Origin of the sequence: Phaeobacter sp. PT47_59 (assembly GCF_028890025.1) — a bacterium.
Taxonomy (GTDB): domain Bacteria; phylum Pseudomonadota; class Alphaproteobacteria; order Rhodobacterales; family Rhodobacteraceae; genus Phycobacter.
In genome coordinates, this window is the sequence record NZ_JARCJL010000008.1 from 54804 (window position 1) to 165276 (window position 110473).

The following is a 110473-nucleotide window of genomic DNA, read 5'->3' on the forward strand; positions in this document are numbered from 1 at the left end:
CTTTTCACCTTCGCGCAGCATGTAGTAGTTTTCCTGCGTGCCGCCGATGCCGGTGGTCTGCATGCCCATGGAGGCGGCAAAGTCGGCAGCTCCCAGGCTCATCGCCTGCAGACGGGGAGAGGAGGCTGCGATCTCTTCCACATGGGCGATGCCGGCCGCCGATTCGATGATCACCTCGAAGGAAATCGGTTTCGTGCGGCCCTTGGCGCGTTCAATCGCGGTGACCAGCGCATCCACGGCGTAGACATCCGCCGCGCAGCCGACCTTGGGGATCATGATCTGGTCCAGCCGGTCGCCTGCCTGCTCCAGCAGGTCCACCACGTCGCGGTACCAATAGGGCGTGTCCAGACCGTTGATGCGGACCGACATGTATTTCTTGCCCCAGTCCACGGTGTTCAGCGCCTCGATCACATTGGCGCGGGCCACGTCCTTGTCGGTGGGCGCAACCGAATCTTCCAGGTCAAGGTTGATCACATCCGCAGCCGAGGCGGCCATCTTGGCAAAGAGTTTGGTGTTGGAGCCGGGGCCGAACAGCTGGCAGCGGTTGGGGCGTGCCGGGGCGGCGGGCTGGATGCGAAAGCTCATGGTGGCTCTCCTTGCTGGGTAAGGAAATTACGAATTTGACTGCCATTGTGGTATGAAATTGCGTCTCTGCTTGCAAGGCGTAGTTTGCAATTGCAGCATTGAGTTGCTGCGATTGCATGGGTTTCTTCTGTTTGGACGTAGATCCCCGCAAGCGACAGGGCTTCTGCGGGGAAATCTTCGATCAGATATCGATATGGTCGAAGAATCTTCGAATAGGGGGGCTGTGCAAATGCAAAATCGGGACCGTTTCGCGGGGTGGCGCACTTAACATTCGCGATGAATCACTGAACCACGGAGGCCCCGAGATGATCGAGACACCCTATCTGCTGTTCCTGGGCGATGCGCCTGACATGCTTGCGGCCAAGGTTGCCATCGGCATCCGCGACTGGCGCCCGGATCATGCGGTCGGCCAGATCTCCCTGCCGGGCTGCGGTGCGGATCTGGGCCTGACCGAGATGACCCTGGAAGAGGCCAAGGCGGTCGGCGCCAAAACCCTGGTGATCGGGGTTGCCAACCGGGGCGGCATCATCTCTCCCGCGTGGAAGGAAGTGCTGATCAAGGCGCTTGAGATGGGCTATGACATTGCCTCTGGCCTGCACAACCTGTTGCGCGACGAAGGCGATCTGGTTGCTGCGGCCCAGACCCATGGCGGCACCCTGCATGACGTCCGGGTGCCCACCGTCGGATACCCGATCGCCAATGGCGTCAAGCGGACCGGCAAGCGTTGCCTGGCCGTTGGTACCGATTGTTCGGTCGGTAAGATGTACACCGCGCTGGCGATGGATGCCGAGATGCAGAAGCGCGGCATGAAATCCACCTTCCGCGCCACCGGCCAGACCGGCATCCTGATCACCGGCCATGGCGTGCCGCTGGATGCGGTGATTGCCGATTTCATGGCGGGCTCCATCGAGTACCTGACCCCGGACAACGACGCGGATCACTGGGACCTGATTGAGGGCCAGGGATCGCTGTTCCACATCTCCTATTCCGGTGTCACCATGGCGCTGGTGCATGGCGGTCAGCCCGATGCGCTGATCCTGTGCCACGAACCCACCCGCGAACACATGCGCGGCCTGCCGGGCTACAGCCTGCCGACCCTGGAAGAGCTGCGTGACACCGCGCTGCCGCTGGCGCGCAAGGCCAACCCGGAGTGCCAGGTTGTTGGCATTTCGGTGAACACCCAGCACCTGGGCGAAGAAGAGGCCGTGGCCTATCTGAAAGAAGTGGAAGACCGCATGGGTCTGCCTGCCGTGGACCCATACCGTCACGGCGCGGGCCGCCTGGTGGACGCGCTCGCCGCAATCTGATTTCTAAGGGGGGCGTCTGGCAACAGGCGCCCTTTTTACGTCCATTCAACCAAAGTCCCAATCCATTCCTCGAAAGGATCACCCATGAAAGTCACCGTGACGCCGGATCAATTCAAACTGGCGCGGGCCTTTACCATCTCCCGCGGATCGCGGACCGAGGCAAAGGTGCTGACCGTTCGGATTGAACAGGACGGGGTGACCGGATGGGGCGAATGCGTGCCCTATGCGCGCTATGATGAAACGAACGAGAGCGTGACCGCCCAGATCACCGGCCTGCCTGCGCATTTCACCCGGCAAGAGCTGCAATCCCTGCTGCCCGCAGGGGCGGCCCGCAATGCGGTGGATTGCGCGCTGTGGGATCTGGAGGCGAAACAGGCGGGCAAACGCGTCTGGGAACTGGCGGGCCTGCCGGAGCCGGGACCGGAGATCACCGCCTATACCCTGTCGCTGGACACGCCCGAGGTGATGCGGGAGCAGGCTGCTGAGAACGCTCATCGCCCGCTGTTGAAGATCAAGCTGGGCACCGCCGATGACATGCCCCGCCTTGAGGCCGTGCGCGCGGGCGCACCGGATGCCAAGATCATCATCGACGCCAACGAGGGCTGGAGCGCCGAGGTTTACGCAGAGCTTGCGCCGCATCTGGTGCGCCTGGGCGTGTCGCTGGTGGAGCAGCCCCTGCCTGCCGGTGAGGACGACGCGCTGATCGGCATGGAGCGCCCGGTGCCGGTCTGTGCCGATGAAAGCTGCCATGACCGTGCCAGCCTGCCGAAACTCAAGGGCAAATACGATGTGGTCAACATCAAGCTGGACAAGACCGGCGGGTTGACCGAGGCGCTGAAATTGCGCGAGGCGGCTTTGGCCGAAGGCTACAAGGTGATGGTCGGCTGCATGATGGGCTCGTCGCTGGCGATGGCGCCTGCGGCGCTCTTGGCGCAGGGGGCGATGGTCACCGATCTGGATGGGCCGCTGCTTCTGTCCGAAGATCGCGAGGTGACAATGGAATATGACGCTGCCGGCGTGCATCCGCCAAGCGCGGCGCTTTGGGGCTGAGGCCTGGTTGGGGCAGCGCTCAGGCGCGGCCTGCGATCTGGGTCAGGAAGACACCCGCGCCCATCACGGCGATGCCAGCGGCGCGGGCCAATGTCAGCGGGTGTTGGGCGGCATCGAACAGGCCGAAATGGTCGATGATGGCAGCCGAGATCAACTGGCCGATCAGCACGAAGAAGACCGCATTGCCAACGCCGAAGGTTGGGGCGACCCAGGTGATGGTCAGCACGTAAAAGGCCACGAGGCAGCCCGCAAGGAACAGATGGGGTGGGGCGCCGACCGCTGCTTTCAGGGAGCCGCCCGCCATCAGGAACACGATGCCCGTCGTGAGGAGGGCCACGAGGAATAAAATCACACCTGCCGCCACGGGCGAGCCCATGCGCTGACCCAGGGCGGCATTCAAGGCAGCCAGCACGGGAATTCCGATCCCCGCAACCAACATGATCATTGCGGATTGCGTTGCGGGCATTGTGGCTTCCCCTTTTTGAAAATTCTCGCTAGGCCAGTTGCGACAGTGATCGCGACGCGGTCTTGATCCGTCAACCCATATCGTCGCGTCCAGAGCAGGAGACACATTATGACCCGCACCGTTTATGTGAATGGCAGCTATCTGCCGGAAACCGAAGCCACCGTTTCTATCTTTGATCGCGGGTTCCTTATGGCGGACGCGGTCTATGAGGTGACCTCGGTCCTGGGCGGCAAGCTCATCGATTTCGAAGGCCATGCCGTGCGTCTGAAACGCTCGCTGGACGAACTCGACATGGCTGAGCCCTGCAGCAAGGAAGAACTCCTGGAAATCCACCGCAAGCTGGTGGAACTGAACGGTATCGACGAAGGGCTTGTGTACCTGCAGGTGACCCGTGGTTCCGATGGCGACCGTGATTTCGTCTTCCCGAGCGCGGATACCAAGCCGACCATCGTGCTGTTCACCCAGAACAAACCCGGTCTGGCCGACAGCCCCGCCGCCAAGAAGGGCGCCAAGATCATCTCGATCGAGGACATTCGCTGGGGCCGCCGCGACATCAAGACGGTACAGCTGCTGTACCCGTCGATGGGCAAGATGATGGCCAAGAAGGCCGGTGCCGATGACGCCTGGATGGTGGAAGACGGCTATGTGACCGAGGGCACCTCGAACAACGCCTATTTCGTCAAGGATGGCGTGATCGTGACCCGCCCGCTGTCCAACGACATCCTGCACGGCATCACCCGCAAGGCGGTTCTGCGCATGGCGGCAGAGGCACAGCTGAAGATCGAAGAGCGTCTGTTCACCATCGACGAGGCGAAAGAGGCGGACGAAGCCTTCACCACTTCGGCCTCTGCTTTTGTGATGCCGGTTGTCGAGATCGACGGTGTTGCCTTGGGCGATGGCACGCCCGGCCCGATCGCAAAACGCCTGCGCGAGATCTACTTGGAAGAATCCGTGAAGGCTGCGATCTGATCGCTACGGAAGATCCCCTTTTCACGTGATAAAGGCCGCCTGTGATGGGCGGCCTTTCTTTGTTGCAATGGCTTCATATTCTGTTGATCTGCCTTGAGTCACTCGTACTGGAAGTTGCATTCCATGCGGGTGTCGCCTTTACTCGAACCTAAGGCCGCGTCGAGCCTTCGGAGCTTGAAGTGACAGCGAACCAGATAACCCTGATCCTTTTTCCGCTAGTTGTCTGCTTTCTGGTCGTCGGCTTCTTTCTGATCTCCAGAAGGCGTAAGAAAGGCCAGCCGCCGAAAGTCCACGGTCCGCACAACCCTGATGTGGGTTGCGATCCCACGGAAATTGCCAGAAGCAAGGGGAGTGGTATGGCTGACGGCGGAGTTGGTTAGCCGAAACGGAAGCTTGACGCTGTGACGCCGCCAAAGATGTCCTTCTGGTGATAGACCCGTGTTGCCGGTTCTTCTTCGGCGGCGCCGAGTGCGGCGAAAAGGGGCACCAGGTGATCTTCCTGCGCGTGGCAGGCGCGGGCGTAAGGTGCGCTCTCCCAGTTGAGCAGCGCTTCTGTGCGCTCTGCGCTTGGCTGGGCCATCACCTCTGTCAGCCAGCTGTCAAAGGCCTCTGACGGGGTTTTCGCGCGTGGCCCGAATTCGCGCAGGTTGTGATAGCTGAGGCCGGAGCCCACGATCAGCACCCCTTCATCCCGCAAAGGTGCAAGGGCGCGGCCAAGGGCGAAATGCTCAGCCGGGCTGTACCCGTGGCGCATCGAGACCTGGAACAGCGGCACATCCGCATCTGGGTACATCACCGCCATCGGAACAAAGGTGCCGTGATCGTATCCTTGTTCAGCGTCCATCGAGACCGGCAATCCCGCCGCTGCGATCAGATCCGCGGTGCGCTGGGCTAGTTCCGGCGCGCCGGGGGCGGGATATTGGATCTCGTAGGTTTCCGGCGGGAAGTTGTAATAGTCATAGACCATCGGCGGGCGGGGCGATGTCATGACGGTAAAGCTCTCCGCCTCCCAATGGCCCGAGATCATCAGGACGGCCTTTGGCCGCTCACCGATCTCATAGGGCATCCGGGCAAGCGCCTCTGCCAGCGGTGCGAGCGCGGCGCTCATATTGGGAATCCAGGGCCAGGGACCGCCGCCGTGTGAGATGAAATAGCTGGGCATCCGTGAACGCATCCGAACCTCCTTGACCACATGTTGTTGGTTCAGATGTTAATAACTGCCCGCCGCCGGAGGTATCCCCAGCAGCGAACAGATCCTGTGCGCCCCTGTGCGCATCGGTCGCCAGCGGTGCAGAGAAGGCTTGGGGATAGCGCTCAGGCCTTGTCGGTGACGTTTTCCTTGAAGGCGACTTCGAACTCGGCCTGCTTTTCCGGGCTGGCCTCGGTCTGGTAGTTGGTTTTCCACTCATCCATGGTCATGCCGTAGAAGATCTCGCGCGCTTCGGTCTTGCCCATCTCGATGCCGCGTTCATTGGCGGCTTCCTGGTACCAGCGGCTGAGACAGTTGCGGCAGAAACCCGCCATGTTCATCAGGTCGATATTCTGCACATCGGTGCGATCTTCCATCAGGTGTTTCTGCAGGCGGCGGAATGCGGCGGCCTGAAGTTCGATCTCTGTCTGCTGGTCCATAGGGGTCTCCCGGTGTCTTGCTGTCGATACTATGTGGGTGCGGCCGCCCGGAGGCAAGCGCAGGCTAGAGCCCGGAGGCAGCCAGGGCTCGAGGTAGCACCTGCGCCAGCCGCTCGGCCCACTGCCGCTGCCCGGCGGCATCGGCAATCAGGTCGTTGCGCAGCTCGATCAGCGTGTTGGGGCGGCCATGGGCAGTGCCATGGGTGTCGATCGCATCGCCGGGCAGGTAGCCGGTGTAGGGTTCGTTGATCCCGACACAAAGGTCACCCTCGGCCTGGAGCGTCTCGATCAGCGCCGGAGAGAACCGTTCTCCTTCAGGATAGAGAATGCCGATCTCCCAGGGGCGCGGCGGACGCCCGCGCAGCTGCCGGGTGAAGGAGTGCATGGATAGGATCACGGTGCCCGGCCGCGCCGCCAGCCCGGCCACCTGCCTGTGATAGGGGCGGTGGCAGGCGTCAAGCCGTGCCTCGCGTTCGGCCGCATCGGCATGGCGGTTGGCCGGGATGATGGTGCCATCGTATAGCTTCATCAACAGGGTCGGGTCATCCTCGCCGCGGTTGGGATCGATCACCAGGCGCGAGAAATTGGAGGCCACCACCGGCGCATTCAGCATCTCGCCCAGGTGACGCGCGACAGCATAGGCGCCCACGTCATAGGCGATGTGACGCTCCATATCCTCATGCGGCAGACCAAGGTCGCCGCCGTTCACGAAGGGGGGGATGTGATTGGTCGCATGATCGCAGGTGATCAGCCAGCGGGCCGGGCGATCGGCCCCATGCACGAAGAAGGGAGTGTATGTCATAAGTCCGTCATCTTTTGTTGACGATACCTTTAGGGCAGTTGCGGCAAAATAGGAATTGGGTCATAAGCACCCTCAACAGTGTTTGCGGTAACACCCGCCTGTCACAGACCAGATGTCGGAAGGACACAGCCCATGAAACGTTCACGCAGCGTGAAGATTGTTGCAACCCTGGGACCCGCCTCCGAAACCTATGACATGATCCGCGCCCTGCATGAGGTCGGCGCCGATGTGTTCCGGCTGAACATGTCCCACGGCACCCATGCAGAGATCGCGGAAAAGCACCAGATCATCCGTCAGGTCGAGAAGGACCTGGACAGCTCCATCGGCATTCTGGCCGACCTGCAGGGACCGAAACTGCGGGTTGGTGTCTTTGCAAATGGCGCCGAGGATCTCGCCGAAGGGGCCGCCTTCCGTCTGGATCTGGACCCCACCGATGGCGATGCGGCGCGGGTCTGCCTGCCGCATCCGGAGATCTTCCAGGCGCTGGAACCCGGCGCGCATCTGTTGGTCAATGACGGCAAGATCCGCCTGCGGGTGGAACGCTGCGGCAGCGATTTTGCCGATTGCGTCGTCGTGACCGGAGGGACCATCTCCAATCGCAAGGGGGTGAACGTGCCAGATGTGGTCCTGCCGCTGGCGGCGCTGTCGGAAAAGGATCGCGAGGATCTGGAATTCGCCTGCACCCTGGGGGTGGACTGGATTGCTCTCTCCTTTGTGCAGCGGGCCAGGGACGTGTTCGAAGCCAAGGGGCTGGTCGATGGCCGTGCTGCGGTTCTGTCGAAGATCGAAAAACCCTCTGCCGTGGAGCAATTCGAGGATATCCTGGATGCCTCGGATGGGATCATGGTGGCGCGGGGTGATCTGGGGGTGGAGCTGCCCGTTTCAGCGGTGCCGCCGATCCAGAAGCGGCTGGTGCGCAAATGCCGTGCAGCCGCCAAGCCGGTGATCGTCGCCACGCAGATGCTGGAAAGCATGATCGAAAGCCCGATGCCGACGCGCGCCGAGGTCTCGGACGTGGCCACCGCGATCTACGAGGGGACAGATGCCATCATGCTGAGCGCGGAATCCGCTGCCGGCCACTATCCGGTAGAGGCGGTGCGCACCATGGATAATGTCGCCACCGAGGTGGAGATGGACCCGACCTACGCGCAGATCATCGCCTCGTCGCGGTCTTCCAAGGGCAGCACCATTGCCGATGCCATCGTTTCGGCCGCGCGTGAGATTGCCGAGAAGACCGATATCAAGGCGATCTGCTGTTTCACCCAAAGCGGCACCACCGCGCTGTTGACCGCGCGCGAACGCCCCGGCGTGCCGATCATCGCGCTCACCCCGTTGGAGGGAACCGCGCGGCGCCTGGCGCTTAGCTGGGGCTGCCACTGCGTGGTGACCGGCGGCCAGGAACGCTTCAAGGGCGCGGTCGTCAATGCGGCCCGTGCGGCCCGTGCGGGCGGTTTTGCAACAGAGACCGATCAGATCGTGGTCACCGCCGGTGTGCCCTTCAACGTGCCCGGCACCACCAATATCTTGCGCGTGGCGCCTTGTGATGAGCGTTTGATTTACAGCACCGACCCGGAATAGGCTGTTCCCCGACCCATGGCGGGAAGGGGGACACATGGACAGTGATCTGGCGATCGTTCTGGGGTTTTTCCTGGGGTGTCTTGCAGTTCTCTCGCTCGTTTCGGCCTATAGCGATGGAAGATGGCCGCGCCTTGGGGCTTTGTTGCTGGTCATCAGCGCCGGTTTCATCCTCTATGCGGCGCGGATGCGGCCGGGCGGATACCGGCTGGAGGAACTGCCCGAGGTGTTTTTCAGCGTTCTAGGGCGCTTTTCCTGAAGAAACCGCTTGCCCTTGTCACCCTGTTTTCGTAAACGGCGACCCTGTTCACGCGGCCGGCCGGAGTGGCATGCCGAGTCGCGTATCTACCGAACCTGCATTGAAGGAGACGGAAATGCCCAAAATGAAGACGAAATCGAGCGCCAAAAAGCGCTTCAAGGTGACCGCCACCGGTAAGGTGATGGCAGGTCAGGCCGGCAAGCGCCACGGCATGATCAAACGTCACAAGAAATTCATCCGTGATGCCCGCGGCACCACGACCCTGTCCGCCCCCGACGCCAAGATCGTCAAGGGCTTCATGCCCTACGACCGCTAAGAGGAGATTTGACACATGTCCCGCGTTAAAGGTGGTACCACAACTCACGCCCGTCACAAGAAGGTCATCAAGGCAGCCAAAGGTTACTACGGCCGCCGCAAGAATACCTTCAAGGTTGCCCGTCAGGCCGTCGACAAGGCCAACCAGTACGCAACCCGCGACCGTAAGGCGCGCAAGCGTAACTTCCGCGCCCTGTGGATCCAGCGCATCAACGCCGCTGTCCGCAGCCACGACGAATCGCTGACATACTCGCGCTTCATCAACGGCCTGAACCTGGCCGGTATCGAAGTCGACCGTAAGGTCCTGGCGGATCTCGCCGTGCACGAGCCCGAAGCCTTCGGTGCGATCGTCAAGCAGGCCCAGTCCGCTCTGGCTGCCTAAGCTGGCCGCCTAAGTCAGGCGTCAAAGACATTCTGTCGAAAGACAGCCGAACCCGTCGGAGTGATCCGGCGGGTTCTTTCGTTTCTGGTGATGTCCGGGGATCAGGCCTGTTCTTCGGGTTCTGCGCCAGGCTCACCTCGCCCGCCCATGACCCGCCCGCCCAACACCAGTGCTGCAACAGGGAAGATCGCCCATGGGAAGGCCGTGGTCATCAGGTTGATGCAGATCAGGAACAAAGCCAGGATCCAGATCCGAACGGGAATGGACATGAAGGGTTTGAACCCCAATGCCCCATTGCCGTTGATCTGCCCGTAAACCAGGGCAAGGGCGAGGACCGGCCAGGCGGGCCAGAAACGGCCTCCGGTGACCAGGTTCAGCAGCACGGCGCCGCCAACGCCAAAGAGGTATAGGCGCTGGGTCGGTGTCTTCAGTCCGCCGAAAGCCTCTTTTGCGGCCTGCAGGACCGAGTGCGCGGCAGAGCGCCCTTCGGATGGGGCTGCCGGAGCAGGCTGGGCCCCTTGGTCTGTCCGGTCGCCATCCCAGACATGCGCGACCTTCTCGGGTCGTGCCGGGCGGTCTGGTTTGTTGGCTTGGGCCGGTCTGACCTGGGGTTTCACCTTCTCAAACCGGTCCGCAGTGGCAGCTGCCGTGGTGATCCGATAGACCGAGACCTCTTCGGGGAGGTTCTTGGCGGATTTTTCGCCTAAGTACTCGAACCCGATGGTCAGCTTGTTGTGAACCTGGTCGTAGACCTGGCGCGAGATCAGGATGCCGCCGGGTTCGGCCATGGTCTGCAGCCGCGACGCCAGGTTGACGCCATCGCCCAGCAGGTCATCCCCGTCGCAGATCACATCGCCTAGGTGGATGCCGATACGGAACCTGAGCAGGCTATGGTCGGCGGCCAGTTCCTGCTGCACCTCGATGGCGCAATGGGTGGCTTCGACAACCGAAGGGAAATCGGCGATCAGACCATCGCCCGCTGTATTGGCAACCCGTCCACCGTGACGGTCGATCAGTTTGAAGAATACTGCCCGCGCCGCCTTGAGCGCGGCATAGGTTGCGACCTCATCGGCCTCCATCGCTGCGCTGTAGCGCTCGGCGTCGGCGGCCAGGATCGTGGTCAGCTTGCGGGTGACGGGATTACTCATACTATCAATCTCTGAAAAAATGATCTGGGATCTTGGCGCCAAGATGGGGCGTCTGGCTCACGCTTGCAAGCCATCGAGGGGCGGCGCGGCAGGTTTTGTCGCAACGGATGCAGCCCTGCTATGGGGCAGGGGGCTCAGCCGCCCTTGCGTTTGGCGGCGCGTGTGGTAGCAGAAGGCAAGCAAAATTCAGGGGACCGTCATGGACGATCTTAAGGCAAAATATCTGGGGCAGATTGCCGATGCCCAGGACGAGGACGCGCTGGAGGCGATCCGCCTCGCCGCCGTCGGCAAGAAGGGCGAGGTGGCCCTGAAGATGCGCGAATTGGGCAAGATGACGCCCGAGGAACGCCAGACCGTGGGTCCGGCGCTCAATGCGCTGAAGGATGAAATTAACTCGGCCCTTGCCGCGAAGAAGGCGGCACTCGCCGATGCCGCGCTGGATGAGCGCCTGCGCACCGAGTGGCTGGATGTGACCCTGCCGACCCGGCCCCAGCGCCAGGGCAGCCTGCATCCGATCAGCCAGGCCAGCGAAGAGCTGACCGCGATCTTTGCCGAACTCGGCTTTTCCGTCGCCGAAGGATCGCGCATCGAGACCGACTGGTACAACTTCGACGCGCTGAACATTCCCGGCCACCACCCGGCCCGCGCCGAGATGGACACCTTCTATATGCACCGCGCGGAAGGCGATAATCGCCCGCCGCATGTGCTTCGCACCCACACCAGCCCCGTGCAGATCCAGTCGATGGAAAAGATGGGCGCGCCGCTGCGGGTGATCTGTCCCGGTGGTGTTTACCGTGCCGACTACGACCAGACCCACACGCCGATGTTCCACCAGGTCGAAGGCCTGGCGCTGGACAAAGACATCTCGATGGCGAACCTCAAGTGGGTGCTGGAGGAATTCGTCAAATCCTTCTTCGAGGTGGACGACGTGGAGCTGCGCTTCCGCGCCTCCCACTTCCCCTTCACCGAACCTTCGGCCGAGGTGGATATCCGCTGTTCCTGGGACAATGGCCAGCTGAAGATCGGCGAGGGCGACGACTGGATGGAGATCCTCGGCTCCGGCATGGTGCACCCCAAGGTGATCGCTGCCGGCGGGATCGACCCCGACGTATACCAGGGCTTTGCCTTCGGCATCGGGATCGACCGTCTGGCGATGCTGAAATACGGCATCCCCGACCTGCGCGCCTTCTTTGACAGCGACCTGCGCTGGCTGCGCCACTATGGCTTCAGCTGCCTTGACGTGCCGGCCCTGCATGGCGGCCTCAGCCGCTAGAAGTTGACGATCCGCCTGGCCGTTAGGCCGGGCAGCGCCCGACCCTCTCCCCGGGAGGGCGCTTCGCAACCACCCAGGCTCGGGCGCTGCCCTTTGCGGAGTGTCCCAGCCTTGAAACAAAGGGCAATCTTTGCCATTGCCTGTTTGAACCGAATTCATCTGCCAAAAGGGCGCTGAGACATGAAATTCACCCTCTCCTGGCTGAAAGACCACCTCGACACCAATGCCTCTGTCGCGGAGATCGCCGAAACCCTCACCGATCTCGGCCTCGAGGTCGAAGAGATCGTGAACCCGGCCGATGCGCTGAAAGGCTTTACCCTGGCCAAGGTCGTGGGCGCCGAGCAGCACCCCGATGCCGACCGCCTGCGTGTCTGCCGCGTGATGACCAACGAGGGCGAAAAGCAGATCGTCTGCGGCGCCCCCAATGCGCGCGAAGGCATCACCGTGGTTCTGTGCAAACCCGGCGACTATGTGCCCGGCCTTGATATCACCCTGTCGGTGGGCAAGATCCGCGGCGTCGAAAGCCACGGCATGATGGCCTCGTGGCGCGAGCTGGAGCTGGGCGAGGATCACGACGGCATCGTGGAACTGCCTTCGGGCGAGGTGGGCGACCGGCTGATCGACTGGCTGGCGGAAAACGACCCCTCCAAGGTCGATCCGATGATCGAGATTGCCATCACCCCGAACCGCCCCGATGCGCTGGGCGTCTACGGCATTGCCCGCGATCTGGCGGCCCGTGGTCTGGGCACGCTGAAAACCCACGAATACGAGGCGATCCCCGGCGATTTCGAAAGCCCGATCAAGGTCACCATCGACGCGGACACGCTGGATGGCTGCCCGCTGTTCACCGGCCGCCTGATCAAGGGCGTCAAGAATGGCCCCAGCCCGCAGTGGCTGCAGGATCGGCTGACCGCCATCGGCTTGCGCCCGATTTCGGCGCTGGTGGATATCACCAACTTCTTCACCTTCGACCAGAACCGCCCGCTGCACGTCTTTGACGCGGCCAAGGTGACGGGCGACCTGCGGGTTCATCGGGCCAAGGGCGGCGAGACCCTGCTGGCGCTGGATGAGAAGGAATACACCCTTGGCGCGGGCCAGATGGTGATTTCCGACGCCAATGGCCCCGAAAGCATCGCCGGCATCATGGGCGGCGAGGAAACCGGCTGCACCGAGGAGACCGTCGATGTCTTCCTCGAAAGCGCCTTCTGGGATCACGTGCAGATCGCGACCACCGGCCGCGCGCTCAAGATCAATTCGGATGCGCGTTATCGGTTCGAACGCGGTGTCGATCCGGAATTCACGCTGGAAGGGCTGCATCGCGCCACCCAGATGATCCTCGACCTCTGCGGCGGTGAGCCGTCCGAAGTGGTGATCGCAGGCGACGTGCCGGATCATTCGCGCGCCTACAAGCTGGACGCAAGCCGGGTGCAGTCGCTGGTCGGCATGGATATCCCCGAAAGCGATCAGCGCCAGACCCTGACCCGCCTTGGCTTCCGGCTTGAGGGCAACATGGCTCATGTGCCCAGCTGGCGCCCCGATGTTCAGGGCGAGGCCGATCTGGTGGAAGAGGTCGCCCGTATCGCCTCGCTGACGAAACTGGAAGGCAAGCCGCTCAAGCGTCTGACGCCGGGCATTCCGAAACCGGTTATGACCCCGCAGCAGCGCCGCCAGCAGATGGCCCGGCGCACCGCGGCCAGCCTCGGCTACAATGAAATCGTCAGCTACACCTTCATCGACAAGGCCTCGGCCACGCTGTTCGGTGGCGGTGACGATGCAACCATGCTGGCCAATCCGATCTCCTCCGAGATGTCCCATATGCGTCCCGCCCTGCTGCCGGGATTGTTGCAGGCCGCCGCCCGCAACCAGGCGCGCGGCTATATGGACCTGGCTCTGTTCGAAGTCGGCCCGGCCTTTCATGGCGGGGAGCCGGGGGAGCAGCACAACCTGATCTCTGGTCTCTTGGTCGGACGCACCGGTGCCAAGGATGTGCATGGCGCCTCGCGTCCCGTGGACACATTCGATGCCAAGGCCGATATCGAGGCCGTTCTGGCCGCCATCGGTGCCCCGGCCAAGGTTCAGATCCTGCGCGGCGCGCAGGGCTGGTGGCATCCGGGCCGCCACGGCAAGATCTGCCTGGGGCCGAAAAAGGTGCTGGGCGTCTTTGGCGAGATGCATCCCAAGGTGCTGAGCGAAATGGGCGTCAAGGGTCCGGCGGTGGGCTTCACCATCTGGCCCGACGAGGTGCCGCTGCCGCGCAATGCGGGGGCCACCCGCGCGGCATTGGCGATCAGCGACCTGCAGGCGGTCGAGCGTGACTTTGCCTTTGTGGTGGATGAAGGCGTCGAGGCGCTGACCCTGGTCAATGCCGCGGCCGGTGCCGACAAGGCCCTGATCGAGGATGTGCGCGTCTTTGACGAATTCATCGGCGGCAGCCTTGGCGAGGGCAAGAAATCCCTGGCCATCACAGTGCGCCTGCAGCCCGTGGACAAGACGCTGAAGGAAAAGGACATCGAGGCGGTGAGCGAGAAGATCATTGCCAAGGTGACCAAGGCCACTGGCGGCAGCCTGCGCGGCTGAGGCCAAAGCTACCCTATGATGCAATTCAACGGCGTCCCCTTCGGGGCGCGGTTTCATTTTGCGGAAAACACCTCTGCCAGGAGATCGAAGACCAGCCGGATCTTGCGGCTGCTGTGCAGCTCTCGGTGGGTGGTGAGCCAGACCGGAAATCGGATCGGTGCCATCTCAGGGAAGAGACGCGTGACCTCGGGCGTCTTCCCCCCGACCCGGTCGGCCATCGGCGCAATCCCGAACCCCTGTTTCACCAACTCCCAGGCCACCAGGCCGCTTTGCGATCCGTAGCGGAAGTTGCGCTCGGTCAGCGTGATCCCCAGCGGGACGAGATGATCGATCATGTCCCGGGCGCTGCCGAAGCTGACAAAATCGTGGTTGCCCAGATCATTGAGGTGCGCCGGTTCACCCGCATGATCGAGATAGCGCGGAGCGGCATAGAAATGCGCGGTGTCTTCCCGCAGCAGTCGGGTGATCAGCTCGGGTTGCTGCGGGCGGACATGGCGAATGGCGATATCCGCCTCACGCCGCATCAGATCGCGGATGTCGTTGGCGGCGATGATCTCCACCGTCAGCTCCGGCGCCATTTCTGAGAGACGGCGCAGCACCTGCGGCATGACATGGGCAGAATAGAGATCGCTGGCGGTGATCCGCACCGTGCCCGTGATGGATTGCGACTGGCCGATGGCCGCCAGGGCAATCCTGTCAGCTGCAAACCCCATGGGGCGGGTATGTTCCAGCAACTCGACCCCGGCTTGGGTCAGCTGCAGGGACTTCCCGATACGTTCAAACAGCATCAGTCCCAGGTCCTGCTCCAATGCGGCAACCTGACGGCTGAGTGTCGGCTGCGTGAGACGCAAACGGCGGGCCGCGGCCGAGAGCGAGCCCTCTTCTGCGGTGGCCAGAAAGGCACGGATATGGTTCCAGTCAAAGCTGTCGGGTGAGCGTGTCATGCATTTATGTATATATTGCCTACGTAATTGGGCAATTCCCGTATGCAAGCGGCGCTCCTATCTTATCGGCAAAGGAGACAGGTATCATGCAGTCATCAGCACAGTTCTGGGACGGGATCGCGGACAGATACGCACGCAGGCCGGTCGGGGACCAGGCGGCCTATGACTACACCCTGGAACGGGTGCGCAGCTATCTGCGACCTGATCAGAGGGTTCTTGAACTGGGCTGCGGTACCGGCACGACGGCGCTGCATCTGCGCGATGCGGTGTCCTGCTACACGGCCACGGATCTGGCGCCTTCGATGATCGCCATCGCGCGGCAGAAGAAAGAGCAGGCGGGCGCCAGCAACCTGCGCGTTAGCGTCTGTGATATCGCCGGGGCGCCCGCGGGACCGTATGACGTTGTCATGGCCTTCAACCTGTTTCATCTGGTCGGCGGTCTGGATGGGGCGCTTGCCCGCATTCATGACAGCATCCGTCCCGGCGGGCTGTTCATCTCCAAGACGCCCTGCCTCAAGGACAGCAAGAGCGGCTTCCAGCGCCTGATGATGCGGGGCATGATCCCGGTGATGCAGCTGATTGGAAAGGCGCCAAAGGTGGTGCGCTTCCTGTCGATTGCGGAGTGGCAGGCGCGGGTCGAGGCTGCGGGTTTTGAGATTATCGAGACGGGCAACTACCCCGCCGATCCTCCGAGCCGGTTTCTGGTGGCCCGTCGCAGGTGATCCGAAGCGGGGGCAAATGGCTGCTCTGGCCCATGGCCGCGATCCGGTCTAAGCAAGGGAAACCAGCGAACGGAGGACGCAATGACACTCAAGGTCTATCTCTCAGGGGAAATCCACACCGATTGGCGCGAACAGATTGTGGCCGGAGCGGCGGATCTGGATGTGGCCTTCAACAGCCCGGTCACCGATCACGCGGCCAGCGACGACTGCGGCGTGGCGATCCTGGGCGCGGAAGAGAACAAATACTGGCACGATCACAAGGGGGCCATGGTCAATGCGATCCGCACCCGCAAGGGGATCGAGGATGCCGATCTGGTGGTCGTGCGCTTTGGCGAGAAATACCGGCAGTGGAATGCAGCCTTTGATGCCGGCTATGCGGCGGCCTTGGGGAAATCCATCGTGGTGCTGAGCCTGCCAGAGCATCAACACGCCCTGAAAGAGGTTCATGCCGCAGCCCTGGCCGTGGCCGAGGAGCCGCGCCAGGTGGTTGAAATCCTGACCTATGTGCTGACGGGCAAGCTGCCCGCGTGAGCGATGTGGTCCTCGAGACCGAGCGGCTGATCCTGCGCCCGCACCGGGTGGAGGATTTCCCCGATGTTGCCGCGCTCTGGGCAGATCCGGTGGTGGTCAGGCACATCAGTGGCGTGCAGTCCACGCCCGAGGCCTCCTAGTCGCGTCTTCTGCGCAACATGGGTCATTGGCAGGCCATGGGCTATGGGTATTGGGCGGTAACAGAGCGTTCGACCGGCGATTTTCTCGGCGAAGTTGGGTTTTCCGATTTCAAACGTGAAATGGACCCGCCGCTTGCGGGGATCCCCGAGGCGGGCTGGGTTCTTGCGACTCATGCCCATGGCCGCGGCATCGCGGGCGAGGCGGTGACCGCAATGCATGACTGGGCCGATGCAGCCAAGGATTGGGATGAAACTGTCTGCCTGTTTGATCCGGCGCATGCCGTGTCGCAGAAGGTGGCCTTGAAATTGGGTTACAGGGTGCGGGAAAAGGCTGCCATCTATCAGGGAAAGCAGACGCTTGTGATGAGCCGGGTCACGGAGTGCTCCTGCCCCTGAACCTGCGCCTTTGGCGACAGGTTGCAGCGTTGGGCCGGGCGCCGCGCTGGCGCGCGGCGCGGATGTGCTATTTCTGAACGGTTGCCATGTCCACAAGGATGCAGTGGAATGCGACAGCGCCCCGCCAATGGCGGGGCGCTGGGCCCAACGGGATGAGGGGTATCAGCCCCGAAGACGGGCGGGAGCGCTACTCGTCCTTCTTGATCTCGACGCTGTGGGGATAGGGGATGGAGATGCCTTCGGCGTCAAAGGCTTCCTTTACCGCTTGAGTCATGGCGAATTTCAGCTCCCAGTAATCTGACGCTTTGCACCAGATCCGTGCTGTCAGGTCCACCGAACTGTCGCCAAGATTGGTGACCCGCACCCAAGGTTCGGGATCTGTCATCACGCGTGCATCGGCTGCCGCCTGTTGCAGGATGATCCCCATGGCCTTGTCCGCACTGTCGCTGTAGTCGATCCCAAACACCAGATCCACGCGGCGGGTGTCATGCGCCGAATAGTTGGTGATGATCGACCCCCAGGCTTTGCCGTTCGGGATGATGATCTGCACGTTGTCCGCCGTCGCCAGTTCGGTCACGAAGAGGTTCAGATCCTTCACCGTGCCCGAGGTGCCGCCGATATCGACAAACTGGCCAAGCTTGTAGGGGCGAAACAGGATCAGCATGAAGCCTGCCGCCAGATCGCTGAGCGTGCCCTGCAGGGCGAGGCCGATGGCGAGGGTCGCCGCACCCAGCATGGCGACAAGGCTGGTCGCCTCGATGCCGAAGATCCCCAGAACGGCGACCAGAACCACCGCGAGCAGCGCCCAACGGACGATGCTGGCCACGAAATTCCCCAAGGTGGGATCGATCTGAGGCGTCTTGTTGATGCGGCTTCGCACAGCGGTGCTGATCATGCCGGTGGCGATCCAGCCAAGCACCAGAACAACCAGCGCCTTTGCCGAGCTGATCACCAATGGCCAATAGGCACCCGCCTGTTCGATCAAGTCTTCCATGTCACATTGTCTTTCTGTGTAGGGCAGGGCCAAGGGAGCCGTGCCTATGCCATGGGCGGCCAGCAGGAGGCTGACGGCCCATGGGCAAAAATGTTGTCCGGCATCGGGAGCCGATCCCGGACCTGCGGTTACTGTTTCTTCAGTGCGTCGCGGATTTCAAGAAGAACATCCAGCTCGCTCGGACCGGCGGGGGCCTCTTCCGCAGGCGCGGCTTCCTCTGCCCGGATTGCAGCCTCTTTCGCCTTGTTCACAAAGCGCACCAGCATGAAGACGACGAAAGCGATGATCAGGAAGTTGATGACGGCCATGATGAAGGCGCCATGGGCAAAGACGGCTGCGCCAGCCTCCCGGGCGGCCTCAAGGCTGGCACCGGCTGGCACCTCGCCCGAAAGGACAAGATAGCTGTTGGTAAAATCGACACCGCCCAGGAACAGGCCGATGATCGGGTTGATCAGATCCCCGACCATGCTCTTGACGATGGCGGTGAAGGCGGCGCCAACGATGATCCCGACGGCCATGTCCATGACATTGCCCTTGGCAATGAAGTCCTTGAATTCTTTCAGCATGTCGAATGCCCCTTGTTTCGCGCGTTGCCCCATGAAGATATTTCATTGAGGTCTGGAGTTGTATTCTACTCCGAGATGTCGCGTCTTGTATTTGATTTTCATAAAAGTCAGGGGGAATTCTGTACTCCCTGACGCAACGCCGAATGGGCATGTGGCGGATTGGGGCCTGGACCCGAAATGAAAAGCGCCGCCCCAAGGGGAGGGAGGCGGCGCAAATCATGGCGGGTTGGCGGGGTCGCGGAGATCAGGACCTCAGCGCCAGAGCGGGAGAGACGACATCGATCCCCAGCGCCTTGCCGACGGCATAGTAGGTCAACTGGCCCGCGTGGACGTTCAACCCATCCAGAAGATGCGGGTCATCCTGGCAGGCCTGTTTCCAGCCCTTGTCGGCAAGCGCCAGCAGGAAGGGGAGCGTGGCATTGCCTAGGGCCTGGGTCGAAGTGCGGGCGACGGCGCCGGGCATATTGGCGACGCAGTAATGCATGACGCCATCGACCTCGTAGATCGGATCGGCATGGGTGGTGGCTTTGGAGGTTTCAAAACATCCCCCCTGGTCGATCGCCACATCAACCAGCGCCGCGCCGGGTTTCATTTCGCTGAGCTGCGCCCGCGAGACCAGCTTGGGCGCCGCAGCACCCGGCACCAGAACCGCGCCAACGACCATGTCGGCCTCGCGCACCAGTTCTGCGGTGGCGGCGGCTGTCGAATACTGGGTGCGGAAGGTGCTGCCGAAAACGTCATCCAGGTATTTCAGGCGATGCAGGGAGCGGTCCAGAACCGTGACGTCGCCGCCCATGCCTGCCGCAATGCGGGCTGCATGGGTGCCAACCACGCCGCCACCGATCACGACGACCTTGGCGGGAGCAACACCGGGAACGCCGCCCATCAGAACGCCGCGCCCGCCGTTGGCCTTTTGCAGGGTCCAGGCGCCGACCTGCGGCGCAAGACGGCCCGCAACCTCGGACATGGGGGCCAGGAGCGGCAGGCCGCCGCGGCTGTCGGTGACGGTTTCATAGGCGATTGCGGTGCAGCCCGAAGCCAGAAGATCGCGGGTCTGCTCCGGGTCGGGAGCAAGGTGCAGGTAGGTGAACAGAAGCTGGCCCTCGCGCAGCATTTTGCGCTCACCCGCCTGGGGTTCCTTGACCTTCACGATCATCTCGGCGGTGGCGAAAATCTCTTCGGCCGTATCGACCAGCTGTGCTCCGGCGGCGGCGTAGTCTTCGTCGCTAAAGCCCGCGCCCGCACCGGCGCCGGTTTGGATCAGCACCTCGTGACCGTGGGCAATGGCTTCATGGGCGGCATCGGGTGTCATGCCGACGCGAAATTCCTGGGGTTTGATTTCAGTCGGGCATCCGATTTTCATGCTGTTTCCTCCCTGATGCAGAAAGAGCCTATGTCGATACCGGGACAATGTGCTTCTTTTTTGGGCAGAATAAAAAGATGCAGTTCGAAGAATATTCGACTAATAGCACAGCAAACGCAAAGGGCTTCGCAAATATGTCACTTGATTCGACGGATCGTCGTATTCTGCAGGTCTTGCAACGGCAGGGCCGGATCTCGAACGCGGACCTCAGCGAGCGGGTGAACCTGTCGGCCTCCGCTTGCCATCGCCGGGTGCAGAGGCTGGAGGCAGAGGGCTACATCAAGGATTATGTTGCCTTGCTGGATGCGCGCAAGCTGAGCGTGCCGACCACGGTCTTTGTGGAGATCACCCTGCAGGGGCAGGCGGATGAACTGCTGGACGCTTTTGAAAAGGCCGTCGCGCGGATCCCGGATGTTCTGGAATGTCACCTGATGGCGGGAACGGCGGATTACATTCTGAAGGTGGTGGCAGAGAACACCGATGACTTCGCGCGCATTCATCGCCAGCATCTGACGCGATTGCCCGGCGTTGCCCAGATGCAATCCAGCTTTGCCCTGCGCACGGTGTTCAAGACCACGGCTCTGCCTGTCTGAATCGCTGTTCGCGCTTGCCCGGTGGTACTCCCGCCCGTCGGCGGCCTTTATTGAAAAGACCACCTCCCGTTGGGCGTGGCAGCGCGCGCTGCGCGCTGCCACGCCCAAGGCCGCCAAGAGGTGGCGACGCAGTCGGCGCATCTGCGGGCGCGGGAGGGCTTGGTGATCTGGTCGGGTGCGGCAGACTTTTATTTGTCTTACAATTCCGAGTCGTATCTGCTTCAAGAGAAGGGATATTGAACGACGGGGGCTGGGCCATGGAATTTGATTACATCATCGTGGGCGCCGGGAGTGCGGGCTGTGTCCTGGCCAAGCGGCTCAGCGAGGGCGGGCAGCGCGTACTGCTGTTGGAGGCCGGGGGACGTGACAATTACCATTGGGTCCATATCCCGATGGGCTATCTCTACTGCATCAACAACCCGCGCACCGACTGGATGTATCGCACCGAGGCCGATCCGGGCTTGAATGGGCGCGCCTTGGTCTATCCGCGGGGCAAGGTCCTGGGGGGCTGTTCCTCGATCAACGGAATGCTGTACCTGCGTGGGCAAGCCGCCGATTATGACGGTTGGCGGCAGCGCGGCCTTGCAGGCTGGGGCTGGGACGATGTTCTGCCCTATTTCAAGAAGTCCGAGGACTATGTCGAAGGCCCCTCTGATCTGCACGGGGCAGGTGGCGAATGGCGCGTCGAGAACCAGCGTCTGCACTGGGACGTGCTGGATGACTGGATGGAGGCGGCCTCGGTCTGGGGGCTGCCCAAGGTTACGGATTTCAACACTGGCAATAACGAGGGCGTCGGCTATTTCCGGGTCAATCAGCGCTCTGGCTGGCGGATGAATACGGCCAAGGCCTTCCTGCGCACGGCGACCGGGCAGGGGCTGAAGGTCGAAACTCAGGCGCATACCCGCCGCATCCTGATCGAGGAGGGGCGCGCCGTCGGGGTCGAGTATCAAAAAGGGGAAGAGATCCGCACTGCCCGTGCCCGCGGTGAGGTCATCCTGTCGGCAGGCGCTGTCAACAGCCCGCAGATCCTGCAACTGTCGGGCCTGGGTCCCGGCGCGCTGTTGCAGGCGCATGGGATCGAGGTGCTGCGGGATATGCCGCAGGTCGGCGCCAATCTGCAGGATCACCTGCAACTGCGCTGTGCCTGGCGCCTGAGCGGGGCCCATACTCTCAATACGCTGGCCAATTCCCTGGTCGGCAAGGCGAAGATCGGCCTTGAATATGCGCTGAAACGGTCTGGCCCGATGTCCATGGCGCCAAGCCAGCTGGGCGCCTTTTCCCGCTCGCGGCCCGATCTGGAGACCCCGGATCTGGAATACCACGTGCAGCCCCTGACGCTGGAGGCCTTTGGTCAGCCCCTGCATGATTTTCCGGGGCTGACGGCCAGCGTCTGCAACCTGCGCCCCGAAAGTCGGGGGCGGGTGGAGATCACCTCTGCCGACCCATTGGCGGCGCCGAGCATTCAGCCGAACTACCTGTCGACCGAAGGAGACCGGCAGGTGGCCGTAGCCGCGATCCGTCAGGCACGGGCGATCATGGCGCAGGCGCCGATGCAGGGATACGCGCCGGAAGAGATGAAGCCGGGCCTTGTGTCCGACGATGAACAGGATCTGGTGCGTGCGGCGGGGGATATCGGCACGACGATCTTCCACCCCACCTGCACGGTGCATATGGGGGCGGAGGAGAGCGCGCCTCTGGATCCCGAGCTGCGTCTACGTGGCATCGCTGGCCTGCGTGTCGTGGATGCCAGCGTCATGCCGGTGATCACCAGCGGCAACACCAATGCGCCGACGATCATGATCGCGGAAAAGGCATCCGACATGATTTTGGCAGCGGCGCGTGGCTGAGACAGGCATATGGCCGCCGAAGGGCTGTTTTGCCCTTGCAGGCGGTCCTGATTTTCGATTCCCTCCTGGTCAGGCGATTTGCCACTTGTAGAGAGGGCCGTGACCGCGTGGGGGCAAAATCCCTGCGGTCCGGCAACAGATGCAGATCTGACATCAAACAATCACATCCCTGCTCTAAAGCGGCCAGAACAGAGATATTTTGAGTGAAGGAGCTCCACCGTGACCAGCGATACCACCCCTGATTCATTCGATTGGCTGGATGCCGAGCTTCAGGACACGCTGGACGAGGATTTCGAGATCGAATTTGCCGAGCCCATGCTGTCGATGGAGCTGCGCAAGATCTACCGGTCGCAACACCCCGAGATGCTGGACCGCAAAGTCTATTTCCGCAACCTGCTGCGCCTGCAGGCAGAGCTGATCAAGCTGCAGGACTGGGTGCAGCACAGCGGCGCCAAGGTCTGCATCCTGTTCGAGGGGCGTGACAGTGCCGGCAAGGGGGGCGTGATCAAGCGGATCACTCAGCGCCTGAACCCGCGGGTGGCCCGCGTCGTGGCGCTGCCGGCTCCGTCGCGGCGTGAACAAAGCCAGTGGTATTTCCAGCGTTACGTGCCGCACCTGCCCGCGGCCGGTGAAATCGTGCTGTTTGACCGCTCCTGGTACAACCGCGCCGGGGTGGAGCGGGTCATGGGCTTTGCCAGCGACGATCAGGTCGAACAATTCTTCCAGGACGTTCCGGAATTCGAGCGTATGCTGGTGCGGTCGGGGATCATCCTGCTGAAATACTGGTTCTCGATCACCGACGAAGAGCAGCAGCTGCGATTCATGATGCGCATCCACGATCCGATGAAACAGTGGAAACTGTCGCCCATGGACCTGGAAAGCCGCATCCGCTGGGAACAGTACACCAAGGCCAAGGAGGATATGCTGGAACGCACCAATATCCCCGAGGCGCCCTGGTATATCGTCGAGGGCAACGACAAGAAGCGCGAGCGGCTCAACTGTATCGAGCACCTCTTGACCAAGGTCCCCTATGAGGATGTGCCCCAGGAGAAGGTGACCCTGCCGGATCGGGAGTATAATCCCGACTATGAGCGCCGGTTCCTGCCGGACGAGCTATACGTGCCAAAGATCTACTGAACGGCTGGGACGCGGCAGGGGGCGGCTCCCGCCCGATCTGGCACAGCCCATGGGCTGTGTCGCCTCCGTTGGGCCCGGCGCCGCGCGGGCGCGCGGCGGGCGCGTTTCGCCGATGTCAGCTATTTTCATCCGGGGGAGGGGTGTCTTCGTCCGCCATGTTCTCAAGGAACCGCTGCAGGTAGCCGGTGAAGGCTTTGAGATCCTCGGTGGAAAACCCTTTCAGCAGGTCGCGTTGCCGTTCCAGCGCGCGCGGCAATATGCGGGCATGGAGCGCATGACCAGCCTCTGTCAGAAACCAGGACTTGCGGCGTTCATCGCCGCCCAGAACCTCGGCTCGTGCCAGCCCAGCCTGTGACATGCGGTGAAGCGCCCGGCTGACGGCGGCCTTGTCGATGCCCGTCACGCGCGCGGCATGGCCGACCGAGCAGCCGGGATCGCGGGTCAGCATCACCAGCATGCGCCAATCCATCACCCCGATGCCGAATTCCTGCTGGTAGGCGCGGGTGGCATTGCGGGTCAGCCGGTTGCCCGCGAATGTCACGGTAACGACCGGGCTGCGATCATAGTCCAGCGTCGGGGCTGCGGGGCTATCCTTGCTGCCGTCGGGCAGCGACAGGAACATCTCGTCGGTCAGATCACTCATGCCCGCAGGCTATGTCAGATGAGTTGACAAGACAACAGGTGCCGCGCAGTCTTCTTTCGCAGAGGTCAGCGGGGGAGGGCAGCAATGGCACGACCGGTCTATGAAATCGATCTACAGGCGTTTTGGGAGGACCCATATCCCGACCTGGCCCGTCTGCGGGTAGAGGCGCCCGTGGCCTATGTGCCGCAGCTTGACGCGGTGTTGATCTCCCGGCGTGATGACATCTTCCGGGAGGAAAAGCGCACTGATGTCTTCTCTTCGGATCAGCCGGAGGGGCTGATGACCCGGTTGATGGGGCAGAACATGATGCGCAAAGACGGCGCGGACCATATGGCCGAGCGCAAGGCGATCTTTCCGGCGGTGTCGCCCAAGACGGTGAAACAGCACTGGCTGGCGCAGTTTCGCGCGGCAACCACGCAGGTGCTGCAGGATCTGGCGCCACGGGGGCGCTGCGATCTGGTGCGCGACTTTGCCATGCCGGTTTCGGCCGAGGCGCTGAAGGCAGTGACCGGGCTGACCCGGATGCGCGCCGACGAGATGGACGCGGTCAGCCAGGGCATGATCGATGGCTGTGCAAATTACGCGGGCGATGCGGCGGTGGAGGCGCGCTGCCACGACAGCACCCGCCTGATCGACGACCATATCAGCACCATGTGGGAGGCGGGATCCGGTGCCGGTGCGTTTTCCCTTCTGCGGGTGCAGCAGAAGGCGGGGCTGCCGGAAAGCCTGATCAGGGCCAATATCAAGCTGGCGATCTCTGGCGGGCAGAACGAGCCGCGCGATGCGATCGCCGGAACGGTCTGGGCCTTGCTGCAACATCCCGAGCAGCTGCAGGATGTGAGGTCCGGACGAGCCACATGGATGCAGGCCTTCGAGGAATACGCGCGCTGGATGTCACCTATCGGCATGTCGCCGCGCCGGGTGGCACAGCCCTATGGGCTCAATGGTGTGGCGCTGCAGCCAGAGGACCGCGTCTTCCTGATGTTCGGCTCCGGCAATCGGGATGAGCGGGTATTTGCCCGGCCGGATCGCTATGACCTGCATCAGGACATCAGCGCGGCTATTTCATTTGGCGCAGGCCCGCATTTCTGCGCGGGGGCCTGGATCTCTCGGGCCTTGATCGCCGAAGCGGCGCTGCCGATGTTGTTTGAGCGAATGCCAGACCTGTCGTTGGAGGGTCCGGCCCGTTTTGGCGGCTGGGCGTTCCGCGGGCCGCTGGAGGTGCCGGTGAAATGGGGGCTGGTGAACTAGGGGCCGGGTGATCGCAGACTATGACATTTGATGACGGTTTGGGTCTCATCTGTGCGGTGCAAGCGGGGCAGAGATGCAGAGGAGAATCTGCAGGGGCAATACCTGAAGACCGATAGGCTCCGATACCATTCGGCGCCAAGGCCATCTGTGTTGATTTCCCCGGAGGGGTCACGGGCCTTGGGTGCAGGAAGCAAGGCCGACGCCAGTTTGGGGGAGGGCGGTACCACCTCCGGGGATATGCCGATTGTTCCAGCTTCGGCAAAAGGACCATGAGCCAAGACGATCCGAGGTTTCAGTGGCCCTTGAGCCGACTATAGCAACTTGCCGCGCACTATACACGCATAAGTTTAGTGATTGCCTAGTGAATATCGTTATGGAGTCGTAAATTGTAGGCTCTAGAAACGACAAACCCCCGGGCAGGGCCGCGGGGGTCGTCAAAAGCATCCAGAAAAAACCGGAGGAAGATCTTAGAGGAGACCTTCGCGCTGTGCTTTCTTACGCGCCAGTTTACGGGCACGACGAATCGCTTCAGCCTTCTCGCGCGCTTTCTTCTCGGAGGGTTTCTCGAAATGTTGCTTGAGCTTCATCTCGCGGAACACACCTTCGCGCTGCAGCTTTTTCTTCAGGGCACGAAGCGCCTGATCGACATTGTTGTCACGAACACTAACCTGCATGTGGTTTTCACCACCTTTCTAAGTTGAGTTGCAAGGATTTGCAGGAGGTGGCCGTATAGCAAAACCGATCTAACATGTCTAGTACTGGGCTGGATGGCTCATTCTGGCCCGGCAGAGGTGCGCAGCCCCTGCATTCAATCGTTACGGAGAAGCAGCATGACAGAGCAGGCAACCGGCATGACATCCGACAGGACGGAAGGCACAGAGGCGCTGAACATGGATGCGCTATTGGATGCGGCACTCATGCATGTGGCCTTTGATGGCTGGACCGAGGCGACATTTGCCGCAGCCGTGGCAGACACCGGTATTGATCCGACCCTGGCGCGGGCCTTGTGCCCACGCGGGGCCGTGGATCTGGCGCTGGCCTATCACCGGCGCGGGGATCAGGTAATGTTGGAGCGGCTGGCGACAGAGGATCTGACGGGCCTTCGGTTTCGCGACAAGATTGCCGCCGCCGTCCGATTCCGCCTGGAGGCGGTCGAGGACAAGGAAGCGGTACGCCGGGGGGTGACTCTTTTTGCGCTGCCCAGCCATGCCGCCGATGGGGCCAAGGCGATCTGGGGCACGGTGGATGCGATCTGGACGGCCCTTGGCGATACCTCCGAGGATATCAACTGGTACAGCAAGCGCGCGACCCTCTCTGGCGTCTATTCGTCCACCGTGCTGTTCTGGCTGGGCGACGAGACGCCCGGTCACCAGGCGACCTGGGAGTTTCTGGACCGGCGCATCGACAATGTGATGCAATTCGAGAAACTGAAGGCGGATGTGCAGAAGAACCCGCTTTTGAAGCCGCTGCTGGCGGGGCCCGCCTGGCTGGCGGGACAGATCCGCAAGCCGAGAGAGGCCGAGGACATGCCCGGGCGTCAGGGCCGCCGATAACGGCCTGTGCCCGCGCCGGGACGCAACGAAGATTGGAACAGGGCGTCAGCAGGGTTTGTGTGTGCCCGTGCCGGTGCTATCACGGGCATCAAGGATACTACGGCAGGGAAAGGACCTTTGCATGACCGATGGTTTGCCCGAAACAATGCGCGCGATCGAGATCTCACAGCCGGGAGGGCCAGAGGTTCTGGCCCTCACCCAACGGCCGGTTCCCACGCCGGGTCACGGGCAAGTGCTGCTCAAGGTGGCCTATGCCGGGGTCAACCGCCCCGATGCGCTGCAACGCGCCGGGGCCTATGATCCGCCTGCCGGCGCCAGCGATCTGCCGGGGCTTGAGGCGTCGGGCGAAGTGGTGGCCATCGGCGCGGGCGTCACGGAATACGCCGTGGGCGACAAGGTTTGCGGCCTTCTGCCCGGTGGCGGCTATGCCGAATATGTGGTGACCCCGGCGGCCCATTGCCTGCCGATCCCCAAGGGGCTGTCGATGAAACGCGCGGCCTGCCTGCCGGAAACCTGTTTCACCGTCTGGTCCAATGTTTTCACCCGCGGGGGGCTCAAGGCGGGAGAGCGGTTCCTGGTGCATGGTGGCTCCTCCGGTATCGGCACGACCGCGATCCAGCTGGCCTCGGCGCTGGGCGCGCGGGTCTTCACCACCGCCGGATCCGATGAGAAATGCCAGGCCTGTCTCGATCTTGGCGCAGAGCGCGCGATCAACTACCGCGACGAGGATTTCGTGAAGGTGCTGCGGGCCGAGGGCGGTGCCGACCTGATCCTGGATATGGTCGGGGGCGACTATATCCCCCGTAACATCCGGGCGCTGGCCGATGATGGCCGCCTGGTGCATATCGCGTTTCTGTCCGGTCCCAAGGCCGAGCTGAACTTTGCCCAGATCATGGCCCGCCGCCTGACGGTGACCGGATCGACCCTGCGCCCGCAAAGCGATCTTGCCAAGGCGCGCATCGCGCAGGATCTGGCCGAGGCGGTCTGGCCGCTGGTGGAGGCAGGCCGGATGAAGCCTGTGATGGACAGCACCTATCCGCTGGAAGAGGCCGCAGAGGCCCATGCCCGGATGGAAAGCTCAGGCCATATCGGCAAGATCGTCCTTAAGGTTGCCGAGGGCTAACGCTCATTTACACTTGGCCTGTGCGGTTCGGTCTGCGCAGGTCGTGCAGAAGGCGGTACGTCCTGGGTGTTTTGCACCTTTTTTCTTATCACTGGCTCAGCATGAACCGCACTACCGAGGGGATTTGGTGTGCGATAGTGGAAAATGCCAGCCCGCCGAATAGGATGGCAAACAGGTTGAGCGCAGATACGCTCCAAAATGCCCAACGAAATGCTCGCCATTTGCGAGCTGCGATTTGGTTGAATGTGAACAGGAGTATTACGGCGAGCCAGTACAAGACCTGGCGCTGGCTGCCGTGTTGGAACGCTGTCGCAATCATCGCTGACCCTAGCCACGGCAGACCTACGTTCAAAATGAGCAGCCAAGCCAATGGGGCGGACAGTAGTCTATCGAACCGGCGCAAAGAGCGCATCCTTCAAGGTGCAGTCGCGGATCACATCGCGGCCGCAGGGCACCGGATCAAGGCTGCGCGACAGGCAGATGCGGGCCTCCTGGATGTGGCCATCGCGGCAGGTGATGGTGAGACTGTCGCGGCTCAGCTGCGGATTTTCCTTCAGGAAGGCCTCTTCCACCAGCGAGGCGGGCAGTTTCACGGTCTTGTCCAGTTTGCGAAAGATCGCCGGGCGGGTGACCTGCGCGTAAGCCTCTCGCGAGAGGGCGAAATACTGTGCCGGCGACAGGCCCGAGCAACTGCCGTGTTTCTTCCATTGATGCCAAGCCAGCCCCGGGCTGCCCATGATATCGGCCATCTCGGCGGTCTGGCGGCGGCTGGGGGGTGCCTCAACCGTGCGGCAGAAATCCGGCCAGCCCCGGTGGTACTGCGGCCACAGCCCATGCAGGGTCCAGCCGTGATCGTGGCGGTCGTCGCATTGATCCGATCCCTTGGCATCGCCTTCGATCGCACACCAGTTGGGCGACCAGCTGAGGCTCAGGACATAGTAGTCGAACTCTCCCGAAATCTCCCTGTCCCGGTCGCTTTCGGCGTGTCCGGGGATCGAAACCAACCCTGAAACCACGGTTGCAATTGCCAGCAAGAACCTGCGCATCGCCTCTTTCCTTATGAAAACAAGGCGACTATATAGGACTGAAGTTCCCCGACAACGGAAACCCGCCCCAGACCTCGGGGCAGCCTATTTCAGGCGACGGGAAAGATGTACGTGGGTGTTCGTGGGGCAAACGTGTTTTAAGGAGATACGCGCATGGCAAAACCGTTGATGACCAAGGCGACCGCCGTGTGGCTGGTGGACAATACCACGATCAGCTTCAAGCAGATCGCCGATTTCGTCGGCATGCACGAGCTGGAGATCCAGGGCATTGCCGATGGCGATGTGGCTGCCGGTGTGAAGGGCTTTGACCCGGTCGCGAACAACCAGCTGACCCAGGACGAGATCGACAAGGCCGAAGCCAATCCGCTGCACAAGCTGAAGCTCAAGTTCAACCCGGCAGCCGCCGGCGAGGAAAAGCGCCGTGGCCCGCGTTACACCCCGCTGTCCAAGCGCCAGGACCGTCCGAACTCGATCCTGTGGCTGGTGAAGTTCCACCCGGAACTGTCCGATGGCCAGATCGCCAAGCTGGTAGGCACCACCAAGCCGACCATCCAGTCAATCCGCGAGCGCACCCACTGGAACATCGCCAACATGCAGCCGATCGATCCGGTGGCGCTGGGCCTGTGCAAGCAGTCCGAACTGGACGCAGCCGTGCAGAAGGCCGCCGCCAAGAAGGCTGCCGAGGGCGGCGTGATGAGCGACGACGAGCGCCGCAAACTGGTCTCGACCGAGCAATCGCTGGAGATGGATGCTGAACCCAAGATCCCGAGCGCAATCGAAGGGCTTGAGACCTTTACCCTGGGCGGTAGCTCCGACGACGAACGCAAGGATGACGAGCCGATCCGTGATGCGGACAGCTTCTTCAACCTGCCCGCGGGCGGTGATGACGACGATGAGGATGAAGGCAACGGGATCGACCCCCGTTTCTGATCCCACACCTGTGCGCTCGTGAATTGTTGGAGCCACGCCAATGCGGCGTGGCTCTTTCTTTTTGCGCGTCGCTACCAGGCATCCGCATAGCGGGGGCCGGGCGATGCAGGCCCGGCGCTGGCCAGCGCCCGGTGCAGGACCTCTCGTGTCTCCGCCGGATCAATCACCGCGTCGAACTCCAACAGGCTGGCGGCATTCAGCGCCTTGCCCCGCTCGTAGAGCGCGTCGACCAGCCGCTGGTATTCTGCCTCGCGTTCCTGCGGGTCGCTGATGGCTGCCAGGTGATCGCGGTGACCAAGTTTCACCGCCCCTTCCAGCCCCATGGCACCGACCTCGCCGGTGGGCCAGGCACAGCAGAAATGCGGGCGATCCAGACCGCCTCCGGCCATGGCCATGGCGCCAAGCCCATAGGCCTTGCGCAGGATCAGTGTCACCAGTGGCTGGCTGAAGTGCGCCCCCGCCAGGAACAGCCGAGAAACATGAGCGACCTGGCCTGTTTTCTCGACCTCGGGTCCGACCATGAAACCGGGGGTGTCACAGAAGGTCACCATCGGCAGGCCCCAGGCATCGCATAGCTGCAGGAACCTTGCGCCCTTGTCCCCGGCCGCCGCATCGATGGCACCGCCCAGGTGCAGCGGGTTGTTGGCAACAATGCCGATAGCGCGGCCAGACAGGCGGGCGAACCCGGTGATCATGCCGATGCCAAAGCCGCGGCGCAGTTCCTGGAAACTGTCCTCGTCCACGATACCGTTGATCGCGTCGCGCATGTCATAGGCGCGCGTCCGGTCCACCGGGATCAGCTTGCGCAGTTCCGGGCGGTCGCCTTCTTTCGGCTGGGGCTTGTCCTGTGAAAGTCCCAATAGTTGTTTGGCCGCTTCAACCGCTTCGGCCTCGTCCTCGGCCAGGATGTCGATCAGCCCGGTCTCCACCTGCGTGGCGCTGGGGCCGATGTCCTTGGGGGCGACCGTGCCCAGGCCGCCGCCTTCGATCATCGCCGGGCCGCCCATGCCGATCCAGCTGTTCCGGGTCGCGATGCGCAGATCGCAGACCCCGAACAGGGCGGCATTCCCGGCAAAGCAATAGCCCGCAACGATGCCGATCTTTGGGCCCTTGTAGGCGGCGAAGTGGCGAAAGGAAGTGACGTTGAGCCAGCCGGCCATGATCAGGGCTGCATCGCCATCATTGGGCCGCCCGCCGCCGCCTTCGGCAAAGAGCACGATCGGCAGCTGATCGCGGCCCGCGACCTCGATCAACCGGTCCATCTTGCGGTGGTGATTGAAACCCTGGGTGCCCGCCAGAACCATATAGTCGACCGCCATCGCCGCCACCCGGCGCCCGGCAACCGTGCCGATGCCACAGATGATCCCATCGCCTTGCGTGCGGGCCTGTAGATCCTCCAGATCGCGACTGCCGCGCTGGGCCGCCACCGCCAGAGCACCGTATTCGGTGAAGCTGCCCGCATCGAACAGGTCGTCGATGTTTTCACGCGCGGTGCGCGCGCCCTGCGCATGGCGCTTTGCAACGGCATCGCGGCGCGCCTCATCCTGCAACAGCGCCATCCGCGCCTTGTAGTCCGCCATATCCGGGCGGTCTTCCGCCTTGGTGGCGGCGGTTTGGCCCGCGACCTCGGCGGGTTCCAGCGTGACCAGAGCTGCGCCGCCTTGCAGCTCGTCCCCGACCTTGATGTGCACAGTGCGGACAATGCCGCCATGAGGCGCGCGGATCTCGTGCCGCATCTTCATCAGTTCGGTGGCCAGCAGGACCGTATCGGCGGGCACCTCCTGGCCGGTCGTGACATGCACCTCAGCCACAATCGCGGCGCTCTCTGCCCTGATGATCGTCACCGGTGATCCTCCCTATTCGATGCCTGTCCGCAGTCAATCGCCGGGCCGGGGCTGCTGTCAATTTCGCCGTTGGGTCACAACATCTGCGTGCGGGGACAGAGAACCGGGGGAGGGACCATGGATCTCACGACGAGGCGCGCCGGAGACCCTTTCTCCGATACAGGAGGAGCTAGAGGTCCTTGCGCGCCTTGAGGGCGGCGCTGATGGTGCCATCGTCGAGATAATCCAACTCGCCGCCGATGGGCACGCCCTGCGCCAGCGATGTGAGCCTGACCTGGCCGGTCAGCTGATCGGCGATGTAATGGGCGGTGGTCTGCCCGTCGATGGTGGCGTTGAGCGCCAGTATCACTTCGCTGATCGCCTCGCTGCCGACCCGGTCCACGAGGCGGGGAATGCGCAGATCCTCGGGGCCGATGGCGTCCAGCGCCGAAAGCGTGCCGCCCAGCACGTGATACCGCCCCTTGAAGGCGCCCGCGCGTTCCATTGCCCAAAGGTCAGAGACGCTTTCCACCACGCAAAGCTCTCCGTTGGCACGGTTCTCGTCGGCACAGATGTCGCAGATATCCTTGGTGCCCACATTGCCGCAGTTCAGGCATTCACGGGCGGTACTGGCCACACGGCTCATCATGTCTGACAGCGGCGTGAGCAGAAGCCCCCGCTTGCGCACCAGGTGCAGCACCGCGCGGCGGGCCGAGCGCGGCCCCATGCCGGGCAGTTTCGCCATCAGGTCGATCAGGTTTTCGATATCGCTGGTGGAGCGGTCTTGCATTCGGGAGCGGCCTTCGCGGTTTCAGCCCATATAGGCGCATCGCAGGCGGAAAAGGCAAGGGGAGCAGGGGCTGATGTTCGGCTTTTGTTTGCGCTGTGGCAGCGGCCAGAAAAAAAGGCGACCGAAGCCGCCTTGTCTGGGTGTCTCAGGTTGCGCCCTGCTCAGAACGGCAGCTTGATGTCCTTGGGCAGGCCCATGCTTTCGGTGAGCTTGGTCATCTCGTCCTGCGCCTTTTCAGTCGCCTTGGATTGGGCGTCCTTGATGGCGGCCAGGATCAGGTCCTCGACCATTTCCTTGTCATCGCCGTTGAAGATCGACGGGTCGATATCCAGCGCCTTGAGGTCGCCCTTGGCCGAGGCGGTGGCCTTCACCAGGCCCGCGCCCGCTTCGCCGGTGACCATGACGTTGTGCAGGTCTTCCTGCATCTGGGTCATCTTGGTTTGCAGTTCCTGAGCCGATTTCATCATCTTGGCCATATCGCCAAGACCGCCGAGGCCTTTGAGCATGGTATCTCTCCTGAAGTCTGGTTTGGTGCCTAGATATGGGGTGCGGGGCCCTGGCACAAGGGATTTGCGTGGCGTCTGGACGCACAGGGCGGTTCCCGCCCGCCGCGCGGCACATCATGGATGTGCAGGCTCCCGTTGGCATCCCTCAATAGCTCCGGGTGCCACTATTGTGGCGCGGGACAGGCTCTGCCGTTTAGCTGTCCTCGAAGGGATCCCATTCGTCCTCCACCTCGGGCAGGGCCTCCGCCTGCACCTCGGCCTGCAGTTCCTCGGCGGTGCGGATACGGGTGATCTTTGCCTTGGGGAAGCTTTCAAGGACTGCCTGAACCAGGGGGTGCTCCGTGGCCTTTTCGCGCAGGGCGTTCTCGGCGGCATCGCGGATCTCGGCAATGGTCGGGGCCTCGCCATCGGGAGCGATGGTGACGACCCAGCGGCTGCCGGTCCAGTTCTGCAGGGCGGTGCCAAGGCGGGCGGCCAGATCGCGGGGGGCGTCCGCATGGGGGGTGAACTCGATCCGGCCGGGCTGGTAGGAGACGAGGCGCACACCGGTTTCCACCTCCACCAGAAGTTTCACGTCCCGGTTGGTGCGGATCAGTTCCACCACGTGCTCGAAGCTCGGATAGCGGGCGAGGGCGCTTTGCGCGGCGGGAGCCAGCGCGGTGACCTGCCCCTGACCATGCGACATGGTCATGCCGCCGGAGGGGCCACCGCCCGGTGCGCCTTGCAGCGGGGACGAGGCGATAGCCGAGGCCCCGCCTCCCCCGCTCGCCGCAGGCGCGCCCATGCCGTGCATGGGCATCCCTCCACCGCCACCGGGCGGAGGGGGCGGCATGTCCTGCAGCTTGCGGATCAATTCTTCGGGGCTGGGCAGGTCGGCCACATGGGTGAGGCGGATCACCGCCATTTCGGCGGCCATCATCGCATTGGGCGCGGCGGCAACCTCTTCCAGCGCCTTCAGCAACATCTGCCACATGCGGGTCAGCACCCGCATCGGCAGGGCCGCGGCCATCTGTTGGCCACGGGCGCGCTCATCGGGGCTGATGGTGGGGTCTTCGGCGGCATCGGGGGTGATCTTCACGACCGAGACCCAATGGGTGATCTCGGCCAGATCACGCAGCACTGCCAGCGGGTCGGCGCCCTCGGCATATTGGGAGCTGAGTTCGGTCAGGGCCGCTGCCGCATCGCCGCGCAGGATCATGTCCATCAGGTCCAACACCCGGCCCCGGTCGGCCAGACCCAGCATGGCACGCACCTGATCGGCGGTGGTTTCGCCAGCACCATGGGAAATCGCCTGGTCCAGCAGCGAGGTCGCATCGCGGGCCGAGCCTTCGGCGGCGCGGGTGATCAGCGCCAGCGCGTCCTCGGCGATCTCGGCCCCTTCGGAGGTGGCGATCCGGCGCAGCATGTCGATCATCACCTCCGGCTCGATCCGGCGCAGGTCAAAACGCTGGCAGCGCGACAGCACCGTCACCGGCACCTTGCGGATCTCGGTGGTGGCGAAGATGAACTTCACATGGGCGGGGGGTTCCTCCAGCGTCTTCAACAGCGCGTTGAAAGCGCTGGTCGACAGCATGTGAACCTCGTCGATGATGTAGATCTTGTAGCGGGCCGAGGCGGCGCGGTACTGCACCGAATCGATGATCTCGCGGATGTCGCCGACGCCGGTGCGGCTGGCGGCGTCCATCTCCATCACATCCACATGGCGCCCCTCCATGATCGCCACGCAATGTTCACAGACCCCACAGGGTTCGGTCGTCGGGCTGCCGGTGCCATCGGGCCCGATGCAGTTCATGCCCTTGGCGATGATTCGTGCGGTGGTGGTTTTGCCGGTGCCGCGAATGCCGGTCATGATGAAGGCCTGGGCAATGCGGTTTGCCGCAAAGGCGTTCTTCAGCGTGCGCACCATGGCGTCCTGGCCGACGAGATCGGCAAAGGTTTCCGGGCGATACTTGCGCGCGAGGACCTGATACTGGACCGGGGCCTCCTGCGCGGAATCGGTGGCTGGGGTGTCCTGGTCGGGGGTCGGAGTGTCGATCATGCTGTCTCGTGCCGGATTCGGGTGGTCGTTGGGGCCGCGCTACAGGGTAGGCAAGCCAGAGGGGTTCGTCCACCGCTGTTGACCGCCTGGCGTTGCCGGTGGCACAGTTTTCCCATGCCGCGCCGGGGCGTGGCTGACGCAGATGAGGTGGTGGAAGATGCTCCATGGGTGAAACGCATTCGGATCAATCTCCTGATCAGGCCGTCGTGCCCTTTACGATCTATGCCCTATCGGCTGCCAACGGGATCCTGGCGCTCTGCCCCCTGCCGGGCGCCATGGGCGACTACAAGGGGGACATGGAGCTCATTCACGACTGGCAGCCCGGCCTGGTCATCTCCCTGACCACCGAGGCGGAACATGTGGCGGTCGGAGCGGCAACCCTGGGGGTCGATTTCCAAAGCATGGGAAGCCGCTGGTCCCATCTGCCCGTTACCGATTTCGGGGTGCCGGATCGCGAGGTGAGCAGATCCTGGCGCGCGGTCAGCGCTTCGGCCCGGCAGGCGTTGGAGGGCGGCGGCCGCGTCTTGGTGCACTGTCGTGGCGGCTGCGGGCGGTCCGGCATGGCGGTGCTGCGTCTGCTGATCGAATGCGGAGAGGCGCCCGAGCAGGCTCTTGCCCGGCTGCGCATGACACGCCCCTGCGCCATCGAGACGGAAGCGCAAATGGCCTGGGCGACAGGTGGCTGATCTTGCCTGTCTTGCTGCAACGGGACCGGGCTGACCTGACAGTTCGATCCGTGCAACGAGGCTCTCCCGCCCGGCCACCGCCCCCAAGGGGGGCATGGGCCCGTTGGGCCCGGCAGCGCGCCTTGCGCGCTGCGGCGCCGTTTCCTTGGCTTAGGTCTGAATGTTTCCCAGCTGAAGAGGAAAGGATCCCACAACCTACGATCCCATAGTCCACGACCCGATAGTCCACGATCCCACAGTCACGGCCGGTGTGCATCGACGCTGTAGCTGGCCGTATCCGTATCCAGGGCTCTCGCTTGGGGGAGAGCTTGACCCATCGCGCATGGCGGGGAGGGCAGACACCCGGCGGGCAAGGCGCTGCCTTCAGAGGTCAGGAGCATGTCGGCAAACCGCTCGAGACCGGACTGCTGGGCCGATGCCTCGGCACCGCCGAACACGCGAATGCGGTCGTGAGAGGCAAAGAACCTGGCGGCACATTGTCTGTCGCAGCCATCCAACTGGCTTTCGCCGCTGATCTCAAAATCCGCGTCGGTCAGGCCCTTCGCGCTGTTCAGAGCCTGGCAGAGCGCCTTCAGCATGCGTTTTAGCGCGGGGCAGGTGGCGCCTGTGTGCCTGCAAGCGCTCACCGCGATCTGATGTGTTTTTGGTCTGGGTATCATCGCGCCCTCCGCGCAAAGGGGGCAGGGCAACGGGGGGAGGCATGGAACAGACCGTGCGTGACCCAAAGGTCAGGGCGCCGCTGTCCACGCACCCGCTTCGGACGCCCCGCCCGGTTTCGAGTGTCACGATGGCAGGTCTCCTGACTTGCGGGTCATTGCTCTTTCGGTCCTTCCCGGCCTTGGGCATCTGCCCGGTGGTCAGTGGATCTTCCGACGTCGCTTTCCGCCTACAGTTGCGGGGGCAGTTGTGGATTTGATCGGCCCTGAAACAGGTCCAAGCGCACCACATTCCCTTTTCAGTCAAGGCCCGCAAAGCGCGCCTCAAGCACCATCTGCTCAAGGGCTAGCGGGGGAAGGGGCGACACGTCAATCCTGATTTAGGCTGTCGGGACATATTGCGCGAAAGGGGGGCTGGATATATCGATGGATGGGGCCTAAGCCTTAGGCCGATTGACTGATCCTGTCTTCCGCCATCCTGGCGAAATCGGCGGCACGGGCTTTGAACTTCTTGTCGATGGACCCGCGCGCCAACTTCAGAGATTGCAGCAGCAGCCGACCGGAGAGGGTCTTGGCAGACAGATCCAGGGTGATCGACATGCGCGTGCGACTGGGCGACAGCGCCATGAGTTCGATCTTAGACGCTCCCTGAATGGCACCGCTTTCTCCGGAAAAGACCATGCCCGTCACCGGTTCGTAGGATTTCAGAACGATCCTCAGATCGCGCTTTTTGCCGCGGAAGGTAAAGGTGGCATCCCACGAAAGCCCGCTTTGCGGCGTGGCAGTATCGCCCAGGCGCTGAACCTCGACACCGCGACGAAAGGCAGAGCGTTCAAAGCTGTCAAAATCCGACAGGACCTCAAAGACCTCGGCGATGGGTGCGTCAATGTCCTGCTTACTCGTAAAATCCATGACTTACCGCCTGTTTGTCCTGGTGATCAATCTGCTGTGTATGGGGCGGATCATCCCCTTAATCCAACGTGTCCGCAAGCCAGTTTTGTAACAGAAAATGCGCAATTGCACCTTTCCTGGCGGGCTTGAGGATCGGGTGTTCGCCTGCGAAGGCTGTCATCATCTCCTGGCGGCTGACCCAGATCGCATCCTCGATTTCCTGCGGGTCGATGGTCAATTCGCGATCCAGCGCAACTCCACTGCAGCCGAACATCAGCGACATGGGGAACGGCCAGGGCTGGCTCGACAGGTAGTTCACCTGACCGACCGTGACGCCGACTTCCTCAAGAACCTCGCGCCGCACGGCGGCCTCCAGCGTCTCTCCGGGTTCGACAAAGCCCGCCAGCAGGGAAAACATCCCTTCGGGCCAGCCGGGCGAACGGCCCATGAGCACAGCATCGCCATGGGTGATCAGCATGATCACAACCGGGTCGGTGCGCGGGAAATGCGAGGCCTTGCAGGCAGGGCAGTTTCGCTGCCATCCCGCCTGGGCGATGTCGCTGGGTTGGCCACAGCGGGCACAGAAGCGATGGGTTTCATGCCAGGAGAACAGCGCCCTGGCGGTGGCTGCCACTTCGGCCTCGAGCGGGGTAAGCCGCGTCATCACGCGCCGGAGTTCGGCAAAGGCATAGCCATCGGGCAGATCCGGATGCTGCTGTTCGCTGACATCCGCAAAGCTGGCCAGGGCCATTTCATCAATCGCGTCCGGCTGCCAACTGCTGATGTCGCAGGCAAAGACGGCTGGCCCTTCGGCAAGATGGCCCAGGAAAATCCTGGTGTCCCGATAGGTCTCGGCCACGGGATGGCTGCCCGTCAACCAGGCCAGGCTGTCCGGTCCCCGCGCCGGATCGGAGCGCAGGCACAGCGGTTTGCCGCGCCACAGCAACAGCACCTTGCTGTCCGTTGCGCTCCAGGCCGCATCCAGTGCCGCCGCGTCGCCGCGCAGATGGGCAGAGCGATCCAAACCGCCGCCGCCGCCAAATGTCACCTCTTCGGCCCGTTTCATCCTGTCGTCCTTCTCTTGGCTGCGGACCTGTTGACAGATGCCGCCCTTCCCGATTGATGGCTGCAAAGACGCGGGATGACCAGCCCGCCAATCCAGATCCTCACGTCGGTTTTTGCGACGATACACGGTGGTTTGTCGGTGCCCAACCGGTCTGGCGCTGGAAATTGGCGTCATATCGGCTAAATCATCGGCATCCGTGCCACAATCGTTAACATCCTCAAAAATGGTGACTTTGCAAATCGGTGAAAGGCTGATTCAAAAGGGTTAACGCGCTCGGTTCAGGGCGGGGCCAAATATGAAGATCGGAGCAGACCGTGCACGTTGCGGCGAAAGACACATGACAGGACCGGTGCATCCCCACTCGGACAACAAAGGGGTGTTACGCCTGCTGGCGACAACCGACCTGCACAGCAATCTGCTTAGTCACGACTACTATGCTGACCGCCCCGATCCCAGCGTCGGCCTGAGCAGGGTCGCCACCTTGGCGCGGCGGGCGCGGCAGGAGGTCGAGGCCTCGGGCGGTGCCTGTCTGATGCTGGACAATGGCGACTCGTTGCAGGGGGCGCCGATTGGCGAAACCTCCTCCGAGGAGCCGATGGATCCGCACCCTTTGATGCAGGCGTTTGCGGCGCTCGGCTATGATGTGATCGGGCTTGGCAATCACGATTTCAACTTCGGTCTCGAGACCCTGACGCGGGTTCTGCAACAGGCAAGCTGTCCCGTGGTCTGCTCCAATATGACGGCGGTGGATCCCGGGCGGGACCTGCCTTTTGTCCGGGAGGTGATCGTCGAGCGTATCGTGCCCGCCTGTGGCACGGCGCCGCCGGTGCGGATCGGGGTGCTGTCGGTGCTGCCGCCGCAGACGACAACCTGGGATGCGCATCTTTTGCAGGGCAAGGTGGTCGTTGCCGATATGGTGCAGACGGCGCGGGAGACGGCCCGCCGGTTGCGCCAGGACGGCTGTGATATCGTCATCGCCCTGGCCCATACCGGGATGGGCGCGCGTGACGCGGTGTTTGGCATGGAAAATGCCCTGCTGCCGATCTCGGATTGCCCCGAAATAGACGCGGTGATCGGGGGGCATACCCATAAGACGCTGCCGCATCCGGATCATGTCTTTGACAAGCCGGTGGTGATGGCGGGCGCGCATGGCTCGCATCTGGGGCAGATCGATCTGGCGCTGGAGCACGGCGCAGGTGGCTGGGAGCTGACGGGCTGGGAGGCCGCGCTGCATCCGATTTGTCACCGTCACGACGATGGTACGCTTCACTCCCTTGCCGAAGAGGATGAGGAACTGGTGCAGGTCTTGAGCCCGGCCCATGAGGCCACCCGAGACCGCATGCGCCAGCCCGTGGGCTTCAGCGATGTGCCGCTGCATTCCTTTTTCACCCTGTTCGGAAAAGATCTGGGGTTGGAACTGGCGGCGGCCGCACAGGCGGCGGCGGCGCGGCCGTTCCTGCGGGGAACGGCAGCCGGGGATCTGCCGCTTTTGTCTGCGGCGGCGCCTGGCAAATTCGGCGGGCGCTCCGGCCCCGGACATTACACCGATATCGGGCGCGGTCCCCTGTGCATGCGCAATGTGGCCGATCTGCACGTCTTCCCGAACGAGTTGCGGCTGGTGGTCGCGACCGGGGCGCAGGTGCAGGACTGGCTGGAAATGTCCGCCGGGGTGTTCAATCGGATCGCGCCCGGTTCAAGCGGGGTGGACCTGGTGGATCCCGAGCGGGCGGGCCACAACTTCGATGTGCTGTTCGGCCTGCAGTATGAGATCGATCTTTCGGCCCCCTCCCGTTTTGCCGTCTCGGGGCAGCGGATCAATCCCGAAGCCTCGCGGATTCGGGACCTGACCTGGAACGGGCGCCCGGTGGCGCCGGATCAGCAGTTCGCCGTGGTCGCCAATAGCTACCGGGTCAGCGGTGGCGGCAATTTCCAGATGGTGCAGGAGGCGGCGAACGTGCCGCTGCCGCCGGTTCGGATCAGGGATGTGATCCGCGATTACGTGGCGGGCCGCCTGCCGGAGGATCCCTTGCTGACAGAGGATTATCCCTGGCATTTCTCCTCCCTGCCGGACACCGAAGCGGCCGTCTATACCTGCCCGGCGGCCAGGGAGTACCTGGATGAGCTGCCTACGGGGCGTGTGCGCAACGGTGGGATCACCCCCAGCGGTTTCCTGAAGCTGATGCTTGCGATCTGATCATCGCGGTTGCCTGCGCTCTGCGGGCCTTGTCTTTGCCGCTGCTGCCGCCTATATCGGGATTCGAGAGGTTGGCGCGGGCAGGCGCCTCGCCAACTTGGTCAGGTCCGGAAGGAAGCAGCCACAACGAGCCCCGCTTGGGTCGATGTCCAACCTCTCACCTAAATCCCCGCAATGATGATCAGGACGCATTTGATGCTGACGGCATTATTCCCATGTGCTGGGATCAGTACCGTCCGTTGTCGGCAGGGTAGACACCCAGAATTTCCACGTTGGTGGTGAAATAGGCCAGTTCGTCCATCGCCAGTTTGACATTGTCGTCTTCGGGGTGGCCTTCGATATCGGCATAGAACTGCGTTGCGGTGAAGGAACCATCCACCATGTAGCTTTCCAGCTTGGTCATGTTGATACCGTTCGTGGCGAAACCGCCCATCGCCTTGTAGAGGGCGGCGGGAATGTTGCGCACCTGGAAGACGAAGCTGGTGATCATCCCATGGGCGCCGCGGCGGCTGTCGTCCGGTTCGCGCGACATGATCAGGAAGCGGGTGGTATTGTCGCCATGGTCCTCGATATGGCGGGCCAGGACGTCCAGCCCGTAGATTTCTCCGGCCAACTCGCTGGCCAGGGCTGCCACATGTTTGTCTCCTGCCTCGGCCACGTCGCGGGCAGCGCGGGCGTTGTCGGGGCTGACACGTCCTTCGATATTGTGCTGGCGCAGGAACTGGCCGCATTGCGGCAGCAGGACCAGGTGCGACTTTGCCTCCCGGATATCCTCCAGCCGGGCGCCCGGCACACCAAGCAGGTTGATGTGAACCCGCACGAAGGCCTCGTCGATGATATGCAGCCCGCTATGTGGCAGCAGCCGGTGAATATCGGCTACACGCCCGTAGGTGGAGTTTTCAACCGGCAGCATCGCCTGGTCCGCCTGACCGCTTTTTACGGCCTCGATGACATCCTCGAAATTGCGGCAGGGTAGCACTTCCATATCGTGACGGGCGTTGCGACAGGCCTCGTGGCTGTAGGAGCCGAGTTCCCCCTGAATGGCGATTCTTCCGGACATGAGTGCGACTTTCCTGCAAAACTTGGATAATCAGGCATTTCGTCGCGCTGTCTACACCTTGCCACTTGAGAGGGGAAGCCTTAGACACGCCTTCAGACAGCTGAAATGGACTCGCGATCATGTTTGACACGATGACCCTTACCAAAGCGACTGCAGGCGTCTGCAGCGCGTTCCTCGTGCTTCTTCTCGGCAAATGGGCCGCAGAGGAGCTGTACCACGTTGAGAGCCACGGAGAGGCCTCTTACGTGATTGAAGTGGAAGAGGCAGGTGGCGCAACCGAAGAAGCGGAAGAGGTGAGCTTCGAAGAGCTGCTGGCTTCTGCAGACGTTGGCAAAGGCGCCAAGGTCTTCAAGAAATGCGCTGCGTGCCACAAACTCGAAGACGGCGTAAATGCGACCGGTCCTTCCCTTTACGGTGTTGTGGGCCGCCCCAAGGCAGCCGCCGCCGGTTTCGGTTACTCCGGCGCCTTGGCGGGCATGTCCGGCGACTGGAGCGCGGAAAACCTCAACGCCTTCCTGGAAAAGCCCTCGGGCTACGCACCGGGCACCTCCATGTCCTTCTCGGGCCTGAAGAAGGTCTCGGATCGGGTGAACCTCATTGCCTATCTGGACAGCCTCGACGACTGAGCTGCAAGATAGCATGACATTGCAAGGGGCCGCTGTTGAACAGCGGCCTTTTTGCTGTGCCGGGATCTGTCCCTGCCGCGAAAATCGGCGTGAAATCGCCCCGGCCAAAATCGATTGTGACCGCATCACAACTTGAATGTTGCGCCCGCCTGCCATTAGCTTGAAATACGGGAAAAATCCGGATCGCTTGAACACCGGACAGCGGAGGTTAAGGCAGATGAAATCACGAACCCCCAAAGCCAAAGCAGTATCGATGGCGCAAACTGGCCTGCGCTCTCCTGCGGCATGGATCATGCAAGGGGCCGTGCTGCTTGCGGCCATGTTTCTGATGCTGGCCGCTCCGGCGCGGGCATCAGAAACCATTATCAATAGCCACGGCTTTGCGGAATTCGGGGCGTTGAAATACGCCGAAGGCTTTGCCCATTTCGACTATGTGAACCCCGCCGCGCCCAAGGGCGGCGAGATGTCCTTTTCGGCGGTCGGAACCTTCGACAGCATGAACCCCTTTACCCGCAAGGGGCGGGCAGGGGCCCTGGCCTCCTACCACCTGGAAAGTCTCATGGTCGAATCCTATGACGAACCAGGCTCCTATTACGGGCTGATCGCCGAAAGCCTGGAGTACCCCGAAAGCCAGGATTGGGTGATCTTCAATCTGCGCCCCGAAGCGCGGTTTTCCGATGGCTCGCCCGTCACGGCCGAGGATGTGGTCTTTTCCCACAACATCCTGCTGGATCAGGGGCTGAAATCCTACGCCGAAGCGGTGCGCAAGCGCATCCCCAAGGCCGAAGCCCTGGATGCCCATAGGGTGAAGTTCCATTTCTCCCACGATTTTCCGCGCCGGGCGATGATCACCCAGGTGGGCGGAACGCCGGTGTTTTCCAAGGCCTGGTTCGAGGCGGACCCGGAAAACCGTCGCCTGGATGAACCGCGTCTGGATCCGGGTGTGGGCTCTGGCCCCTATGTGCTGGACACATTCGATGTGAACCAGCGTATCACCTATCGCCGCAATCCCGATTACTGGGGCTGGCATCTGAACGTGAACCAGGGGCGCCACAACTACGACCGCATCCGGGTGGAGTATTTTGGCGATGCCATTGCCGCCATGGAGGGCTTCAAGGCAGGCGTCTATACCCTGCGCACCGAAAACAACTCCAAGAACTGGGCCACGGCCTATGACTTTGACGCGGTCAGCCGTGGCGATGTGATCAAGGATGCCATCCCGGATGGTAATGTGCCTGCGGCCAATGGGTTCGTGATGAACCTGCTGCGCCCGGTGTTTCAGGACATCCGCGTGCGCGAGGCAGTGCAACTGGCCTATAATTTCGAATGGACCAATGAAAGCCTGCAATACGGGCTGTTCCGCCATCGCTCCTCCTTCTGGCAGGATACGGCACTTGAGGCCAAAGACCTGCCCGAGGGGTTGGAGAAACAGGTGCTCGAAGCCCTGGGCGACCAGATTGATCCCGCGGTGCTGAACGAACCCGCGGTGATGGCGCATACATCCAAGGCAAATCGCCCGTCGGACCGCCGCAACCTGCGCCGTGCAATGATGCTATTGGATGAGGCGGGTTGGATCGTGGGCGATGACGGGATGCGGCGCAATGCGGCCGGTGAGGTGCTGAAGATGGAGTTCCTCCTCGATAGCCCGGTGCTGGAGCGGATCGTGCAGCCCTTTGTCTCGAACCTGCAGGCCATGGGGATCGACGCCATCCTGAACCGGGTGGATTTTGCGCAATATACCAGCCGCCGCCGCGAAAAGGACTTTGACATGGTCTCTTTCGCCTATCCGAAGTCGCTGGAGCCTTCGACCGGGCTCTATCAGCAGTTCGGATCCGAGGCGCATCAGTATTCCGTCTTCAATCCGGCTGGTCTTGCCGATCCGGCAGTGGATGCGCTGATCGGCAATATCGTCAAGGCGACCACGCAAGAGGATCTTTATGCCAACACCCGCGCCCTGGACCGGGTGTTGCGGGCCAAAAGGTTCATGGTTCCGACCTGGTATCTGGATGTGAACTGGATCGCCTATTGGCGCATGTATGAATACCCCAAGGCGCTGCCGCCGTTTTCGCCCGGCACCATGGATCTGTGGTGGATCAACTCCGAAACCGAGGCCGACCTGAAGGCCTCGGGCGCATTGCGGTAGGCGCGCGCCATGGCAGCCTATATCCTCAGGCGGTTCTTGTTGGTGATCCCGACCCTGTTCGGGATCATGGTCATCAACTTTGCCCTGGTGCAATTCGTGCCCGGCGGCCCGGTAGAGCAGATCATTGCCCAGATGCAGGGCAGCGGCGATGTCTTTGAAGGTTTTGCAGGCGGCGGTGGCGATGCGGGTGCGACGGAAACCTTGGGCGCCAACGACAGCTATGCAGGCCGTCAGGGTCTGCCGCCCGAGCTGATCGAGGAGCTGAAAGCGCAATTCGGTCTCGACAAGCCGCCGCTGGAGCGCTTCGTGCAGATGATCGGCAACTACCTGCGTTTTGATTTCGGCGAAAGCTACTTCCGCAAGATCGACGTGACCGATCTGGTGCTGGAAAAGATGCCGGTGTCGATCTCGCTGGGGCTCTGGTCGACATTGATCGCCTATATGATCTCGATCCCGCTGGGCATCCGCAAGGCGCTGAGCGACGGATCCCGTTTTGACACCTGGACCAGCGGCTTGATCATCGCGGCCTATGCGATCCCCTCCTTCCTGTTCGCGATTCTTCTCCTGGTGCTGTTCGCCGGGGGCTCTTACTGGCAGGTCTTCCCGCTGCGCGGCCTCACTTCGGACAACTGGGCCGAGCTGAGCCTGCTGGGCAAGGCACTGGACTATTTCTGGCACATCGCACTGCCGGTCATCGCCTCCACCATCGGGGCCTTTGCGACGCTGACGCTGCTGACCAAGAATTCCTTCCTGGACGAGATCAAGAAGCAATATGTGATGACCGCCCGCGCCAAGGGGCTGAGCGAGCGCCGGGTTCTTTATGGCCACGTCTTTCGCAACGCCATGCTGATCGTGATCGCGGGCTTTCCGGCGGTCTTCATCGGGGTGTTCTTTTCCGGTAGCCTGATCATCGAGACGATCTTCTCGCTCGACGGGCTGGGGCGGCTTGGCTTCGAGGCCGCCGTCGCCCGCGATTATCCGGTGATCTTCGGCACGCTTTTCATCTTTGGCCTGATGAGCCTGGTGGTGGGGATCGTGTCGGACATCATGTATGTGCTGGTCGATCCGCGGATCGATTTTGACAAGAGGGAGGGCTGAGCCATGGCATTGTCCCCGCTCAACCAGCGTCGCTGGAACAACTTCCGCCGCAATTCCCGCGCCTATTGGTCGTTCTGGATCTTCTCGGTGCTCTTCGTGCTGTCGCTCTTTGCCGAGTTCATCGCCAACGACAAGCCGATCCTGGTCAGCTATCGCGGTGAACTCTACATGCCGATCTTCAAGTTCTACCCCGAAACGGCCTTTGGCGGCGATTTCAGGACCGAGGCGGTCTACAAGGATCCGGAGGTGGAATGCCTGATCCAGTCGGGGGGCAACCTGGACTGTTTCGATGATCCCGAAGGCATCCTGGAAGAGATCGACGCAGGGTCCTTCTCGGGCGAGGAGTTCCACAAGGGCTGGACCCTCTGGCCGCCCATTCCCTATTCCTACAACACCACCGTGGACCGGCCCGGCGCGGCGCCGCTGCCGCCCAACGGGCAGAACCTTCTGGGCACCGATGACACCAAACGCGACGTGCTGGCCCGGGTCATTCACGGCTTCCGCCTCTCCATCGTCTTCACCCTGATCGTGACCGGCGCCGCCACCGTTGTGGGGATCGCGGCGGGCGCGGTGCAGGGTTATTTTGGTGGCTGGCTCGATCTTCTTTTCCAGCGCTTCATCGAGATCTGGTCCTCCACCCCGACGCTGTACGTCATCATCATCATGTTCGCCATTCTGGGCCGCAGTTTCTGGCTGCTGGTGTTCTTGATGATCCTATTCGGCTGGACCGCCCTTGTGGGGGTTGTCAGGGCGGAGTTCCTGCGCGCGCGCAACCTGGAATATGTGCGCGCGGCCAAGGCGCTGGGCGTTGGCAACGCAACGATCATGTTCCGCCACATGCTGCCCAATGCCATGGTGGCGACCCTGACCATGATGCCCTTCATCGTGACCGGCACCATCGCCTCGCTGGCGGGGCTAGATTTCCTCGGCTTCGGTCTGCCCTCTTCGGCGCCTTCACTGGGGGAACTGACCCTGCAGGCAAAACAGAACCTAGAGGCGCCCTGGCTGGCCTTCACCGCCTTCTTCACCTTCGCCATCATGCTGTCGCTTCTGGTCTTCATCTTCGAAGGCATCCGCGATGCGTTCGACCCAAGGAAGACCTTCTCATGACTGCGATACTGGAGGTCAAAGACCTGCGCGTCGCCTTCCGGCAGGACGGCAAGACAACCGAGGCCGTGAAGGGCGTCTCCTTTGCCGTGGACCGCGGAGAGACCGTGGCCCTGGTGGGCGAATCCGGTTCCGGAAAATCCGTCTCGGCCCTGTCCACGGTTTCCTTGCTGGGGGATAGTGCCACGGTCAGCGGTTCGGTGCTTTATAATGGCGAGGAAATGGTCGGCGCCGATGAAAAGCACCTGATGCGTCTGCGCGGCAATGACATCAGCTTTATCTTCCAAGAGCCGATGACCTCGCTCAACCCGCTGCACACGATCGAAAAACAGCTGTCGGAATCGCTGGCGCTGCATCAGGGGTTGGCGGGCCAGGCGGCGCGGGCGCGGATCCTTGAACTGCTGGAAAAGGTCGGCATTCGCGATCCAGAAACGCGGCTTGGTGCCTATCCGCATGAGCTGTCCGGCGGGCAGCGGCAGCGGGTGATGATCGCCATGGCGCTGGCCAACAAGCCCGAGATCCTGATCGCGGATGAGCCGACCACGGCGCTGGATGTGACGATCCAGGCGCAGATCCTTGATCTGCTGGCCGAGCTGAAGCAAAGCGAAGGCATGGGCCTGTTGTTCATCACCCATGATTTGGCCATCGTGCGCCGCATTGCCGACCGTGTCTGCGTGATGAAGGGCGGCGAGATCGTCGAAAGCGGCCCGGCAGAGGAGATCTTTGCCAACCCGCAGCATCCCTACACACAGAAACTGCTGGCGGCCGAACCCTCGGGACAACCCGCGCCGGTTCCCGAAGGGGCGGAGGAACTGGTGCGGACCTCGAACCTCAAGGTCTGGTTCCCGATCCAGAAGGGATTGCTGAAGCGCACGGTAGGCCATGTGAAGGCGGTGAACCCGACCTCGATTTCGGTGCGTGCCGGAGAGACCCTGGGGATCGTTGGCGAAAGCGGATCCGGCAAGACGACATTGGCCCTGGCGATCATGCGGTTGATCGCCTCCGAAGGGGAGGTGCGGTTTTGCGGCGACGATCTGCGGCAATGGTCCACCCGCGATTTGCGGCGCTTGCGCAAGGATATGCAGATCGTGTTCCAGGACCCCTTCGGATCTCTCAGTCCGCGGATGACCTGCGCCCAGATCATCTCCGAAGGGCTGGCGATCCACAAGGTGGATCAGCATCGCGACAGCCGCGATCTGGTGGCCGAGGTCATGGCCGAGGTCGGGCTGGACCCCGCTGCCATGGATCGCTACCCGCATGAGTTTTCCGGGGGGCAACGCCAGCGGATCGCCATCGCCCGTGCCATGGTACTGCGCCCGCGTCTGGTGGTTCTGGATGAGCCGACCTCGGCGCTGGACATGACCGTGCAGGTGCAGATCGTCGATCTCCTGCGCGATCTGCAGGCGCGCTATGGCCTTGCCTATCTGTTCATTTCCCACGACCTGCACGTGGTGCGGGCGATGTCGCACAAGATGATCGTCATGAAACAGGGCAATGTGGTGGAGGCCGGAGAGGCCAGGTCTCTGTTTGAGGCACCGCGCCAGGAGTATACCCGTCAGTTGCTCGCCGCGACCCGCTGAGAGTGTCGCAAGGAAGGGGGTGCTCCCGCGCCCGCAGGTGCCCCGGCCGTTGGCCGGAACCCCTTGGCGGTCTTGGGCCAGGCTCGGCGCCAAAGGCGCCGAGCCTGGCCCAACGGGAGCGGTGCATGTCATGCACCAGCGACGGGCGGGAGCGCGACCGGTCGGGACGCATGACAGGTCAAATCACGGAACAGATCAGATGGCGGAGCTGTGGCCTGCTTTGCTCAAGGTATAGGCATCCAGACTTCGCGCGATCATCCGGGTCAGCGGTCTGGCGCGCTCGGGGATGTACAGGCCCTCGGGTGACAGGTCGACCATGCCGGGAAAGGCGCGCAGAGTTTCTTTCAGCATCTCCTGAAGCTGTTCCATGGAAATGGAAAACCGGCGCAGGATCTCTTCTGCGTCAATTCGAAAATCGCACATCAGCGCTTCGATCAGCCGCCCGCGCAGCCTGTCCTCGCCCTGAAACGCATGTCCGCGGCGGGTGGAAAACCGCTCGGTGCCGATCGCCTTGGCGTGATCCGCCGTGCCAATGGCGTTTTGGGCATAGCCTTGCGGAAAGCGAGAGATGGCGGAAGCTCCGATCCCGATCAGGACCTCGGCGGTATCGTCTGTGTAGCCCTGGAAGTTCCGGCGCAAACGGCCTTGGTTTTGGGCTGTCACCAAGCGGTCCTCGGGTCTTGCGAAATGATCGATGCCGATGCCACGATAGCCGTCCCACAGGAGCAGGCGGCGGGCGGTGTCAAACAGCTCCAGGCGTGCTTCGGGCGTGGGCAGCGTCTTTGACGGAATCATGGTCTGGCGCCGCGCCATCCACGGTACATGGGCATATCCGTAGAGCGAAATCCGAGCCGGGGAGAGCGACAGCAGTTTCTGCACGGATTCGGTTATCTGCTCCGGTGTCTGATGCGGCAGGCCAAACAGGATATCGGCATTGATGCTGTCGATACCCCGGGCAGAGAGCATCTCAAAACAGCTATGGGTCGCTTCAAAACTCTGGTGACGACCGATGGCCGCTTGCACTTCGGCATCAAAGTCCTGCACCCCGACCGAGGCCCGGGTCATGCCGACGTCAGCCAATGCGTTCAATCGTTCTTCGTCGCATTCGTTGGGGTCGATCTCGACCGAGAACTGGCCCCCGGGGATCAGCGGCGCGAGGTCGAATTGCGCCTCGGCAAGGGCGCGGATCATATCCGCCGACAAGAGCGTCGGCGTGCCGCCGCCCCAATGGACCTGCGACAGGCGCACCCCCTGCGGCAGTCTGGATTTCACCAGGGCGAGTTCGGTTTTGAGCGTTTCCACATAGGCCTGGACCGGCGCATCCGATTGGCTGCCCTGGGTGCGGCAGGCGCAGAACCAGCACAGTCTGCGGCAGAATGGCACATGGATGTAGAGGGAGATCTCACTGTTCGGGGCAATCCCGCCGATCCAGTCAGAAAACACAGGGGCATCGATCCCCCCGTTGAAATGGGGCGCAGTTGGGTAGCTTGTATAGCGTGGCACCTTGGCATCGAATAATCCCAAGCTTGCCAATTGTGATTTCTGTCCCATCGCTTTAACCTAGCTGTCAGTAGCGAACAGAAACTTTGACTCAGATCAATCGAGATCCGCCATGAATGCTCCGACGATTTCAGCAGTTACTTGCGGTGATTGCCCTATCCGCCATCGCGCCGTTTGTGCGCGTTGCGATACGGATGAGCTGAACGAATTGGACGCGATCAAGTATTACCGGACCTATGAGGCGGGCCAGCCGATCATCTGGTCGGGCGATGTGATGAACTTTGTCGGCTCTGTCGTGTCAGGCATTGCGACGCTGACCCAGACGATGGAAGATGGCCGTACGCAGATGGTCGGCCTGCTGCTGCCCAGCGATTTCGTGGGGCGCCCGGGGCGCGATGGTGCGGCCTATAATGTGGTGGCCACCACCGAGGTGGTCATGTGCTGTTTCCGCAAGAAACCTTTCGAGGATCTGATGGTGCGCACGCCGCATATTGCCCATCGTCTTCTTGAAATGACCCTGGATGAACTGGACGCCGCACGGGAATGGATGCTGGTCCTGGGGCGCAAGACCGCCCGCGAAAAGATCGCCAGCCTGTTGTCGATCATCGCCCGTCGCGATGCATCGCTGACCCCCAAGGGTGCGACCAACAACATGTCCTTCGATCTGCCGCTGACGCGGGAGGCGATGGCGGATTACCTGGGTCTGACCCTGGAAACCGTGAGCCGCCAGATGTCGGCCTTGAAAAAGGACGGCGTGATCGAACTGGAAGGCAAGCGGCGGGTGACGATTCCCGACATGGGCCGCCTGATGGAAGAGGCAGGTGATGACAGCGACGGTGGCCTGATCGGCTAAGCGCCTCGATTCGCGGCGTTGGGTCTTTCTACGATGGTGCCTCATCGCGTGCGCTGTGCCTCAGCCAGTTCGCAACCTCTTTGACCGCCGCTGACGTGCGTCCCGGCAGGTGCCACAGGCGCAATGGCACCGGAAGTGTGACCTGCGCTTCAAAGGGGGCAACAAGACGGCCGGAGCGCAGCAATGGTGCCAATAGCGCCTCATGCCCGATCAAGACACCCGCGCCATTTAGCGCCTCTTCCACTGCCAGCGCGTAAAGGGAGTAGACTGGCCCACTTGGTGTGACCCGCCCGGTCAGACCGGCCGCAGCAAGCCAATGCGACCAGTCCCTGTCCCAGGTGCTGTCGCTGAGGCAGGAAATGGCATTCAGGTCTTCGGGGCATGTCAGTCGTTCCGCCAGTTCCGGGGCGCAGACCGGGAATATCACGTCCTGCTGCACGGGCTGCCCGTGTGTGGCATCAAAGAAGAGGCATAGATCGTAGGGTGCCCGCTTCAGGTTCGGCGGTGTTTCCAGCGCGGTGATCGATATGGCCGTATTGGGCATCGCCTTGCGCAGCTGCGGCAGGCGCGGCGAGAGCCAGAATTGCGCGATGGCGGGCAGGGTGGCGATATGCACCACGCGCGGGGCGGCCTCGTCCCGCAGTGTCTGGACCGCAGCCCCAAGCTGGTCAAAGGCCCTGGTGAACTCGGGCAGGGCACGGGCGCCGGGGGCGGTCAGCTCCACCGCCTTGGGACGGCGATGAAAGAGCGCTGCGCCGATGGCCTGTTCCAGGGTTTTCACATGCGCCGAGACGGCACCGGGACTGACGCCTAGCTCTTCAGCAGCGGCGGAAAAACTGCCCAGACGGGCGGCGGCTTCAAAAGCGCGCAGGCTCGTGAGCGGAAGAGACTTGGGGCGAGGTGGTGCAACGGGCATGTCAAAGGCTCGGTTTTTCTAACCCTAGTTTTTCGAAAATCTGGTTTGCGCGCAAGCAGAGCCTTGGGCTTTGGTTGCAGGGACAGACATTTGCACAAGGATCCCTGCCATGACTGACAGAGCCCCCGCCGCCCTTGCACCGCGCCCCTGGGTGCCAGCCGCCTGTGAAACCCTTGTACAGCAGATCGCCGGTCAGACGGTCGGCACCGCCACGGATACCCTGGCAAGCCGGATCGATATGCTGGTCCGGCGCAACACCGAGATCCACGATGCGGAGTGCTTCAACCTAAACCCGGCGACCAATGTGATGAACCCGGCGGCAGAGGCGCTCCTGTCCTCGGGGCTCGGCAGTCGCCCATCGCTGGGATACCCCGGCGACAAGTATGAGATGGGCCTGGAGGCGATTGAAGAGATCGAGGTGATCGCCGCCGAACTGGCAGCAGAGGTGTTTCAGGCGTCCTATGCCGAGGTCCGGGTCGGATCCGGGGCGCTGGCCAACCTCTATGGATTCATGGCGCTGACGCAGCCGGGGGATGCGATCATTGCGCCGCCCGCGTCTGTCGGGGGGCATGTGACTCATCACCAGGGAGGCTGTGCCGGGCTCTATGGGCTTGTGACACATCCGGCACCGGTGCACGGCGATGGCTATACCGTTGACCTTGATGCCCTGCGTGCCCTTGCGCGACAGCTGCGGCCCAAGCTGATCACCATCGGCGGCAGTCTGAACCTGTTCCCGCACCCGGTCGCCGACATCCGTGCCATCGCGGATGAGGTGGGCGCCAAGGTGCTGTTCGACGCGGCCCATCAATGCGGAATCATCGCGGGGGGCGTCTGGGCGAACCCGCTGCAGGAAGGCGCGCATCTGATGACCATGAGCACCTACAAAAGCCTCGGTGGCCCCGCAGGTGGGTTGATCGTCAGCAATGATGCCGAGATCGCCGAGCGGCTGGATGCCATCGCCTTTCCGGGGATGACAGCCAATTTCGACGCGGCCAAGACGGCGGCCCTGGCGATGAGCCTGCTCGATTGGGTGGACTATGGCCGGGATTATGCCACGGCGATGATTGACCTGTCGCAGAGCCTTTCGGTTGAGCTGGAGCGGTTGGGGTTGCCGGTTTTCAAGGGCGCGGCAGGGGCCACGCAATCGCATCAGTTCGCGCTGGAAGCGGCGCGTTTCGGTGGCGGTCAGGCGGCCTCCAAGACCCTGCGCAAGGCGGGATTCCTGGCCTGCGGCATCGGCCTTCCGATTGCAGAGGTTCCAGGCGATCTCAATGGGTTGCGCATCGGGACGCCGGAACTGGTGCGCCGTGGTGTGACCCCCGCCGATGCACCGGAGCTGGCGGCGTTGATCGCACAAGGATTGACCGGCAACGACCCCGAGGCGGTGGCCACTCGAACCCGTGCCATGCGCGCCCGGTTCCAGGGGATGCACTATGTGCGCGCCTGAGAACCGGTAGGGTGACGGCACGCGCTTTGCCCGCTAGGCTGCACTGAGCAAGAGAGGGAATGCGATGCAGTTCGAAAGCGTGATGGGAATGCTGATCATCGGCGCCCTGGCGGGGTGGTTGTCGGGAAAGATCATGCAGGGGCGCGGATTCGGTCTGATCGGCAATGTCATCATCGGGATCGTCGGCGCTTTTCTGGCCGGGCTGATCTTCCCGGCGCTTGGCTTCTCTGTCGGTGGCGGCGCCTTGGCGTCCATCCTGCATGCCACCATCGGAGCCGTGATCCTGCTGTTCCTGATCGGCTTGATCCGCAAGGCGGGCTAAGCCGTTTCCATCAAATGAAAAAGGCGCCCACATATGGGGCGCCTTTTGTCATGGAAATGGGCAATGCACTCAGTGCGCCATGAAGACGGGTACGGTTGCCTTTTCCAGCATATTGCGGGTGGCGCCGCCCAGGATCGCCTCGCGGAAGCGCGAATGGCCATAGGCGCCCATCACGATCATGTCAGCAGCGGTGTCCGTGGCATGACGATTGAGGATGTCCGACACGCGCGGCATGGTCTTGCTCAGAACGTCAATTTCGCATTTGACGCCATGGCGGGCCAGCATCTGCGCCAGCATGCCGCCGGGATCCGAGCGTTCGGGGCCGTGCTGTGGTGGGTCGATGACAATGATCCGCGCGGTGTCGGCCTTGGTCAGGAAAGGCAGGGCCTTGCGGATTGCGGTCATCGCCTCGATGCTTTCGTTCCAGGCCAGAAGAACGGTCTTGGGCTGGGTGATCGGCTCGGCCTTTTCCGGGACGACGAGAACCGGCGTGCGGCCTTCGAACAGGGCGGCCTCGACCACCGGCTCGGCTTCGGCCCCGATGCCTTCGCCATAGGGTTTGCCCAGCACCACCAGATCCGAGAACCGCGCGTGGCGGGCCACATGGCGGCCCAGATCGGCGATCGGGGCAATCGCGACATCGGTGGAAAACGGCGCGCCCAGTTGCTGCAGGACGCCGGTGGCATGGGACTGAAGCTCGGCGGCTTCTTCCTGTGCCCGCACCATGGCCTCCTGGATGATCATGGCATTGGCGCCGGCATAGTAATAGCCGGTCTGGGTCCGGTCGACGCCAAGACAGAGGGCTTCGGTATGGCCGGAGAAATGATCGGCCAGCGCCGCGGCCTGGGCCAGCGGCGCGGCGGCGGTGTTCTTGTCGGTCAGAACGGTCAATAGCGTTTTATAGGTCATGCTTCGCCCCTTTTCGCCGCTTGGTGGAAATAGCGCAAAAACTCCAAGCGGACGCGCGTTTCATTGGTTGTGCTAAAAATGATGTGTCACAGTTGTTTCGCGATTGTCTTGATGCAGATCAATGCGTGGATCAGGCACGTTTTGCATCACAAACCCGGTCTAAAAAGGTCCCGCGTGGCGGAAGAATCGCGCGGTACATGTTAAAGGGACGCAAGATGTCTAATTATATCAAGCTGATAGCGCTTGGTCTCGTCACGCTCTTTGCGATGATGGGGATCAATTTCGCGCGGGATCTAGCTTACCAGGTGCATGCCATCATTGTCATGCTCGTGGCGGGCGGTCTTTTCCTCTACACCCTTCGCCGCACCGACGAGCCAGCACTGGCCGCGGGCGGTCTGGAACACGAGTATTTTGACAGCGTCGTGCGCGCCGGTGTCATTGCCACCGCCTTCTGGGGTGTCGTGGGCTTTCTGGCGGGCACGTTCATTGCCTTCCAGCTGGCCTTCCCGGTGCTGAACTTCGACTGGGCGCAGGGCTTTGCCAACTTCGGTCGCCTGCGTCCGCTGCACACCTCGGCGGTGATCTTCGCCTTTGGCGGCAACGCGCTGCTGGCGACATCCTTCTACGTGGTGCAGCGTACCTCGGCGGCGCGGCTGTGGGGTGGAAACCTCGCCTGGTTCGTGTTCTGGGGCTATCAGCTGTTCATCGTTCTGGCCGCGACCGGCTACCTGCTGGGCGGGACCCAGTCCAAGGAATACGCCGAGCCGGAATGGTACGTCGACCTGTGGCTGACCATCGTTTGGGTCGCTTATCTTGCCGTCTTCCTCGGCACGCTGATCAAGCGCAAGGAGCCGCATATCTACGTGGCGAACTGGTTCTACCTGGCCTTCATCGTCACCGTTGCCATGCTGCATGTGGTCAACAACCTGACCATCCCGGTTTCCATCTGGGGTTCCAAGTCGGTCATCGTCTGGCCGGGTGTGCAGGATGCGATGGTGCAATGGTGGTATGGCCACAATGCCGTGGGCTTCTTCCTGACCGCGGGCTTCCTCGGCATGATGTACTACTTCATCCCGAAGCAGGCCGAACGCCCGGTGTTCTCCTACAAGCTGTCGATCATCCACTTCTGGGCGCTGATCTTCATCTACATCTGGGCCGGTCCGCACCACCTGCACTACACCGCGCTGCCTGACTGGGCCTCGACCCTTGGCATGGTGTTCTCGATCGTGCTGTGGATGCCCTCCTGGGGTGGTATGATCAACGGTCTGATGACGCTTTCGGGCGCCTGGGACAAGCTGCGCACGGACCCTGTGATCCGCATGATGGTGATCTCGGTCGGTTTCTACGGCATGTCCACCTTCGAAGGTCCGATGATGTCGATCCGCGCCGTGAACTCCCTGTCGCACTACACCGACTGGACCATTGGTCACGTGCACTCCGGTGCGCTGGGCTGGAACGGTATGATCACCTTCGGTGCGCTCTACTTCCTGGTTCCGGTACTGTGGAAGCGCGAGCGTCTCTACTCGCTGCAGATGGTCAGCTGGCACTTCTGGCTCGCCACCATCGGTATCGTGCTCTACGCCGCGTCCATGTGGGTGACCGGTATCATGGAAGGCCTGATGTGGCGTGAAGTGGATGCGAACGGGTTCCTGGTGAACTCCTTTGCCGACACTGTTGCCGCCAAGCTTCCGATGTATGTGGTGCGTGGTCTGGGTGGTGTGCTCTACGTCACCGGTGCCGTCATCATGTGCTACAACCTGTGGATGACCGTCCGTCGGGCCCCGGCTAAAGAAGCCAGCCTGTCGGTCTCGGTCCCGGCTGAATAAGGAGGGCCGGACAAATGGCAATTCTCGACAAACATAAGATCCTCGAGACCAACGCGACCCTCCTTCTGGTGTGCAGTTTCCTGGTTGTGACCATCGGTGGTCTGGTGCAGATCGCACCGCTGTTCTGGCTGGAAAACACCATCGAAGAGGTGGAGGGCATGCGTCCTTACACCCCGCTGGAGATGGCCGGACGCGAGATTTACATCCGTGAAGGCTGCTATGTGTGCCACAGCCAGATGATCCGCCCCATGCGGGACGAGGTCGAACGCTATGGTCACTACTCGCTGGCGGCAGAGTCCATGTATGACCACCCGTTCCAGTGGGGGTCCAAGCGCACCGGGCCGGATCTGGCCCGTGTGGGTGGCCGCTACTCGGACGAGTGGCACGTGGATCACCTGCGTGACCCGCAGTCGGTGGTGCCGGAATCGGTGATGCCCAAGTATGGCTTCCTCGAGCGGACCATGCTGGATGGCAAATACATCGGCGATATCATGGCCACCAACGCCATTCTGGGTGTGCCCTACACCGACGAGATGGTCGAAGCGGCCCAGGCAGACTTTGCCGCGCAAGCGGACCCTGACAGCGACTACGACGGTCTGCTGGAGCGCTACGGCGAGGACATCAACGTGCGCAACTTTGATGGCCAGCCGGGTGTTTCCGAAGCGGATGCCCTGATCGCCTACCTGCAGATGCTGGGGACCTTGGTCGACTTCTCGACCTTCACCCCGGATGCAAGCCGCTAAGGTCGGAGGAGGATATGGAAGAATATACTTTCCTGCGGCAGTTCGCAGACAGCTGGATGCTGCTGATGCTGTTCGCCTTCTTCATTGGGGTTGTTGTCTGGGTGTTTCGCCCGGGCAGCAGCCGGGTCTACCGCGACACGGCCGATATCCCTTTCCGTCACGATGACAAACCCGCCCCTGCACAGGGTCAAGCCAAGGAGGCGCGGACATGAGTAAGAAATCGCAGAAGTTCGACAGCGATCCGAAGACCACCGGCCACGAGTGGGACGGGATCGAGGAATTCGACAACCCGATGCCGCGCTGGTGGCTCTGGACCTTCTACCTGACCATCATCTGGGGCATCGGCTATACCATCGCCTATCCGGCCTGGCCGATGATCAACTCGGCCACCGCCGGGGTTCTGGGCTGGTCGACCCGCGCCGATGTCGCGGCGGAAATCGCAGCCGTTGACGAGGCAAACGCCCCGGTCAACGCCAAGCTGGTCGAGACCGAGCTGACCGAGATTTCGGCAGATGCGGACCTGAACTCCTATGCCGTGTCGGCGGGCTCCGCCGTGTTCAAGACCTGGTGCGCCCAGTGTCACGGTTCGGGTGCGGCGGGTGCCAAGGGATATCCCAACCTCTTGGACGATGACTGGCTTTGGGGTGGTTCGGTGGAGGACATCCACGCAACCGTCGCCCATGGTATCCGCAACGAGGACAGCGACGAAGCGCGCTACTCCGAGATGCCTGCCTTTGGCCGGGACGAGCTGCTGGAAGCCGAAGAGATCGACCAGGTCGTGAACTTCGTCATGTCGCTCTCGGGTGAGGCGCAGGATGCCTCCAAGGTCGAAGCCGGTGCCGTGTTGTTCGAGGACAACTGCTCCTCCTGCCACATGGAAGACGGCACGGGTGATCGCGCCCAGGGCGCTCCGAACCTGGCCGATGCGATCTGGCTCTATGGTGGTGACTACGCAGCACTGACCGAGACGGTCACCAATTCGCGCTATGGCGTGATGCCTGCCTGGAACACCCGGTTGAGCGAAGCGGAAATCCGCGCCGTCTCCGCCTATGTGCACCAGCTGGGTGGCGGTGAGTAAACCACCTCTGGCTGCCTTATGATTGCCAATGAGGGCTGCCCGCTGGGCGGCCCTCTTTCTATTTGGGGCAGCTAACGGGGGCTACGGCACCTTTGTTGTTCAGAAGGATGGCGGTGAGGATCAGCGCACAAGCGACGCCTTGCGGCAGGGTGATCCGTTCCTCGAAGGCAAGGACACCGACCGCGAACATGGTGGGCAGCTCAATGCTGCCGATCACCGCAGTGCGGGCAGCGCCAACGAGTGGAGCGCAGGTTGCATAGATCAGTTGCGGCACCAGCGCGGTTCCAATGGCAATGCCCAGCAACAGCATCCAGCCAGCCCCGTCCTGCGGGAACAATCGGCTGCCCTCGGTGCCGAGGACCAAGGGCAGCAGCCCGAGAACGGATCCAAGGGACACCGCCGCGATTCGTGCCAGCGGAGGCAGGGCGGTCAGGCGATAGACCAGAACCGTGATGCCCAAGCCAAACCCCAAAGGTGCGGCAAGGGACAGGATCAGGAGCGGTATCACCGCAACGGGAACTGCGCCGGGGCGGCTGGCCAAGACCGCCGCCGCAACGATCAGGGCAGCAGCACCCACCGCCCGCAAGGAGGGGCGATCGCGAAACAGCAGCCAGGCAATGAGCAGAGTGAACACCGGGTAGGTCATATATAGCACCCCGACCACCGATACTGGCGCGCTGCGCAGGGCGGTGACATATCCGATCCAGCCCAGACCCATCGCGGCGCCAGCCCCCATCCCCCACAGGATTGCCCGCATCTTCGCCCGTTGCGCGATCAGCAGCGGGGACAGGATCAGGGCCGCAAGCGTGAATCGGTGAAAGGCGATGACATGGGAGGGCATGCCCTGATCGCTGAGGCTGCGCGCGAAATAGGGCAGCAGGCCAAAGCAAAAGGAGGCAAAGAACACGCCGAGTCCGGCAAGAAAAACCGGAGGTGTCCCGGCACGATGATCGGAAAACGGGGAGCCCATGTCTTGGCGATATCACCGCATGGCTCAGCGGACAAGAAATCGGGGGCACAGCCCCGGTGGCAGGGGCGGCGGATCGCATGAAAATCACGCAAACCCATGGTCGAAGGCGCGCATTTTTCGTGCCGATTTGATCCGTGTCAAATCCATCTGCGGCAGCCTGTGCTTATATGATCTCAACACAGAGATAGATCCGGCAGGCCTCTGAAACACCTCGTTCCTGCTCTTCTGCCGGGTCTTTTTCATCCCGTTCGCGCCGACGTGCTGGCAAGACGGGTTCAAGCGTCGGCTTTTCGATCTGTTCGCGCGTTTCCTGAAAAGCCGACGCTTCTTTTTTCAAATGTTTTGCGGATCGATGCAGCGGATCTGCCCGGCAGGGCGGCGGCTCAGGCGTTTGAGCCGGGCTTTCAGCCTGCCCAGGCCTGTCTTTGGCACCGGCAGCGGGCGTGCCGCCGCAGGCATCTCCCGCAGGCAGATGGTGTTTTGGCGGGTCGCAGTGATCATGGCGCGGGCGTAGATATCGGTCAGCATGGCGATGTCTCCTGGGTTTGGTACTGGCGTCCATGTTGCGCCAAACCGGGATTCATGCGAGTCAGGAAAAAAGCCATTATGTAAGGTGAGATTACAAATGGAGTGGATCTCTCTGCCACCATTGGCCGCGCTCAGGGCCTTTTCAGCCTTTGCCGAAACCGGAAATGTGGTGAAGGCGGGGGCGGCGCTCAATGTTAGCCATGCTGCCATTAGCCAGCAGTTGCGCGCGCTCGAACGCCACATGGGCGTGGCGCTTCTGGAACGCAATGGGCGTGGCCTCAGCTTGACGCAGGACGGGGCCCATCTGGCTCGCGGGCTGCAGCTGGGCTTCAGCACGATCCAGACCGCGGTTCAGGATCTCACCACCTCTGGCGCGGCGCGGCCGCTTCATATCACCTGCACGCCGATGTTTGCGGCGCAATGGCTGATGCCGCGCCTGGCCGAGTTCCGCGCCCTGCATCCGGATGTGGATCTGGTTCTGGATCCGGTGGGTGAGCTGGTCGAACTGACACCGGGCGGGATCGATATCGCGGTGCGATACGGGGCAGGGCAGTGGGCCGGGCTTGAGACCGAGCCCCTGCTGCAGTCGCCCATGACCGTGGTTGCGGCTCCGCATCTGCTGGAAGGGCAGCGGGTTTCATCGCCTCAGGATCTGCTGGATTTTCCCTGGCTGGAGGAGCTTGGCACCACGGAAGCCACCAAATGGCTGACCTCGCGCGGCGTGGACGACGCTCTGCGCGGATCCCGGATCCGCCTGCCTGGAAACCTGTTGATGGAGGCGGTGCGCGACGGGCAGGGCATTGCGGTCAGCGTGCAGGCCTTCGTCGCGGAAGACCTGCGCGCCGGGCGGCTGGAAGCTCTGTTCACCGAAGAGGATTCGCGCGGCTATCATATTGCGACCGTGCCAGGCGTCCTGCGTCCGCAGGCGCGCAAGTTCATTTCCTGGCTCAGACGGCATCGTCAGCTGCCCGAGGGCGGCGGGCTTTGAGTTTTCACAGATGTGTGAACGGGGGACTTCCGTTGGGTTAGGTCTGCAAAACAAGGGAAATTGCGCATTCAAAAGATATTTGCTCGATACGCTTTTTGATCCACGTCAAGGCTGTGGCATGCTGCTTCTGTGAGAACCCCAAGGATAAGATCCAAGTTAGTGGAGTGAGTCCGTGAGCGATTCCGATCCCGCCCCAAGCCTTTACGCCGCCAGGGAGCCGATTTTTCCAAGGCGCGTCTCCGGTTTTTTCCGAAATCTCAAATGGTATCTGATGGCCGTGATGCTCGGCATCTATTACCTGACGCCCTGGATCCGCTGGGACCGGGGGCCATCGCTGCCGGATCAGGCGGTCCTGCTGGATCTGGCCAACCGTCGGTTCTACTTCTTCTGGATCGAGATCTGGCCTCATGAATTCTATTTTGTGGCTGGCCTTCTGATCATGGCCGGCCTTGGGCTGTTTCTGTTTACCTCGGCTCTGGGCCGGGTCTGGTGCGGCTATGCCTGTCCGCAGACGGTCTGGACCGACCTGTTCATCCTGGTCGAGCGCTGGATCGAAGGCGACCGCAACGCGCGCCTGCGCCTGCATCGCCAGAAGAAGATGGATTTCCGCAAGGCCCGGCTGCGGGTCACCAAATGGGTCTCCTGGTTCCTGATCGGTCTGGCCACGGGCGGTGCCTGGATTTTCTACTTTGCCGATGCGCCGACTCTGCTGGTTGACCTGGTGACGCTGAACGCCCATCCGATCGCCTATACCACCATGCTGGTGCTGACGCTGACCACCTTCTTCTTCGGCGGGTTCGCGCGCGAGCAGATCTGCATCTATGCCTGCCCCTGGCCGCGTATTCAGGCCGCGATGATGGATGAGGACACGCTGACCGTCGGTTACCGCGAATGGCGCGGAGAGCCGCGCGGCAAGCACCGCAAATCCGCCGAGGCCGAGCAGTTGGGCGATTGCATCGATTGCATGGCCTGCGTCAACGTCTGCCCCGTGGGGATCGACATCCGCGACGGGCAGCAGCTGGAATGCATCACCTGCGCCCTGTGTATCGATGCCTGCGATGACATGATGGCCAAGATCGGCAAGCCGCGCGGGCTGATCGATTACATGGCCCTGTCGGACGAGGCGGGCGAACGTGCGGGGCAACCGCCGCGCAGCGTCTGGAAACACATCCTGCGGCCGCGCACCATCATGTATACCGCGCTGTGGTCGGTGGTCGGCATTGCGCTGGTCTTTGCGCTGTTCATCCGCCCCGACATCGACCTGACGGTGGCGCCGGTGCGCAACCCGACCTTTGTCACCCTGTCGGACGGGTCGGTCCGCAATACCTATGATGTGCGTCTGCGCAACAAACACGGTGAGCCGCGCCAATTCCAGCTGTCGATCAAGGGCGAGCCGGAAATGCGCATCCAGCTGGAAGGCACACCCTATGCCTCGGTCGAGGTGCCTGCGGATACCGCCTTCCTGCAGCGGGTCTATATCGTTACGCCGAAAGGCGCGCCGTCCTCCCTGGCCGAATCCACCCCGGTCCGGATCTGGGTCGAAGACCTGGGTAATGGCGAGCGCGCCTATAAGGACACCACCTTCAACGGGAAAGGAAACTGAACCATGGCTCCGGATAAACCCCAGCGTGAGTTCACAGGCCGCCATGCGTTGATGGTCTTCGTCGGCGCCTTTGCGGTGATCATCAGCGTCAATATCGCGCTGGCGGTGAATGCGGTAAAAACCTTTCCGGGACTGGAGGTGAAGAACTCCTATGTTGCCAGCCAGGAGTTCGACATTCGCCGCGCCGCGCAAGAGGCCCTGGGCTGGTCGGTCTATGCCTCTGCCCAAGAGGGGCTGGTGAAGCTCGAGATCACCGACCGGGACGGCAAGCCCGTGGAGGTCGCCAAGCTGACCGCGACCCTGGGGCGCGCAACCCATGTGAAGGACGATCAGAAACCCGATTTCCACTTTGATGGTCAGGCCTATGTGGCACCTGCCGATCTGGGGGCGGGCAACTGGAATATCCGCATGGTGGCGCGGGCCAAGAACGGCACCGAGTTCACCCAGCGGGTCCTGCTGCATGTAACCAAGGGGTAAGAGGCGATGACCGCTCAGATGCGCCCTCAGATGGCGGTATGCCCGGGCTGTGTCGCCGCCCCATCCGAGGCGGTGGAACAGGCCCCGACAGAGGCGCGTCTGGCGCTGTCCCTGCCCACGATCCACTGTCAGGCCTGCATTTCGGCGGTGGAACGGGCGCTCAATGCCTATCCCGGAATCCACTCGGCGCGGGTGAACCTGACGCTGAAACGGGCGTTGATCGAGGCCGAGCCGGATCTGCGCGCCGCCGATCTGATCCCGGTACTTGAAGGCCTTGGCTATGAGGCCCATGAGCTGGACCTGACAGCCTTGGCGGCCACCCAGAACGACAAGGCGGGGCGGGACCTGTTGATGCGGCTGGCGGTTGCCGGATTTGCCTCGATGAATGTGATGCTCTTGTCGATCTCGGTCTGGTCCGGGGCGTCGGATGCGACGCGGGACATGTTCCACTGGATCTCGGCGGCGATCACCTTCCCGGCGATCATCTTTTCCGCGCAACCGTTCTTCAAGAACGCCTGGAGCGCCTTGAAGGTCGGGCGGCTCAACATGGACGTGCCGATCGTGCTGGCGCTGGTTCTGGCGCTGGTGACCTCCCTGTGGGAGACGTCATTGTCGGGCGAGCACGCCTATTTCGATGCGGCGCTGACGCTGACCTTCTTTCTTCTGGCCGGGCGCTACCTTGATTACCGCACCCGCGCGGTGGCGCGCTCTGCGGCGCAGGAACTGGCCGCGTTGGAAGTCCCCCGCGCCACGCGCCTGCTGGATGGGCAGGAATATGAGGTGCCGGTGGCAGATCTGGCAATTGGCGATCTGATCCTGGTGCGCCCCGGCGGGCGCATGCCGATGGATGGCGAGGTCACCGAGGGGCATTCCGAGCTCGACCGTTCCCTTTTGACCGGTGAGACCCTGCCGGTATTCGCAGCCCCCGGTACGGCGGTGTCTGCAGGTGAGGTGAACCTGACCGGCCCTCTGACCATCCGCGCCACAGCGGTAGGAGAGGAAACCTCGCTGCACCGTATGGCCGATCTGGTGGCCATCGCGGAATCGGGCCGCTCACGTTATACCTCGCTGGCTGACAGCGCCGCGAAGCTTTATGCGCCGGGGGTGCATATCCTGTCGGCACTCGCCTTTGTGGGCTGGTATCTCTACACCTTCGATGTGCGCACCGCGCTCAATATCGCGGCGGCGGTGCTGATCATCACCTGCCCCTGCGCGCTGGGTCTAGCGGTGCCGGCGGTGACCACGGCGGCCTCGGGACGGTTGTTCAAGAAGGGCATGTTGATCAAGCATTCCACGGCGCTGGAGCGCCTGGCCGGTGTCGATACCGTGGTCTTTGACAAGACCGGGACTCTGACTGCCGGCACGCCGCAGCTGGTCAACCTTGATGAGATGGCCAGCAGCGATCTGGAGATCGCCCTGGCCCTGGCGACGCCGTCGTCGCATCCCTTGTCGGTCGCGCTGGTGCGTGCCGCCCGTGAGGCGGGGATTTCGCCCGCTGATGTCACAGACCTGCGCGAGGTTCCGGGCTATGGCACCGAAGGCCTGTATCACGGTCGCCGGGTGCGCCTGGGGCGTGCCGCCTGGGTCGGGGCTGCGCAGGGCAGCCAGACCACGGCCTGGCTCGACACCGGAGAGGGCAGCAAACCGCGTGGCTTCCGCTTTACCGATGCGCTGCGTCCCGGTGCCGCCGAGGCCGTGCGGGCGCTGCAGGCGGCGGGCAAGGATGTGCTGCTGATTTCGGGCGACACCACCGGCGCGGTGGAGGCCCTGGCGAACCGCCTTGGCATTGAAAAATGGGTGGCCGAAGCCCTGCCCGAGGATAAGGCCGCGCGCATTCAGATGTTGGCTGACCAGGGCAAGAAGGTGCTGATGGTCGGTGACGGTCTGAACGACACCGCAGCCCTGGCGGCGGCGCATGTGTCGATCTCTCCGGCCTCGGCCTTGGATGCGGCTCGCGTCGCGTCGGACATCGTTCTGTTGGGGCAGGATCTGGAGCCCATTGCCGAGGCCTGCGGTGTTGCCGGTCAGGCGATCCGCCGCATTCGCGAGAACTTCCGCCTGGCGACGCTTTACAACGTGATCGCGGTGCCCCTGGCGGTGGCGGGGCTGGCAACCCCCTTGATCGCGGCGCTGGCGATGTCTAGCTCTTCCATTACCGTATCGCTGAACGCGCTGCGGCTGAAATCCTGATCCGAAAGGCCCGCCGCATGAGTGTTCTCTCTTACCTGATCCCGATCTCGCTGATCCTGGGCGGGGCGGCGCTTGTGGCCTTCATCTACACGGTACGCTCAAATCAGTATGACGATCCCGAAGGCGATGCCCGCCGGATCCTGAGCGATGAATGGGATGACCACCCGAAACCTTGAAACGGGTCGCAGGTCAGGGACAGGGTCGCCTGTAATTTTGAAGCCTGTTCAAAATAATTCCTGTGACCGGGAATAAAGTCATCTCAGATCCGTAGGTGTTGTGTCTGCAGCTTGGCAGGCTTCAACACCTCGGAGAGATCATGTCACTGAAATCAATCGCCCTGGCCAGCATCGCGCTGGTCGTCACTGCCGTCTCCGCTCATGCTGACGGTCATGTTTCCCAACCCGCCGTGACCGGAAAGTTCAACGGTGAGACCTATCTGATGGATGCGCAGAGCATGACGCTCTACACGTTCGACAAGGACCAAAAGAACGTCTCCAACTGTTACGACGACTGTGCAACCAAATGGCCGCCCCTGTTTGGTGAGGCGGGAATGGAGCTGCCGAAAGGCTATAGCGTGATCGCGCGCAAGGATGGCTCCACGCAGGTGGCCTACAAGGGGCAGCCGCTCTATCTGTGGTTCAAGGACCAGAACCCCGGCGATATGACCGGCGATGGAGTCAAAGGCGTCTGGCATATCGCGCGCCCTTGAGCAAAGGTACCGGGGATGGGCAACGCGCATCCCCGGCTTTTCATGATGACCTCGTCTTTTGACATACAGCTTGAAAACTGCCTGCCCGATCTTTGGCGCTACGCCTGGTCGCTGACGCGGGATCGCGACGCGGCTGATGATCTGGTCCAGGACTGCATTGAGCGGGCGCTGCGCAAGCGCCTGCTGTGGTTTCCGGGGCGGCCTTTGAAGCCATGGCTGACCAAAATCCTTCTCAATATCTACCGGGATCAATGGCGCCGCGAGACACGGTACAGATCGGTCGATCTCGATCAGGTCGGTGATCTGGCCGCAGTCACCGGCAGCCCCGAGGAACGACTGGAAATCAAGGCGATCTGGAAATCCCTTGAGACGGTTCCGCAGGCCCAGAAAGAGGCTTTGCTGGCCGTTGTCGTGGGTGGATTGAGCTATGAAGAAGCCGCCGCCGCACTGGGCATTCCCAGGGGGACGTTGATGTCGCGGATTTCTCGTGCCCGCGCTAAAATCAAAATCGAAATGGATACGTCGCCGAAGACCAAGATCAGGAGCGTGAAATGACTCTGGAAACCTCGATAGAAGAGTTGATCCAGCGTAGCATTGACGGCGAGCTTTCGCAGGACGAGCGGGATCATCTGATGCGGCATTTGATGTCGCACCCTGACGACGCGGCCTTGCACGACAGGTTGCAGCGGCAGACGGCACTGATCGACCAATCGGTTCCTGTGCCCTCGGCTGCTCACCTTTTGGCCTTGCGCAAGCGAAAGGGCGCCGGGCCAGGCCCCATCTTTAGAATTGCCGCTTCCATTGTGATCTTTGCTGTCGGGCTTGGGGCTGGAGCCGTGCTGCCGCTGAAACCCGGCGGTGAGGAAAAAGATCTGACCGCCTTTGCCCTGCAGGCAAAGGCGGCGCATGCGCTATATGTCAGTGAAGTGCTGCATCCGGTTGAAGTGGCAGCCTCTGAAAAGGACCACTTGCAGACCTGGCTTTCAAACCGGCTTGGTGCTGCCATTATCGCGCCTGAGCTTGGCGAGAGCGGCTATTCTCTGATTGGCGGCCGGCTTTTGCCTGCGGGGGATCGTGCATCTGCCCTGTTCATGTATGAGAATGAAAAAGGGGATCGGCTCAGTCTCCTCGCCACCCATGGGGAGACGGTGCAAAGCCAATCCTTCCGCTTTCAGCAAGAGGACGGGTTTCTCATAGTCTACTGGCAGGACGGGCCGTGGCAGTATTCGCTGATCGGTGATGCGCCGCGCGAACCGATGGGCGCGATTGCCCATTCAATTCATGGGCAACTCATTTAGGGTTGGGTTTGTCCTGATCGCGGCACGTCTACAGCGCTCTGTCTTTGACCGGAAACAACAAGCGATACGAATGCCCTGCCACAGGCATGGCAGGGTATTCGTGTCTCAAGTTATTGGCGTAGCGCTTTAGGATGCAGGCCCCAGGGTCTCGCAGCTCACGTTGCGGGCATTGAGCCGCCGACAGGCCAGTTCGGCTCCTTCCTTGGTCATGCCGAGGAAATTGGCTTCGAAGCCCTGTTTGGATTTGGCGACCTTGCGCAGGGTGCCGTTCAGGGTCTCCATTTCCGACAGGGCGGTGCGCAGCAGCACCTTCTCGGCCTTGTAGCGGCTGGTGTAGCGGCCGACGTTGATGCCCCAGTAGCGCCCGCCCGAGGTTGAAAGTCGCGTTACCACAACCGGTTCCGGCTGGGCGGCGCTGCCTGCATCGGTCAGGTGGCTGGGACGGGGCACCGGGCGCAGCCCCTTGAAGACGGTATTGACGGTGGTGACATCGGTTGGCGCCGGGGCGGAAGCGGGCACCACTTTGGCCTCGGCCATGGCCGCCTGAACGCTGGCCTGCAGCACCTCGGGGTCCAGCCGTTGCGGTGCCGTTGCGGCGATGGTGTCTGTGATATCTGTCGCTGCGGTGTCTTCGCTGGTAGTCTGCGCCTCTGCCACAAGAACCGGTGCCTCGAGCACCTGGGGGCGCAGGCGGGGACGCAGGCTGGTCTTCACGCTGCCACTGACGCGGATGGTCTTGCCTGCCGCGCCATCGGGCGCGTTGTCTGCCACAGTGATGTTCTGATTGCCTACATAGGTCGGCACCGCGGGTTTGCGCAGTTTCGCCTGCGATGGCGCCCGGCGAAAGCCGAGGTCCAGGAGTTCAGCCACCTTGGCATTGCGCGAGGTGGAGGACTTGCCGCCAAAGACGGTTGCGATGATCCGCTCGTTGCCGCGCTTGGCCGAGGCGACAAGGTTGAAGCCGGCAGCCCGTGTGTAGCCCGTCTTAATGCCGTCGGCGCCCTTGTAGGCGGCGAGCAGGCGGCGGTTGGTGTTGGGGACCGTGCGCACGCCCGCATCGGCGGACTTGCGGGAGAAGAGATTGTAGTACTCGGGATAGTCGTAAAGGATATGCCGCCCCAGGGTGGTCATGTCACGGGCCGTGGACATATGGCCGCTTTCGGTCAGCCCATGGGCGTTCTTGAAGGTGGTGCGGGACATGCCAAGCGCCTTGGCGGTGCGGGTCATGCGGCGGGCAAAGGCGGCCTCGGAACCGGACAGCGCCTCGCCGATGGCGGTTGCGGCGTCATTCGCGGATTTCACCGCCGCCGCGCGAATGAGATAGCGCAGGGCAATGCGCTGGCCTGATTTCAGCCCCAGCTTTGACGGTTGCTCGGCGGCGGCATTGCTGCTGATGCGGACCTTGGTGTCCAGGGTGATCTCACCGTTTCGCACCGCCTCGAAGGCGATATAGAGCGTCATCATCTTGGTCAGAGAGGCCGGGTGCAGGCGGGTATCGGCATTGCGCGAATGCAGCACTTCACCGGTGCGCGCATCCATCACCATCGCCGCATAGGGCGCGGCCAAGGCTTTGGGTGGGGCAAGGCCCGCAAGCACAACTGTGAGAACAACACCCAGAACCCAAGCCACCTGGCGGGGCATCACCCCCAGGGCAAAGGTCACAGGATGAAACCTGACCTGTTCGATATCTGCCATTTCTGCCTCATGCCGCCGGTTTTCCGGCTGACGATTTTGCTGCTTTAAGCAAATCGTAGCATGTGTTGCCTTCGGAATAAATAACTTGCTTGGGCCGCATCTCTTGGGCTCAGCGCGCTTTCGCCCATATCTTGTGGGAAGGAGGGGTCGGTGCCGCAAGATAAGTCGTTGGTTAAGAAAGTGTTGACAAAAAAACTCGTAAATTCGGGCGTTTTGGCGGGATTGCGCCGCGGTGGCGGGCGCAAGTGATGCGGCCCTGCCACATGTCGCAGGCTGCTGTTTGGTGATTTGTCCGATGCGGATCAGGGATGTGAGAGCACCACGTCGATCAGACCCTGAAGCTGGCCCAGATCTGGGATCTCGTGATACCGTGCGTGACCCTCCGGGGCTTCGGCATGTTCGACCTCCCAGACCAACCCATGCGGCACATAGGTGCCCCAGCCGCCCGCCTCGATCATCGGCACCACATCCGAGCGCATGGAATTGCCCACCATCATCGCACGTTCCGCGCCATCGCCGTGGCGCTCAAAGATCTCGGTGTAGATGGCGGGGGTCTTTTCCGAGACGATCTCGACCCCGTCGAACATCTCGCCCAGGCCGGATTGCGCCAGCTTGCGCTCCTGGTCCAGAAGATCGCCCTTGGTCACCAGGATGATCCGGTAGCGATCCGCCAGCTGTTCGACCGCCGTGCGGGCATGGGGTAGCAGTTCGATCGGGTAGGAGAGCATCATCTGCCCGGCCACGATCAGTTCCTTGATGACATGGGCGGGGACCTGCGAGTCGGTGACATCGATCGCGGTTTCGATCATCGACAGGGTGAAGCCCTTGACCCCGTAGCCATAGCGGCCAAGGTTGCGTTTCTCCGCGTCCAGCAGCCGCGCGGCCAGGGCATCCGCGCCCATATCCAGCGGTGTGTGGTCCTGCAGCAATTCGGCAAATCGCTCCTGGGTGACTCGAAAGAACCGCTCGTTGTGCCAGAGCGTATCGTCCGCATCAAAGCCGATTGTTGTCAATTTGCCGCCCATTGCTGCAACACACTCCCTTTTCCTGCGCGCTCAAACCGCTATATATGCGAGAATACCAATCCAAGCACGACCGGAAAACAGACGCCATGCCGCTTCAGCCAGTGATGATGACGGACAACTCGGATGACGATACCGATCTTGGTGTCCTGACCAAGACCCGGCCGAAAACCCAGCGCCCGCCACGTTACAAGGTGCTGCTGCTGAACGACGACTACACGCCGATGGAATTCGTGGTGATGGTGCTGGAGCGGTTCTTTGGCATGACCCATGCGCAGGCCTTCGAGATCATGCTGACCGTGCACAAGAAAGGCCTGGCAGTGGTCGGGGTCTTCAGCCATGAGATCGCCGAGACCAAGGTGGCCCAGGTGATGGATTTCGCCCGTCGGCATCAGCATCCGCTGCAATGCACCATGGAAAAAGAAGACTGAAGAGGTCCCAAGATGTCCCTACGCCTGTCGCTCGCGCTTGAGACGGGCGGCTTTGCGCTGCCCGAAGAGGGGCGCATCGCCGTATTCCATCCGCGCAGGGATCATGACCTGGCAGCGTTGCCCAAGGACAGGCTGCTGCTGATCCAGCCGATGCGGGCCGAATATGATGCCTTTGCCGCCCAAGGGTACGACTGCCGCCCGGATCTGCCTGCGGATATGCGCTTTGCCGCGGCGATGGTGTTCCTGCCGCGGGCCAAGGTGCAGGCGCGGATGAATGTGGCGCAGGCCGCGGCCGCGACGGATGGTCCGGTGCTGGTGGATGGCGCCAAGACGGATGGGATCGATTCGATCTACAAGGCGTTGCGCAAGGCGACCTCTCCTTCTGCAGCCGTTTCCAAGGCGCATGGCAAGGTGTTCTGGTTCGATGGGGACAAAGACCTCCTGTCGGACTGGCTGCCCGAGGCAGAGACTACGGTCGAGGGCTTCGTGACCCTGCCGGGGGTGTTTTCTGCCGATGGCATCGATCCGGCCTCCCGGCTGCTGGCCGAGGCTCTGCCTGCCAAACTGGGGCGGGCGGTGGCCGATCTGGGTGCGGGCTGGGGGTATCTGTCTCGTCAGATCCTGACCCATGCCGAGGTCGAGGAGCTGCATCTGGTGGAGGCCAATCACGATGCGCTGGCGTGCGCGCGCCGCAACGTCGATGATCCGCGCGCGGCGTTTCACTGGGCCGATGTGCAAGCCTGGAAGGCCCCCGGCGCGATGAATGCCGTGGTGATGAACCCGCCCTTTCACAGCGGCCGCAGCGCCGAGCCCGAGCTGGGGCAGGCCTTCATTGTCGCGGCCGCTTCGATGCTGACCGCCTCGGGGAGCCTGTGGATGGTCGCCAACCGGCATCTGCCCTATGAGACAACCCTGTCGCAGCGCTTTGCCCATGTGGAAGATGTGGCCGGGGACAATCGTTTCAAGGTCCTGCACGCCAGCCGCCCGAAAAAGCTGCGGCGTTAGGGCTTCTATTGCCGGTTTTCAAACGGTGCGCTCCGGTCTAACCTCCGCCCCAGTTTGCGCAACCTTTCCCCAATCTTCGGAGTGTCCGCATGTCCTTCTCGATTTCCGGCAAGACCGCCATCGTGACCGGTGCCTCAAGCGGGATCGGGCTCGCGATTGGCAAGAGGTTTGCCGATGAGGGCGCAAACGTGATGTTTGCCGATACCAGTGAGGCCACCCTGATCGCCGAGCTCGGAGAGCAGGTCGAGGATGGCAATATCCGCTATTTCGCGGGTGATCTGCGTGAACGGCTGACCATCGCCAACCTTCTGTCGGCCACCATCGACGCCTTCGAGGAGGTGGATATCCTGGTCAATGGCGCCCGCCAGGTGGTGCCGAGCGATCCGCTGGATCCCAAGGACGATTCGCTCGAGTTGCTGCTGACGGAAAACCTGCTGCCCGGTCTGCGCCTGTCGCAGCAGGTGGCGCGGCGCATGATCAAGCAGGGCGAAGGGCGCGAGCCGGGCACGCCGCGCGGTGCGATCATCAACCTCTCCTCCATCGCTGCTCGGCGCACGCATCCTGATCTGATGGCCTACTCGGTCGCCTCGGCGGCGCTGGACCAGCTGACCCGCTCCCTGTCGGTCTCCTATGCCCCCCATGGGGTGCGGGTGAATTCGATCGCCTTTGGCTCGGTGATGAGCGCTTCGCTGCGCGATACCCTGAAAGACAACCGCGCTTATCGCCAGGATATTGAAAAACACACGCCGCTGGGCCGGATTGCGGCGCCGACGGAACTGACCGAGACGGCGCAGTATCTGGCGTCTGATGCCTCCGGTTTTATGACCGGGCAGATCCTGACGGTGGACGGCGGGCGCACTCTGCTTGATTCCGTTGCCGCCCCGGTTCACTGACCCCGCGTGCCCCAGAAACAAGACCCAAAGAGACCCGCTTATGACCGCTGAGATGACAGATCAGAAATCCCGTGCCGCCGCCTGGTTCCGCGCCCTGCGTGATGACATCGTCGCCGCCTTCGAAGCGCTGGAAGACAGCCATGACACCGGCCCCTTTGCCGATCAGGCGCCCGGACGGTTCGAGGTGAGCGAGACCTCCCGCACCTCCGAGGACGGATCGGATGCCGGTGGCGGTCTGATGAGCGTGATGCGCGGCGGCCGTGTCTTTGAAAAGGTCGGCGTCAATATCTCCGAGGTCTATGGCACCCTTGGGGAACGGGCGCAAAATGCCATGGCGGCCCGCAAGGGCATTCCCGGCATGAAAGAGGATCCGCGCTTCTGGGCCTCGGGCATTTCGCTGGTGGCGCATATGCAGAACCCCCATGTGCCTGCGGTCCATATGAACACCCGCATGTTCTGGACGCCGCATGCCTGGTGGTTCGGGGGCGGCTCGGACCTGAACCCTTGCATCGAATATGACGAGGACACGGCGCATTTCCATGCCCAGCAGAAACAGCATCTCGATCCGCATGGCGCCGATCTTTATCCGCGCCTGAAGGAATGGGCGGACGAGTATTTCTATATCCCGCACCGCAAGCGCGCGCGGGGGGTGGGGGGCATCTTCATGGATGACCGCTGCACCGGCGACTGGGAGGCGGATTTTGCCCTGACCCAGGACATTGGCCGTGCCTTCCTGCCCGCCTATCTGCCCCTGGTGGAAAAACGTCGGGTTCAGCCCTTTGATGCGGCAGACAAGGATGCGCAGCTGGTGCATCGCGGTCTCTATGCCGAATACAACCTGGTCTATGACCGGGGGACCAAGTTTGGCCTGGAAACCGGTCACGATGCCAATGCGGTGCTGATGAGCCTGCCGCCAATGGCAAAATGGGTGTGACCGGGCCGCGCTCATCTCAGGGCTTCCTCTGCGCACCGCGGTGAGGCTATGCTTGCGGTGTTGAGTGTTTTTGTTTGAGGGGGGCTTATGCTCCGTTTTTGGCTTGCCTTGGTTCTTGTCCTGGGGGTGTCCGGCTGCGGGCAACCGCCCGAACCAGAGCAATCAGCGCCGACTCAACGCCCCGATGCTGAACAGCTTTCTGAGCTTGTGACCTTCCCGAGGTTCGGCGATAGCGATCCCCATTCCTGGGAGGGGCGAACGCCCTATTCCTATGCCATCCACGGCATTGATGTCTCTCGCTGGCAGGGGGAGATCGACTGGGCCAAGGCCAAACGGGCAGGGGTGTCCTTTGCCTATCTCAAGGCGACCGAGGGCGGCGATCTGGTTGATCCGATGTTTCGGGAAAACTGGCGTGCGGCGGGCCGGGCCGGGCTTCCACGCGGCGCCTATCACTACTTCTATTTCTGTCGTCCCGCTGAACAGCAAGCGCGTTGGTTCATTCGAAACGTTCCAAAGGATGCCCGCGCGCTTCCGCATGTGCTGGATATGGAATGGAACCCCCATTCAAAGACCTGCCGGTTGCGCCCGGATGGGGCCAGGGTGCGGACCGAAGCGCGCAAGTTCCTGAACATCCTCGAAGCCCACTACGGGCGCCGTCCGGTGATCTACACCACAGTGGATTTCTTTGCCGAAACCGGGATCGGACGCTTGAAAGGGGGGGAGTTCTGGCTGCGTTCGGTCGCAGGACATCCACGCAAGACCTATCCTGGCGCCTATTGGCGGTTCTGGCAGTATTCGGGGACGGGGCGGGTGTCGGGTATCGAGGGAGACGTGGATCTCAACGTCTTTCACGACAGTCCCGAAACCTGGCTGCGCTGGTCCGGTCAGCTAAAGCCATGATTGGCGCTCAGGCGCGGCGCCAGCCTGCTTCGGCCAGGGCCTGCCCATAGCCGTTCGCAAGGCGCATCTGATCTCCTAATCCCTTGTTGAGCAGGAGGGTATGCATGGATTTCAACTGCCAGCAGGGCACATGCATCACCATGTGATGCTCCAGGTGGTAGTTCACCCAATAGGGCGCCACAAGCAGCCGGGCGATCGGTCCGGCCCGTGTGGTACGCACGTTCTGCAGCGGGTTCTCGGACTGTTCGGTGGCGCCATGCTCGGCAATGTTGCGCACCCGCAGCACGAACTGGAACCAGGTCAGATAGGGCAGCAGCCAGAAGGCCAGTCCCCACCACCAGTCTCCGATCAGGCTGAACAGAAGGGTGATGCCAAGAAAGACCGGCAACGCTCCCCACAGACGCGGCGCCTTGAAGCTTTGGGCGAAATCCGAATTGGCCGCCTTGATCGCATCCTCATCCCCGGCCAGTTGCAGCGACATCAGGATCTGCCCGACCAGCTGCTTGATCCCGGTCTGCCCGGTCAGATCGCGGGTGAACTTGCGCCGCAGGGAGGCGCGGGAGGTGGGGAACTTGGCCGAGAGCACCAGATCAGGGTCCTTCTCGGTCTGGGTAAAGCGGTGGTGGGTCAGGTGATAGTGCCGATAGGCGGCAAGGTCGGCCAGGATCGGCCGCCCGCAGAGCCAGTCTCCGGCGACCTCGTTCAGGCGGCGGGTCTTGAACAGGGCGTTATGCGCGGCCTCATGCATCAGGATCGCCAGTCCCAACTGGCGCGAGCCGATCACCATGATTGCCAGCACGAATGTCAGTGCATTGGGCCAGAAGCCAAACAGCGTCAGCGCCAGTGCGATGGTGCCCCAGCAATGCATGAGCAGCCACAGCCCCATCAAGTCTGATCGTTCGGCCAGGGGGCGGATTTCATCCGAAGTGAGATAGGTCTTTCCCGGTGTCATGATCGCAGTCCTCCCGCCCCGAAGTGTTCAGGGCAGGGGCGCTCCGGTCAAGAAGGGCGTGGCGTCAGGACGCGTTACCCGCGCCAGTCAAAGAAGCCTGTTCCGGCCTGCGCCAGCAGTTTCGCAGCCATTTCGCGACCCAGGGCTGGGCCGTCCTCGATGGCGCAGCTCTGGGCATCCTGCAGGGCTTCTGAGCCATCGGGACGCAGCACTTCGCCGCGCAGGCGCAGGGTGCTGCCGTCCAGTTCCGCCAGTCCCGCAATCGGCGTTTCGCAGGAGCCATCCAGCGCCGCCAGGAAGGCGCGTTCCGCCCCCAGGCGCTGGGCGGTTTCCAGGTCGTGGATGGCCGCCAGCATATCGGCCGCGCGGCTGTCCCCTTCGCGCCGTTCAATGCCGATGGCCCCCTGCGCCACGGCGGGCAGCATGTCATCCGTATCGATGCCGGTTGCGGGGACATCGCTCATGCCTAGGCGGTTGAGGCCCGCCATGGCAAGGAAGGTGCAATCGGCCACGCCATCGGCCAGCTTCTTCAGCCGGGTCTGCACGTTGCCGCGGAACTCGACCACCTGCAGGTCGGGACGCCGGTTCAGCAGCTGCGCACGCCGCCGCAGGGAGGAGGTGCCCACCACCGCCCCCGGTGCCAGATCGGCGATGGAAGACAGGCTGGGAGAGACAAAGGCATCGCGCACGTCCTCGCGCGGCAGGTAGCAATCCAGTACCAGCCCTTCGGGCTGCGCCACCGGCATGTCCTTCATCGAGTGAACGGCAATGTCGATGCCGCCACTCAGCATGGCCTCTTCGATTTCCTTGGTGAACAGACCCTTGTTGCCGATCTCCTTCAGCGGGCGATCCGCCGCGATCAGCGCCTGATTGTCGCCGGTCGTCTTGATCACCACGATCTCGAACGCGTCCTGCGGCAGGTCGAATGCGGCGGCCAGACGATCGCGCGTCTCATGCGCCTGGGCCAGCGCCAGGGGCGATCCACGGGTGCCGATCTTCAGGGGCGAGGCGGGGGAGGGCAGGTTCTGTGTCATGTCAGAACCTTTATTCGCGACATTATGCCGTGACAAGCATGAGGCTCACTGCCCTTGACAATTTGCCGCTTTGGCTAGACCTCAGTAAGCCAGAGACAAGCGAGGGATCCCATGGCCGAACAGAAGAAACTGCTGCGCGCATTGGCAGGTGAAAAACAGCATGTGCCGCCGATCTGGATGATGCGCCAGGCCGGTCGCTATCTGCCGGAATATCGCGCAACACGGGCCGAGGCCGGGGATTTCCTGTCGCTGTGCTACAATTCCGAACTGGCGGCCGAGGTCACCCTGCAGCCGATCCGCCGCTACGGGTTCGATGCGGCGATCCTCTTTGCCGATATCCTTCTGGTGCCGCAGGCGCTGGGCGCCGATCTGTGGTTCGTGACCGGCGAAGGCCCGCGCCTGTCCACCATCACCACCGATGCGGATTTTGCCAAGCTGGGACCGGCCAGCGACATCCACGAGACGCTGAACCCGATCTACGAGACCCTGAAGATCCTGAAGCGGGAACTCCCGAGCGAGACGGCGCTGATCGGTTTTGCCGGGGCGCCCTGGACCGTGGCGACCTATATGATCGCGGGACGCGGCACCCCGGATCAGGGTCCGGCCCATGCGCTGAAGGCGGAAAACCGTGCCCTGTTCGAAGCGCTGCTGACCCGCATTACCGAGGCGACCATCGATTACCTGTCAAAGCAGATCGAGGCAGGCGCCGAGGTCGTGAAGATCTTTGACAGCTGGGCCGGATCGCTGAAAGGCGAGGACTTCCAGAACTACGCGCTGGAACCCTGCCGCCAGATCACCGCAGCGCTGAAAGAACGCCACCCGGGCATTCCGGTCATCGGTTTCCCGCGCGAGGCGGGCGAGGGCTATATCGGCTTTGCCAAGGCGACCGGTGTCGATTGCGTTGCAGTGGACAACTCGGTGACACCTGAGTGGGTTGCGGAACATGTGCAGGTGGATGGCTGCGTGCAGGGCAACCTTGCCTCGCGCCACATGGTGACCGGCGGTCAGGAACTGGTTGATGAGACCCGCCATATCGTCAACGCCTTGCGCGGTGGGCCGCATATCTTCAACCTGGGCCACGGCATCACACCCGATGCAAACCCGGACAACGTGCAGTTGATGATCGACACGGTCCGCGAGGGCTGATCGCGCGTCGCAGCATTTCAGACAAGATGTGAGTGGACAATGGATTACGGCAAACAGGGCGGCCCGAAACTGGGCCGCAACGCGCCCCGGCATAGCGAGCACAACGCCAAGGGCACCGATAAGAACCCCTACAGCAAGCGTGAGAGCAAGGCCGAACTGCTGGCTCGGATGAAGAAGGCCGCCGCCCAGAAGGACGGCTGACCCGCTGCCCCTGGCGCTATTGCGTCAGGGTGCGGGCGATCAGTTCCTTCATGATCTCGTTCGAGCCGCCGTAGATCTTCTGCACGCGGGCATCGGCGTACATATTGGCGATCGGGTATTCCAGCATGTAGCCGTAGCCGCCGTGCAGCTGCAGGCATTCGTCGACCACGTCGCATTGCATCTGCGTCACCCACCATTTCGCCATCGAGGCCGTGGCGGCGTCCAGCTCTCCGCGCAGGTGCTTGGCGACGCAGTCATCCAGGAACACCCGGGCGATATGGGCGATGGTCTTGGCCTCGGCCAGTTTGAAGCGGGTGTTCTGCATCTCGATCAGGGCTTGCCCAAAGGCGCGCCGCTCCGAGGTATAGGCGACGGTGTCCTCCAGCGCCCTCTCGATCACGGCGGCAGCCCCCAGGGCGATCACCAGCCGTTCCTGCGGCAGCGCCTTCATCAGCTGGTAGAACCCTTGCCCCTCGACCCCGCCTAGCAGGTTCTCGGGCGGCACGCGCACATTGTCAAAGAACAGCTCTGACGTGTCCTGGCTCTTGAGGCCCAGTTTTTCCAGATTGCGACCCCGTGCAAAGCCTTCGGCGCCCTCGGTTTCCACCACCAGAAGCGAGATCCCCTTGGCGCCCTGTGCGGGATCGGTCTTGCAGACCACGATGATCAGATCGGCCTGCTGACCATTGGTGATGAAGGTCTTGGAGCCGCTGAGCACATAGTCGTTGCCATCGCGCAGGGCGTTTGTCTTGATGTTCTGCAGGTCCGATCCGGTGCCGGGTTCGGTCATGGCGATGGCGCAGACCATTTCGCCGCTGGCCATCTTGGGCAGCCAGCGCTGCTTCTGATCCTCGGTGCCGTAGTCGAGGATATAGCCTGCGCAGATCTGGCTGTGGACCGAGTTTCCAAAGCCGGAAAACCCGGCGGCGCGGAACTGTTCGGTGGTGATCACCGCCTCGTGGCGGAAATCGCCGCCCATGCCGCCGTATTCCTCGGGGACGCTGGCGCAGAGCAGGCCGAACTCGCCGGCCTTGTTCCAGAACTCCCGGTCGATATGGCCCTGTTTCTGCCAGCGTTCCTCGTGCGGGGTCATCTCGGCGGTGAAAAAGCTGCGGCAGCTGTCCTGCAGCATCGTGAGCTCGTCATTCATCCAGGGAGAGACATGCGCTGTCGTTTGGGCTGTCATGGCTTCAGTCCTTCTTGCGGCCCAGTTCGGCCAGGATTTCATCTGCGTGCTGCCCCCGTGCGGGGCTTTCGGGCGCGGTCCAGTCGCCAGCGCCAGAGAACCGCGGCGCCGGGGCGGCCTGCAGCGCGCCATGGGCTTCGACCCAGGTGCCGCGGGCGTTCATCGGGTGGGTCAGCGCCTCGCCGGGGCTTAGCACAGGCGCGACACAGGCGTCGGTGCCTTCGAAGATCCCCGCCCAGTGATCGCGGGGCTGGCTGGCGAAGATCCCGGCCAGGCGCCCGGTCAGGGCAGGCCAGAGCGCCTTGTCGAACTGGCGCTGGAATTCGGGATCCTCCGCAAGGCCGATCAGATCCAGGAACTGCGCGTAGAATTTCGGCTCAAGACATTGCACCGACATGAAACCGCCATCGGCGCAGGCGTAGGTGCGGCTCCAATGCGGGCCGTCCAGCAGGTTCTGCCCGCGCGCATCGCCAAAGTTCCCGGCTTGCCGGATGCTCATCAACAGGTTCATCATATGGGCCGATCCGTCATAGATCGCCGCATCAACCACGCAGCCTTCGCCGCTGGTGCGGGCGCGCAGGATCCCGGCCAACATGCCGGCTACCAGATACATGGCGCCGCCGCCGATATCGCCGACCAGCGTGGCAGGCGTCAGCGGCGTATCGCCGGGGTTCGATCCGTACCAGAGCGCGCCGGACAGGGAGATATAGTTCAGATCATGCCCGGCGGCATGAGAGAGGGCGCTGTCCTGGCCCCAGCCGGTCATGCGGCCAAAGACAAGGCTCGGGTTCACGGCATGGCAGGCCTCAGGCCCGATGCCGAGTTTCTCCATCACGCCGGGGCGAAAACCCTCGATCAGACCGTCGGCCGTTTCCACCAGGGCCATGAAGGTCTCGATATCGTCGGGATCCTTCAGGTCCAGCGCGATCGAGCGTTTGCCGCGATCCAGTACTGAACGTTCCGGCATGCCGGGGGTGACACCGCCGCCCTTGCGGTGGATGCAGATCACATCGGCGCCCATATCGGCCAGTGTCATCGCAGCGAATGGGCCGGGGCCAAGACCCTCGACCTCGATAATGCGGGTGCCTTGCAGCATGATGTCGCCTCCCCCCTCTTGATGGCCCGCCCCCTCGGGGGAGCAGGCCCTGTTTCACATCAGGTGCCCGACAGGCCGCCGCCCACGATCAGGGTCTGGCCCGAAACATAGTTGCTTTCGGGAATGCAGAAGAGATAGACGCCGCCCGCGGCCTCTTCCGGCGTGCCGGCGCGGCCCAGGGGGATCATCATCTCCATGCCCTGCACCAGTTTCTTGGGGATGCCGATGCCGATCTTGTTGCCTTCGACCTCGATGGATTTCTTCTCGTCGGTGGCTTCGGTCAGGCGGGTGGAGATCATGCCGAAGGCCACCGCATTGACGTTCACCTTGAAGCGGCCCCATTCCTTGGCCATGGTCTTGGTCAGGCCGACGACGCCGGATTTCGCGGCCGAGTAGTTGGCCTGGCCCGCGTTGCCGCCGGTGCCCGAGATCGACGAGATATTGACCACCTTGCGGAAGACCTCGCGTCCTTCGGCGGCCTCCTGAGCGGCGGCTTGCGAAATGAACGGTGCGGCAGCGCGCAGGATCCGGAAGGGCGCCTTCAGGTGCACATCGATCATGGCATCGAACTGCTCATCACTCATCTTGCCGATGAAGCTGTCCCAAGTGTAGCCCGCGTTGTTGACGATGATGTCGACGCCGCCGAACTTGTCGATCCCGCCTTGGATGAAATCCTCGGCAAAGCCGGCGGCGGTGACCGAGCCCGCAACGGCCAGGGCCTTGCCGCCCATGGCTTCGATTTCGGCGACTACCTCGTTCGCCGGTTCGGCATCCAGATCGTTCAGCACCACATTGGCACCGTCTTCCGCCAGTTTCAGCGCGATGGAGCGGCCGATGCCACGGCCTGCGCCGGTGACATAGGCGGTCTTGCCTGCAAGTTTGCTCATTGAGTCTCGTCCTTTGTCTTTATGGCAGCTCGATCAGCGCGGTTCCGGCCAGTTTGACCTCGCCGTTCTGATCGGCAGCCTCGATTTCCAGCGCCACCAGATTGCCGTCGCGTTTTTCCACCACCTTGCCGGTGCAGGTGATCACCGCATGCACCTGGGTGATCGCCACGAAACGGGTGGTGAATTCCCGCAAGGCCGATTGCGGCACCCATCCCGTCAGCAGGCGGCCCAGATAGGCCATGTTCAGCATGCCATGGGCAAAGACGTCGGGCATCCCAGCGGCTTTGGCGAAATCGATGTCGATATGGATCGGGTTGTGATCGCCCGAAGCCCCGGCAAACAGCGCCAGTGTGGTGCGGGTGATTTCCTTGGTGGTCAGCGGCGGCAGCGGGTCGCCCACCTTGATCTCGGCATATGTTGGCATTGTCATTGCGGATGCCTCACGATCACGGTGCGGGTCATGCTGCCGGCATCCTCGCCCAGCTGGTTGGTGGCCGAGGTCTTCAGATGCACGAACTCCATGGCGCCGCCCTTCTTGGCGTAGATATCGGTGACTTCGCTGACGAGTGTCACGGTGTCCCCGGCACAGATCGGCGCGCCATAGGTAAAGGCCTGCTCGCCATGCAGGACCCGCGCAAGGTCGATCTTCAGAAGGGTGATGAAGTAGAAGGGATCTTCCCGGTCCAGATCGAGCGAGAACAGATAGGTGGGCGGCGCCAGCAGGCCGCGATAGCCTGCCGCCTGCGCGGCTGCCTCATCCAGATAGACGCGGTCGCTCTGGCCGGTGGCGCGGGCAAAATCCCGCAACCGGCCTTTTTCGACCGTGACCGAATAGGGATCGGTCACGTGGCCGACATATGAGGTATCGATCATCGCCGCCTCACTGCGCCTGATACATGGTGACGACGCAGGCACCGCCCAGACCAAGGTTGTGCTGCAGCGCGGTGCGGGCACCTTCTACCTGCGTGCTGCCTGCGGTGCCGCGCAGCTGACGAGTCAGCTCGTAGCATTGCGCAAGACCAGTGGCGCCCAGCGGGTGCCCCTTGGACAAGAGACCGCCCGAGGGGTTGGTCACATATTTGCCGCCATAGGTGTTGTCGCCATCGGCGATGAACTTCGACGCGCCGCCCTCGGGGCAGAGGCCAAGACCTTCGTAGGTGATCATCTCGTTATGGGCGAAACAGTCGTGCAGCTCGACCACATCCACATCGTCGATGCCGATGCCGGTCTGCTCCTGCACCTGTTTGGAGGCAGCGGCGGTCATGTCATAGCCGACGACCTTCATCATGTCGTGGTCTTCAAAGGTGCTGGCATAATCGGTGGTCATCGCCTGGCCGATGATGCGCACATTGCTGCTCAGCCCGTGTTTCTTGACGTAAGCCTCGCTGACCACGACCGCGGCGGCTGCGCCGCAGGTGGGCGGGCAGGCCATCAGGCGGGTCATCACGCCCTCCCAGATCGTGGGGCTTTCCAACACGTCCTCGGGGGTCAGCTCATTGCGGAACAGGGCCAGCGGATTGTTCACCGCGTGGCGGCTGGCCTTGGCGCGGATGCGGGCCAGATCCAGCATGGTGGAGCCGTATTTCTCCATATGCGATTTGCCCGCGCCGCCGAAATAGCGCAGCGCCAGCGGGATCTGGGGATTGCCAACCAGATCGTCGGTTTCCGCATCAAAGGCATCAAAGGGGCTGGGTCGGTCGGTCCAATGCGAGGTGAGCGCGCCGGGTTGCATATGTTCGAACCCCAGCGCCAGCGCCACGTCGACGGCACCCGATTCCACCGCCTGACGCGCCATGAACAGGGCGGTCGACCCGGTTGAGCAATTGTTGTTGACGTTCATCACCGGAATGCCGGTCATGCCCACCTTGTAGAGAGCGGCCTGACCGCAGGTGCTGTCGCCATAGACATAGCCCGCATAGGCCTGTTGCACCGCATCATAGGGCAGACCCGCATCCGCCAGCGCATCGCGCACGGCGGCGGCGCCCATTTCCGTATAGGGGTCATTCTGGCCGGGCTTGGCGAATTTGGTCATGCCCACCCCGGCGACCATCACATGTGCAGTCATTGGTTCTCTCCCCTGCGCGTGTCAAAACTGTGTGCGAGTCGAAATTACACTTGCGGGTTACTTTCAATGCGGGCTGGGCAAACTGTCAAGAACCGTGTAACTGGTGAGTGTAATTACCGGGCGTCAATCGATGGGGCTTTGGGTGTGCGCAGGGGTATGACGGGCATTCGCGATGGGAAACAAGACCTGGGCCAAGACGGCGACAAAGGCGGCAGACAGCCGCAGCGCGCAGCGCGAGATCAAGCGCCGCGCGGTGCTGATGGCCGGGGCACGCCTGTTCAACGATCAGGGCTATGAGCAGACCTCGCTGGAGGATATCGCGGCGGCGCTCAATATCACCAAGCGCACGATCTACTATTATGTGCAAAGCAAGGAGGACATCCTGTTTGGGTGCCATCAGCTGAGCCTGGAGTTCCTGGGCGAGGTGATGGAGCTGAGCCGTGATGACAGCCTGCCGGTGGAGGAGCGGATCTCGCGTCTGATCCGGGGGTACTGCGAATGGGTCTCGACGGATCTGGGCGCCAGCCTTGCCATGGTGCGCCCGCACAGCCTGTCGCCCGAGCGCCGCGAGGCCCTGCACGAGGGCAAGGCCCGCGTGGATTTTCAGCTGCGTGCGCTGATCGAACAGGGCATCCGCGAAGGGGTGATCCGCCACTGCGATCCACGGCTTGTGGCCGCAGGGGTCTTTGGGGCGCTCAATTGGATCCCCTTCTGGAACCGCACCGCGCGCCCGGTTCCCCATGAAGAGATCGCCGAACAGTATCTCGCGATGCTTCTCAATGGGCTATTGCCGGTGCCGCGTGAGCCTTCGCAGATGTGAGATCAGGGGCTGTCGCCCAACCGGGTGCGGAATCTGCGAGGGGGCATGCCGGTGCCCTTTGCGAAGACCCGGCTGAAATGGGCCGGATCGCTGAAGCCCAGCTCATAGGCGATCTGGGCCGCGCTGAGAGAGGTATAAAGCAGCATCCGGCGTGCCTCGCGCAGCATGCGTTCGTTCACCAGATGCGAGGCCGACTGACCGGTGGCCTGATGCACGATGCGATTGAGATGGGTGGGAGACACGGCCAAATCGTCAGCGTAATCCGCCAAAGGGCGGCGGCTGCGAAAGTGCTGCTCAACCAGGGTTTCAAAGCGGGTAAACACCGGGCTGCCTTCGGTGTGACGCCCTTTGCCTTCGGCTTCGTGAATGTGGCGGGCCGCCAGGGCGGTCAGGGCGCCTGCCAGCGCACGCAGCATCTGGGCCCGCGCAAAGCTCTGACCGTGATATTCGCGAAACAGGGTTTCAGCCATGCTGTGCAGCTCTTGCGGCAGGGGCTGCACGCAGGGGTGATCCAGCGGACCATGCACCCCTTCGCCCGCGCGAATGGAGTGATCCAGCAGATCCGATGGCAGGGTCGCGACCCAGCCCATGGTGTCGGGGTCAAACTGATACCCATGCACCACGCCGCGCGGGATATTGACGAAACAGGGGGCTGGCAGGTCATTGGGCTTGCCGTCCAGGTCCACCTTGCCGCCGCCGCTGGTCATGAACAGAATCTGATGCAGACGGGCATGCCGATGTGGGGAAAGCTCCCAGTCGTGTTGTTCCGAGCGGGAGCGAATGGTCTCCACATGGAGCACATCCGCCAGTTCGTCGGTTTCCCCGAACAGGTTGTAGCTGCGGATCTGAAGTGCATCGGTCATGTACGAAATGTACAAGAAGTTGCGCAGATGGTCCATTCGCAAAAGCTGCGGTCACCGCCATAGTACCGCTCACTTTCAATCGGAGGCGCGTTAATGACTGTAGAGAAAACCCAAGTCGCGATCATCGGTGGTGGCCCCTCGGGCCTGCTATTGTCGCAGCTTTTGCACCGCAAGGGCATCGATAGCATCGTGCTGGAACGGCAATCTCGCGACTATGTTCTGGGCCGGATCCGGGCCGGGGTGCTGGAGCATGGTTTCGTCAACTTGATGCGCGAAGCGGGCTGTGCCGAACGTATGGATGCCGAAGGTGAAGTGCACGAGGGGTTCTACATCGCCCATCAGGGGCGCACCGATCGTGTCGATCTTGAGAAATACGCGAACGGCGCAACGGTGATGGTCTATGGTCAGACCGAGGTGACCCGTGATCTTTACGCAGCACGCGATGCCATGGGCGGGGTGGTGATTCACGGTGCCGCCAATGTGCAGCCTCATGATCTGAAATCGGATGCCCCCTACCTCACCTACGAAAAGGACGGGGCAGAGCATCGCGTGGACGCCGATTTCATCGTGGGTGCCGACGGGTTCCATGGTGTCAGCCGCAAGTCGATTCCGTCGGATGTGCTGAAGGAATACGAGAAGGTCTACCCCTTCGGCTGGCTGGGGGTGCTGTCGGAAACCAAGCCGGTGTCGCCGGAGCTGATCTATGCCCGGCACGAGCGCGGCTTTGCGCTCTGCTCCCTGCGCAGCCAGGTCCTGAGCCGCTATTACATCCAGGTCCCGCTGACGGACAAGCCCGAAGGCTGGTCGGATGAGGCCTTCTGGGAAGAGCTGAAACGCCGCCTGCCCGAAGACGTCGCCGCCGGGTTGGAAACCGGTCCTTCGATCGAGAAATCGATCGCTCCCCTACGCAGTTTCGTGGCCGAGCCGATGCGCTATGGCAACCTGTTCCTGGCTGGCGATGCCGCGCATATCGTACCGCCGACCGGAGCCAAGGGGCTGAATTCGGCGGCCTCGGATATCTACTATCTCTATCATGGGTTCATGGATCACTACCTGAAGGGCGACAGTGCCGGGCTGGACGCCTATTCCGAAAAGGCGCTGGCGCGCGTCTGGAAGGCAGAGCGGTTCAGCTGGTGGATGACCAACCTTTTGCACCTGTTCCCCGGGGCCGAGGCGGTGGATCAGCGCCTGCAATGCACCGATCTAGATTACCTGTTCTCGTCTGACGCGGCGCAGGCTTCTCTGGCGGAAAACTACGTGGGTCTTCCCTACTGATCCAACGGAACTGATCCAACTGACGTCACGTCCGCCCGGCTTTGTCTGCAAGGCCGGGCGTGCTTTTCTGACCTCAAGAGAGGGAGGAAAAGATGACCACGGTTGCCTATGAAAAAGACGGTCGGATCGCGCGGATTACGCTGAACCGGCCGGATGTGATGAACGCCATCGACGATCGCATGCCGCAGGATCTGGCGGCGGCGGTGGCGCGGGCGGATGCGGATCCCGGCGTGCATGTGATGGTCCTGTCCGGCGCGGGCGAGGCCTTCTGTGCGGGCTATGACCTGGCCTATTACGCCGAAGGCAATGGATCGGGTGAGGCGACGCAAGCCATGCCCTGGGATCCGATCAAGGATTATCGCTTCATGTGGGAAAACACCCAGCATTTCATGTCGCTCTGGCGGGCGGTGAAGCCGGTGGTCTGCAAGGTACATGGTTTTGCGGTGGCGGGCGGTTCGGACATCGCGCTATGCGCCGACATGACGATCATGGCCGAGGAGGCCCAGATCGGCTACATGCCCGCCCGTGTCTGGGGCTGTCCGACGACGGCGATGTGGGTCTACCGGCTGGGCGCGGAGCGGGCCAAGCGGATGCTGTTCACCGGTGACAAGATTTCCGGGCGGGAGGCGGCCGACATGGGGCTGGTGCTGAAGGCGGTGCCGCAGGAGCGCTTGGATGACGCGGTGGAGGAACTGGCGGCGCGCATGGCGACAGTGCCGGTCAACCAGCTTGCGATGCAGAAGATGGTGATCAACCAGGCGATCGAACAGACCGGTCTGATGCAGACCCAGCGCCTTGCGACGATCTTTGACGGGATCACCCGGCATTCCCCGGAAGGGATCGCCTTCAAGGAGCGGTCCGAGGACATGGGTTGGAAGCAGACCGTGCGTGAACGGGACGAAGGCACTTACGATTGGACGCTGAGGGAGGAAATCCCCAAGGGCAACCGATAGCGCGGGTGGTTTCCGTGATGCTCTAAGCCTGGGCCTGGGTCGGGGCAGGGGGGGGAACTCCCGCCGACAGGAAGATCATCCTGGATGATCTGCTGCCGTTGGGCCGGGCGCCGTGCCGGACGGCACGGCGCGGACGCGCGATACGGGTAGGGTTGCGGCTGCCGATCTCGTCTGTTGTCTTGCAAAAGCGCGCTGCCGGGCCCAAGGCCGCTGCAGTTTCGGCGTCAGCCGGGCTGCAGAGCGGGCGCGGGAGCCGCCCAGCCTGCGGTGAGACGACGGCGGGGGGATTGCGGCGCCTCGGCAAGGTCCATCATGGCAACGGCAAAATCCGCATAGGAAATCCGCGATTGCCCCTCGGCATCGGTGACCAGCGTGTCCGTGCCCAACTGGTACTGCCCCGTGCGGCTGTCCTGCAGCAGCATCGCGGGCGGGCGCAGGCAGGTCCAGCAGGTCTCCTGCTCCGCTTCCAGCAGCGCATCCTGCGCGGCGCAGGCCTCGGCGATGGGGCGGATTTCGGGCGGCAGGAAACCGGGAGCGCTCAGAACCGTGTGGCCGCTGCCATCGGCCAGTTTCAACAGAGCCGCCCCGCCGGTGATCAGGGCGGGGATGCCCGCAGATCGCGCGGCTGCCAGAGCGGTGCGGGTCAGGGGGACCAGATCGCTTTCGCGACCCGCTGCAGGGCGCAGGGCGCTGATCAGGATGTCATGCCCGTCAGCCGCCTGTGCCGCGGCATTGGTCTCTGTCAGCAGATCCAGCGCCACGGTTTTCACCTTGGGGGACAGGGCCGTCAGGCGCCCCGGATTGCGCGCGACCGCCGTGACCTGATGGCCGCGGGTCAAAGCTTCGCGCAGGGTGGCATGGCCCACATCGCCGGTGGCGCCAAAGAGGATGATTTTCATGAGGCAACTCCTTTTATCTTGTCGTCGAGATATAATGCGGGTGTCTCGACATCAAGATATTGGGGCGCTCATGCATGCACAGCGCATGTGCAGCCGGTCAGCCCTTGGCGCGTGTTTCTGTGTTTGGCCGCATCAAGACCGTGCGGTGGTTCAGTTCCTGCCCGCTGCGCCGGTCGGTCAGAACCGGGTCGATCTCCGCGCCGTTCTCGCGCAGCACGAAAGAGATCGGAGCGCTGTCGTCACAGGGCAGGTTGTTGCGGGACCAATCCTGCAGCGCCAGCATGACCGGGGCAAAGGCCTTTCCCGAATCGGTGAGCCTGTATTCATGACGCAGGGGGCGCTCCTGGTAGGGGTGGCGCTTCAACAGGCCCGCAGACTCCAGCCGTTTCAACCGTTCCGCCAGCAGATGCCGGGTGATTCCAAGACGCTGCTGAAACCCGTCGAACCGGCGGGTTCCAAGAAAACATTCCCTTAAAATCAACAGGGTCCAGCGGTCGCCTATCACCGCCATCGCCCGGGCCACCGGGCAGGCGGCATCTTTCATGTCATGCCATTTCATGGGCCCTCCATAGCATGGATTGACATGGTTCCCAAATGGAACTGATTATGAGTTCTTAAATAGAACCTACTATTTTGATGATCAGGAACACGGAATGAACTCCTCCCGTGTCTTCCCGCATCGCACAGCATCAGGAGGGCCAGCCATGGTCAGCGCCACAACGCACATCAAACCCAAGCGCCGCCCGCCTGTCCTTGCGCTGATCCAGCGGATTTCGGGGCTGTTGGGGAGCGTCTCGCCGACAGCGGCCGCCTTTGTGCTGGCGCGACTGTTCACCACGCCCCGGCGCCACAAGCTGTCGCCTCAGGAAAAGAGCTGGCTGGCCACCTCTGCGGCGCGGCCATTGACCCTGAAAGCGGGCGCGCAGATCCCGGTTTATGACTGGCGCCCGGTTGGGCAGCATTGCGGTGCGCGGGGGCAGGCGGTTCTGCCAACGATCCTGTTGGTGCACGGCATGTCGGGGCGGGCAGGGCAATTGGGCGGTTTTGCAGCGCCGCTGGTTGAGGCAGGGTTTCGCGTTGTCGCCTTTGATGCCCCGGGTCACGGTGCGGCTGCCGGGCGGCGCAGCTCCCTGCCGGAAATGCTCTGGGTGACCGAGGAGGTCGCGACCCATCTGGGGCCGCTTGCCGGGATCGTCGCCCATTCCAACGGTGCGGCGGCAACGGTTGCGGCGCTGGCGCGCGGGCTCAAGGTCGACCGGGTTGCCCTGCTTGCGCCGCCAACGGATCTGGAGCTGTACCTTGGTAAGATCGCGCGCCTTCTGGGCTTTGGCGAAAAGGTGGCAAGGGGCGCACAGAAACGGCTGGAGCGGCGCTATGGCGTCCCGTTCAAGGCGCTGCGCGGCACAGATCTGGCACCCGGCCTGTCACAGCCCGCGCTGATCGTGCATGACAATGGCGACCGGGTGGTGCCTGCCTCCGAAGGGCGCGCCCTGGCCGAGAGCTGGCCCGGTGCCAGGCTGCATGTGACCGCAGGTCTGGGACATGGGCGCATCCTGCGCGACGGCACTGTCATTGCAGCAGTGGTCGATCATCTGATGCCCGCCGCCAACGCCCGACCGGTGGAGTGACGCGGGGCGGAATGCCAGCCAAGCGCTCTGAGCCCCTGTCAACTTTCGGCTTCCGGCTTTGCAGAGGTCGCAACGTTCGGCTAGGTCTGGGTGCAGGGCAGCAACGCCACACCCAGGTCATACGGAGGATACCGCCATGCAGATGAGTGATCAGAAGGAAATCGCAGCCCCGCCGGCCGAGGTCTATGCGGCACTATTGACGCCTGAGATCCTGAAAGCCTGTGTGCCCGGCGCGACCGAGGTCACCGGATCGCCCGAGGAGGGCTTCGAGGCGAGTGTTACCCAGAAGGTCGGACCAGTGAAGGCCACCTTCAAGGGGCAGGTGACCCTGTCGGACCTGGTGCCGGGTGAAAAGCTGACCATTACCGGCGAAGGCAAGGGCGGGGCGGCAGGGTTTGCCAAGGGCGGCGCCGTGGTGACCCTGGCGCCCTCGGAAACGGGCACGCTCCTGTCCTATGACGTGGAGGCCAAGGTCGGCGGCAAGCTGGCGCAGCTTGGCAGTCGGATCATCGACGGGTTTGCCAAAAAGATGGCCGATCAGTTCTTTGTAAACCTGCAGACCCATCTGGCTCCGGAAGGCGCGGGCGGTGAAGAGGCCGCCGCAGAGAAGAAGGGCTGGTTCAAGAAGATCACCGGCGCCTGAACCCAGGCCGACGCTGGGTTTTCCCTGCATGCATGCACAGGCGGTTGCGCGTCTCGCCAGTGGTGGCAAATGCCGCCGCTCGATAGCCTGCGCCCTATCCACAGTGACGGAGATATCATGTCAGCGATCCTGTCTATCCGCGATCTGCGCAAGACCTACGAGGGCGGCTTTGAGGCTTTGAAGGGCGCCTCTCTTGAGATTGAGGAGGGGGAGATCCTGGCCCTTCTGGGACCAAATGGAGCGGGCAAGACGACGCTGATCTCGACCGTTTGCGGCATCACCACGCCGACCTCTGGCAGCGTCACGGTGGGCGGGCATGACATCGCGCAGGAGTTTCGCGCGGCCCGCCGCCTGATCGGTCTGGTGCCTCAGGAGATCAACCTGGAGCCTTTCGAGACCGTCTGGAATTCGGTGCGGTTTTCCCGCGGGCTGTTCGGCAAGCCCCGCAATGACGCGCTGCTGGAGGTCATCCTGAAAAAGCTCTCGCTCTGGGATAAGCGCAAGAGCCAGATCAAGGAACTTTCGGGCGGCATGAAGCGGCGGGTGCTGATCGCCAAGGCGCTGAGCCACGAGCCGCGCATCCTGTTCCTGGACGAGCCCACCGCCGGGGTCGATGTGGAGCTGCGCAAGGACATGTGGGAGGTGGTGCGCGAGCTGAAGGCGGCGGGCGTCACCATCATCCTGACCACCCATTACATCGAAGAGGCCGAAGCCATTGCCGACCGGGTGGGGGTGATCACCAAGGGGCAGATCCTGCTGGTGGAAGACAAGGCCGCCCTTATGGCGCGGATGGGACAGAAACAGTTGGAAGTACAGCTGAGCGAGCCGATCGAGGCGATCCCGCAGGCCCTGTCACCCTATGGGCTGGAGCTGGCGCGTGAGGGGCGGTCGCTGATCTACAGCTACGACACCCGCGCCGAACGCACCGGCATCACGGCGCTTTTGAACGATGTTGCGGGCGCGGGGCTGGTCCTGGCGGATGTGGTGACGCGCCAATCCAGCCTTGAGGATATATTCGTGGGTCTTGTCGCGGGAGAACAGTCATGAACTGGATGGCGGTTGCATCGATCTACCGCTCTGAAATGGGGCGTTTCTTTCGCACCCTGTTGCAGAGCTTCCTGTCGCCGGTCCTGTCGACTTCGTTGTATTTCGTGGTCTTTGGCGCCGCCATCGGCAGCCGCATCGACCAGGTGGAGGGGATCGCCTATGGCGCCTTTATCGTGCCGGGGCTGATCATGCTGAGCGTGATGACCCAGAGCATATCGAACGCGTCCTTCGGGATCTACTTCCCCAAGTTCATCGGCACCGTCTACGAACTTCTGTCGGCGCCGGTGAACTTCCTTGAGATCGTGCTGGGATACGTGGGCGCGGCGGCAACCAAGGCCCTGTTCATCGGATTGGTGATCCTGGGCACGGCCTCGCTGTTTGTGGATCTGAGCATCGCCCATCCCGGCGCCATGGTGCTGTTCCTGGTGCTGACCTGCCTGAGCTTTTCGCTATTGGGGTTCATCATCGGGATCTGGGCAAGAAATTTCGAGCAGTTGCAACTGGTGCCGCTATTGATCGTGACGCCGCTGGTGTTCCTGGGCGGATCTTTCTACTCGATCTCTATGCTGCCACCGATCTGGCAGAAGATCACCCTGTTCAACCCGGTGGTCTATCTGATCTCTGGCTTTCGCTGGTCGTTCTTTGGCACCTCGGATGTGCCCGTCGTGACCAGTCTTCTGGCGATTGGCGGGTTTACCTGCCTGTGCCTGGCGGTGATCTGGTGGATCTTCAAGACCGGCTGGCGCATTCGCTCCTGAGGGCGGTGGCAGGTAACAGGCAAGGGCTCCCGCGCCCGCGTGCGCCTCGGCTGCGCCGAAACGCATTGGCGGCCTTGGGCCCGGCGGCGCGCAGGGGCGCGCCGTGCGCCTGCGGCGCGGACTCTGCAAATCGCGAACAGGGAGAAGGCCTGCACGCCGCGAACATATTGCAGGCAGGTGCGTTGCAAATTTGCCGGAGGCACCGGGCTTTTTCCGCTCAGTTCGGTTTCCACCGCTTGCGGACCTTGTTTCGGAGCGGGGGGCATTCTACATCGGCGCCATGAAGTTGCGCATACCCTTTCTCAATAAGCCGCCCCTCGTCTCTGTCGTGCGCCTGTCCGGCGCAATCGGCATGGCCGGAAGAGGCAGCCTGAGCGATGCCGCGCTGACCCCGGTGCTGGAACGCGCCTTCAGCAAGGGAAAGCCGAGCGCCGTTGCGCTGGAGATCAACTCACCCGGCGGTTCTCCGGTGCAAAGCTCCCTGATCGGCGCGCGGATCCGCCAGCTGGCGGAGGAAAAGGAGATCCCGGTCATCGCGTTTGTCGAGGATGTCGCGGCCTCGGGCGGCTACTGGTTGGCGGCTTCGGCGGATGAGATCTGGGCGGATTCCAGTTCGGTGATCGGCTCCATCGGGGTGATATCCGCCGGTTTCGGCGCCCATGTGCTGCTGGCCCGTCAGGGGGTGGAGCGGCGTGTCTACACCGCCGGCAAAAGCAAATCCATGCTGGACCCCTTTCGCCCGGAAAACCCTGAGGACGTGGAGCGGCTCAAGCGGTTGCTGAACGATATTCACGACAATTTCATCGACCATGTGACGGCGCGGCGCGGCGATGCGCTGAGCCCTGAAACAGAGCTGTTCACCGGCGAGGTCTGGCTGGCCCGGCGCGCGCAGGAACTGGGGCTGATCGACGGGATCGCCCATCTCATGCCCAAGCTGAAAGAGCGCTACGGCGACAAGGTGCGGATCCGCCGTTATGGCATGAAACGCCCCTTCCTGAGCCGGTTTGGCATGCACCTGGCGCAGGACGCTTTGAACTGTATCGAGGAACGCGCCGAGTTTGCGCGGTTTGGCCTCTGACGTGATACTGAAGATTGTTTCCCTTTTCCTGGTGGCGATGGCGGTTCTGGCCATGTTCGGAAAGCTCCGGATGCCTGGACAGAAGCGGCTGAAATCCGCCCGCTGTTCATCCTGTGGGCGATTTAGGATCGGCAAGGGTCCCTGTGCCTGCGGCAAGGGCGGAAAAGGAGGGTCGCAGCGATGATGCCATGGCTGTTGTGCGGGCTGGGACTGGTGATCCTGCTTCTGGCGGGAGACGCTCTTGTGCGCGGTGCGGTGAACCTGTCGCTGCGTCTTGGCGTGCCCGCCCTGATCGTCAGCCTGACCATCGTGGCCTTTGGCACCTCTGCGCCGGAACTTCTGATTGCGATCAATGCGGTGACGGATGGGGCCGACGGTATCGCGCTTGGCAATGTGGTGGGGTCGAATACCGCCAATATCCTGCTGGTTCTTGGCGTTCCTGCGATCCTGTCGCGGCTGCACACCAGCGAATGCGAGACGCGCAAGAACTACATCTATATGCTGGTTGCCTCACTCCTGTTCATCGCGCTGGCCTTTGTCGGGGTCTTTACGGTCTGGTCGGGTTTGATCCTGCTGGCGGCACTGGCCGTGGTTCTGGGCGGCGCCTTCCGCGAGGCCCGTGCTCATAGGCGCAGTGGCGCAGAGGTGGACGAGGATCTGGAGGAGATCGAGGAAGCCGACCCGGACATGCCGTTCTGGCGCATCGGGGTCTATCTTCTGTTGGGGCTGATCGGCCTGCCTCTGGGGGCGGATCTGCTGGTGGACAATGCGACGATCATTGCCCGCATGTATGGTATCGATGAAACGGTGATCGGTCTGACCCTGGTTGCCATTGGCACCTCTCTGCCGGAACTGGCGACCACCGTGATGGCGGCCTTGCGGCGCCAGGCCGATGTGGCGCTGGGCAATGTGATCGGTTCGAACATGTTCAACCTGCTGGCCATCATCGGGGTCGCTACCTTCTTTGGTCCGATCTCGGTCGCACCGGAGTTCCTGCGGTTTGACCTGTGGGTGATGCTGGCGGCCTCGGTGATCATTGTTCCTTTTGTCTTTTTCAAGATGGACATCACCCGTCGTTGGGGGGCCTTGCTGACCGGACTATATGTTGCCTACCTGTGGGTCCTGCTCTAGCTCACCAGGCAGGCAGATAGTCGGGGAGGAAACCATGCGGGCTTTGGTGACAGGAGCAGGCAAGCGTCTGGGGCGGGCGATGGCCATCGAACTGGCCCGGCACGGCTATAATGTCGGCGTCCACTACGCCACATCCCGCAGCGAGGCAGAAGAGACGGCAGCGGCGATCCGGGCGTTGGGGCGGCGGGCGGAATTGCTGCAGGCCGATCTGCTGGATGAGGAAGGCGCCGCAGCCCTGCTGCCTGCCGCGGCCACGGCGCTGGGCGGGCCGGTCACCTGCCTGGTCAACAATGCCTCGATCTTCGAGCATGACAGCATCGAGACCGCGACCCGGGAAAGCTGGGACCGCCATTTCGGCAGCAACCTGCGCGCACCCTTCCTGCTGATCCAGGCCATGGCGGCGCAGGGGATCGCGCAGCCGGTCGATGCGCAGGCGGAACCGCAGGCCTGGGGGCTGGTGGTCAACATGATCGATCAGCGGGTGCGGCGGCTGACGCCCGAGTTCGTGAGCTACACCCTGGCCAAATCGGCGCTTTGGACCCTGACGCAGACGGCGGCACAGGCCCTGGCGCCGGGCATCCGGGTCAATGCCATCGGCCCCGGACCCACCCTGCAGGGCCCGAGGCAAAGCGCCGAGCAGTTTGCCCGCCAGCGCGCCAGCACGGTTCTGCGCCGGGGGGCAAACCTCGAGGACATTACCGCTGCGCTTGGCTATCTTCTGGCCGCTCCGGCGGTCACCGGGCAGTTGATTTGCGTCGATGGCGGTCAACATCTGGCCTGGGAAACTCCGGATGTGGTTGGCACGGAGTAGCCCATCGCGCTGTTCCCTAGGGGAAAGTTGTGCACGTGGAGGGCGTGCTTCACAAACCCGTTACAAAAGTGTCTTTGTTTTCAAAAACTTGTCAGGTGATGGAAAAAATTATGTTTGAAAACAATATCTTAATAAGTTGCTTAATTTTTATGCAACTTTCCAAAATCGCCTGAAAACAAGGGAAATGATGGGATAGCCTGAAGATATCTCCATAGTTATCCACAGGAGTCGTGGATTTGTCCGCTCTTGAACCCGAAGCGCAAACATTGCAGCGACATGCAGAGAATCATATGTGTGACGACATGAGCGATCAGATCTCCGAAACGCCCCGCAGCGGCTATGCCGTCATCCAGGATTATGTGAAGACGCTGGATGCCTCTCCGGGCGTTTACCGGATGCTGGATGCGGAAAGCCGGGTTCTATACGTGGGCAAGGCGCGAAACCTGAAAGCACGGGTTTCGAACTACACACGGCCGGGAAACAGCCCCCGGATCGAGCGGATGATCGCGCTTACCACCTCGATGATGTTTCTGACCACGCGGACGGAAACCGAGGCGCTGCTCTTGGAGCAGAACCTGATCAAGCAGCTCAAGCCCAAGTACAACGTGCTGCTGCGCGATGACAAAAGTTTTCCGAATATCCTGGTCTCCAAGGATCACGCCTTTGCGCAGATCAAGAAACACCGCGGCGCGCGCAAGGAGAAGGGCAGCTATTTTGGCCCCTTTGCCAGCGCGGGGGCGGTGAACCGGACGCTCAATCAGCTGCAAAAGGCCTTCCTGTTGCGCAACTGTTCGGATGCGATGTTTGAAAGCCGTACGCGCCCCTGCCTGCAATACCAGATCAAACGCTGCTCGGCCCCCTGCACAGGTGAAATCAGCGTCGAAGACTACGCCGCCTCGGTGCGGGATGCGGAACGGTTCCTGTCGGGGCGCTCCACCAAGATCCAGGAGGAACTGGCCGAGCAGATGATGGCGGCCTCCGAGGCGATGGAGTTCGAGCGCGCAGCCGCCCTGCGGGACCGGATCAAGGCGCTGACGCAAGTGCAGTCTTCGCAAGGGATCAACCCGCGCGGCGTGGCCGAGGCCGATATCATCGGGTTGCACATGGAGGGCGGGCAGGCCTGCGTTCAGGTCTTCTTCATCCGGGCCAACCAGAACTGGGGCAACCAGGATTTCTACCCACGCGTGGATGCGGACAATAGCCCCGCCGAGGTGATGGAGGCCTTCCTGGGCCAGTTCTACAGCAACAAGCAGCCGCCGCGTCAGCTGATCCTGTCGGACGACATCGAGAACGGCGATCTGATGCAGGAGGCGCTCAGCGAGAAGGCAGACCACAAGGTCGAAATCCTGGTGCCCCAGCGCGGCGAAAAGACCGAACTCGTGGCAGGTGCCGTGCGCAATGCCCGCGAAAGCCTGGCCCGGCGCATGGCGGAAAGCGCGACCCAGGCCAAGCTGTTGAAAGGTCTTGCCGATGCCTTTGGTCTGGATGGCCCGCCGCAGCGGATCGAAGTCTACGACAACTCCCACATTCAGGGCAGCAATGCGGTGGGGGGAATGATCGTGGCAGGCCCCGAAGGTCTAATGAAGAACGCCTATCGCAAGTTCAACATCAGGGGCGATGACCTGACCCCTGGCGATGACTTCGGGATGATGAAAGAGGTGTTGAACCGCCGCTTCTCGCGCCTGCTGAAAGAGGATCCCGACCGCGAAAAGGGCATGTGGCCGGATCTTCTGCTGATCGATGGTGGCGCAGGGCAGGTCTCGGCGGTGGCAGAAATCATGGAAGAACACGGCGTGCAGGACATTCCCATGGTGGGTGTCGCCAAGGGCGTCGACCGCGATCACGGCAAAGAAGAGTTCTACCGCCCCGGCGAGAATGCCTTTGCCCTGCAGCGCAACGATCCGGTGCTCTATTTCATCCAGCGCCTGCGGGACGAGGCGCATAGGTTCGCCATCGGCACCCACCGGGCCAAGCGGGCCAAGGCGATGGGGGCAACGCCGCTTGATGAAATCTCAGGGGTCGGCGCCAGCCGCAAGCGGGCCCTGCTGGCGCATTTCGGCAGCGCCAAGGCGGTGAGCCGTGCCGACCTGTCGGACCTTAAAGCCGTCGAGGGTATCTCAGCCGCCCTGGCCGAGAGGATCTACGATCACTTCCACGGCCAGGGCTAGGGGCCGCGTCAGGGGCGGCCCTGCGGGGTGAGATCCTCAAAGGCCTTGCCGACCACCTCCTTGTATTCGGCCTCATCCCAAAATCCGATCAGGATGCCGGTTTCAGCCGCCAGTTTCTGCCGCGCCAGCACGGTCTGGGTTGCGGTGATCCGCGTGTGATGGCGCGTCGCCCAATCCAAGAGGGCCGCCTCCATCCGTGCGCGCACCGCGACATGTTCGGGCAGATCCGAGCCGCCGATATCCGTGATCTCCTGCGGGTCTGTCTCAAGATCGAACAGCACCGGGCGGAAGCCTTCGCAGCGGATGTACTTCCAGCGCCCGTCAAAGATCATCGTGGTATGGGCATCTTCCTGAGGCTGCTCCAGCGTGCGGGCCATGTCGGACCAGTGGTAATCGTGTTCGCTGATAACATAACGGCGCGAGAACCCGTCCGTGCCATGCAGGATCGGCGTGAGATCACGCCCTTCGATTACATGGGGTTTGGCGGGGCAGCCGACAGCCTTCATGAAGGTGGGGGCAAGGTCGATCATTTCGACCAGTTCATCCGTGACCAACCCGCGGGTGCCCTGTGCCTCGGGGCGGGGGTCGGCGATGATCAGCGGCACCTTCACCGCCATCTCGTGATAGAAGTCCTTATCGCCCATCCAGTGATCACCCATGTAGTCGCCATGGTCCGAGGTGAAGGCGACGATGGTGTTGTCGCTGAGGCCCTTTTCATCCATCCAGGCGAACAGGCGGCCAAGGTTGTCATCCAGCTGCTTGATCAGCCCCATATAGGCCGGGATCACATGTTCGCGCACATGATCACGGGCAAAGCTGCGGCAGACCCGCGCATCGAGATAGGCCTGCATCAGGGGATGATCCGTCTGCCGCTCTGCCTCGGATCGCACGGGATCGACGATGTGCCGCTCGTCATACATGTCGTGATAGGGCGCGGGCACGATATAGGGCCAGTGCGGCTTGATATAGGAGAGGTGGCAGACCCAGGGGCGCCCGTCTTCCATCGCCTCTTCCATGAAGGCCATGGCGCGGTCGGTCATATAGGCGGTTTCCGAGTGTTCCTCTGGCACGTTGGCGGCAAGGCGCGAGTTCTTCAAGAGCCAGGCGGACAGCAGCTCGCCATCGTCATCAAGGCCGGAGTTGGCAAAATCCTCCCAGGGGTTTTCGGATGTGAACCCATGCGCCTCCAGATAGTCATCGTAGGCGGACCAGTTCTGCCGTGGGCTGTCGGGGTGGAGGCCATCGTCGCGCTCGAACGGTTCAAAGCCGCATTCGGATACGCGCACGCCGATTTCGCTGGCAGGATCGATGCCGAGCCAGGCCATGCCTTCGGCATCTGCGGTCATATGGGTCTTTCCCACCAGCACCGCGCGGGCGTCCACCTCGCGCAGATGGTCGCCCAGGGTTGGCTCGCCCACGCGCAGGGGCATGCCGTTCCAGGTCGAACCATGGCTGCGCACATATCGCCCGGTATATGCCGACATCCGCGACGGCCCACAGACCGGCGATTGCACATAGGCATTGGTGAAGCGCACGCCGCGCGCGGCCAGCGCGTCGATATGGGGCGTATGCAGGTGCGGGTGGCCATAGCAACTGAGGTAGTCGAACCGCAGCTGGTCAGCCATGATCCAAAGCACGTTGGGGCGATCTGTCATTCCACGGTGTCCTCTTCCAGAAACTCTTCGATGGGGATGCGCAGGAACTCTTCCATCCGGTCAAGATAGCCGACAAAGGCCGCGATTTCCTCTTCCGAGAAGACCCCGCGCAGGGCGGCACGGCGACGGGCCATCACCGGGGCTGCGCGCTCATAGGCGGCGCGCCCGGCCTCGGCGATCTCCACGATGGTTTGCCGCCCGTCCTGCACATCGCGGCGCATGGTGACGAACCCCTTGCGGCGCATCTCGGGCAGGGCGCGGCTCAGGAGGGAATGATCGGCGCGCTGGATCGTCGCCAGATCGCGGATCGTCATCGGGCCGACCTCGTGCAGATCCCAAAGGGTGCGCCATTCCACGATCGACAGCCCGCCGCCTTTCTGCAGGAACTTCTGCCCCTGGCTGCGCGAGGCGGCATAGACCGCCGGGAGCCGCGAGAAGAGGTTGTAATCCTCCCGTGCCTGACGTGCGCGAATCCCCGCGATGTCCCTTTCGGTGGGCTTGCTCATCATGTTCCTCCCATTGCCCTGATAAAGCCCGAAAAAATAATTCGTGACAAGTCATATAATTTCTGCAAGCCTGAAAACATGACCCCCGGAACAGGGGGCATCCGCCTTTGGAGGAGGGCGGGCACCTTAGGGAGGAACTCATGATCAAACAGACGCTTCTTGCAGGCGCGCTGGCGCTGGCGCCCATGGCGGCCGTGGCCCAGGCCACGCTGACCGCCGAGACCACGACGCCGGGTTCAACGCCGCATTACATCGATTCGACCCTTGCTGCGGTGCTCGACAGTGCCGGAGTTGCTACCCTGCAGATCACCGAAGGCGCCACGCTGACCAATTCGGTGCAGGCGGTGGCCGAAGGGCGGCTGGACATGGCGCCCGCACCGTTGATCCTGCCCTTCCTGCTGGCGCGCGGTATCGGTCCCTACAGCGGTATCGGGCCTGAAAAGGGCGCCGAACTGGCGGCCAATATCCGGGTGATCTTCTTCAACGCGGGCTCGGCGCAGATGCTGGGCTATTACAACAGCAACCCGGTTGAGGATATTCGTGACCTTGCCGGAAAGCGGATCTGGAACGGCCCCCCGCGCGGTGCGGCGCTGACCTCAGGAAGGGCGATGATCCAGCTTCTGTCCGGCATCAAGGATGGCGAAGGCTATGAGGGGATCCAGACACCCTGGCCCGATACGGTGTCCACCATCACCGGCGGTGGCGCCGATGCCTGGACGATCCCCGAAGGTCTGCCCTCGGGGCGTCAGATCGCCATCGCGGCCGCGGGCGGGATCACCATCCACGACGTGCCGTCCGACCTGTTGGCGAGCAAGCTGGGTCAGCAGATCCTGGCGGCACCGGGCCATGCGCCCTATTCGGTCCCGGTCGAGGAATTCCGCGCGGCCTATGGAGGCAATGACATCACCATTGTCACGGACGATGACAGTTTCGACAGTTTCGCCACCGCCTTTGGCCAGATCGTGCCAGCCGGGCTGGATGAAGACCTCGTCTATGCGGTGACCAAGGCCTATCTGGAGGGTGAGGAGCGTTTCCTGAAAGGCTCTCCACGCGGGCCTTACACGCGGCTCAGCTTTGGCGACATCGATGGCGTCAGCCAGGGTGCCTGCGGCGCGGTGCAGATCAAGATGCACCCCGGCGCGATCCGCGCCTTTGAGGATGCCGGTCACATGATTGCCGACTGCCTGCGTCCCTGATCGGACATTTCTGCAGGGCCGCAGCTGCGGCCTTGCCCATTTCTAGGCTCCGGTGACATGACAGATATCGCTCCCTCCCGACCCATCGGTCAGCGCATCGCCGTGGGACTTGCGCTTGTTCTCGTGCTTGTCGGCATGATCAACACCATGCCGGAAATCCCCGGTCTGCAGGATTGGGCGCGCGAGATCACCGGGCGCCCCTTCTTCCGCGTCTCCGGCTTCCCGCCCGAATTCTTCTACCCGCCGGTCTTCCTGTTGATGATGGTCATCGTGGCACTGGATGCCAGCGTCTACAGGGCGTGGAAGGGGAGCAAGCCGCATCTGGCCTGGCTGGGGCTGCTCTTGGATGCGGGGCTGATCCTTGCGGCCTTTCTGGCGGCCTTGGGGTTCCTGGTGGAGATCGACTCGGTCTGCCTCATAGACCAGATCACCGGCGAACGGGCCCGCCTAATCAAGGAGGCTGCCGAACGGTCGGTCGGGGTCATCCCGGGGATCTCGTTCGAGGCCGAGGTGCCCGCCTGTCAGGCGCGCTTCGGGATCTGGATCATCCCGCTTTTGTTCACCATCATCACGCTGTTCTTCCTCTATAACGTGCGGGTCTGGGGGCTGCCGCTGGTGGCGGTGGCCAGCGTCGTGGTGATATACACCGTGGGCACGGCGCTGATCTGGATGTTTGACCTCAGCGGCAACAACTTCCTTCTGACCAAGCTGGGCGCCGATGGCGGCGACGTGACGGCAGCGGCAATCCAGAAGGCCGCCAATGTCTTCATCACCCCGGATGGCATCATGGGGCGGTTCATGGATATCGTGGTCAACCAGGTCTTTCCTTACGTGATCCTTGGCGCGTTGTTTGGCACCTCGGCCGGTGGCGCATCGCTGATCAAGCTGGCCGTGCGGATGACGCGGCACTTACGCGGTGGGCCAGCCCATGCCGCCATCGTATCGTCTGCCATGTTCGGCACTATCACCGGCGGGCCTGTGACCAACGTGCTATCGACCGGCAGGCTCACCATCCCGATGATGCGGCGCAACGGGTTTTCGCCGCAGTTCGCAGGCGGGGTGGAGGCGGCGGCCTCCTCTGGCGGGCAGATCATGCCGCCTGTCATGGGGGTGGCGGCCTTTGTGCTGGTGGCCCTGACGGCGGTTCCCTACACCAAGGTGATCACGGCGGCCTTCCTCCCGGCCATGGCGTTCTTCTTCTCGATCTTTCTCGCGGTGATGTTCCAGGCCCGGCGCGACCGGGTGGAGGCCATGCGCGAAATCCCCGAAGATCTCGTGATGCACCGCCAGGACTGGCTGAACCTCGTGATCATCTTTCTGCCGATCCTGACCATCCTGTTCCTGCTTCTGGGCAACAAGGATGCGGTTGGGTCGGGCCTGTTCGCCGGTCTGATGCCCGGCTTTGCGACCCAGATCGTGGTCAATGCCACGGGCGATGCGGTCTCTGCCGGGTGGTGGGCCGTTGCGGTGCTGCTGCCGCTCTTGTTCCTGGATCCCGAAACCCGCGCGCGGCCCGCGAAGATCCTCATGTCGCTGGCCGATGGCGGCATCCTTCTGTCGCGCCTGTTCCTGCTCCTGTTCGCGGTCTCGATCATCTCGGCCTTTCTTAATGAAAGCGGACTGACCGGAGAGCTGACCCGCGCCGTCACCTCCTGGCTGGAGCAGGCGCGGGTTCTGCACGTGTTTGGGTTGGAGATCCCGATCGTCGGCGGCGTCTACCTGATGCTGGCACTCACCTGCGCCATGGTCTGCGCCATCATCCTAGGGATGGGGATGCCCACGGTTCCGGCCTATGTGAATGTGGCGCTCTTGCTGGGGCCGCTTTTGGCCAATCTGGGGGTGAGCTTTTTCACCGCGCATATGTTCGTTTTCTACTTCGCGGTTGCCTCGGCCATCACGCCGCCGGTGGCGATTGCCGCCTTTGCCGCCGCCTCGATCACCCGGACCGAGCCGATGCGCACCGGCATCGCCGCCGTCCGGGTGGGGATCGTGATGTTCACCATTCCCTTTGTCTTTGCCTGGTATCCCGAATTGTTGCTGATCGAAGAGGCGGTGACCATCACCGATGACATGGGCCGCCGGACCCTGATCGTGGGCTACAGCGGCGAAGTCGAACTTATGCCGCTGGCCATGCTGGGCCTGCGTCTGGTGCTGGCGCTGTATCTCATGGCCTCGGCCCTGGCGCGGTTCGACCAGGGGCGGCTTGCCCGCTGGGAAGTGGCGCTGCGCCTGCTGGCCGCCGTTCTGGTGCTGTGGAAGACTGCCCTTGTGCTGTGGTTTGGCGTTGCGCTGGCGCTGGCGCTGATTGGCGCCCATGCGCTCTTTGTCCGGTCCCAACGCAAACCTGCGCCAGCCTAGGGGCAAGCGGCATGATCCAGCTGCGCACCAAGCAGGTCCTGCAATCGCGGAAAAGGCGAATTTTGCATTGCCCCGCTTTCCACTTGTGAAACAGCGGGATAATGTGCGGCCATGATATGGACCTTGCCGAATATCCTGACTGTCGTGCGGCTGCTTGCTGCACCCGGTCTCGCCATCATGTTCCTCTATTTCAATCGCCCTCTGGCGGACTGGTTCGCGCTGCTCCTATTCGTTGGCGCGGCGGTGACAGACTGGTTCGACGGCTACCTTGCACGGGCCTGGAAACAGGAAACCAAGATGGGGGCCATGCTGGATCCGATCGCCGACAAGGCCATGGTTGTGATCGCCCTGATGATCCTGGTGGGCTACGCGGCAGAGCATTGGGCGCCCTGGCTGGTGCTGCCCGCAACGGTGATCCTGTTCCGCGAGGTTTTTGTGTCGGGTCTGCGCGAATACCTTGGCGATACGGCAGGCACGCTGAAGGTCACGCAACTGGCCAAGTGGAAGACCACGGCGCAGATGACCGCCATCGCCGCGCTGTTCTGCCAGGGGGTTTTTGAACACTATCTGGTGATGTCCTCCTTCGGGATGGATGATGCGCTGATCGAAGGGGTGCTCTCGGGCGCGGTGGAGGATACGGTCGGGTTGAACTGGAAATACGATGGCATGGTCTGGACCGGGCGGATCGGCTTGTGGCTGTTGTGGATTGCCGCGGCGCTGACCCTGATCACCGGCGTGGATTATCTGAAAAAAGCCCTGCCGCACCTGAAGGAGACCCGCTGATGGACATTCTGTATTTCGCCTGGGTGCGTGAGCGGATCGGTCTGCCGCGCGAGAGCATTGAGAGCTCTGCCGCGACCGTTGCCGATCTGGTCGAGGAGCTGCGCGCGCGTGAGCAGCGCTATGAGGCGGCCTTTGCTGATCTGTCGGCCCTGCGGGTGGCGCTGGATCAGGAGTTGTCGGATTTCGATGCCTCCCTTGAGGGTGTGCGTGAAGTTGCCTTCTTCCCGCCGATGACCGGGGGCTGAGGCGATGCAGATCCGGGTTCAGCAGGCGCCGTTCGATCTGGGGGCAGAGACCGAAGCCTTTGCCGATGCGGTTGATGGGGCAGGGGCCGTGGTGACCTTCACCGGCGTCGTGCGCGAGGCGGACACTGGCGAGATGACCGCGATGGAGATCGAACATTACCCCGGCATGACCCAGAAGGCGCTGGAAAAGATCGCCTCCGAGGCGATGACCCGCTGGGATCTGGCCGATGCCCTGGTGATCCACCGTCACGGGCGGCTGGAACCCGGCGATCGGATCATGATGGTCGCCACCGCGTCGCGCCATCGCAAGGATGCCTTTGAGGCCGCCGAATATCTGATGGATTACCTCAAGTCCCGCGCCCCCTTCTGGAAGAAGGAAATCCTGTCGGGGGGAGAGGCCGAATGGGTGGCCGCCAAGGACGCGGATGAAGATGCGTTGAAGCGCTGGTAATTCTCTGTCGGCATTGCCTTTTTCCCTATTACTGAGAGCCTGACGCTGACTCTTTTCAGCTTCGAAAGGGGCGCGCTACATTAATCCAAAGGTAAGCATGCTTACAAAATGATTGACCGAGTTACCCCTGATAGGTAAGCATGCTTACCAAATGGTGCCCATGGAGGAAAACACATGCAATATCATCTGAATGGATTTCGTCCCGGCGACCCGGCCGTATCGGAAAAGGTAGATCGCCCCGGGGCAGGGGAGCTGCCCGCGGAACTGGATGTCCTGATCGTGGGCACGGGGCCCACGGGGCTGGTCCTGGCCAGCCAGTTGGCGGTGTTCCCCGATATCCGCACCGGTATTGTCGAGCAGAAATCCAGTCCGATCGAGATCGGGCAGGCGGATGGGATTGCCTGCCGCTCGATGGAGATGTTCGAGGCCTTCGGCTTCAGCGAAAAGATCCTGAAAGAGTCCTACTGGGTCAATGAAACCACCTTCTGGCGCCCGGATGCAGAGGACCCGGCCAAGATCACCCGCAGCGGCCGTATTCAGGACACAGAAGATGGGCTGTCGGAGTTTCCCCATGTGATCCTGAACCAGGCGCGGGTGCATGATTTCTTCTTGGAAACCATGCGCAATGCGCCCGCGGGGCTGGAACCCTGGTACAATCACCGGATCAAGGACCTGACGGTGGAGCAGGGTGCGGACTACCCTGTGACCGTGACCCTGGAGCGCACCGATGAGGGCCACGAGGGCGAAACCCACGTGCTGCGCGCCAAATACGTGGTGGGCTGCGATGGTGCACGCAGCCGCGTGCGCGAGGCGATCGGGCGCAAGCTGACCGGGGATTCCGCCAATCAGGCCTGGGGCGTGATGGATGTGCTTGCGGTCACCGATTTCCCCGATATCCGCATGAAGGCCACCGTGCATTCGGCGGAAGAAGGCAACCTTCTGGTGATCCCGCGCGAGGGCGGCTACATGGTTCGGCTCTATATCGAGCTGGACAAGCTGAAAGCGGATGAGCGGGTCGCCAGCCGCAATATCACGCTCGATAAACTGGTGGCGGCGGCGCAGCGGATCCTGCATCCCTACACGCTGGAGGTAAAGGAAACCGCCTGGTGGTCGGTCTATGAGATCGGTCAACGCCTCTGCGACAAGTTCGACGATGTCCCGGTCGAAAACATGGACCATCAGCTGCCGCATGTGTTCATCGCCGGGGACGCCTGTCACACCCACAGCCCCAAGGCGGGGCAGGGCATGAATGTCTCCATGCGCGATGGCTTCAATCTGGGCTGGAAGCTGGCTGCCGTGCTGCGCGGGCAGATGGTGCCGGACATCCTGCACAGCTACTCTGCCGAGCGACAGGGCGTGGCCAAGATGCTGATCGATTTCGACCGCGAGTTTGCCCGCATGTTCAGCGCCAAGCCGAAATCCGGCGACAATGAGGATGGCGTAGATCCGGAGGAGTTCCAGAAGTATTTCGTGCAGCATGGGCGTTTCACCGCAGGCACGGCCATCCAATACGCGCCCTCGGTTCTGACCGGAGCCGACAGCCATCAGGCGCTGGCGACCGGCTTCCCGCTGGGTATGCGGTTCCATTCGGCGCCGGTCATCCGGCTGTCTGATGCGCGCCCCATGCATCTGGGCCATGTGGTGCGGGCCGACGGGCGCTGGCGGCTGTTTGCCTTTGCGGGCGTGGAGGACCGGGGCGGCGAAGGGGGCGATATTCATGCCCTGTGCCAGTTCCTGGAAACCGATGCCGCATCGCCGCTACGCCGCTACACGCCCGAGGGCGCCGATATCGACTCGGTGCTCGATGTTCGGGCTGTGCTGCAGCAGGACTTCCGCAGCCTGACGCCGGGCGACATGCCGGAGCTCTTGCGCCCGCTCAAAGGTCAGTATGGCTTGCGCGATTATGAAAAGGTCTTTTGCCCGGATCTGAAATCGGGACAGGACATCTTCGACATGCGCGGCATCGACCGCAAGCGCGGTTGCATGGTGCTGGTGCGCCCGGACCAGCATGTGGCCCAGGTGCTGCCGCTGGATGCCCATGCGGCGCTCTGCCAGTTCTTTGACGCCTTCATGATCTCAGTGGTCTGAGGTCAGGGATCCGTCAGGTCGCAAAGTGACAAGCGACCTGGCTGGCCCCGCAGGGTTTTAAGACCGGTTGCTCCTGTCGGCAGATCTCCTGCGCCATGGGGCAGCGCTCCACGAAGGCGCAGCCCTTGGGCGGGTTGATGGGGCTGGGCGGATCACCGGACAGTTTCAAGGGGCGCACATAGCCCTTTGATTTTCGCCGCGCCAGTGATGGCGCCGCTGCCAGCAGGGCCTGCGTGTAGGGGTGTTTCGGTGTGTTGAACAGATCCTCGCGACTGGCCTGCTCGACGATCTGGCCCAGATACATCACCGCCACATCGTCGCAAAGGTGCCGCACCACGCCAAGGTCGTGGCTGATGAAGAGGTAGGAGAGGCCCAGCTCTCGTTTCAGCCGCGCAAGCAAGTTCAGGATCTGCGCCTGAATGGCCACATCCAGCGCGCTGACTGGCTCGTCACAGACCAAAAGCTTGGGATTGGTGGTCAGCGCGCGCGCGATGGAGATCCTTTGTCGCTGCCCGCCCGAGAATTGATGCGGAAACAGGTTCAGCTGATCGGGGCGCAGGCCCACCAGATCAAACAGCTCCTTCACGCGCTGAAGGCGGCTGGCGGCGTCGCCGATTCCCATCAGGTCCATCGGCTCGCGCACAATGTCCACCACCCGTGCGCGGGGATTGAGCGAGGAATAGGGATCCTGAAAGATCAGCTGGATATCCCGCCGCCGCGCCCGCATCGCCTCATCATCCAGCGGCAGAAGGTCTTCGCCTTCGAACAGGATCTCACCACCCGCAGCAGGAACCAGCCGGATCGTTGCCATGGCCGCGGTGGTCTTTCCCGACCCGCTTTCGCCGACAATGCCCAGGGCGCGGCCCTTCTCCAGCGTGAAGGAGACGCCGCGTACCGCCTCAAGGAAGGGCTGTGGTGCAAAGAGCGAGGGTTTGGGCAGGGCAAAGCGGACCTTCAGGTCGCGTACATCCAGAAGCGCGCTCATATCCGGCCCTCCTCAACCGCGTGACAGGCCGCCGGGTGGTGTCCATGGGCGATCAATCGCGGCTGTTCGCTGTCACAGCGTGCCAAGCGATGGCTGCAGCGGTCGGCAAAGGCACAGCCCGCGCCGAGCAGATGCAAGGGCGGTACGACGCCGGGGATCTCCGCCAGCGTATCCGGCAGATCCCCCTTTCCAAGGGCGGGAATGCAGGAAATCAGCCCGCGGGCATAGGGGTGTTGCGGATGGTCCAGCACATCGTCGGCGCGGGCTTCCTCGATCACGCGGCCCGCGTACATCACGGCCACCCGGTCCGCCATTTCACTGATGGCGCCCATGTCATGGGTGATCAGGATGATGGCAGAGCCGAAATCGCGCTGGATCTCATTCAAGAGGTCAAAGATCTGCGCCTGCACCGTCACATCCAGCGCCGTGGTGGGTTCATCCGCGATCAGCACCTTGGGGCGGCAGCTGACAGCCATGGCAATCATCACCCGCTGACGCATGCCGCCTGACAGCTGGTGCGGATAGTCCCGCGCACGGGCATCGGGTGAGGGGATGCCAACGCGATCCAGCAGGGCAATGGCATCGCGGAAGGCCTGATCGCGGCTGACGTTCTGGTGCAGCATGATGGCTTCGGCGATCTGGTCGCCGACGGTGAACACCGGGTTGAGCGAGGTCATCGGCTCCTGGAAGATCATCGCCATCTCTGCGCCGCGCAATTCGCGCATGCGCGCCTCGCTGGCCTGGGTCAGATCCTCGCCATTCAGCCGGATGGAGCCGCCCGCGATGCGGCCCGGCGGAGAGGGGATCAGCCCCATGACGGACAGGGCGGTGATGGATTTGCCGCAGCCGCTTTCGCCGACCACGCCAAGCGTTTCACCCTCGCTGACATGCATCGAAATGCCATCCAGCGCGGTTACCTCGCCATAGCGGGTGTTGAAGGTGACCCGCAGGTCTTCGATCTGCAAGAGATGGGTCATCGTTCCCTCAGTTTCGGGTTGAAGGCATCGTTCAGCCCGTCGCCGATCAGGCTGACGGCAAAGACGGTGAAGAAGATGGCGAGGCCTGGAAAGGTCACCGGCCACCAGGCATCGAGGATGTATTCGCGGTTGGCGCCGATCATCAGACCCCAGCTCATCACGTTGGGATCGCCAAGGCCAAGGAAGCTGAGACCTGCTTCGAACAGGATGGCGACGCCGACGGTGAGCGTGGCGGAGACGATCAGCGGCGGCAGGGCGTTGGGCAGGATCACCGTCCAGATGATGCGCTTGTCGCGGGCACCGATGGCGCGGGCGGCGGTCACATATTCCAGGTTCTTGATCTTCAGGAATTCGGCCCGCGTCAGGCGCGCGGTCTGCGGCCAGCTGACCACCCCGATGGCAAAGGCGATGGTGAACAGGCTTGGCGACAAGAGCGTCACCAGCACCATTGCGAACAGAAGCGCGGGCAACACCTGAAAGAACTCGGTCACCCGCATCAACAGATTGTCGACCCAGCCGCCGTAATACCCGGCCAGCGCCCCCATGGCGATGCCGATCCCCATGGTGATCGCGGCGGCGACCGCGCCCACGGCCAGCGTCGGGCCTCCACCGGTCAGCATGCCCGCGATGATATCGCGCCCCAGGTAATCGGTGCCAAGCGGAAACTCCGGCGTCACGCCCGGTGGCTCATGCGGGGCCCAGACGATCTCGAATGGGTCGCCGGTATAGAAGAAGGTGCCGTAGAGCGTCGCCAGGATGATCACGGTCAGCAGCACCACCCCGACCAGGGCCGGGATATTGCGGCGGAACATGCGCCAGGCTTCCAGCGCGGGACTTTCGGCCTTGTAGGTGGTGCGGGTTTCGTTTGCCATCAGCCTTTCCCCCGTAGTCGCGGATCGGCGAGCTGGTAGCTCATGTCGGTCAGGATATTGGCGATCACCACCATGGCGCTGGCAAAGAACAGCACGCCCATGATGGTGGGATAGTCCCGTCGCAGGATGGAATCGAAGGCAAGCCGCCCCATGCCGGGCCAGTTGAACACCGTTTCAACCAGCAGCGCGCCGGAAATCAGGTTGCCGAATTGCAGCCCCGCCACGGTCAGGATCGGTAGTGCCGCATTGCGCAGGGCGTGTTTGAACAGGATCGCGCGCTGGGAGGCGCCCTTGGCCTTGGCGGTGCGGATGTAGTCGGAGCCTAAGACCTCCAGCATCGAGGCGCGTGACAGGCGGGCGTATTGCGCAAGATAGATGATCGCCAAGGTGAAGGCAGGAAGTGCCAGGTGATGCAGGATATCCAGCATCTGAACAAACAGGCTGGCATCGCGCAGCTTCACCGATTGCATGCCCTCCACCGGAAAGATCGGCAGCACGCTGGCAAAGAGGATGATCAGCATGATCCCCGTCCAGAACACCGGCACCGCATAGCCGATGGTGGCAAAGACCGAGACGAACGCGCTCATCACCCCATTGGGCTTGCGCGCGGCAAGGACCCCCAGGAAGACGCCGATCAGGATCGACAGCACCTGCGCGGTAACCACCAGCAGGATGGTGGGCAGGATGCGCTGGGCGATCAATGTGGCGACAGGCTGATTGAAGAAGAAGCTTTCGCCCAGGTTCCCGGTCAGCACATTGCCCACATAGATGCCAAGCTGCACCACCAGGGGCTTGTTGAGCCCGTATTCCTCGCGGATGCTTTCCAGCATTTCCTCGGTGGCGCCGCCCATTTCCCCGGCGATGACCACGGCTGGGTCTCCCGGCGCCAGCCGGATCAGCAGGAAGTTCAGCACCACGACGCCCAGCATCAGGAGCAGCCCGTAGCCAATCCGGCGCAATAGAAAAGAAGCCGTCATAAAGTCGTCCAGGTCAAAAGGGATGCGGCGGGCGCCATGGGTGCGGCGCCCGTCGTGCTTAGTGTCGTGGAGGGAGGATCACTCGCCCCAGGAGACCATGTCCATCGGATGCATGGTGCCCCAGATGCCGGTGGGCACGTTCTGCAGCTTTGCGTCATAGGCCGTGTGATAGGGCAGCGCGTTGATCCAGTAGACGGGCAGATCTGTCGCCACGATCTGCTGGAATTCCGAGTAAAGCGCTTTGCGTTTTTCGGGATCGCTTTCGATGGCTGCGGCATTCAACAGCGAGTCCACCTTGTCATTGGCGTATTGCTGGGTGTTGGACCAGATCACCCCCTGGCGGATGTTGTCGCTAAGATAGGTACGGTGCACGCCGATGACCGGATCGCCCCAGTTGAAGACGACATCCATGGAGAGTTCGAAGTCATGTCCGCCAACGCGGCCCGCCCAGGTCGGGAAATCGGGTGCGGCGCGCACGGTCACATCGATACCGATCTTCTTCAGCTGCGATTTCATGTACTCCGCAATCGACTGCTGCTGCTCCTTGGGGCCGGGGATGTAGTCGATGGTCAGCTCCATGCCATCGGCAAAGCCCGCTTCGGCCATCAGGGCCTTCGCCTTGTCCAGATCGGTGTCATAGGCGGGGATGCTGGCATCAAAGAAGGGCGAGCCTTCGATGATCGGCCCGCGCTGCGGCGCGGAAACGCCCCGGTGCAGCGCCTTGGTGATGAAATCGCGATCCACCGCATAGGCAATGGCCTGGCGCACGCGCACATCGCTGAGTTTCGGAGAAGCGGTGTTGAACGCCAGCCAGTTGATCGGCCCAACGGCGGCATAGCCTTCGGCGGTGACAGTCAGGTGCTCTGCCTTTTCAAGACGGCGGATCTCCTGGCTGCCGGCCATAAAGGGATACATGTCCGCCTCGCCATTCTCCATTGCGATCAACAGGGCAGACGGGTCCTTGATGATGCGGACGATGATCTCATCCAGCTTGGGGCGTCCCTCAAGGAAGAAATTCGGGTTCTTCTTCAGCACGATGGCCTCACCCGGCTTGAACTCTTCCAGCATGAAGGGGCCAGAGCCCACGGGCTTGGCGTTCATCGGGTGGGATTTGATGTCCTG

At 62.6% G+C, this 110473-nt stretch carries 114 protein-coding genes, 1 other RNA gene and 1 riboswitch (2 of these 116 only partly in view); of the genes, 68 read left to right on the forward strand and 47 right to left on the reverse strand.

What is annotated here, in order from left to right:
- Nucleotides 1–585: the 5' portion of an L-malyl-CoA/beta-methylmalyl-CoA lyase gene (locus PXK01_RS09435; protein ID WP_274847265.1), read on the reverse strand. The gene continues 375 nt to the left of window position 1, outside the view; 585 of the gene's 960 nt are visible here — the first part of the coding sequence; it begins with the start codon at nt 583–585; its stop codon lies off the left edge, out of view.
- A 305-nt stretch (nt 586–890) separates the two neighbouring features.
- On the opposite strand from PXK01_RS09435, the gene dgcN reads away from it, so the two are divergent.
- Both dgcN and dgcA read left to right on the forward strand, forming a co-directional pair.
- Nucleotides 891–1892: an N-acetyltransferase DgcN gene (dgcN, locus tag PXK01_RS09440; protein ID WP_274859786.1), complete on the forward strand. Its 1002-nt coding sequence runs from the start codon at nt 891–893 to the stop codon at nt 1890–1892.
- A gap of 84 nt (nt 1893–1976) precedes the next feature.
- Nucleotides 1977–2942, forward strand: coding sequence for an N-acetyl-D-Glu racemase DgcA (gene dgcA, locus PXK01_RS09445; RefSeq protein WP_274859787.1), 966 nt, complete (start codon nt 1977–1979; stop codon nt 2940–2942).
- Between the two features lie 19 nt (nt 2943–2961).
- On the opposite strand, the gene PXK01_RS09450 is transcribed toward dgcA, so the two are convergent.
- On the reverse strand, nt 2962–3408 hold the full coding sequence (locus tag PXK01_RS09450; protein ID WP_274859788.1) for a DMT family transporter: 447 nt from the start codon (nt 3406–3408) through the stop codon (nt 2962–2964).
- 108 nt (nt 3409–3516) lie between these two features.
- On the opposite strand from PXK01_RS09450, the gene PXK01_RS09455 reads away from it, so the two are divergent.
- Complete coding sequence (locus PXK01_RS09455; RefSeq protein ID WP_274847261.1) at nt 3517–4377, forward strand: D-amino-acid transaminase; 861 nt, start codon at nt 3517–3519, stop codon at nt 4375–4377.
- A gap of 376 nt (nt 4378–4753) precedes the next feature.
- Here the strand turns inward: PXK01_RS09455 and PXK01_RS09460 are convergent, their stop codons facing one another.
- The 3 genes from PXK01_RS09460 to PXK01_RS09470 all read right to left on the reverse strand — a co-directional run bounded on the left by PXK01_RS09460 (nt 4754) and on the right by PXK01_RS09470 (nt 6808).
- Entirely contained in the window at nt 4754–5551 is a 798-nt protein-coding gene (locus PXK01_RS09460) for a DODA-type extradiol aromatic ring-opening family dioxygenase (RefSeq protein WP_274859789.1), read from the reverse strand.
- 140 nt (nt 5552–5691) lie between these two features.
- Nucleotides 5692–6006, reverse strand: a complete 315-nt coding sequence (locus tag PXK01_RS09465) for a DUF1244 domain-containing protein (RefSeq protein ID WP_274859790.1) — start codon at nt 6004–6006, stop codon at nt 5692–5694.
- A gap of 64 nt (nt 6007–6070) precedes the next feature.
- Entirely contained in the window at nt 6071–6808 is a 738-nt protein-coding gene (locus tag PXK01_RS09470; RefSeq protein WP_274847257.1) for an N-formylglutamate amidohydrolase, read from the reverse strand.
- 132 nt (nt 6809–6940) lie between these two features.
- Between PXK01_RS09470 and pyk the strand changes: the two genes are divergently transcribed.
- The 4 genes from pyk to rplT all read left to right on the forward strand — a co-directional run bounded on the left by pyk (nt 6941) and on the right by rplT (nt 9339).
- On the forward strand, nt 6941–8386 hold the full coding sequence (gene pyk / locus PXK01_RS09475) for a pyruvate kinase (RefSeq protein WP_274859791.1): 1446 nt from the start codon (nt 6941–6943) through the stop codon (nt 8384–8386).
- A gap of 34 nt (nt 8387–8420) precedes the next feature.
- A complete protein-coding gene (locus tag PXK01_RS09480) occupies nt 8421–8642 on the forward strand; it encodes a hypothetical protein (RefSeq protein WP_274859793.1) in 222 nt (73 codons plus the stop codon).
- A gap of 115 nt (nt 8643–8757) precedes the next feature.
- Nucleotides 8758–8958 (forward strand): 50S ribosomal protein L35, encoded by a 201-nt coding sequence (gene rpmI, locus PXK01_RS09485; protein WP_009178285.1) that lies wholly within the window; start codon nt 8758–8760, stop codon nt 8956–8958.
- A gap of 15 nt (nt 8959–8973) precedes the next feature.
- Nucleotides 8974–9339, forward strand: a complete 366-nt coding sequence (rplT, locus tag PXK01_RS09490) for a 50S ribosomal protein L20 (RefSeq protein ID WP_065271322.1) — start codon at nt 8974–8976, stop codon at nt 9337–9339.
- Between the two features lie 101 nt (nt 9340–9440).
- On the opposite strand, the gene PXK01_RS09495 is transcribed toward rplT, so the two are convergent.
- Nucleotides 9441–10487, reverse strand: coding sequence for an adenylate/guanylate cyclase domain-containing protein (locus tag PXK01_RS09495; protein ID WP_274859794.1), 1047 nt, complete (start codon nt 10485–10487; stop codon nt 9441–9443).
- A gap of 199 nt (nt 10488–10686) precedes the next feature.
- Here PXK01_RS09495 and pheS point away from each other — a divergent pair, with 199 nt between their 5' ends.
- Together pheS and pheT are read left to right on the forward strand one after the other, a co-directional pair.
- Complete coding sequence (gene pheS / locus PXK01_RS09500; protein WP_274859795.1) at nt 10687–11760, forward strand: phenylalanine--tRNA ligase subunit alpha; 1074 nt, start codon at nt 10687–10689, stop codon at nt 11758–11760.
- Between the two features lie 180 nt (nt 11761–11940).
- Nucleotides 11941–14337 carry a phenylalanine--tRNA ligase subunit beta gene (gene pheT, locus PXK01_RS09505; RefSeq protein WP_274859796.1) on the forward strand — a complete coding sequence of 799 codons (2397 nt, stop codon included), beginning with the start codon at nt 11941–11943 and terminating at the stop codon, nt 14335–14337.
- A gap of 53 nt (nt 14338–14390) precedes the next feature.
- On the opposite strand, the gene PXK01_RS09510 is transcribed toward pheT, so the two are convergent.
- Entirely contained in the window at nt 14391–15281 is an 891-nt protein-coding gene (locus PXK01_RS09510; RefSeq protein ID WP_274859797.1) for a LysR family transcriptional regulator, read from the reverse strand.
- Nucleotides 15282–15367: 86 nt separating this feature from the next.
- Here PXK01_RS09510 and PXK01_RS09515 point away from each other — a divergent pair, with 86 nt between their 5' ends.
- From PXK01_RS09515 to PXK01_RS09525, 4 genes are all read left to right on the forward strand, one after another.
- A complete protein-coding gene (locus PXK01_RS09515) occupies nt 15368–16003 on the forward strand; it encodes a class I SAM-dependent DNA methyltransferase (RefSeq protein WP_274847249.1) in 636 nt (211 codons plus the stop codon).
- Between the two features lie 81 nt (nt 16004–16084).
- Nucleotides 16085–16534, forward strand: coding sequence for a YtoQ family protein (locus PXK01_RS09520; protein ID WP_274859798.1), 450 nt, complete (start codon nt 16085–16087; stop codon nt 16532–16534).
- Nucleotides 16531–16674, forward strand: a complete 144-nt coding sequence (locus PXK01_RS21950; RefSeq protein ID WP_342456180.1) for a GNAT family N-acetyltransferase — start codon at nt 16531–16533, stop codon at nt 16672–16674. Before PXK01_RS09520 ends, PXK01_RS21950 begins: the two co-directional genes overlap by 4 nt.
- A gap of 18 nt (nt 16675–16692) precedes the next feature.
- On the forward strand, nt 16693–17070 hold the full coding sequence (locus PXK01_RS09525; RefSeq protein WP_342456181.1) for a GNAT family N-acetyltransferase: 378 nt from the start codon (nt 16693–16695) through the stop codon (nt 17068–17070).
- A 187-nt stretch (nt 17071–17257) separates the two neighbouring features.
- Here PXK01_RS09525 and PXK01_RS09530 read toward each other — a convergent pair whose 3' ends face one another.
- From PXK01_RS09530 to ald, 3 genes are all read right to left on the reverse strand, one after another.
- Nucleotides 17258–18064 (reverse strand): mechanosensitive ion channel family protein, encoded by an 807-nt coding sequence (locus PXK01_RS09530; protein ID WP_274859799.1) that lies wholly within the window; start codon nt 18062–18064, stop codon nt 17258–17260.
- Between the two features lie 128 nt (nt 18065–18192).
- Entirely contained in the window at nt 18193–18630 is a 438-nt protein-coding gene (mscL, locus tag PXK01_RS09535; protein ID WP_274859800.1) for a large conductance mechanosensitive channel protein MscL, read from the reverse strand.
- 244 nt (nt 18631–18874) lie between these two features.
- Nucleotides 18875–19993, reverse strand: a complete 1119-nt coding sequence (gene ald, locus PXK01_RS09540) for an alanine dehydrogenase (protein ID WP_274859801.1) — start codon at nt 19991–19993, stop codon at nt 18875–18877.
- A gap of 134 nt (nt 19994–20127) precedes the next feature.
- Between ald and PXK01_RS09545 the strand changes: the two genes are divergently transcribed.
- The 3 genes from PXK01_RS09545 (at nt 20128) to ppk2 (ending at nt 23570) form a co-directional block, all read left to right on the forward strand.
- Nucleotides 20128–20586: an Lrp/AsnC family transcriptional regulator gene (locus tag PXK01_RS09545; protein WP_274847243.1), complete on the forward strand. Its 459-nt coding sequence runs from the start codon at nt 20128–20130 to the stop codon at nt 20584–20586.
- A gap of 257 nt (nt 20587–20843) precedes the next feature.
- A complete protein-coding gene (locus tag PXK01_RS09550; protein WP_274859802.1) occupies nt 20844–22433 on the forward strand; it encodes a GMC family oxidoreductase in 1590 nt (529 codons plus the stop codon).
- 219 nt (nt 22434–22652) lie between these two features.
- Entirely contained in the window at nt 22653–23570 is a 918-nt protein-coding gene (gene ppk2, locus PXK01_RS09555; RefSeq protein WP_274847241.1) for a polyphosphate kinase 2, read from the forward strand.
- Nucleotides 23571–23685: 115 nt separating this feature from the next.
- Here ppk2 and PXK01_RS09560 read toward each other — a convergent pair whose 3' ends face one another.
- Nucleotides 23686–24213, reverse strand: a complete 528-nt coding sequence (locus tag PXK01_RS09560) for a MarR family winged helix-turn-helix transcriptional regulator (protein ID WP_274847240.1) — start codon at nt 24211–24213, stop codon at nt 23686–23688.
- An 84-nt stretch (nt 24214–24297) separates the two neighbouring features.
- Here PXK01_RS09560 and PXK01_RS09565 point away from each other — a divergent pair, with 84 nt between their 5' ends.
- Nucleotides 24298–25464 carry a cytochrome P450 gene (locus tag PXK01_RS09565; RefSeq protein WP_274859803.1) on the forward strand — a complete coding sequence of 389 codons (1167 nt, stop codon included), beginning with the start codon at nt 24298–24300 and terminating at the stop codon, nt 25462–25464.
- 467 nt (nt 25465–25931) lie between these two features.
- Here PXK01_RS09565 and rpsU read toward each other — a convergent pair whose 3' ends face one another.
- Entirely contained in the window at nt 25932–26138 is a 207-nt protein-coding gene (rpsU, locus tag PXK01_RS09570; protein ID WP_005614280.1) for a 30S ribosomal protein S21, read from the reverse strand.
- 177 nt (nt 26139–26315) lie between these two features.
- On the opposite strand from rpsU, the gene PXK01_RS09575 reads away from it, so the two are divergent.
- Together PXK01_RS09575 and PXK01_RS09580 are read left to right on the forward strand one after the other, a co-directional pair.
- Nucleotides 26316–27017, forward strand: a complete 702-nt coding sequence (locus tag PXK01_RS09575) for a COQ9 family protein (RefSeq protein ID WP_274859887.1) — start codon at nt 26316–26318, stop codon at nt 27015–27017.
- Nucleotides 27018–27150: 133 nt separating this feature from the next.
- Entirely contained in the window at nt 27151–28140 is a 990-nt protein-coding gene (locus PXK01_RS09580; RefSeq protein ID WP_274859889.1) for an NAD(P)H-quinone oxidoreductase, read from the forward strand.
- Between the two features lie 386 nt (nt 28141–28526).
- On the opposite strand, the gene PXK01_RS09585 is transcribed toward PXK01_RS09580, so the two are convergent.
- Nucleotides 28527–29186: a ribonuclease T2 gene (locus PXK01_RS09585; RefSeq protein WP_274859804.1), complete on the reverse strand. Its 660-nt coding sequence runs from the start codon at nt 29184–29186 to the stop codon at nt 28527–28529.
- Nucleotides 29187–29339: 153 nt separating this feature from the next.
- Between PXK01_RS09585 and PXK01_RS09590 the strand changes: the two genes are divergently transcribed.
- Nucleotides 29340–30116 (forward strand): DUF1013 domain-containing protein, encoded by a 777-nt coding sequence (locus PXK01_RS09590; RefSeq protein WP_274859805.1) that lies wholly within the window; start codon nt 29340–29342, stop codon nt 30114–30116.
- Nucleotides 30117–30187: 71 nt separating this feature from the next.
- Here PXK01_RS09590 and PXK01_RS09595 read toward each other — a convergent pair whose 3' ends face one another.
- The 4 genes from PXK01_RS09595 to PXK01_RS09610 all read right to left on the reverse strand — a co-directional run bounded on the left by PXK01_RS09595 (nt 30188) and on the right by PXK01_RS09610 (nt 35273).
- Complete coding sequence (locus PXK01_RS09595) at nt 30188–31960, reverse strand: carboxyl transferase domain-containing protein (protein WP_274859807.1); 1773 nt, start codon at nt 31958–31960, stop codon at nt 30188–30190.
- A 169-nt stretch (nt 31961–32129) separates the two neighbouring features.
- Entirely contained in the window at nt 32130–32729 is a 600-nt protein-coding gene (gene recR / locus PXK01_RS09600; protein WP_274847235.1) for a recombination mediator RecR, read from the reverse strand.
- A gap of 161 nt (nt 32730–32890) precedes the next feature.
- A complete protein-coding gene (locus PXK01_RS09605; RefSeq protein ID WP_274859809.1) occupies nt 32891–33235 on the reverse strand; it encodes a YbaB/EbfC family nucleoid-associated protein in 345 nt (114 codons plus the stop codon).
- Nucleotides 33236–33428: 193 nt separating this feature from the next.
- On the reverse strand, nt 33429–35273 hold the full coding sequence (locus PXK01_RS09610; RefSeq protein WP_274859810.1) for a DNA polymerase III subunit gamma/tau: 1845 nt from the start codon (nt 35271–35273) through the stop codon (nt 33429–33431).
- A gap of 164 nt (nt 35274–35437) precedes the next feature.
- Between PXK01_RS09610 and PXK01_RS09615 the strand changes: the two genes are divergently transcribed.
- On the forward strand, nt 35438–35959 hold the full coding sequence (locus PXK01_RS09615; RefSeq protein WP_274859812.1) for a protein-tyrosine phosphatase family protein: 522 nt from the start codon (nt 35438–35440) through the stop codon (nt 35957–35959).
- A gap of 239 nt (nt 35960–36198) precedes the next feature.
- On the opposite strand, the gene PXK01_RS09620 is transcribed toward PXK01_RS09615, so the two are convergent.
- The 3 genes from PXK01_RS09620 to nudC all read right to left on the reverse strand — a co-directional run bounded on the left by PXK01_RS09620 (nt 36199) and on the right by nudC (nt 38572).
- On the reverse strand, nt 36199–36537 hold the full coding sequence (locus PXK01_RS09620; protein ID WP_274859813.1) for a hypothetical protein: 339 nt from the start codon (nt 36535–36537) through the stop codon (nt 36199–36201).
- Between the two features lie 194 nt (nt 36538–36731).
- Nucleotides 36732–36966: riboswitch (cobalamin riboswitch) on the reverse strand.
- A gap of 93 nt (nt 36967–37059) precedes the next feature.
- Nucleotides 37060–37527, reverse strand: coding sequence for an SRPBCC family protein (locus PXK01_RS09625; RefSeq protein ID WP_274859814.1), 468 nt, complete (start codon nt 37525–37527; stop codon nt 37060–37062).
- A 58-nt stretch (nt 37528–37585) separates the two neighbouring features.
- Entirely contained in the window at nt 37586–38572 is a 987-nt protein-coding gene (gene nudC / locus PXK01_RS09630; protein ID WP_274859815.1) for an NAD(+) diphosphatase, read from the reverse strand.
- Nucleotides 38573–38909: 337 nt separating this feature from the next.
- Between nudC and PXK01_RS09635 the strand changes: the two genes are divergently transcribed.
- A complete protein-coding gene (locus tag PXK01_RS09635) occupies nt 38910–40766 on the forward strand; it encodes a bifunctional 2',3'-cyclic-nucleotide 2'-phosphodiesterase/3'-nucleotidase (RefSeq protein ID WP_274859816.1) in 1857 nt (618 codons plus the stop codon).
- A gap of 64 nt (nt 40767–40830) precedes the next feature.
- An RNA gene (ffs, locus tag PXK01_RS09640) (signal recognition particle sRNA small type) lies at nt 40831–40929 on the forward strand.
- A 63-nt stretch (nt 40930–40992) separates the two neighbouring features.
- Here ffs and PXK01_RS09645 read toward each other — a convergent pair.
- Complete coding sequence (locus tag PXK01_RS09645) at nt 40993–41826, reverse strand: prephenate dehydratase (RefSeq protein ID WP_274847227.1); 834 nt, start codon at nt 41824–41826, stop codon at nt 40993–40995.
- Between the two features lie 119 nt (nt 41827–41945).
- On the opposite strand from PXK01_RS09645, the gene PXK01_RS09650 reads away from it, so the two are divergent.
- The 5 genes from PXK01_RS09650 to PXK01_RS09670 all read left to right on the forward strand — a co-directional run bounded on the left by PXK01_RS09650 (nt 41946) and on the right by PXK01_RS09670 (nt 48380).
- Nucleotides 41946–42452: a c-type cytochrome gene (locus tag PXK01_RS09650; protein WP_274847226.1), complete on the forward strand. Its 507-nt coding sequence runs from the start codon at nt 41946–41948 to the stop codon at nt 42450–42452.
- A gap of 292 nt (nt 42453–42744) precedes the next feature.
- A complete protein-coding gene (locus PXK01_RS09655; RefSeq protein ID WP_274859891.1) occupies nt 42745–44595 on the forward strand; it encodes an extracellular solute-binding protein in 1851 nt (616 codons plus the stop codon).
- 9 nt (nt 44596–44604) lie between these two features.
- Nucleotides 44605–45693, forward strand: a complete 1089-nt coding sequence (locus tag PXK01_RS09660) for a microcin C ABC transporter permease YejB (protein WP_274859817.1) — start codon at nt 44605–44607, stop codon at nt 45691–45693.
- A gap of 3 nt (nt 45694–45696) precedes the next feature.
- A complete protein-coding gene (locus PXK01_RS09665) occupies nt 45697–46803 on the forward strand; it encodes an ABC transporter permease (RefSeq protein ID WP_274847224.1) in 1107 nt (368 codons plus the stop codon).
- Nucleotides 46800–48380 carry an ABC transporter ATP-binding protein gene (locus tag PXK01_RS09670; protein ID WP_274859818.1) on the forward strand — a complete coding sequence of 527 codons (1581 nt, stop codon included), beginning with the start codon at nt 46800–46802 and terminating at the stop codon, nt 48378–48380. The genes PXK01_RS09665 and PXK01_RS09670 overlap by 4 nt, the downstream gene beginning before the upstream one ends.
- A gap of 195 nt (nt 48381–48575) precedes the next feature.
- On the opposite strand, the gene hemN is transcribed toward PXK01_RS09670, so the two are convergent.
- Nucleotides 48576–49931, reverse strand: a complete 1356-nt coding sequence (hemN, locus tag PXK01_RS09675) for an oxygen-independent coproporphyrinogen III oxidase (RefSeq protein ID WP_274859819.1) — start codon at nt 49929–49931, stop codon at nt 48576–48578.
- Nucleotides 49932–49992: 61 nt separating this feature from the next.
- Between hemN and fnrL the strand changes: the two genes are divergently transcribed.
- On the forward strand, nt 49993–50733 hold the full coding sequence (gene fnrL, locus PXK01_RS09680) for a transcriptional regulator FnrL (protein WP_274847221.1): 741 nt from the start codon (nt 49993–49995) through the stop codon (nt 50731–50733).
- Nucleotides 50734–50761: 28 nt separating this feature from the next.
- Here the strand turns inward: fnrL and PXK01_RS09685 are convergent, their stop codons facing one another.
- The gene (locus PXK01_RS09685) at nt 50762–51649 is read right to left on the reverse strand and encodes a LysR family transcriptional regulator (RefSeq protein ID WP_274859820.1); all 888 of its coding nucleotides are present in this window, start codon (nt 51647–51649) and stop codon (nt 50762–50764) included.
- Between the two features lie 109 nt (nt 51650–51758).
- On the opposite strand from PXK01_RS09685, the gene PXK01_RS09690 reads away from it, so the two are divergent.
- Both PXK01_RS09690 and PXK01_RS09695 read left to right on the forward strand, forming a co-directional pair.
- Complete coding sequence (locus PXK01_RS09690; protein ID WP_274859821.1) at nt 51759–53096, forward strand: serine hydroxymethyltransferase; 1338 nt, start codon at nt 51759–51761, stop codon at nt 53094–53096.
- A 64-nt stretch (nt 53097–53160) separates the two neighbouring features.
- Nucleotides 53161–53418: a GlsB/YeaQ/YmgE family stress response membrane protein gene (locus PXK01_RS09695; protein WP_274847218.1), complete on the forward strand. Its 258-nt coding sequence runs from the start codon at nt 53161–53163 to the stop codon at nt 53416–53418.
- 69 nt (nt 53419–53487) lie between these two features.
- Here PXK01_RS09695 and PXK01_RS09700 read toward each other — a convergent pair whose 3' ends face one another.
- Nucleotides 53488–54327, reverse strand: a complete 840-nt coding sequence (locus PXK01_RS09700) for a universal stress protein (RefSeq protein ID WP_274847217.1) — start codon at nt 54325–54327, stop codon at nt 53488–53490.
- Nucleotides 54328–54542: 215 nt separating this feature from the next.
- Between PXK01_RS09700 and ccoN the strand changes: the two genes are divergently transcribed.
- The 4 genes from ccoN to ccoP are packed head-to-tail and all read left to right on the forward strand — an operon-like array spanning nt 54543 to nt 57974.
- A complete protein-coding gene (gene ccoN, locus PXK01_RS09705; protein WP_274847216.1) occupies nt 54543–56153 on the forward strand; it encodes a cytochrome-c oxidase, cbb3-type subunit I in 1611 nt (536 codons plus the stop codon).
- A 14-nt stretch (nt 56154–56167) separates the two neighbouring features.
- Nucleotides 56168–56896: a cytochrome-c oxidase, cbb3-type subunit II gene (ccoO, locus tag PXK01_RS09710; RefSeq protein WP_274847215.1), complete on the forward strand. Its 729-nt coding sequence runs from the start codon at nt 56168–56170 to the stop codon at nt 56894–56896.
- Nucleotides 56897–56910: 14 nt separating this feature from the next.
- Entirely contained in the window at nt 56911–57108 is a 198-nt protein-coding gene (locus tag PXK01_RS09715) for a cbb3-type cytochrome oxidase subunit 3 (RefSeq protein ID WP_274847214.1), read from the forward strand.
- Nucleotides 57105–57974 carry a cytochrome-c oxidase, cbb3-type subunit III gene (gene ccoP / locus PXK01_RS09720; RefSeq protein WP_274859822.1) on the forward strand — a complete coding sequence of 290 codons (870 nt, stop codon included), beginning with the start codon at nt 57105–57107 and terminating at the stop codon, nt 57972–57974. The genes PXK01_RS09715 and ccoP overlap by 4 nt, the downstream gene beginning before the upstream one ends.
- Before the next feature lie 58 nt (nt 57975–58032).
- Here the strand turns inward: ccoP and PXK01_RS09725 are convergent, their stop codons facing one another.
- The 3 genes from PXK01_RS09725 to PXK01_RS09735 form a co-directional block, all read right to left on the reverse strand.
- Nucleotides 58033–58881, reverse strand: coding sequence for a DMT family transporter (locus tag PXK01_RS09725; protein ID WP_274859823.1), 849 nt, complete (start codon nt 58879–58881; stop codon nt 58033–58035).
- A gap of 226 nt (nt 58882–59107) precedes the next feature.
- Entirely contained in the window at nt 59108–59281 is a 174-nt protein-coding gene (locus PXK01_RS09730; RefSeq protein ID WP_274847211.1) for a hypothetical protein, read from the reverse strand.
- The gene (locus PXK01_RS09735; protein WP_274847210.1) at nt 59278–59472 is read right to left on the reverse strand and encodes a hypothetical protein; all 195 of its coding nucleotides are present in this window, start codon (nt 59470–59472) and stop codon (nt 59278–59280) included. Before PXK01_RS09735 ends, PXK01_RS09730 begins: the two co-directional genes overlap by 4 nt.
- Before the next feature lie 97 nt (nt 59473–59569).
- Here PXK01_RS09735 and PXK01_RS09740 point away from each other — a divergent pair, with 97 nt between their 5' ends.
- From PXK01_RS09740 to PXK01_RS09775, 8 genes are all read left to right on the forward strand, one after another.
- Entirely contained in the window at nt 59570–60460 is an 891-nt protein-coding gene (locus PXK01_RS09740; RefSeq protein WP_274847209.1) for a LysR family transcriptional regulator, read from the forward strand.
- 172 nt (nt 60461–60632) lie between these two features.
- The gene (gene ccoG, locus PXK01_RS09745; protein ID WP_274847208.1) at nt 60633–62063 is read left to right on the forward strand and encodes a cytochrome c oxidase accessory protein CcoG; all 1431 of its coding nucleotides are present in this window, start codon (nt 60633–60635) and stop codon (nt 62061–62063) included.
- 3 nt (nt 62064–62066) lie between these two features.
- Nucleotides 62067–62540: a FixH family protein gene (locus tag PXK01_RS09750; RefSeq protein ID WP_274859825.1), complete on the forward strand. Its 474-nt coding sequence runs from the start codon at nt 62067–62069 to the stop codon at nt 62538–62540.
- A 6-nt stretch (nt 62541–62546) separates the two neighbouring features.
- Nucleotides 62547–64730, forward strand: a complete 2184-nt coding sequence (locus tag PXK01_RS09755) for a heavy metal translocating P-type ATPase (RefSeq protein ID WP_274859826.1) — start codon at nt 62547–62549, stop codon at nt 64728–64730.
- A gap of 17 nt (nt 64731–64747) precedes the next feature.
- Nucleotides 64748–64906, forward strand: coding sequence for a cbb3-type cytochrome oxidase assembly protein CcoS (gene ccoS / locus PXK01_RS09760; protein ID WP_065271273.1), 159 nt, complete (start codon nt 64748–64750; stop codon nt 64904–64906).
- A 140-nt stretch (nt 64907–65046) separates the two neighbouring features.
- On the forward strand, nt 65047–65439 hold the full coding sequence (locus PXK01_RS09765) for a COG4315 family predicted lipoprotein (RefSeq protein WP_274859827.1): 393 nt from the start codon (nt 65047–65049) through the stop codon (nt 65437–65439).
- A 15-nt stretch (nt 65440–65454) separates the two neighbouring features.
- A complete protein-coding gene (locus PXK01_RS09770; protein ID WP_274847204.1) occupies nt 65455–65994 on the forward strand; it encodes an RNA polymerase sigma factor in 540 nt (179 codons plus the stop codon).
- Entirely contained in the window at nt 65991–66737 is a 747-nt protein-coding gene (locus PXK01_RS09775) for an anti-sigma factor family protein (RefSeq protein WP_274847203.1), read from the forward strand. The genes PXK01_RS09770 and PXK01_RS09775 overlap by 4 nt, the downstream gene beginning before the upstream one ends.
- A 126-nt stretch (nt 66738–66863) precedes the next feature.
- Here the strand turns inward: PXK01_RS09775 and PXK01_RS09780 are convergent, their stop codons facing one another.
- On the reverse strand, nt 66864–68432 hold the full coding sequence (locus PXK01_RS09780; RefSeq protein WP_274847202.1) for a D-alanyl-D-alanine carboxypeptidase family protein: 1569 nt from the start codon (nt 68430–68432) through the stop codon (nt 66864–66866).
- A gap of 302 nt (nt 68433–68734) precedes the next feature.
- Nucleotides 68735–69457: an HAD family hydrolase gene (locus PXK01_RS09785; protein WP_274859828.1), complete on the reverse strand. Its 723-nt coding sequence runs from the start codon at nt 69455–69457 to the stop codon at nt 68735–68737.
- Between the two features lie 86 nt (nt 69458–69543).
- Between PXK01_RS09785 and clpS the strand changes: the two genes are divergently transcribed.
- The 5 genes from clpS (at nt 69544) to PXK01_RS09810 (ending at nt 73617) form a co-directional block, all read left to right on the forward strand.
- Entirely contained in the window at nt 69544–69885 is a 342-nt protein-coding gene (gene clpS, locus PXK01_RS09790) for an ATP-dependent Clp protease adapter ClpS (RefSeq protein WP_274847200.1), read from the forward strand.
- A 12-nt stretch (nt 69886–69897) separates the two neighbouring features.
- Nucleotides 69898–70890: a class I SAM-dependent methyltransferase gene (locus tag PXK01_RS09795; protein ID WP_274859830.1), complete on the forward strand. Its 993-nt coding sequence runs from the start codon at nt 69898–69900 to the stop codon at nt 70888–70890.
- Between the two features lie 89 nt (nt 70891–70979).
- On the forward strand, nt 70980–71783 hold the full coding sequence (locus tag PXK01_RS09800) for an SDR family NAD(P)-dependent oxidoreductase (RefSeq protein ID WP_274847198.1): 804 nt from the start codon (nt 70980–70982) through the stop codon (nt 71781–71783).
- 40 nt (nt 71784–71823) lie between these two features.
- Complete coding sequence (gene hemF / locus PXK01_RS09805) at nt 71824–72717, forward strand: oxygen-dependent coproporphyrinogen oxidase (RefSeq protein ID WP_274847197.1); 894 nt, start codon at nt 71824–71826, stop codon at nt 72715–72717.
- Nucleotides 72718–72804: 87 nt separating this feature from the next.
- Complete coding sequence (locus PXK01_RS09810; protein ID WP_274859832.1) at nt 72805–73617, forward strand: glycoside hydrolase family 25 protein; 813 nt, start codon at nt 72805–72807, stop codon at nt 73615–73617.
- Nucleotides 73618–73624: 7 nt separating this feature from the next.
- Here the strand turns inward: PXK01_RS09810 and PXK01_RS09815 are convergent, their stop codons facing one another.
- Together PXK01_RS09815 and hemC are read right to left on the reverse strand one after the other, a co-directional pair.
- The gene (locus PXK01_RS09815; protein WP_274859833.1) at nt 73625–74569 is read right to left on the reverse strand and encodes a fatty acid desaturase family protein; all 945 of its coding nucleotides are present in this window, start codon (nt 74567–74569) and stop codon (nt 73625–73627) included.
- Between the two features lie 74 nt (nt 74570–74643).
- On the reverse strand, nt 74644–75603 hold the full coding sequence (hemC, locus tag PXK01_RS09820; RefSeq protein ID WP_274847194.1) for a hydroxymethylbilane synthase: 960 nt from the start codon (nt 75601–75603) through the stop codon (nt 74644–74646).
- A gap of 111 nt (nt 75604–75714) precedes the next feature.
- Here hemC and hemE point away from each other — a divergent pair, with 111 nt between their 5' ends.
- Nucleotides 75715–76749 carry a uroporphyrinogen decarboxylase gene (gene hemE, locus PXK01_RS09825; protein ID WP_274859835.1) on the forward strand — a complete coding sequence of 345 codons (1035 nt, stop codon included), beginning with the start codon at nt 75715–75717 and terminating at the stop codon, nt 76747–76749.
- Nucleotides 76750–76788: 39 nt separating this feature from the next.
- Complete coding sequence (locus tag PXK01_RS09830) at nt 76789–76950, forward strand: hypothetical protein (RefSeq protein ID WP_274859836.1); 162 nt, start codon at nt 76789–76791, stop codon at nt 76948–76950.
- A 16-nt stretch (nt 76951–76966) separates the two neighbouring features.
- Here the strand turns inward: PXK01_RS09830 and PXK01_RS09835 are convergent, their stop codons facing one another.
- From PXK01_RS09835 to PXK01_RS09860, 6 genes are read right to left on the reverse strand one after another with little or no spacing between them, the layout of a single operon-like run.
- Nucleotides 76967–78136 (reverse strand): acyl-CoA dehydrogenase family protein, encoded by a 1170-nt coding sequence (locus PXK01_RS09835; protein ID WP_274859837.1) that lies wholly within the window; start codon nt 78134–78136, stop codon nt 76967–76969.
- Between the two features lie 4 nt (nt 78137–78140).
- Nucleotides 78141–79232, reverse strand: coding sequence for a CaiB/BaiF CoA transferase family protein (locus PXK01_RS09840; RefSeq protein WP_274859838.1), 1092 nt, complete (start codon nt 79230–79232; stop codon nt 78141–78143).
- Nucleotides 79233–79291: 59 nt separating this feature from the next.
- Nucleotides 79292–80119: an SDR family NAD(P)-dependent oxidoreductase gene (locus PXK01_RS09845; protein WP_274859839.1), complete on the reverse strand. Its 828-nt coding sequence runs from the start codon at nt 80117–80119 to the stop codon at nt 79292–79294.
- Between the two features lie 19 nt (nt 80120–80138).
- The gene (locus tag PXK01_RS09850; RefSeq protein ID WP_274847188.1) at nt 80139–80549 is read right to left on the reverse strand and encodes a MaoC family dehydratase; all 411 of its coding nucleotides are present in this window, start codon (nt 80547–80549) and stop codon (nt 80139–80141) included.
- Complete coding sequence (locus PXK01_RS09855) at nt 80546–80992, reverse strand: MaoC family dehydratase N-terminal domain-containing protein (protein ID WP_274847187.1); 447 nt, start codon at nt 80990–80992, stop codon at nt 80546–80548. Before PXK01_RS09855 ends, PXK01_RS09850 begins: the two co-directional genes overlap by 4 nt.
- A gap of 7 nt (nt 80993–80999) precedes the next feature.
- Complete coding sequence (locus tag PXK01_RS09860) at nt 81000–82184, reverse strand: lipid-transfer protein (RefSeq protein WP_274859840.1); 1185 nt, start codon at nt 82182–82184, stop codon at nt 81000–81002.
- A 172-nt stretch (nt 82185–82356) separates the two neighbouring features.
- On the opposite strand from PXK01_RS09860, the gene PXK01_RS09865 reads away from it, so the two are divergent.
- A complete protein-coding gene (locus tag PXK01_RS09865) occupies nt 82357–83004 on the forward strand; it encodes a TetR/AcrR family transcriptional regulator (protein WP_274859841.1) in 648 nt (215 codons plus the stop codon).
- A 2-nt stretch (nt 83005–83006) separates the two neighbouring features.
- On the opposite strand, the gene PXK01_RS09870 is transcribed toward PXK01_RS09865, so the two are convergent.
- Entirely contained in the window at nt 83007–83867 is an 861-nt protein-coding gene (locus PXK01_RS09870) for a helix-turn-helix domain-containing protein (RefSeq protein WP_274859842.1), read from the reverse strand.
- 93 nt (nt 83868–83960) lie between these two features.
- On the opposite strand from PXK01_RS09870, the gene pobA reads away from it, so the two are divergent.
- Both pobA and PXK01_RS09880 read left to right on the forward strand, forming a co-directional pair.
- The gene (gene pobA, locus PXK01_RS09875; protein WP_274859844.1) at nt 83961–85142 is read left to right on the forward strand and encodes a 4-hydroxybenzoate 3-monooxygenase; all 1182 of its coding nucleotides are present in this window, start codon (nt 83961–83963) and stop codon (nt 85140–85142) included.
- 92 nt (nt 85143–85234) lie between these two features.
- Complete coding sequence (locus PXK01_RS09880) at nt 85235–86095, forward strand: crotonase/enoyl-CoA hydratase family protein (protein WP_274859846.1); 861 nt, start codon at nt 85235–85237, stop codon at nt 86093–86095.
- Between the two features lie 224 nt (nt 86096–86319).
- Here PXK01_RS09880 and PXK01_RS09885 read toward each other — a convergent pair whose 3' ends face one another.
- Nucleotides 86320–86994 (reverse strand): NAD(P)-dependent oxidoreductase, encoded by a 675-nt coding sequence (locus PXK01_RS09885; protein ID WP_274859848.1) that lies wholly within the window; start codon nt 86992–86994, stop codon nt 86320–86322.
- Nucleotides 86995–87091: 97 nt separating this feature from the next.
- Nucleotides 87092–87553: a winged helix-turn-helix transcriptional regulator gene (locus PXK01_RS09890; RefSeq protein WP_274847180.1), complete on the reverse strand. Its 462-nt coding sequence runs from the start codon at nt 87551–87553 to the stop codon at nt 87092–87094.
- Nucleotides 87554–87698: 145 nt separating this feature from the next.
- Here PXK01_RS09890 and PXK01_RS09895 point away from each other — a divergent pair, with 145 nt between their 5' ends.
- The 9 genes from PXK01_RS09895 to uvrC all read left to right on the forward strand — a co-directional run bounded on the left by PXK01_RS09895 (nt 87699) and on the right by uvrC (nt 96258).
- A complete protein-coding gene (locus PXK01_RS09895) occupies nt 87699–88622 on the forward strand; it encodes an alpha/beta hydrolase (protein ID WP_274859850.1) in 924 nt (307 codons plus the stop codon).
- 136 nt (nt 88623–88758) lie between these two features.
- Nucleotides 88759–89265, forward strand: coding sequence for a CoxG family protein (locus PXK01_RS09900; protein WP_274859851.1), 507 nt, complete (start codon nt 88759–88761; stop codon nt 89263–89265).
- A 117-nt stretch (nt 89266–89382) separates the two neighbouring features.
- The gene (locus PXK01_RS09905) at nt 89383–90312 is read left to right on the forward strand and encodes an ABC transporter ATP-binding protein (RefSeq protein WP_274859852.1); all 930 of its coding nucleotides are present in this window, start codon (nt 89383–89385) and stop codon (nt 90310–90312) included.
- On the forward strand, nt 90309–91070 hold the full coding sequence (locus PXK01_RS09910) for an ABC transporter permease (RefSeq protein WP_274847176.1): 762 nt from the start codon (nt 90309–90311) through the stop codon (nt 91068–91070). The genes PXK01_RS09905 and PXK01_RS09910 overlap by 4 nt, the downstream gene beginning before the upstream one ends.
- Before the next feature lie 280 nt (nt 91071–91350).
- Entirely contained in the window at nt 91351–92148 is a 798-nt protein-coding gene (locus tag PXK01_RS09915) for a S49 family peptidase (protein WP_274859854.1), read from the forward strand.
- Between the two features lies 1 nt (nt 92149).
- Nucleotides 92150–92332 carry a hypothetical protein gene (locus tag PXK01_RS09920; protein ID WP_274847174.1) on the forward strand — a complete coding sequence of 61 codons (183 nt, stop codon included), beginning with the start codon at nt 92150–92152 and terminating at the stop codon, nt 92330–92332.
- Entirely contained in the window at nt 92329–93279 is a 951-nt protein-coding gene (locus PXK01_RS09925; protein WP_274847173.1) for a calcium/sodium antiporter, read from the forward strand. Before PXK01_RS09920 ends, PXK01_RS09925 begins: the two co-directional genes overlap by 4 nt.
- 34 nt (nt 93280–93313) lie before the next feature.
- On the forward strand, nt 93314–94090 hold the full coding sequence (locus tag PXK01_RS09930; protein WP_274859855.1) for an SDR family oxidoreductase: 777 nt from the start codon (nt 93314–93316) through the stop codon (nt 94088–94090).
- Between the two features lie 290 nt (nt 94091–94380).
- Nucleotides 94381–96258, forward strand: a complete 1878-nt coding sequence (uvrC, locus tag PXK01_RS09935) for an excinuclease ABC subunit UvrC (protein ID WP_274859857.1) — start codon at nt 94381–94383, stop codon at nt 96256–96258.
- A gap of 8 nt (nt 96259–96266) precedes the next feature.
- Here the strand turns inward: uvrC and PXK01_RS09940 are convergent, their stop codons facing one another.
- Together PXK01_RS09940 and PXK01_RS09945 are read right to left on the reverse strand one after the other, a co-directional pair.
- Nucleotides 96267–97913 carry a sulfatase-like hydrolase/transferase gene (locus PXK01_RS09940; protein WP_274859859.1) on the reverse strand — a complete coding sequence of 549 codons (1647 nt, stop codon included), beginning with the start codon at nt 97911–97913 and terminating at the stop codon, nt 96267–96269.
- Entirely contained in the window at nt 97910–98419 is a 510-nt protein-coding gene (locus PXK01_RS09945) for a MarR family winged helix-turn-helix transcriptional regulator (protein ID WP_274859861.1), read from the reverse strand. The genes PXK01_RS09940 and PXK01_RS09945 overlap by 4 nt, the downstream gene beginning before the upstream one ends.
- Before the next feature lie 140 nt (nt 98420–98559).
- On the opposite strand from PXK01_RS09945, the gene PXK01_RS09950 reads away from it, so the two are divergent.
- From PXK01_RS09950 to PXK01_RS09975, 6 genes are all read left to right on the forward strand, one after another.
- Nucleotides 98560–99615, forward strand: a complete 1056-nt coding sequence (locus tag PXK01_RS09950; RefSeq protein ID WP_274859863.1) for a TAXI family TRAP transporter solute-binding subunit — start codon at nt 98560–98562, stop codon at nt 99613–99615.
- 57 nt (nt 99616–99672) lie between these two features.
- On the forward strand, nt 99673–101973 hold the full coding sequence (locus PXK01_RS09955; RefSeq protein ID WP_274859864.1) for a TRAP transporter permease: 2301 nt from the start codon (nt 99673–99675) through the stop codon (nt 101971–101973).
- 111 nt (nt 101974–102084) lie between these two features.
- The gene (gene pgsA / locus PXK01_RS09960) at nt 102085–102756 is read left to right on the forward strand and encodes a CDP-diacylglycerol--glycerol-3-phosphate 3-phosphatidyltransferase (protein ID WP_274847165.1); all 672 of its coding nucleotides are present in this window, start codon (nt 102085–102087) and stop codon (nt 102754–102756) included.
- A complete protein-coding gene (gene moaD / locus PXK01_RS09965) occupies nt 102753–103001 on the forward strand; it encodes a molybdopterin converting factor subunit 1 (RefSeq protein ID WP_274847322.1) in 249 nt (82 codons plus the stop codon). Before pgsA ends, moaD begins: the two co-directional genes overlap by 4 nt.
- Nucleotides 103002–103005: 4 nt before the next feature.
- Nucleotides 103006–103452: a molybdenum cofactor biosynthesis protein MoaE gene (locus PXK01_RS09970; RefSeq protein ID WP_274847164.1), complete on the forward strand. Its 447-nt coding sequence runs from the start codon at nt 103006–103008 to the stop codon at nt 103450–103452.
- A gap of 174 nt (nt 103453–103626) precedes the next feature.
- Nucleotides 103627–105540: an FAD-binding monooxygenase gene (locus PXK01_RS09975; RefSeq protein ID WP_274859865.1), complete on the forward strand. Its 1914-nt coding sequence runs from the start codon at nt 103627–103629 to the stop codon at nt 105538–105540.
- Between the two features lie 13 nt (nt 105541–105553).
- On the opposite strand, the gene PXK01_RS09980 is transcribed toward PXK01_RS09975, so the two are convergent.
- The 5 genes from PXK01_RS09980 to PXK01_RS10000 form a co-directional block, all read right to left on the reverse strand.
- Nucleotides 105554–106525 carry an ABC transporter ATP-binding protein gene (locus tag PXK01_RS09980; protein ID WP_274847159.1) on the reverse strand — a complete coding sequence of 324 codons (972 nt, stop codon included), beginning with the start codon at nt 106523–106525 and terminating at the stop codon, nt 105554–105556.
- Nucleotides 106522–107502: an ABC transporter ATP-binding protein gene (locus PXK01_RS09985; protein WP_274859866.1), complete on the reverse strand. Its 981-nt coding sequence runs from the start codon at nt 107500–107502 to the stop codon at nt 106522–106524. The genes PXK01_RS09980 and PXK01_RS09985 overlap by 4 nt, the downstream gene beginning before the upstream one ends.
- Entirely contained in the window at nt 107499–108374 is an 876-nt protein-coding gene (locus PXK01_RS09990; RefSeq protein ID WP_274859867.1) for an ABC transporter permease, read from the reverse strand. The genes PXK01_RS09985 and PXK01_RS09990 overlap by 4 nt, the downstream gene beginning before the upstream one ends.
- Nucleotides 108374–109351, reverse strand: a complete 978-nt coding sequence (locus PXK01_RS09995; RefSeq protein ID WP_274859868.1) for an ABC transporter permease — start codon at nt 109349–109351, stop codon at nt 108374–108376. Before PXK01_RS09995 ends, PXK01_RS09990 begins: the two co-directional genes overlap by 1 nt.
- A gap of 78 nt (nt 109352–109429) precedes the next feature.
- Nucleotides 109430–110473, reverse strand: the 3' portion of a protein-coding gene (locus tag PXK01_RS10000; RefSeq protein ID WP_274859869.1) for an ABC transporter substrate-binding protein. It continues 513 nt past the right edge of the window; only the last 1044 of its 1557 coding nucleotides appear in the window; its start codon lies off the right edge, out of view; its stop codon occupies nt 109430–109432.

Bases quoted from the DNA above. Each gene is read 5' to 3' on its own strand.
- PXK01_RS09515 (WP_274847249.1), top strand. From the start codon at position 15,368: ATGCAGTCATCAGCACAGTTCTGGGACGGGATCGCGGACAGATACGCA.
- PXK01_RS09785 (WP_274859828.1), bottom strand. From the start codon at position 69,457: ATGGGCGGCAAATTGACAACAATCGGCTTTGATGCGGACGATACGCTC.
- PXK01_RS09480 (WP_274859793.1), top strand. From the start codon at position 8,421: ATGGACAGTGATCTGGCGATCGTTCTGGGGTTTTTCCTGGGGTGTCTT.
- PXK01_RS09665 (WP_274847224.1), top strand. From the start codon at position 45,697: ATGGCATTGTCCCCGCTCAACCAGCGTCGCTGGAACAACTTCCGCCGC.
- PXK01_RS09655 (WP_274859891.1), top strand. From the start codon at position 42,745: ATGCAAGGGGCCGTGCTGCTTGCGGCCATGTTTCTGATGCTGGCCGCT.
- PXK01_RS09695 (WP_274847218.1), top strand. From the start codon at position 53,161: ATGCAGTTCGAAAGCGTGATGGGAATGCTGATCATCGGCGCCCTGGCG.
- PXK01_RS09860 (WP_274859840.1), bottom strand. From the start codon at position 82,184: ATGACTGCACATGTGATGGTCGCCGGGGTGGGCATGACCAAATTCGCC.
- ccoS (WP_065271273.1), top strand. From the start codon at position 64,748: ATGAGTGTTCTCTCTTACCTGATCCCGATCTCGCTGATCCTGGGCGGG.
- PXK01_RS09545 (WP_274847243.1), top strand. From the start codon at position 20,128: ATGTCACTTGATTCGACGGATCGTCGTATTCTGCAGGTCTTGCAACGG.
- PXK01_RS09830 (WP_274859836.1), top strand. From the start codon at position 76,789: ATGGATTACGGCAAACAGGGCGGCCCGAAACTGGGCCGCAACGCGCCC.
- ccoN (WP_274847216.1), top strand. From the start codon at position 54,543: ATGTCTAATTATATCAAGCTGATAGCGCTTGGTCTCGTCACGCTCTTT.
- dgcA (WP_274859787.1), top strand. From the start codon at position 1,977: ATGAAAGTCACCGTGACGCCGGATCAATTCAAACTGGCGCGGGCCTTT.
- PXK01_RS09470 (WP_274847257.1), bottom strand. From the start codon at position 6,808: ATGACATACACTCCCTTCTTCGTGCATGGGGCCGATCGCCCGGCCCGC.
- PXK01_RS09685 (WP_274859820.1), bottom strand. From the start codon at position 51,649: ATGCCCGTTGCACCACCTCGCCCCAAGTCTCTTCCGCTCACGAGCCTG.
- PXK01_RS09810 (WP_274859832.1), top strand. From the start codon at position 72,805: ATGCTCCGTTTTTGGCTTGCCTTGGTTCTTGTCCTGGGGGTGTCCGGC.
- PXK01_RS09845 (WP_274859839.1), bottom strand. From the start codon at position 80,119: ATGAGCAAACTTGCAGGCAAGACCGCCTATGTCACCGGCGCAGGCCGT.
- PXK01_RS09510 (WP_274859797.1), bottom strand. From the start codon at position 15,281: ATGACACGCTCACCCGACAGCTTTGACTGGAACCATATCCGTGCCTTT.
- PXK01_RS09800 (WP_274847198.1), top strand. From the start codon at position 70,980: ATGTCCTTCTCGATTTCCGGCAAGACCGCCATCGTGACCGGTGCCTCA.
- ald (WP_274859801.1), bottom strand. From the start codon at position 19,993: ATGAAAATCGGATGCCCGACTGAAATCAAACCCCAGGAATTTCGCGTC.
- PXK01_RS09520 (WP_274859798.1), top strand. From the start codon at position 16,085: ATGACACTCAAGGTCTATCTCTCAGGGGAAATCCACACCGATTGGCGC.
- PXK01_RS09780 (WP_274847202.1), bottom strand. From the start codon at position 68,432: ATGGCAGATATCGAACAGGTCAGGTTTCATCCTGTGACCTTTGCCCTG.
- PXK01_RS09740 (WP_274847209.1), top strand. From the start codon at position 59,570: ATGGAGTGGATCTCTCTGCCACCATTGGCCGCGCTCAGGGCCTTTTCA.
- PXK01_RS09530 (WP_274859799.1), bottom strand. From the start codon at position 18,064: ATGGAAGACTTGATCGAACAGGCGGGTGCCTATTGGCCATTGGTGATC.
- ccoO (WP_274847215.1), top strand. From the start codon at position 56,168: ATGGCAATTCTCGACAAACATAAGATCCTCGAGACCAACGCGACCCTC.
- PXK01_RS09890 (WP_274847180.1), bottom strand. From the start codon at position 87,553: ATGAAATGGCATGACATGAAAGATGCCGCCTGCCCGGTGGCCCGGGCG.
- PXK01_RS09585 (WP_274859804.1), bottom strand. From the start codon at position 29,186: ATGCGCAGGTTCTTGCTGGCAATTGCAACCGTGGTTTCAGGGTTGGTT.
- PXK01_RS09765 (WP_274859827.1), top strand. From the start codon at position 65,047: ATGTCACTGAAATCAATCGCCCTGGCCAGCATCGCGCTGGTCGTCACT.
- PXK01_RS09840 (WP_274859838.1), bottom strand. From the start codon at position 79,232: ATGCTGCAAGGCACCCGCATTATCGAGGTCGAGGGTCTTGGCCCCGGC.
- PXK01_RS09970 (WP_274847164.1), top strand. From the start codon at position 103,006: ATGCAGATCCGGGTTCAGCAGGCGCCGTTCGATCTGGGGGCAGAGACC.
- hemF (WP_274847197.1), top strand. From the start codon at position 71,824: ATGACCGCTGAGATGACAGATCAGAAATCCCGTGCCGCCGCCTGGTTC.
- PXK01_RS09925 (WP_274847173.1), top strand. From the start codon at position 92,329: ATGATGCCATGGCTGTTGTGCGGGCTGGGACTGGTGATCCTGCTTCTG.
- PXK01_RS09945 (WP_274859861.1), bottom strand. From the start codon at position 98,419: ATGAGCAAGCCCACCGAAAGGGACATCGCGGGGATTCGCGCACGTCAG.
- PXK01_RS09715 (WP_274847214.1), top strand. From the start codon at position 56,911: ATGGAAGAATATACTTTCCTGCGGCAGTTCGCAGACAGCTGGATGCTG.
- rpmI (WP_009178285.1), top strand. From the start codon at position 8,758: ATGCCCAAAATGAAGACGAAATCGAGCGCCAAAAAGCGCTTCAAGGTG.
- PXK01_RS09835 (WP_274859837.1), bottom strand. From the start codon at position 78,136: ATGACAGCCCAAACGACAGCGCATGTCTCTCCCTGGATGAATGACGAG.
- PXK01_RS09525 (WP_342456181.1), top strand. From the start codon at position 16,693: ATGGGTCATTGGCAGGCCATGGGCTATGGGTATTGGGCGGTAACAGAG.
- PXK01_RS09880 (WP_274859846.1), top strand. From the start codon at position 85,235: ATGACCACGGTTGCCTATGAAAAAGACGGTCGGATCGCGCGGATTACG.
- PXK01_RS09905 (WP_274859852.1), top strand. From the start codon at position 89,383: ATGTCAGCGATCCTGTCTATCCGCGATCTGCGCAAGACCTACGAGGGC.
- dgcN (WP_274859786.1), top strand. From the start codon at position 891: ATGATCGAGACACCCTATCTGCTGTTCCTGGGCGATGCGCCTGACATG.
- mscL (WP_274859800.1), bottom strand. From the start codon at position 18,630: ATGCTGAAAGAATTCAAGGACTTCATTGCCAAGGGCAATGTCATGGAC.
- PXK01_RS09575 (WP_274859887.1), top strand. From the start codon at position 26,316: ATGACATCCGACAGGACGGAAGGCACAGAGGCGCTGAACATGGATGCG.
- PXK01_RS09560 (WP_274847240.1), bottom strand. From the start codon at position 24,213: ATGAGTGATCTGACCGACGAGATGTTCCTGTCGCTGCCCGACGGCAGC.
- PXK01_RS09975 (WP_274859865.1), top strand. From the start codon at position 103,627: ATGCAATATCATCTGAATGGATTTCGTCCCGGCGACCCGGCCGTATCG.
- PXK01_RS09450 (WP_274859788.1), bottom strand. From the start codon at position 3,408: ATGCCCGCAACGCAATCCGCAATGATCATGTTGGTTGCGGGGATCGGA.
- PXK01_RS09750 (WP_274859825.1), top strand. From the start codon at position 62,067: ATGGCTCCGGATAAACCCCAGCGTGAGTTCACAGGCCGCCATGCGTTG.
- PXK01_RS09885 (WP_274859848.1), bottom strand. From the start codon at position 86,994: ATGAAAATCATCCTCTTTGGCGCCACCGGCGATGTGGGCCATGCCACC.
- rpsU (WP_005614280.1), bottom strand. From the start codon at position 26,138: ATGCAGGTTAGTGTTCGTGACAACAATGTCGATCAGGCGCTTCGTGCC.
- PXK01_RS09985 (WP_274859866.1), bottom strand. From the start codon at position 107,502: ATGACCCATCTCTTGCAGATCGAAGACCTGCGGGTCACCTTCAACACC.
- hemC (WP_274847194.1), bottom strand. From the start codon at position 75,603: ATGACACAGAACCTGCCCTCCCCCGCCTCGCCCCTGAAGATCGGCACC.
- hemN (WP_274859819.1), bottom strand. From the start codon at position 49,931: ATGGGACAGAAATCACAATTGGCAAGCTTGGGATTATTCGATGCCAAG.
- PXK01_RS09770 (WP_274847204.1), top strand. From the start codon at position 65,455: ATGGGCAACGCGCATCCCCGGCTTTTCATGATGACCTCGTCTTTTGAC.
- PXK01_RS09700 (WP_274847217.1), bottom strand. From the start codon at position 54,327: ATGACCTATAAAACGCTATTGACCGTTCTGACCGACAAGAACACCGCC.
- PXK01_RS09465 (WP_274859790.1), bottom strand. From the start codon at position 6,006: ATGGACCAGCAGACAGAGATCGAACTTCAGGCCGCCGCATTCCGCCGC.
- fnrL (WP_274847221.1), top strand. From the start codon at position 49,993: ATGAATGCTCCGACGATTTCAGCAGTTACTTGCGGTGATTGCCCTATC.
- PXK01_RS09625 (WP_274859814.1), bottom strand. From the start codon at position 37,527: ATGGATTTTACGAGTAAGCAGGACATTGACGCACCCATCGCCGAGGTC.
- PXK01_RS09870 (WP_274859842.1), bottom strand. From the start codon at position 83,867: ATGACCGATGCACTTCAGATCCGCAGCTACAACCTGTTCGGGGAAACC.
- pobA (WP_274859844.1), top strand. From the start codon at position 83,961: ATGACTGTAGAGAAAACCCAAGTCGCGATCATCGGTGGTGGCCCCTCG.
- PXK01_RS09550 (WP_274859802.1), top strand. From the start codon at position 20,844: ATGGAATTTGATTACATCATCGTGGGCGCCGGGAGTGCGGGCTGTGTC.
- PXK01_RS09735 (WP_274847210.1), bottom strand. From the start codon at position 59,472: ATGCTGACCGATATCTACGCCCGCGCCATGATCACTGCGACCCGCCAA.
- PXK01_RS09910 (WP_274847176.1), top strand. From the start codon at position 90,309: ATGAACTGGATGGCGGTTGCATCGATCTACCGCTCTGAAATGGGGCGT.
- hemE (WP_274859835.1), top strand. From the start codon at position 75,715: ATGGCCGAACAGAAGAAACTGCTGCGCGCATTGGCAGGTGAAAAACAG.
- PXK01_RS09915 (WP_274859854.1), top strand. From the start codon at position 91,351: ATGAAGTTGCGCATACCCTTTCTCAATAAGCCGCCCCTCGTCTCTGTC.
- PXK01_RS09565 (WP_274859803.1), top strand. From the start codon at position 24,298: ATGGCACGACCGGTCTATGAAATCGATCTACAGGCGTTTTGGGAGGAC.
- uvrC (WP_274859857.1), top strand. From the start codon at position 94,381: ATGTGTGACGACATGAGCGATCAGATCTCCGAAACGCCCCGCAGCGGC.
- PXK01_RS09620 (WP_274859813.1), bottom strand. From the start codon at position 36,537: ATGCTGAAGGCGCTCTGCCAGGCTCTGAACAGCGCGAAGGGCCTGACC.
- PXK01_RS09950 (WP_274859863.1), top strand. From the start codon at position 98,560: ATGATCAAACAGACGCTTCTTGCAGGCGCGCTGGCGCTGGCGCCCATG.
- PXK01_RS09795 (WP_274859830.1), top strand. From the start codon at position 69,898: ATGTCCCTACGCCTGTCGCTCGCGCTTGAGACGGGCGGCTTTGCGCTG.
- PXK01_RS09590 (WP_274859805.1), top strand. From the start codon at position 29,340: ATGGCAAAACCGTTGATGACCAAGGCGACCGCCGTGTGGCTGGTGGAC.
- PXK01_RS09460 (WP_274859789.1), bottom strand. From the start codon at position 5,551: ATGCGTTCACGGATGCCCAGCTATTTCATCTCACACGGCGGCGGTCCC.
- PXK01_RS09865 (WP_274859841.1), top strand. From the start codon at position 82,357: ATGGGAAACAAGACCTGGGCCAAGACGGCGACAAAGGCGGCAGACAGC.
- ccoP (WP_274859822.1), top strand. From the start codon at position 57,105: ATGAGTAAGAAATCGCAGAAGTTCGACAGCGATCCGAAGACCACCGGC.
- PXK01_RS09495 (WP_274859794.1), bottom strand. From the start codon at position 10,487: ATGAGTAATCCCGTCACCCGCAAGCTGACCACGATCCTGGCCGCCGAC.
- nudC (WP_274859815.1), bottom strand. From the start codon at position 38,572: ATGAAACGGGCCGAAGAGGTGACATTTGGCGGCGGCGGCGGTTTGGAT.
- PXK01_RS09900 (WP_274859851.1), top strand. From the start codon at position 88,759: ATGCAGATGAGTGATCAGAAGGAAATCGCAGCCCCGCCGGCCGAGGTC.
- PXK01_RS09990 (WP_274859867.1), bottom strand. From the start codon at position 108,374: ATGGCAAACGAAACCCGCACCACCTACAAGGCCGAAAGTCCCGCGCTG.
- PXK01_RS09670 (WP_274859818.1), top strand. From the start codon at position 46,800: ATGACTGCGATACTGGAGGTCAAAGACCTGCGCGTCGCCTTCCGGCAG.
- pheS (WP_274859795.1), top strand. From the start codon at position 10,687: ATGGACGATCTTAAGGCAAAATATCTGGGGCAGATTGCCGATGCCCAG.
- PXK01_RS09645 (WP_274847227.1), bottom strand. From the start codon at position 41,826: ATGTCCGGAAGAATCGCCATTCAGGGGGAACTCGGCTCCTACAGCCAC.
- PXK01_RS09615 (WP_274859812.1), top strand. From the start codon at position 35,438: ATGGGTGAAACGCATTCGGATCAATCTCCTGATCAGGCCGTCGTGCCC.
- PXK01_RS09850 (WP_274847188.1), bottom strand. From the start codon at position 80,549: ATGACAATGCCAACATATGCCGAGATCAAGGTGGGCGACCCGCTGCCG.
- pgsA (WP_274847165.1), top strand. From the start codon at position 102,085: ATGATATGGACCTTGCCGAATATCCTGACTGTCGTGCGGCTGCTTGCT.
- PXK01_RS09650 (WP_274847226.1), top strand. From the start codon at position 41,946: ATGTTTGACACGATGACCCTTACCAAAGCGACTGCAGGCGTCTGCAGC.
- PXK01_RS09930 (WP_274859855.1), top strand. From the start codon at position 93,314: ATGCGGGCTTTGGTGACAGGAGCAGGCAAGCGTCTGGGGCGGGCGATG.
- pheT (WP_274859796.1), top strand. From the start codon at position 11,941: ATGAAATTCACCCTCTCCTGGCTGAAAGACCACCTCGACACCAATGCC.
- recR (WP_274847235.1), bottom strand. From the start codon at position 32,729: ATGCAAGACCGCTCCACCAGCGATATCGAAAACCTGATCGACCTGATG.
- clpS (WP_274847200.1), top strand. From the start codon at position 69,544: ATGCCGCTTCAGCCAGTGATGATGACGGACAACTCGGATGACGATACC.
- pyk (WP_274859791.1), top strand. From the start codon at position 6,941: ATGAAACGTTCACGCAGCGTGAAGATTGTTGCAACCCTGGGACCCGCC.
- PXK01_RS09690 (WP_274859821.1), top strand. From the start codon at position 51,759: ATGACTGACAGAGCCCCCGCCGCCCTTGCACCGCGCCCCTGGGTGCCA.
- PXK01_RS09455 (WP_274847261.1), top strand. From the start codon at position 3,517: ATGACCCGCACCGTTTATGTGAATGGCAGCTATCTGCCGGAAACCGAA.
- PXK01_RS09895 (WP_274859850.1), top strand. From the start codon at position 87,699: ATGGTCAGCGCCACAACGCACATCAAACCCAAGCGCCGCCCGCCTGTC.
- PXK01_RS09635 (WP_274859816.1), top strand. From the start codon at position 38,910: ATGACAGGACCGGTGCATCCCCACTCGGACAACAAAGGGGTGTTACGC.
- PXK01_RS09980 (WP_274847159.1), bottom strand. From the start codon at position 106,525: ATGAGCGCGCTTCTGGATGTACGCGACCTGAAGGTCCGCTTTGCCCTG.
- PXK01_RS09815 (WP_274859833.1), bottom strand. From the start codon at position 74,569: ATGACACCGGGAAAGACCTATCTCACTTCGGATGAAATCCGCCCCCTG.
- PXK01_RS09605 (WP_274859809.1), bottom strand. From the start codon at position 33,235: ATGCTCAAAGGCCTCGGCGGTCTTGGCGATATGGCCAAGATGATGAAA.
- PXK01_RS09995 (WP_274859868.1), bottom strand. From the start codon at position 109,351: ATGACGGCTTCTTTTCTATTGCGCCGGATTGGCTACGGGCTGCTCCTG.
- rplT (WP_065271322.1), top strand. From the start codon at position 8,974: ATGTCCCGCGTTAAAGGTGGTACCACAACTCACGCCCGTCACAAGAAG.
- PXK01_RS09855 (WP_274847187.1), bottom strand. From the start codon at position 80,992: ATGATCGATACCTCATATGTCGGCCACGTGACCGATCCCTATTCGGTC.
- PXK01_RS09610 (WP_274859810.1), bottom strand. From the start codon at position 35,273: ATGATCGACACTCCGACCCCCGACCAGGACACCCCAGCCACCGATTCC.
- PXK01_RS09660 (WP_274859817.1), top strand. From the start codon at position 44,605: ATGGCAGCCTATATCCTCAGGCGGTTCTTGTTGGTGATCCCGACCCTG.
- PXK01_RS09775 (WP_274847203.1), top strand. From the start codon at position 65,991: ATGACTCTGGAAACCTCGATAGAAGAGTTGATCCAGCGTAGCATTGAC.
- PXK01_RS09755 (WP_274859826.1), top strand. From the start codon at position 62,547: ATGACCGCTCAGATGCGCCCTCAGATGGCGGTATGCCCGGGCTGTGTC.
- PXK01_RS09955 (WP_274859864.1), top strand. From the start codon at position 99,673: ATGACAGATATCGCTCCCTCCCGACCCATCGGTCAGCGCATCGCCGTG.
- PXK01_RS09940 (WP_274859859.1), bottom strand. From the start codon at position 97,913: ATGACAGATCGCCCCAACGTGCTTTGGATCATGGCTGACCAGCTGCGG.